Genomic DNA, 112,723 nt, shown 5'->3' with positions numbered 1-112,723 from the left:
TACATCGGCACCGGGACGTCCTTCGCGCGGCCGGCCGCCAGGCGCAGCACCACGAAGCTGATGAAGCCCATGCCGATGCCGTTGGTGATCGAGTAGGTGAACGGCATCATCAGCATGGTCACGAAGGCCGGGATCGCGATCGTGTAGTCGGCCCAGTCGATCTCCTTGACGGAGTTCGACAGGATCAGGAAGCCCACCGCGATCAGCGCCGGCGTGGCCGCCTGGGACGGGACCATGGTGGCGACCGGGGTGAGGAACAGGGCCACCGCGAAGAGGGCGCCCGTGACGACGTTCGCGAGACCCGTGCGCGCGCCCTCGCCGACACCCGCCGTGGACTCCACGAACGCGGTGGTCGCCGAGGAGGAGCTGGCGCCGCCCGCCGCGACCGCGAGGCCGTCGATGAAGAGGACCTTGTTGATGCCCGGCATGTAGCCCTGGGCGTCGGTCAGCTTGGCCTCGTCGCTGACGCCCATGATCGTGCCCATGGCGTCGAAGAAGCAGGACAGCAGGACCGTGAAGACGAAGAGGACGCCGGTCAGCACACCGACCTTGGAGAAGCCGCCGAACAGGCTGACCTGGCCGATCAGGCCGAAGTCGGGGGAGGACACCGGGTTGCCCGGCCACTTCGGGACCGTCAGACCCCAGGTCGTCACATGGGCGACCGAGTTGATGATCAGCGCGAGGACGGTCATGCCGACGATGGAGATCAGGATCGCGCCCGGCACCTTGCGCACGATGAGGGCGAAGGTGAGCAGCGCGCCCAGGATGAAGACCAGCACCGGCCAGCCGTCGAGGTGACCGTTGCTGCCGAGCTGGAGCGGCACGGTGGTCTGGGCGGCGTCCGGGATACGGCTGACGAAACCGGCGTCGACCAGGCCGATCAGCATGATGAACAGGCCGATACCGATGGAGATCGCCTTGCGCAGGCCGAACGGCACGGCGTTCATCACGCGCTCGCGCAGACCCGTGGCGACCAGCAGCATGACCACGAAACCGGCCAGCACGACCATGCCCATTGCGTCCGGCCAGGACATCCGGGGCGCCAGCTGGAGCGCGACGACCGAGTTCACGCCGAGACCGGCGGCGAGCGCGATCGGGACGTTGCCGATGACACCCATGAGGAGGGTGGAGAACGCCGCCGTCAGGGCGGTCGCCGTGACCAGCTGGCCGTTGTCCAGATGGTGTCCGTACATGTCCTTCGCGCTGCCGAGGATGATCGGGTTCAGCACGATGATGTACGCCATCGCGAAGAAGGTGGCGAGACCGCCGCGAATCTCGCGGGCGACGGAGCTGCCGCGCTCGGAGATGCGGAAGTAGCGGTCGAGGGCGCCGAAGGCGGGGGTGCCACCCGGCTGTTCGGGGGCGGGGACCTTGGCGGGTGCCGAGGTGGACATGCGGGACCTCATCACCGACGGGGTTCCCCCGAGCCCCGTTGGAGTTTCATACGAGCAGAAATGGACAAAGTCAAACCGTTTCAGTATGAACGTATGAGTCTCTCATCGCCATCTCCGCGCGTAGACCGTTCAGCATCGGCATCGCCTCGTAAGCTGTGCCCCATGGAAAAGTGGACCCCGAAGCACGAGGCGCCGGAGCCCCTGGAGGGCCCCGTGGTCGCCACCATCACCGGCGGCACGATCGTGTGGTTCGTCCTCTTCCTGGTCCAGCTCCCCTTCTACGGCTGGTTCGCCGACCACGACCACACCTGGTGGCTGTGGACCTGCCTGGCCGGCGGCGGGCTGGGCCTGATCGGCATCTGGTACGTCCGCAGGCGCGACGCGGCGATCAAGCGGGACGCGGCGCTGAAGACGGCGGCCGCGGCGGAGTAGCCGCCGGCCCGCCTCTACAACCAGCGCACGACTCTGCTCCTCCCCAGGTCGGAACTTCCCCCACTCGGCAGGTGAAGGCGCAAAACCGCACGTACCGTCGAATGCATGACCCATATCGACGCGGGCGCCGAACTCGGCCCCGTGCATCCGGTGTCCCCGCCGGGCGCACCCTCGGCCGGTCTGACCGGTGCCCAGGTCGCGGAGCGCGTCGCGCGTGGGCAGGTCAACGACGTGCCGGTGCGCAGCAGCCGCTCCATGGGCGAGATCGTCCGGGCGAACGTCTTCACCCGGTTCAACGCGATCATCGGCGTGCTGTGGCTGGTCATGCTGTTCGTCGCGCCGATCCAGGACAGCCTCTTCGGCTTCGTGATCCTCGCCAACACCGGGATCGGCATCGTCCAGGAGTGGCGGGCCAAGCAGACCCTGGACTCGCTCGCCGTGATCGGCGAGGCCCGGCCGACCGTGCGCCGCGACGGGACCGCCATCGAGGTGGCCACGAACGAGATCGTCCTGGACGACCTCATGGAGATAGGCCCCGGCGACAAGATCGTCGTGGATGGACTGTGTGCCGAGGCCGACGGTCTCGAGATCGACGAGTCGCTGCTCACCGGTGAGGCCGACCCGGTCGTCAAACACCCCGGCGACCAGGTGATGTCCGGCAGTTTCGTGGTCGCGGGCGGCGGCGCCTTCACCGCGACCAAGGTGGGCCGGGAGGCGTACGCGGCCCAGCTCGCCGAGGAGGCATCCCGTTTCACCCTCGTCCACTCCGAGCTGCGCTCCGGCATCTCCACGATCCTCAAGTACGTGACGTGGATGATGATCCCGGCCGCGCTCGGGCTCGTCGTCACCCAGCTGGTCGTCAAGAACAACAATCTGAAGGACGCGGTCGCCCGCACGGTCGGCGGCATCGTCCCGATGGTCCCGGAGGGGCTGGTGCTGCTCACCTCCGTGGCCTTCGCCATCGGGGTCATCCGGCTCGGCCGGAAACAGTGCCTGGTGCAGGAGCTGCCCGCCATCGAGGGCCTCGCCCGCGTCGACACCGTCTGCCTGGACAAGACGGGCACGCTGACCGAGGGCGGCATGGACGTCACCGAGCTGAGGACTCTCGACGGCTACGACGAGACGTACGTACGCAAGGCCCTCGGCGCCCTCGGCGAGTCCGACCCGCGCCCCAACGCCTCCCTCCAGGCGATCATCGACGCCTACCCGGACAGCGAGGAGTGGCGCTGCATCGAGTCGCTCCCGTTCTCCTCCGCCCGCAAGTACAGCGGCGCCGCCTTCAGCGAGGGCGACGGCGAGGCCAGCACCTGGCTGCTGGGCGCCCCCGACGTGCTGCTCGCCCAGAGCGACCCGGCCCTGGCCGAGACCGAGCGCCTCAACGAGCAGGGCCTACGGGTCCTGCTGCTCGCCCGCGCCACTCGTGACCTGGACGACCCCGAGCCGGCCCAGGGCGCCCGTCCCACCGCCCTCGTGGTGCTGGAGCAGCGGCTGCGGCCCGACGCCGCGGACACGCTGCGCTACTTCGCGGACCAGGACGTCCGCGCCAAGGTCATCTCCGGCGACAACGCGGTGTCCGTCGGCGCGGTCGCCGCCAAGCTGGGCCTGTCCGGTACGGCGGTCGACGCACGCCGGCTGCCCGCCGACCACCGGGGCATGGCCGAGGCGCTGGACGAGGCAACCGTGTTCGGGCGGGTCACCCCGCAGCAGAAGCGGGACATGGTCGGCGCGCTCCAGTCGCACGGGCACACGGTCGCGATGACCGGCGACGGCGTGAACGACGTCCTCGCCCTCAAGGACGCCGACATCGGCGTCTCGATGGGCTCGGGTTCGGAGGCGACCCGGGCGGTCGCGCAGATCGTCCTGCTGAACAACAGCTTCTCGACGCTGCCGTCGGTGGTGGCCGAGGGCCGCCGCGTCATCGGCAACATCACCCGCGTGGCGACCCTGTTCCTGGTCAAGACGGTCTACTCGGTGCTGCTCGCGGTGCTGGTGGTGTGCTGGCAGGTGGAGTACCCCTTCCTGCCCCGCCACCTGACCCTGCTCTCCACCCTCACCATCGGCGTCCCGGCCTTCTTCCTGGCCCTGGCCCCCAACAAGGAACGGGCCCGCCCCCACTTCGTCCGCAGAGTCATGCGGTACTCGGTTCCCGGCGGGGTGGTGGCCGGAGTGGCGACCTTCGTGACGTACCTGCTCGCCCGCCACTACTACACCGGCCCGGGCTCCCTCGACGCGGAGACCAGCGCGGCGACCCTGACCCTGTTCCTGATCTCCATGTGGGTCCTGGCGATCATCGCCCGCCCCTACACCTGGTGGCGCGTCGCCCTGGTGGCGTCGATGGGCATGGCGTTCCTCCTCGTCCTCGCCGTCCCGGCACTGCAGAGCTTCTTCGCCCTGAAGCTGGTGGGTGTGGCGATGCCGTGGACGGCTGTGGCGGTGGCGGTGGTGGCGGCGGCCGCCCTGGCGGCCCTGTGGACGTGGGTCGGCCGCCGCTTCCCGGCGTGATGGTTCAGACCGAGGGCCACATGGTCCGGCCGGCCGCGAGCCCGCCCTTGCCGTCACCGGCGTACAGGCGCAGGTCGCCGCTGGAGGACAGGGCGGCGAGGTCGGCCCTGCCGTCGCCGTCGAAGTCGCCGCCGAGCACCTTGCGCACGGTGCCCCAGGACTTGTCGGGCCACATCGAGCGGCCCTTGTCGAAGGTGCCGTCGGCCTTGCCCGGGTAGAGGCTCAGGGAGCCGTCCGCGGCGACGGCGGCGATGTCGTCACGTCCGTCGCCGTTGAAGTCGCCCGTGGCGATGTGCTTCTTCTTCCAGGTCTTGTCCGGCCACACCGACTTCTTCTGGTTCACGAGATTGCCGTCGGTGTCCCTCTTGTACGTGTAGAGGGAACCGTCGGGCCACTGGAACAGCAGGGTGTCGCGTCCCGGGGTCGCGCTGTGCAGGGCGGCGACGGGCAGGCCCTCCTTCCAGGCGGCGTCGGTCCACAGCTTGGCCCGCGTCCACAGCGACGGAACCACGGAGTGCTTCGAGGCCAGGAAAAGATCCCCGCCGTCCTCCACGGTGATCACTTCGAGCCCGGTTCCGGCATCGAAGTCGCCCGCGACGAGTTCCTTCTGGCTGGGGCGGCCCAGGGAGTTCAGGTAACTGCCGTACTCCAGCGTGCCGTCGGGGCGGCTGGTGAAGACGTGCGCGGTGCCGTTGACCAGGCGGGCCGCGATGTCCGTGCGTCCGTCGTGGTTGAAGTCGGCTGCCGTGACGGCGTCGCTGACGTGCTCCTGGCGAGTCTTCAGGCGCACCCGCTGGACCCAGTCGGCGATGTCGTCGACCCGGGTGGCGACGGCCCCCGTGCGGGTCTCCACGGAGCCGAAGCACCCACCGCTCCAGGAGCGGGTGACCACGGCCACCAGCTTGCCCCGGCCGTCGAGCACCGGGCCGCCGGCGTCTCCCGGACACAGGGCGCCGCCGTCGGAGCCGGGGGAGAGCGCCAGGGTCGCGGCGTCCACGACGTCCACACCGAAGGACGCGGTGTGCGCCCGTCCGGGAACCCACTCGTCCTTGGTGCGCCCGAACCCGACGGCCCTGAGCCGGTCCCCCGGGGCGGGAGCGGCGCTGCCCACCGTGGCCGCGGCGATGTCGGGGAACGGCCCGTCCAGCGGGTTCTCGACGGTGGCCGGGTTGCCGATCCGCGCCATGACCAGGTCGCGGTCGGGGTGCGGGACGAGCTCCAGAACCTTCTGCCTGGCGATCTCCGTCGCGTCGGGCCCGATGCCGTCGACGGTCACCACGGTGGTGTGCGCGGGCGCGCCGGCGGGGACCCGGCCTCCCTGCTGGGGGTCGGTGGCGAAGCAACTGGCGGCGGTGAGCACCCACTGGGCGTCGACCAGAGTGCCGGAGCAACCGCGTTCGTCGTCACTTCCGACGTTGATGTGCACCTTGAGCGTGTACTGGTCGGCGCTGTCCGCGACCTGGTCGCCGACGACGGACTGGGCCGGGGGTGCGAGCAGCAGTCCGGTCGTGAGGCCTGCTGTCAGGACCCCGGCCGTCCACACCGTGCGCTTCCCGCGCGAACGGGACTGTGTCACGTTTTCCTCGAATCACAAGGCCTGTTCTGCGGATGCAGAAGGCATGTCGGACCCGTGCACGCCTCGCGCACGGACGTTGGGCAGTGGCTGATCAGCCGGTGACGCGCAGTTCGACGAGCACCGACCTGGCACCGCCGGTGGTGCCTTCCCCGACGGACTCGAAGCCGCCCTGGGGCACGTTGACGGTCGTGGTCCGGCCGTCGGCCGTCAGGTCCGCGCTGACCGGGTGGTCGGCGGCCTCCACCGCGAAGACACGGGGGAGTTCGAGCGTGAGGCGGCCGGTCTTGGCCGTGGCCCGGAAGCAGTACGTGCCCTGACGGCCGACGGAGTCGTCCTTGACGGTGAGCACGCGGATCTGCTGGGCGGCCTGGTCGCAGTCGGCGAGCAGGATGTGGCCGTCGCCCTTCTTCAGCTTGATCCCCTTCTCGGCCAGGATGCGGTCGGCTTGGGGATAGCCGTAGTCCTCGACCGCGACGGGCGGTGCCGACGGGGACGGAGCGGGGGGCGGGTCGTCGGCCGAGGCCACGGAAACGCCCGCGAGTGTGGCGACCCCGGCCACGAATACGGACACCACGATTTTTTGGGCATGGAAAGGCACTGAGGAGTCCCTTCAGGAAGGAATTCTCGAAAGAGAGATGACCTCAATTGCAGGCATGCCGACAGCACTGGAGACGTCGCAAAGTAACCCCCGCAATTAAAAGAAAAGGGGCAGAAAAGGGCCCCGGCAAGAGACACTGCTGGTCAGGCAGCGGCAAAGACAGGCCATAGGGTAGTCAAAGATCAGCCGTGCGTCAACGCGCAACCTTCACACATTCACCAACCAACACCCATGAACCATAGGTCAGTTGCCGCCATAAAGCGACAAACAGTGCATCCTGCCCGCCAACGCTCCGTCGCACGGATTCAGCAAGGAAATCCGATTCGATTTGCAAAGATGATGGGCGCTACGCTGCCTTCTCCAATATTCGGCGACTCACATTCGGGGGTGTCGCCGATGACCGAGACAGGTGTTCAGTGAATCGAAGAACTGACCAGCTCGATTACGCCGGAAAAACGGCGCGTCTGATACGCCGAACGGCATTCACTCTGCTCCCCCTGGCCCTCACCGCCGGCCTGCTGGGCGTGGCGCCCGCCGCGGGAGCCGCGCCGGCCGCACGGAGCGTCCAGACCACCACACAGGCGCAGACCACCGCCGAACAGCGTGGTCTGGTCGTCGACTACTGGAAGGAGGGCGGCCCCGGCGTCAAGGCGGCGGCCGAGGCGGCACTCACCGGCAGCGACGCCGACGTCCGGGCCTTCCTGGCCACGGTCGGCGACCTCTCCTTCCAGGATGAACGGGTCAGTGCCGCCCAACTCGCCTCCGTCGGGGGCCCGGAGCTGCTGACCGCCGCCCGCCAGGCACTCGCCGGGACACCGGACCAGCTGCACGAGTTCCTGGACGACGGCTGGGAAGACCCCATGGAGCAGGACAACCGCGTCCGGGTCGCCCAGATCATCGACACGTCCGGCCCCAACGTGCAGAGCGCCGGCCGGGCCGCGCTCGCCGGCAGTGCCGAGGACGTCCGGAAGTTCCTCACCGAGGGCCGGCAGACCCAGCAGGAGGAGGACGAGCGGGTCCAGCTCGTCCAGATCATCAGCGTGGGCGGCACCAACGTGAAGGCCGCCGGGCGCCTCGCGCTGAGCGGCAGCGCCGCGGACATCCGCGAGTTCCTGCAGGTCGGCCAGTTCGTCGCCCGGGACAAGGACGAGGAGCACGCCTCGGTCGCCGAACTCGCCGAGCAGGCGAAGGAAGCGGGCCGGCAGGCCGCCAAGGAGACCGCGGCCGCCAAGACCGAGTCCACCAAGGCGGTCAAGGCCGCCGACCTCGCCAAGGACGCCGCCCTGGAGGCTCAGGCGGAGGCAAAGGCCGCCAAGGACGACACGGACCGGGCCGCGCGCGCCGCCAAGCGGGCCGCCACGGCGGCGTCCGAGGCCGCGGCCGCCGCGCAGCGGGCGATCGACGCGGCCAACGCCGCGAACAACTCGGCGCGCGTCGCGGCGAACGCGGCCGCGCAGGCCGCCGCCGCGGCGGCCGGCGCCTCGCAGGCCGCCTCCCGCGCCCGCAACTCCGCCGCCGACGCCGCGGTCGACGCCAAGAAGGCGGACGCGGCCCGCAAGGCGGCCGAGGACGCCGACAAGGCCGCCAAGGGAGCCGAGCTGGCCGCCGACGCCGCCGACCAGGCGGCCAAGGCCGCCGACGCGGCCGGTGACGCCGCCCACTCGGCGGCCAGTGCGGGCGCCAACGCCAAGGCCGCCGCCGACGCGGCCGCCGAGGCGGGCAACTACGCGGGCCAGTCGAGCGCCGAAGCCGCCGAGGCGCGCTCCGCCGCGGCCGCCGCGAGGCGTCACGCCGGCGAGGCCAACCGTGCCGCCGGCGAGGCCGAGTCACTGGCGCGCAAGGCGGGCAAGGCCGCCCGCGAGGCCCGGGACGCCGCGACGTCCGCGGCCGCCCACGCCCGGAACGCCGGCAAGGCCGCCCGGGAAGCGGCCGAGCACGCGGGCGAGTCCGCGAAGGCCGCGACGAAGTCCACGGAACACGCCAACGCCGCGACCGAGGCCGCGGGCGCGGCCACCGCCGCCGTGACCAAGGCCCAGGAGATCTACACCCTCGCCCGCCAGGTAGAGGCCGAGGAACTGCAGGGCCGCACCAACGCCGGCATCGAACGCGCCCGGGACGACAAGGAGCAGGACGACGCCCGTACGGCCGCGCAGGCCGCGCTGGAGAAGGCCGCGAAGGACCGGCAGGCCGAGCGGGACCGCCTGGTGGCCGAGGCGGCGGAGCCCGACGCCGACCTCGCCGCCGTCGCCAAGCAGGGCCGCACCCTGGCCGTACGCGTGATGAAGGGCGGCACGGCCTGGGGACGCGGCGCGGCCGAGGCCGCGCTCGGCGGCACCGACGAGGTCGTCGTCGACTACCTGCGCAACGGCTGGAAGACCGCCGAGCAGCAGGACCAGCGGTCCTACGTGGAGCGCCTCGCCGAGGAGAGCGAGGACAAGACTGTACGGGACGCGGCCGAGACCGCTCTGGACGGTGACGCCGCCACCATCAGCGAGTTCGTGAACAACGGCCAGTACCAGGTCGCCGCCGAGAGCATGCGCGTCGCCATCGCCCAGGTGCTCGACGGTGCCGGTCCCGTGCTCACCGACGCGGGCCGCAAGGCCCTCGCCACCGGGGACCCGAAGAAGTTCAGCGAGTTCCTGCTCACCACGCAGCACACCGCGCGGACGCAGGACGAGCGGGTCCGGGCGGCGCAGCTGGTCGACAGCGGAACCCCCGAGGTGAAGTCCGCCGCGCGGGTCGCCCTGGAGGGCTCACCGCAGGCCCTGCACGCCTTCATCGTCTCCGGCCAGTACAAGGCGCTGCGCAAGGACTACCTGTCCGCCACCCACGTGGCCCAGGTGCAGAAGCTGATCGCGGACGCGGCGAAGGTCGCCGCCACCGCACGGCAGAACGCCGCCACGGCCCAGAAGGTGGCCGCGACCGCCCGCAAGGCGGCCGCCGAGGCCAACGACTGGGCGAAGAAGGCGAACGCGGCCTACGCCGACGCGCAGGAGTACGCCAAGAAGGCCGACCAGTACGCGAAGGACGCCGAGGCGTCGGCGTCGCAGGCCGCGGCTTCCGCCAAGACGGCCCGCGACGCGGCCAGGCGCGCCGATGCCGACGCCGCCGACGCGGCCAGGTCGGCGACGGACGCCACGCTGTCCTCGGAGGTCGCCCAGGCCGCCGCATCGAAGGCCTCGTACTACGCCGACGAGGCCTGGAAGTCCGCGGTCGCGGCGGGCAAGGACTCCGACGCCGCCCTCAAGGCGGCGACCGACGCGTACAAGGTCGCGGCGAAGAAGTACGCGCAGGAGGAGGCAGCCCGGCGCAAGGCCGCCGTGGAGGCCAAGGAGAAGGCCAAGAACGACGGCGGGGCGCGCGCCCGTGAGCTGTACCGCTGCCAGCAGGGCCTCATCCCCTGCGACCCGCAGGGCTTCGCCCGCTGGTGCCAGCATCAGGAGGTCTACTGCGACGTCCTGGCGCACTCCAAGGAGTTGAGCGATGCCGCGGACATGCTCTGGAACGTCGAGAAGGAGCTGCTGGGCCTCGGGCAGTACGAGGACTGCATGCAGAACAAGGACTTCGACTCCTGCAGCGGACTCGCGGTGGACGCCCTGCTCAAGAGCAAGTTCAGGGTCCTGGACCGGATCTACGACGAGCTGAAGCTGCTGAAGCGCGCCTGCAAGGTCCTGTCCGTCACCAAGGGCCTGTCCGTCACCAAGGGCCTGCAGCGCACGTCGCTGCGCACGTCGCTGGCGGCGAAGGGGGCCGGGAAGGGCTGCCTCGAAGGGGAGGAGAACTACGACGTCTTCGACCCCGTAACGGGAAACTTGATCACCGACATCGACCACTTCGACGACGACGTCCTCTGGGAGCTGAAGGACACGTTCTACGCGGACGACGGGTGGATCCTGAAGAACATCGACGGGAAGTTCGAGAAGTACCTGCGCGCGCGCAAGCAGTTGCCCGAGTACTACCGGAACGCCCCGATCGGATTCCGGTACACGCACACCAACATCGATCCACGCTTCCGGGCCGCGGTCGAGGCACGTGTGCAGCATCTTCGGGAGAAGTACCCCAACGAGGACATCAGAATCAGGTGGGACCACTGAGCTACGCATTCGAGACACCCGACCACACCAGAACCCTTTGGGATCCGGCACTCCGGGTGGGGCAACTGTACGTGTCCCTCGCGCAGGGCGTCGGGGAACTGCTGGACCTGCCCACGGGGCTGACGCCCAACGCGCGCGGTGGCGCCTACGTGGACCTGGGGACGTTCCAGGTCTTCACCCAGGGCGTGTACGACGCCTACTGCTCCACCAGGAACTTCCTCATGCACGATCTGCTGCGGGGGCTGCTGCTGTCCTCGATCGTGATGCTGGAGCAAGGCGGCGGCGGGATCCTCCGCGCCCCGGAGCGGGAGGCGGGGCTGCTGGCGGAGCACGACACCTACGTGCGCGGCATGTGGGTGGAGGACTGACCGCGCGGGCCTGACCACACGATCCGTGAAGGACGGCCGCCCCACCGGTGGGACACCGGTGGGGCGGCCGTTTCCGCTCGGTGGGACCTACTGCACGTCGACGTAGTCGCCGGTCGCGCTGACCGCCGGAGTCGTCGAGGTGCCCGCGAAGCTGAAGCGCCAGTAGCCGTCGTAGTTCGCGGTGGTGGTGGTCTTCAGGTTGCCGGAGGAGTCCGTGTACACCGTCTTGACGGTGGTGTACGTGCTCGTGCCCGCCTTGCGGAACTGCAGCTTGACCGGCTGGCTGGTGTAGCCGTGGTACAGGTTGTCGTCCCAGTTGGCGCGGGACAGCTTGCCCGTCACCGTGAGGGTCTTGCCCTTGGCGACCGGCTCCGGGCCGGCGTTCGCCGTGAGCTTGGAGTAGCGCTGCACCAGGGTGCTGCCGAGGCCGCTCTGGTCGTTGTAGCCGACCTTGCTCAGATCGGGGTTGCTCTGGTCCTGGCCGTTGAAGGCGACCGCCTCGGCGGCCACGCCCCAGGTGCCGGCGTCCGCGCTCTTCGGGTCGGGGTCGCTCGGGTAGATGTCGACCGTGCCGGTGCAGGTGGCGGTGGTCGACGAGGTGGGGGTGCAGGTCGCCGGGTTGTCGCCGTACAGCTCGGGGGACGTGTCGCTGTAGGTGCCCTTGTAGAGGAAGGCGTCCGTGTAGAAGTCGCTCGCGGTGACGTCCACGTCCGCGCCGTGCGTCAGCGTGTACGAGTACGTCGTGCTGACCTTGTTGGTGGTACCGACCTTGATCGCCTTGGCGATCGTGACGTTCGAGAAGCTCACGTTCAGCGTGTACGGCGTCCCGCTGGTCGGAGCGGCCTGCGCGGCCGGCACGGCGAGAGCGGAGAGGGCCAGGGCGCCGGAGACGGCGGCCACGGTGGCACGAATGCGCATGTGCGTTCCCCTGGAGGGAGAAGTGATCTTGGAGTCGGTTGACTCACGCGATCAGATCCGTGAGGGGTGCGGTTGGTTGTACGTCAAGAGCGACTCCCGGCCAGATTTTGGCCTCGCATTGCCAGCCCGTGACAGAAGTGAGAGGAAACGTTCCGGCTCCGGAAGCGACAGGCGTCCGGAGCCGGAACCCGGCGCTTACTGCACGTCGACGAAGTCACCCGTGGCGTTGACCGCCGGGGTGGTCGTGGTGCCCGCGAAGGCGAAGCGGTAGTAGCCGTCGACCGACGCGGTGGTCGTCGTCTTCAGGTTGCCGTACGAGTCCGACTTGATGGTCTTCAGTGTGGTGTAGGTGCTGGTGCCCTTCTTGCGGAACTGGAGCTTCACCGACTGGTCGGTGTAGCCGGCGTACTTGTGCGTCTCCCAGTTGGCGCGGGACAGCTTGCCCGTGACCGTGAGGGTCCGGCCCTTCTTCACCGGCTCGGGCGCGGCGTTGACCGTCAGCTTGGAGTTGCGCTGGACGAGGGTGGTGGCGAGGTCGAACTGGGCGGTGCTCTTCTCGGACTTGAAGTCCATGGCGAACGCGGCGCCGTGCCAGGTGCCGGCCTGGGAGTTCTTCAGCTCCGAGCTGTCGTCACCCGACGGGTAGATGTCGATCACGGCCTTGCAGATGGCGGTGGTCGCCGAGGTCTCGGCGCAGGTCGCGGGCTCCTCGGAACTCGCGTCGTTGTCCGGAGCGGTGGAAGAGCCGCGGTAGATCGCGGGCAGGGTGAGGAAATTCTCCGAGGTGACGTCGACGTCGGCACCGTGGGTCAGCGTGTAGCTGACCGCGGAGGAGACGTGGGCGGTCGTACCGACCTTGATCGCCTTGGCGATCTTGAAGTCGGAGAAGGAGACGTTCAGGTCGCCCACCGGGTCGGAGGCGGCGCTGAACGCGGTCTTGCCGGACGTCTGCTGCGAGAAGACCTTCGCGATCTCGGAGCGGTACGACGAACCGCCGTCGGCTGCGTGCGCGGCCGGCACGGCGAGGGCGGAGAGAGCCAGGGCGCCGGAAGCGGCGGCCACAGTGGCACGAATGCGCATGTGCGTTCCCCTGTATGGAGAAGAGTGGACACGGGGTCCAACTGATCGTGGAGTCAGTTGACTCGCATGATCGGACCCGTGAGGAGGGTGAACGGTTGTACGGGTTTTCCTGTGCGTCCGGCTCACTGCACGTCGACGAAGTCGCCCGTGGCGCTGACCGCCGCGGTGGTCGAGTTGCCCGCGAAGGAGAAGCGGTAGTAGCCGTCGACCGACGCGGTGGTCGTCGCCTTCAGGGCGCCGGTGGAGGACGACGTGACGGTCTTCAGCGTGGTGTAGCTGCTGGCGCCCTTCTTGCGGAACTGCAGCTTCACCGACTGGGAGCCGTAGCCGCCGTACTTGAGGGACTCCCAGTTGGCCCGGGTGAGGGCACCGGTGACCGTGATGGTCTTGCCCTTCTTGACCGGCTCGGGCGTGGCGTTGGCCGTGAGCTTCGCGGCCCGCTGGAAGGAGAAGGAGCCGGCCTTCTCCTGCCACATGTAGTCGTCGTCGTTGGCGTCGACCCACGCGGAGACGTACCAGGTGCCGGCGTTCTTGTTGGTGAGGAAATCGACCTTGGGGTCGATCGTCACCGAGGCGGTGCAGGTGGAGGTGGTGGCGTCGACCGCGGTGCAGGTGGGCTTGCCGGTCGTCGCGATGCCGTTGTCGGGGCCGAAGAGGTCGAACTCCTGGGCACCCTTGATGCCCGAGTCGTCCGTCGCGGTGACGCTGACCTTGAACGTCTTCGGGCTGGAGGTGCCGACGGACACCTTGTTGTCACCGTCCACGACCACCTTGGTGATCTTGGTGTCGCCCTGGCTGCCGTCGGCGTGCGCGGCCGGAACTGCGAGGGCGGACAGGGCCAGAGCGCCGCTCACAGCGGCGACAGAGGCACGAATTCGCATGTGTTTTCCCCACGTTGGTTGTCTGTGGAGTCGCGCGACTCCACAGACATGACGCGGGACACAAGTGAAGGGTTGTACTACTGGTAAGGATTCGGTGTGGGAGTTGCGAAGGTCAGTCGAACCACCGGTCCCGCGCCAGCTCCTCCGTCCGCGACGGGTCCTCCAGCAGGGCCGCCACCTCGAAGCGGCGCGGCCACTGCCCCGCCGCCCAGGCGAGGCCCGCGGCGACGCCCTCCAGGGTGGCCGCGTGCAGGACGCCGTCGCCGGTCAGCCGCCAGTCGATCTCGACGCCGTCCACGACCAGTTCCTCGTGCTCGACGTAGGTGCCGGGCGTGCGCGGCCCGAGCAGCATCCGCACCGAGTCCGGTACGTCGTGCTCGGCGCCCTCGGAGGTCACCTCACCGGTGACGGACTCGCTCAGCCGCCGCACCTGGAACAGCTCGGCCAGCTCGGCGGCCCGGGACGGGCGGACCGGCAGCAGCGGGACGCCGGAGGCGAAGGGCAGCAGGTCGGGCGAGTCGACCACGACCGCGTCGGCCGCGTCCACCACCGTCACCCGCCCGTCGGTCACGGCCCGCAGCTCGTCCGGCAGGGTCACCTGCTCGGGGTCCAGCTCGGCCAACGCACCGTACAGCCCGTGCAGTTGGGCCGGGGTGACCGGCCGCTCCGGGTCGGCGAGGCGGTCCAGCAGTTCGGCGGCGCCGCCGGGCTCGTCCAGCAGGGCGGCCACGGAGGTCCGCACGCCCAGCGCGCGCAGCACCTGCTCGTCGTCGAAGCCGGTCGCGTCGGCCTCCTCGTACAGGCCGCGCAGCAGCGCGTCCCCGCCGGCCGCGAGCAGACCGGCGGGCCGGCGCCCGTCGAGGACGGGGTGTCCACGCAGCCACCACGCCGTGTACGGGCGTACAACCTCGTGGGTGCCGTCGGGCAGCAGGATCCGCACCGGCTGCGTGAGGGCGTCGCGCAGCGGCGGCCGGGCGAGCAGGGAGAGGGCCTCGGGCCAGTGGTCGTCGTCCACCAGGTCGAGGTCCCGCACGGCGACGAGTTCGGTGGCGACCGGGGGCACCGGGCTGTCGGGGTAGCGGTCGAGGATGTCCTCGCACCACACGTCCACGGCGTCCAGCAGGCCCGCGTCGTCCGGCTCGGCGAAGTCACCCTCCCGGGGCTCCAGTTCGTCCGGGTCGAGGACCACGTCCGTGGCGCGCACCAGCGCGAAGTCCGCGAGGACGCCGCAGGCGGTGAGGGGCTGTTCGCCCCACTTCGCGGCCAACTCGGCGTCCACGGCGGCCAGTTCGTCCTCGCGGATCACGCGGGCGAAGGGACTTCCGGGGAAGACGAGTTCGCCCGCCGGGGCGAGTTCGCCGTCCTCGTCGGGCAGCGCGAGGGCGCCCAGCCAGGGCTCGTCACCGGGCTCGAGACCCGCGTCGCGCACCAGGGCGAGGACGGTGTCGGCCAGCTCCTCGGCGTCGGGAGCGTCCTCCTCCCACAGCGCTCCGCCCTCGTCGTCCAGGGAGTTCGCCACGGCGGCCCGCACCTGCGGGGTGGTCAGCACCGCGCGCGGGGACGCGGGCAGCGCGCCCAGCTTCTCCAGCAGCGGGTGCGCGGCGCCCTCGTGGGCGACCTTGAGTCCCAGCCGGCCGAGGATGTCCGGATCGACGGGCGCGGCGTCCGGGGTGGGGAGCAGGACCTGCCGGGGGCCGATGGTCGTACGGCCGTCCGCGAGGGGCACCGGAAGTCCCGAGAGCCGGTCGGGGTCGACCCCGGCGAGGCTGTCGTAGAGCCGCCACCACCAGTCGGGGTCCTTCTCCAGACCGGCGAGCCGGTCGATGGCGTCGGCGAGCGGGAGCCGGGCGACCCCGAGGGTGCGCAGCTCGACACGGCGCTCGAGGCCCGCGGGAAGGAGCGTCGGCAGCACCTCCGCGAGGACCCGTACGGTGTCCGCCCCGGCGCCCTCCACCACTTCGGCGTCCCTCGGCCGCAGGGCCTCCGGAAGCTCGTGGTCGCTCTTGGAGTCGACGGCCGGGGGCAGGAACGCGGTGCGCGGCAGCCGCTCCAGGACCGCCTGCCGCAGCGCGCCGTCCAGCTCGCCCTTGCCCAGCGGCCCGGGTACGAGGTCGATCACGCCCTCCGTCACGGGCCGCCACTCGGCCAGCAGTTCGGCGTAGGAGTCGGCCGCCCGCTGCACCAGGAAGTCGGTCAGCGGTCCGGGGGCCGCGTGCCGGCGGGTGGTGTCCAGCGGGAAGGAGGCGATGAGCAGGGCGGGGACGCCGAGTGGCTCGTCGCTGGGGGTGGGGGCGTGCACGACCGGGGTGGTGCGCGGCCGGACCGGGCGGCCGTCGGCGTCCGTCGGCACGGCCCAGGTCACCGACCAGTGCGGGCGCAGGCGCTCCTCCACCGGGCGGTCGGCGAGCAGGTCCGGGGTGAGCGGCCCGTGCGCGGAGACGGTGCGCCAGCCGGTGGTCCCCTCCCGCGAGTCCTCCACGACGGTGACGGCGCCCTCGGTACGGCGGCTCAGGGTGCGCGGGGCACCCCCGTCGACCTCCACCACCACTTCCTCCAGCCCGGGCAGGGCGAGGAGCAGGGCGTCGTCGACGGCGTCGAGGAGGCGTTCGGCGAGGTCGGCGGCGGCGGTGTCCCGCAGGGGCAGGATGACGGCGGTGTCGTACGGCTCCGGGGCGGAGCCCTCGGCGGCGAACGGGAGGCGGAGCAGCGGGACGTGCCCGTCGCGGCGGCGGATCTCGTCACCGAGGCCGGGGCTGTGCCGGGCCGTGCCGGCGGCCAGCTCGCGCGCCTCGGCCAGGGCCCAGCGGACGCCGCCGTGGCGGCCGACGATCGCGGGCTCGTCGGTCACGGAGAGTACGGCGGCGAAACCGACACCGAACCGGCCGACGGCGCCGTGCGTGTCCTGGGCGTCACGCTTGGCCGAGGCCCGCAGGGTGGACAGCGACTCGACACCGGTCGCGTCCAGGGGGGCGCCGGTGTTCGCCGCGACCAGGACGCCGTCGCGGAGGGTGAGACGCAGCCGGCCCGGCGTCTTCGCGCGGGCGGCGGCGTCGGCGGCGTTCTGGGCCAGCTCCACCACGAGCCGGTCCCGGTAGCCGCCGAGGACCAGGTCCTCCTCGGCGTTGGCGTCCTCACGGAACCGGGCGGGGCTGGTGGCCCAGGCGTCGAGCACACCGCGGCGCAGACGGGCGGTGCCGAAGGGGTCGGCGCCCTCGGCCGCCGGCCGCACGAACTTGCTCACGTTCACTCTCCTCGTCGACGTGAGGACGAAGGTACAGCGAGTGCGGCGGGGAGACCGAAGGCACAGGTCAGGCCCTGGAGACGGACGAGAGGAGGGCGCCTGGACCGTCCGGCTACGAGTGGCCGAGTTCCGCCGTCTCCTCGTCGCCCGCCTCCGGGACCGAGCCCGAGTCGCGGGCCGGGCGGAGCGGGAAGACGTCGACCTTCATCTCGTCGATCACCGGAGCAGGGGGCTGGGGCGGCTTCGGCATGACCGCCGCCTCCGAGTGGCCGCCGCAGCCGTACGCCAGCGAGACCACGCGGCCGTCGGCCGGGGAGAACTCGTTCGCGCAGACGCCGAAGGCCTGGCCCAGGGAGCCGCCGATGGGGCTGAGGAAGCCGCAGGTCAGACAGGTCGCCGGGGCCGCCTGGGCCATCGGGGTCTTGGGGCCGAAGCCCTCCTCCCAGCGGTCGGCCGCGGTGTGCAGGCCGTAACGGGACAGGACGCGGGCCCGGCGCAGGCCCAGCTCCTGGGCCACCGCGGCGATCGAGCCACGGGTGGGGACCGTCGGCTGGGTGGCGGGCGTACCGGGCGTCACGTCGGCGTCCTCGGCATCCGCCAGTTCGGCCATCTCCTCCGACACCAAGGAGTTCGGCGGGGGCTGCTCCTCGCCCGTGTAGCCGGGCTCCAGGCGGAGGTCCTCCTGGTCGGTCGGGAGCAGGTCGCCGGGGCCGAGGTCGCCGGGGCGCAGGCGCTCGCTCCACGGAACCCACTCGGGGGCGAGCAGGGCGTCGGGGCCGGGGAGGAGGACCACCTCGTCCAGGGTCACGATCTTGGCGCGGGAGGCGCGGGCCACCGTCGCCGCCCAGCGCCAGCCGCGGTACCCCAGTTCCTTGCACTCGAAGAAGTGCGTGACGACCCGGTCACCCTCCGACACCAGGCCGACGTGCTCACCGACAACTCCGGGCGCGGCTGCCTCCTCGGCGGCGGCACGGGCGAGGTCCACGGCCTCTGCGCACAGACGGTCGGGGGTGCGGCTTCGCGTTGTCGCTGCGCTCACAGGTATCGCTTCTCTCCTACGCCGTCTGCAATGAGTGCGGCTGCCTCCGGCGGTCAGGCGGACGGAGCGGACCGGGGGACCGCATCGACGTCTGCATCCGACGCGCGCTCGGGCGCACCTCTGCCATCCATTCTGCGTTATGGCTGAGATACGCACGCTACCCCGTTGTCGGTGGTCGGGGACAGTCCGCCGCTGCGCGGCGATGTTTCCCACCCGCCCACCGGTCCCGGCCGGCCGCGAAGTGGCCGCGGATTCACGGCTCGGTCGGCCGCGAAGCGGCCCCCGGCGTCACGCCTCGATCGCCTGCGAAGTCGCCTCCGGCGTCGCGCCTCGATCGGCCGCGAACTCGCGCGGGCATCCCGCCTCGATCGGCCGTGAAGTGACCCCGGCATCCCGTCCCGGTCCGCTGCGAAGCCGCTGCTGCCCCCGACTCGCTTGCTCGCAAACCGCACTATCGGCCGGTGTCTCGGGGCACTATGAAGCACGTGGCAGCCGCGGACAGGGGGAGCGTTCGAGGTGGCGGTTCGGGCCGGGTCGGCGGTGCCGTCCGCGCGGTGGGGCGTGCCCTGCACTTTCCGGTGACCGGTACCGCGCGCGGGATCCGGAAGGCCACGCACGCCCACGGTGCGGGCGAGTCGGGGCTGGGACAGCTGATCGAGCTGCACGCGGTGAACGGCGCCGGGGACGTCATGATCACCATCGCGCTGGCCTCGACCGTGTTCTTCTCCGTGCCGACCGACGAGGCGCGGGGGCGCGTCGCGCTCTACCTCGCCATCACCATGGCCCCCTTCACCGTCCTCGCCCCCGTCATCGGCCCGCTCCTGGACCGGCTGCCGCACGGGCGGCGGGCCGCCATGGCCGCGGCGATGCTGGCCCGGGCGCTGCTCGCGCTGATCATCTCGGGGGCCGTGGCCAGTGGGAGTCTGGAGTTGTATCCCGCCGCGCTGGGGGTGCTCGTGGCCTCCAAGGCGTACGGGGTGGTCCGCAGCGCCGTCGTGCCCCGGCTGCTGCCGCCCGCCTTCTCGCTCGTGAAGGCCAACTCCCGGGTCACCCTCGCCGGCCTACTGGCCACCGGTGTGGCCGCGCCGATCGGGGCGGGGCTGCATGCCATCGGGGACCCCTGGCCGCTGTACGGCGCCTTCGTGATCTTCGTTGCAGGGACGTTCCTGTCGTTCTCCCTGCCGCCCAAGGTGGACTCCGCCAAGGGCGAGGACGTGGCCCTGCTCGCCGCCGACGAGGAGCATCTGCACGGGCCGCACCGCAAGCAGACGATCAAGCGGCGGCCCGGGCTGCGGACGGTCGGACCCGCCGTCACCCATGCCCTCGGCGCCAACGCCTCCCTGCGGTGCCTGTCCGGCTTCCTGATCTTCTTCCTCGCCTTCCTGCTGCGCGAGCAGCCGCTGACCGGAGAGAGCGCGGCGGTCTCGCTGGGGATCGTGGGCGTCGCGGCGGGAGCGGGGAACGCGCTGGGTACGGCTGTGGGGGCCTGGCTGAGGTCCAGGGCCCCCGAGATCATCATCGTGACCGTCGTCGCCGTGGTGCTCGGGACGGCGATCGTGGCCGCCGTGTTCTTCGGGGCCTTCCTGGTGGCCGCTCTGGCCGCCGTCGCCGGGTTCGCGCAGGCGCTGGCCAAGCTGTCCCTGGACGCGCTGATCCAGCGGGACGTGCCCGAACTGGTGCGGACGTCGGCGTTCGCGCGGTCCGAGACACTGCTCCAGATGGCCTGGGTCTTCGGCGGCGCCGTCGGCATCGTGATGCCCCTCAACGGCGCCCTCGGCCTCACCGTCGCCGCCGCCATCGTGGCCGCCGGATGGCTGGCCACTCTGCGCGGGCTGCTCTCCTCGGCACGGCACGGCGGCAGGCCGCGGGCGCGAGTGGCGTAACGAACCGGGCACGCCGCACCCCACATGGGCGGCAGGCTCCGGGTGCCCGATAGCCTTCGGTCATGACCACGCTGCAATCCGTTGTGCGACGCCGCCGCGCCGTCGCAGCCGCCGGCGCCGTTTCCGCCGGACTGCTCGTCCTGTCCGCCTGCGAGAAGCCGACGCCCGTCGCGACGATCACGGTAGGCCGGAACTCGGTCAACTCCGAGGCCCTCTGCTACAACGACGGCAATGCCCTGGACGCCAAGTCACTGGCGAAGTGCGCCAAGAAGGCCGGGGACATCGAGTCGATCAAGGTGGACCCGGACCAGACGGTCCGCCTCGGCGTCGACCCGAAGATCGCGGACGCCGGCTGGATCCTCCTGGTCAACGGCCGCCAGTTCACCGACGTGAGCAAGAAGACCTACACCACCATCCCTGGCAGCGCGTTCTTCAACGCCCAGTACGGCACCCAGGGCAACAGCAACACCGTCTCCATCCAGATGGGCCAGCAGCCGGCCAAGGGCCTGTGGTCCTTCAAGCTGAAGAAGGCCTGACCACGCCCTCCGTACGCGTCCTCGTAGCCACCGCGGTCCCGGCCGAACGGGATGCGGTGGCCCGGGCGTTCCCGGAGGAGGGTGCGGAGGTACGGCTGCCGGGGGTCTCCCTCGTGCGGACCGGTGCCGGGTACGACCTGCTGGCCGGCGGTGTCGGGCCCGCCCGCGCCGCCGCCTCCACCGCCACCGCGCTCACCGCCGCCGCCCTCGACGGCAGCCCCTACGGGCTCGTCGTCTCGGCCGGGATCGGCGGTGGCTTCCCGCCCGAGGCGCCGGTCGGCTCGCTCGTCGTCGCCGACGCGATCACTGTGGCGGACCTCGGCGCCGAGACCTCCGACGGCTTTCTCCCGGTCACCGAACTCGGCTTCGGGACCGTCACCCACCGGCCGCCGGCAGCACTCGTGCGCGGCGTGTCCGAGGCCACCGGCGCCCGTCCCGGCACCGTCCTCACCGTCTCCACCGTCACCGGCACCGCAGCCCGCGCCGCCGAGCTGCGCGCCCGCCACCCGCATGCCCTCGCCGAGGGCATGGAGGGGTTCGGCGTGGCCGAGGCGGCAGCCGGGCACGGGGTGCCGGTGCTGGAGATCCGGGCGGTGTCCAACCCGGTCGGCCCGCGCGACCGCGCCGCCTGGCGCATCGGCGACGCGCTCGCCGCCCTCACCGAGGGCTTCGGGAAGCTCGCGCCCGCATTGGAGAGTTGGAACACGCATGACCAGTGATGCGATGCAGATCGCGTACTCGCCCTGTCCGAACGACACCTTCGTCTTCGACGCCCTCGCCCACGGCCGCGTCCCCGACGCCCCCGCGCTGGACGTGACCTTCGCAGACATCGACATCACCAACGGCATGGCCGAGCGCGGCGAGTTCGACGTGCTGAAGGTGTCGTACGCCGTGCTGCCCTACGTCCTGGACGAGTACGCGCTGCTGCCGTGCGGGGGTGCTCTGGGGCGGGGCTGCGGGCCGCTGGTGCTGACCCGGGAGGCCGGAACCGAGCTGACGGGCCGTACGGTCGCGGTGCCGAGCGAGAAGTCGACCGCCTACCTGCTGTTCCGGCTCTGGGCGGCGGACACGCTGCCGGGAGGGGTGGGCGAGATCGTCGTCCTGCCGTTCCACGAGATCATGCCGGCCGTGCGGGACGGCAAGGTGGACGCCGGACTCGTCATCCACGAGGCACGCTTCACGTACCAGAACTACGGGCTGCACAAGCTCGCCGACATGGGCGAGCACTGGGAGCGCAGCACCGGGCTGCCGATCCCGCTCGGCGCGATCATCGCCAAGCGGTCGCTGGGCGCCGAGACCCTGGGCCGGCTCGCCGACTCCGTCAAGGCGTCCGTCCGGGCCGCCTGGGACGACCCGGAGGCCTCCCGGCCGTACGTCATGGAGCACGCCCAGGAGATGGACCCGGCCGTCGCCGACCAGCACATCGGGCTGTACGTCAACGAGTTCACCGCCGACCTCGGCGAGGACGGCTACGCGGCGGTCCGCGGGCTGCTCACACGCGCGGCGGCCGAAGGGCTGCTGCCGCCCCTCGGCCCGGATGCGCTCGCTTTCCCCTGAGGGTCACACGTCCAACTGGTCGGCGACCGCGCGCAGGAGGCCGGCGATCTTCTTGCCGGAGGTCTTGTCCGGGTAGCGGCCCTTCTCGAGCATCGGCGTGATGTTCTCGAGGAGGGTGGTCAGGTCCTGCACGATCGAGGCCAGCTCGTCCGGCTTCTTGCGCTGCGCGGCCGCGACGGAGGGCGTCGGGTCGAGCACGGTCACGGAGAGGGCCTGGTCACCGCGCTGACCGGCGACGACGCCGAACTCCACGCGCTGTCCCGGCTTGAGTACGTCGACCCCGTCGGGGAGAACCGAGGAATGGACGAAGACGTCACCGCCGTCGTCGCGGGAGAGAAAGCCGAAGCCCTTCTCGCTGTTGAACCACTTGACCTTGCCAGTCGGCAAAGCACACACTCCCTCGATCCGTCCTGGGCATGCCCGGACGCCCTTGAACTGCCGTCGAACCACCTTACCGGGGGTCTCTCCAGCGGAACACGCCTTAAAACGGGTCTGAGCTCCTATGCGCCCTCAGTGGCGCGATAGAGGCTCAGATGAGTGAGGGAAGTGTGACCACTGCCCGATGTGCGGGGGGAGAGAGTCGCGCGGGAGACTCCGAGAGCCCTGGCCACCGTGGGCAGATCCGCAGTGATGACGGCAGGACGTCCACCGGTCGTGAAGGCCCTTTGCGCATGCTCCGCCCGCGAACTTGCTGGAACACCGGTAATACCTGTCTCCGGGAGTCTTCGTACCGGCTTTCCTGGTGTACCCAGCGCCCAGCAGAGAAGTGACCGGCGCCCCGCATTCACCACAGCGAGCAACACCGGAAAGCAGACTCTTGGCACCGATACGGCTTTCCGTCCCCCAGTCCTGGGAGCGGGCTCGATCTGGTCCACGAGATATTCCCACAGCCTCACCCACAGCTTGGGGCGCTTGAAGGGGACATGGAGCCTGAGACGTCGTGAGAGCTGACGTGGTGTCGGATCACACCGCGCTGCCACCCCGATGGACGTCGAGCCGGCCGAGTCGGCAGAGAGACGGAGGCATGCGAGGCAGCGAAGACCAGGAGTCATGGAAGCGAGGGTCTCCCGGCTGTTCTCTTGCGCTGGGAACTACCCTGGTCCGGTGCGTGAGAAAACCCAAACGAATTCCGCCGGGCCCGGTGACCGACTGATCCGCGCCGGTGCCGTGGTGTTCTTCATCGGGGCCGTGGCCACCCTCGTCACGGTGGCCCCGCTGTTCCTCGGGGCGAAGCCTTTTCCGACGTACATGTTCGGTCTGAGCATGCTCATGGCCGTCGGCTTCCTGGTGGCCGGGGCGGGTCTGCTGCGTTCCGTCGCCGCCGGACGGCGTCAGGCGCGGGGCGCCTCGCGGTAGGCGGCCAGCCAGGCCGGGAAGGCGGCGAGGTCGGCCAGCACGACGTCCGCCCCCGCGGCGCGCAGTTCCTCGCCGTCGCACGGCCCGGTGACCACGGCCACGGACAGCGCACCCGCCGTACGGGCCCCGCGGACGTCTCCGACATGGTCGCCGACGTACACGGCGGCGCCGTACTCGCGCAGGGCCTCCGCCTTCTGCTCGGCCCACAGGTCGCCCACGACCACGTCGGGTGCGATGCCCAGGTGGTCCAGGTGCAGCTTGGCGTTCGGCTCGTACTTCGCCGTGACCACCATCGTGCGGCCACCCGCCGCCCGCACCGCGTCCACCGCCTCCCGCGCGCCCGCCATCGCGGGCGTCGCGGCGATGGCGATCGAGGGGTACATCTCGCGGTACAGATCGGCCATGGCGGCGACCTCCTCCGCGGGGAACCAGTTGACCAGTTCCTCCGCGAGCGGCGGCCCAAGCCGGGTCACCGCCAGGTCGGCGTCGATGAACGTCCCGGTCCGCTCCGCCAGCGCCCGGTAGCAGGCGTGGATGCCCGGCCGGGAGTCGATGAGCGTCATGTCGAGGTCGAAGCCGACGGTGAGGGCGGAGGCCGGGGTGACGGTCATGGGGGACATTGTGCCGGGTACGGCTGACACCGGGCTCGGAGGGCTAGTGCCCCGGCATGCTCTCGGCGTGCCGGCCGGAAGTCCTCGTACTGGACGTACTTGGGCTTTCGGCCGGTGCGGCGAGAGTGCGTGCCGGGCGTCGCGACGGGGCGAACGTTGCCTGCCGGGGCACTAGCGCTTTCTCTGTGACCGCCAGACCAGGAACAGGGCCGAGGCGACGGCCGCGCCGCGCACCACCCAGGGCCAGGTCTGTGCCAGGGCGTCGTTCATGTGGCCCTCGGCGATGGGGGCACCCCAACGGCCGGTGTCACGGCCCCACAGCCAGAGCAGCCCGGACGCGAGGGTCAGGCCGGGGACGCCCAGTACGGCCCACTTGGTCTCCACCGGGGTGAGGCGGCGCGAGCCGTAGGCGATCAGCCAGCCGAGCAGGAGCGCGAACCAGTTGCCGAGTACGGCTCCGGCGACCAGCGCGGCGGCGGCCAGCAGGAGGAGGGGGTTGCTCCAGCCGACGGCGGGGCCCGGGAGCAGGCGGCGGGCGGCCGCCGCGGGCGCGGGTGCCCTGCGGGCGAACAGGCGGCGGCGTGGGCCGGGCGCCTGTTCCGTCGCCTCCGGCGGCTCTGCCTGCCGGGGCTCCGGCTCCGTCTCCTCCGTCTCCGTCGGCGGGCGTTTGAGCAGGTCGGGGATCTCCACCCCGCCCACGAACCCCGGTACGACGTCACCGGTGGGCGTACCGAACGGACTGCCCTCCACCCGCCACCAGTCGGGATGTCTCGCGCTGTCCCCCAGCTCGTCCGCGGCGGCGAGATGTGGCGGGGACGGGGCGTCGCGCGGCTCCGGCTCGGCGGGACGCGGCCGGGGTACGACCCTGCGCAGCCCCTTGGGCCGCTCCTTCGGCTCCGGCTCCGGCTCCCGTTGTACGGGCACGGCGGCGGGCGTCGGCCGCGGCACCCCCGCGCTGCCGCCCGCGGCCTCGACCACCTCGTCCGGGGTGCCCAGCCGCTCCAGGATGCGGCGCACGGCGGCGGGGCTGTCCACCGCCGCCTTGGCCCGGTGCCGGTCGATCTCGCCGCGTAGCTCCGACACCAGCCGCATCCGCGCGGACGACGGCAACTGCCGCTGCTGAGCGATGTCTCCGACGCGGCTCAGATACTCGTAGACGACCTGGTCGCTTTCGATCCCCACGGAAACCCCTCCGGGGCAACGGCGATGACACCCCGTTGGACGACGGTACCGCGTGGGTGCGGGTGCCCGGCGCCATGACCTCTCATCCTGGGCGTGACCCGCCGTCGGCCGCCGAGGCCGCGAAGGCGAAGAGAGGAAAGCTGTCTTGACGACCACACGCAGAGCGCACCGCGTCGTGCCGGCCCTGCTGGCCGCGCTCGCGCTGAGCCTGTGCGCGGGCCTGCCGCAGGCGACCGGGGCGGCCGCTCAGCCCAGGGCCGAGGGGAGGCCCCTCCCGGCGCCCCACAAGGTTCACCTGTCAGGACCGAAGGTGGTCAAGCCGACCGGGCACGCCGAGCCGAAGGTTCACAAGAGCCAAGGACCGCTGCCCACCGTTTCCCGCGAGAAGCTCGCCGAGCTGAAGGCCGAGGCCGCGAAGCACCCGGCGAAGCAGCGCCCCGGACAGACCGGCGGGAACAGGGCCAAGAAGCTGGCACCGCCGCCGAGCCAGGGCAGCTTCGAGGGGCTCAGCCGGCCCTGCTGCCTCATGCCGTCGGGCACGCACGGCGCCGTCGGCAAGGGCTACTTCGTCGAGGTCACGAACGGCGCCGGCGTCGGCGTGTACGACAAGTCGAACGGCAGCCTGCGGAAGAACGTGTCGCTCGCCGGCTTCTTCGGCTACACCGCTCAGGAGATCTTCGGCCCCCGGGTCGTCTACGACAAGAAGTGGAACCGCTGGGTCATCTCGGCCGCGGCGTTCCAGGAGGACCAGGACGTCCAGAAGGTGTTCTACGCGGTGTCCACCAGCTCGAACCCGCTCGGCTCGTGGTACATCTACACGTTCGACCCGCCGGAGGAGCCCGGCACCGGCGACTTCTACGACTACCCGCAGCTGGGGCTCGACCAGAACGCCGTGATCGTCACGGCGAACGTCTTCCGCCCCACGGAACTCGGGTTCGACTACATCGGCTCCCGCGCCTTCGGCATGGCCAAGGCCGACCTGTACAACGGCCGCTTCACCGACTTCCGGTACTTCGACCTGGGCTTGTCCGGCACGGTCGCGCCTCCCGTCGTGGAGGACGACAACGCCAGCGCCTTCCTGGTGGCGGCCTACCCCATGGCCGACCGTCTGAGCCTGTTCAAGGCCACCGGCCTGGGTCGCAGCGACGACACCGTCGTGCAGCAGCCCAGCGTGCCGGTGACCGCCTACACCGTGCCGCCGAGCGCCCGCCAGCCCGGTACGAACGCCGTGCTGGACACCCTGGACGCCCGGTTCCAGAACAACAGCACGCAGATCGGCAACCGGCTTCTCAACGTCCACACCATCAATGACGAGGGGTTCCCGACCCCGAGGTGGTACGAGATCAACACCGACACCAGCGCGGTCTCCGCCGGCGGTGAGGTGTTCGAGTCCCCCGATTCGGACGACTTCACCCCCTCGGTGGCCGGCTCGGCCGTGGGCGGCACCATGGACAACCCGATCGGCCGGATGTTCTTCACCTGGTCCTCGACCAACGTGCTGAGCACCCCCCACCAGGTGCGGGTCAAGAGCGGCGGCCGCCTCGTCACCGACGACCCGTTCATCCTCGGGGGCAACACCCACAGCACGGCCCCGACGTTCTACGCCCCGTCGGGCGAGAACCGGCTCCAGCGCTGGGGCGACTACTCCTCCGTCGCGATCAACCCCTCCGCGACCAGCACCTGCGCCGTCGGCAGCCGCGCCTACGTCGTGAACGAGCGTCAGATCAGCACCGGTTCATGGGGCTCGCGCATCGGCAGGCTCGGTTTCTGCTAGCCGGCAGGACCGGACACCGCTCCAACGGCCGTTCAGATGGACTTGACCGAAGCATCCGTTAAGTCGCCAAGTTCCCGAATGTACTTTCCCACATGCTGTGGACGACCTTTCAGCCGGCCACCCAGGCCGCGAAGGCGAAGAGAGGAAGTCTGTCTTGACGACCAGACGGAGAGCACGCCGCGTCGTGCCGGCCCTGCTGGCCGCGCTCGCGCTGAGCCTGGGCGTGGGCCTGCCGCAGGCGACCGGGGCGGCCGCTCACCCCAAGGCGGAGGGGAAGCCGCTCCCGGCGCCCCACATGGTTCACGTGTCCAAACCCAAGTTGGTCAACCCGAGCGGACACGCCAAGCCGAAGGTCCGCAGGGACCAGGGCCCGCTGCCCACCGTGTCCCGCAAGAAGCTCGCCGAGCTGAAGGCCGCCGCCGCGAAGCACCCGGCGAAGCAGCGCCCCGGACAGACCGGCGGGAACAGGGCCACGAAGCTGGCACCGCCGCCGAATCAGGGCAGCTTCGAGGGACTCGGCCAGCCCTGCTGCCTCCGGCCGCCGGACACGACCGGCGCCGTCGGCAAGAGCCAGTTCGTGGAGACCGTGAACGGCACCGGCTTCGGCGTGTTCCGGAACTCGGACGGCGCCCTGGTCAAGAACGTGTCGTTCGCGAGCTTCTTCAACTACACCGCGCAGACGATCTTCGACCCCCGGGTCGTCTACGACAAGAAGTGGAACCGCTGGGTCATCTCGGCCGCGGCGTTCCCGGAGAGCTCCACGGTCCAGAAGGTGTTCTACGCCGTGTCCACCAGCTCGGACGCCACCGGGTCGTTCTTCATCTACACGTTCGACCCGCCGGAGAACCCGGGCGACTTCTACGACTTCCCGCAGCTGGGGCTCGACCAGGACGCCGTGATCGTCACGGCGAACATCTTCGACTCCTCGAGCCACTACGTCCGCTCGCGTGCCTACGGCATGGCCAAGGCCGACCTGTACAACGGCTTCGGCCCCAAGTTCCTGTACTTCAGCCTGGGCACGCCGGGCACCGTCGCGCCTCCCCTCGTGGAGGACAACAACGCCGGCGACTTCCTGGTGGCGGCCGCTCCGTCGGACAACAAACTGAGCCTGTTCAAGGCCACCGGCCTGGGCCGCAGCAACCAGACGATCGTGCAGCAGCCCAACGTGCCGGTGAGCGCCTACACCGTGCCACCGAACGCCCGCCAGCCCGGTACGACCAACCTGCTGGACAGCTCGGACTCCCGGTTCGCGCAGAGCAGCACGCAGATCGGCAACCAGCTGCTCAACATCCACACCGTCAATGTCGGCGGATTCCCGACGCCGGTCTGGTTGCAGATCAACACCGCCAACAGCACGGTGCCCGCCGGTCAGACCGGAAGTGTGATCGAGTCCAGTAACTCCGACGACTTCAACGCGTCCGTGGCCGGCTCGGCCGTGGGCGGCACCTCGGCGAACCCGATCGGCCGGATGTTCTTCACCTGGTCCTCGACCAACGTCACGGCCGGCGTCACCCACCAGGTGCGGGTCGAGAGCGGCGGCCGCCTCGCCACCGACCCGGCCAACGTCGTCGGAGGCAACACCCACGCCCAGGCCTCGACGTTCTACAACCCGTCCACCGACCTCGTCGAGCGCTGGGGCGACTACTCCGCCGTCACCGTCGCCCCCTCCGCGACCAGCACCTGCCCCGTCGGCAATCGCGCCTACGTAGTGAACGAGCGCCAGATCAGCACCTCCGCGTGGGGCTCGCGCATCGGCAAGCTCGGTTTCTGCTAGTCGGCAGGACCGGACACCGCTGACACACCCCAGGGCGGAGGGGTGGCCACCGCGCCACCCCCTCCGCCCTTCCGCGCTGTCCGGGCCCGCTCCCCGCTGCCTACAGTGGAAGCGTGCTCCCGCACCGCCGCCGCATCACCCGGCGGCCGCCGGCCGGCCTGCACCTCGCGCTCGTGGCGCTGACCGTGCCGGTGGCGCTCGCCGCGTGCTCCGGGGCGGCCCCGAACGGATCGGGCAGCAGCGCCCCGGCGGACGCCCGGTCCGGGGTGAAGGGCGTCGTCGTCCGATGGCCGACCTGCCCCGTGGAGGGCGCTCCCGAGAGCCGCGACTGCAGCAGGCCCGCCGAGGCGACCGTGCGGGTGCGGGACCGCTCCTCGGACACCGAGGTGGCGACCGCGCGCACCGGTCCGGACGGCCGGTTCCGGGTGCCGCTGCGGGCCGGCGCGTACGAGGTGCGGGCCCGGACCTCCGGCACCGCGCACTGCGCCCCGGTCGACGTCACCGTGAGCCCCGACGCGTACACGGAAATCACGATCAGGTGCGACACCGGTCTGCGCTGACCACCTGACGGCGGACCCCGTCCTGCACCGCTGCGTCCGGCCGCCCTCCGGGTACCGTGGGCGGGATGAGCGCCCACACGCCCCCGTCGGCTCCACGCTCCCTCGCGGAAGCGCTCCGCGCGCGCGACGACGCTTCCCTGGCCGCGCTCCTGCGCAGCCGGCCCGATCTCATCACGCCGGTTCCCAGCGACCTCACGCAGCTCGCCACCCGCGCCGGCACCCGCGCCTCGGTCCTGCGTGCCCTCGAGCGGCTGGACCGGTTCGCGCTGCAGACCGCCGAGGCCCTCGCCGTGGCCCCGGAACCGGCGTCGTACGAGATTCTGCTCGGCCTGATGGCCGGGTACGCCCGGGACGAGACCGTCGCCGCCACGCTGCCCCGCGCGGTGGCCACCCTGCGCGAGCAGGCCCTGGTGTGGGGCGACGACGAGCGGCTGCGGCTGGTGCGGACCGCACGGGAACTACTCGCCCCGTCCGCGCAGCACCCCTCCCCGACCGGTCTCGGCCCGAGCGTGCAGGAGGCCACCGCGGGCATGTCCCCGGGGCGGATCCAGGACATCGTCGGCGCCGCCGGGCTGGCCTCGACGCACGACTCGGTCTCCGCCGTGGCCGCGCTCACCGCCCTGTTCACCGACCGCAAGAAGATGGCCGCGCTGCTCGCGAAGGCCCCGGAGGCCGCCCGCGAGGTGCTGTCCCGGCTGGTGTGGGGACCGCCGTACGGGCAGGTCACCGCCGAACCGGCCGCCCATCTGCGCTGGCTGCTGGACCGCGGCCTGCTGCTGCCCACCGCGCCCGGCACGGTCGTCCTGCCCCGCGAGGTCGCCCTGCATCTGCGCGAGGGCCGCGCACACCGGGCACCCGAGCCGCTGCCGCCGGCCGTCGAGCCGGCCGCGACCCACGGTCCGCAGATCGTGGACGCCACCGCGGCCGGACAGGCGTACACCGCGCTGGCCACCGTCGAGGAACTGCTGAAGGACTGGGACGAGGGCGGCCCCGCGGTGCTGCGGGCCGGCGGGCTGAGCGTGCGGGACCTGAAACGGACCGCCGTCGCCCTCGACGTGCCCGAGCCGCTCGCTGCCTTCTGGGTCGAGCTGGCGTACGCGGCCGGCCTGCTCGCCTCCGACGGCGAGGCCGACGAGCGGTACGCGGCCACCCCCGCCTACGACGAGTGGCTGGAGCGGCCGCCCGCCGAGCGCTGGGCCCGGCTCGCCGAGGCCTGGCTGTCGGCCACCCGGACATCGGGGCTGGTCGGCGGGCGGGACGCGAAGGACCGTACGTTGTCCGCGCTGGGGCCGGGACTCGACCGGTCCGCCGCGCCCGAGGTGCGGCAGCGGGTGCTGACCCTGCTGGCCGGGCTCCCGCAGGGCGCCGCCCCCAGCGCCGAGTCGGTGCTGGCCCGGCTGCTCTGGGAGCGGCCGCTGCGCGGTCCCCGGCCCGACGGCGGCGGGGCCGACGACCTGCGCTCCCGGCTCGCCCGCTGGACCCTCTCGGAGGCGGAGCTGCTCGGCGTGACCGGGCGCGGGGCGCTGTCGGCGCACGGGCGGGCGCTGCTCGGCGCACCCGCGGCCGCACCCGCCGCGCCCGCCGCGGAACCCTCCGGGCCCGGCGACAAGCTCCCCGTCCACCACCGCCCTGGTGCCCTCCTCGAACCCCTCTCCCCCACCGAGCAGACCGTCGCCACCGCCGCCGCGGCCCGGCTCCTCGCACCCCTGCTGCCCGAACCCCTGGACCACGTCCTCCTCCAGGCGGACCTCACGGCAGTGGCCCCGGGCCCGCTCCGGCGTCCGCTCGCCGACATGCTCGGGATCCTCGCGGACGTCGAGTCCAAGGGCGGGGCGACCGTCTACCGCTTCACGCCGGCCTCGGTCCGCCGCGCCCTGGACGCCGGCCGGACCGCCGCCGACCTGCACGCTTTCCTGACCGCGCACTCCCGTACGCCGGTCCCGCAGCCGCTGGCCTACCTGATCGACGACGTGGCACGCAAGCACGGCCATCTGCGGGTGGGCGCGGCCTCGGCCTACGTCCGCTGCGACGACGACGCCCTGCTGAACGAGATCCTCGCCGACAAGCGGGCGGCCGCCCTGCGCCTGCGCCGGCTGGCCCCGACCGTCCTGGCCGCCCCGACGGACCCGGCCACGCTGCTGGAGGGCCTGCGCGCGATGGGCTACGCGCCCGCCGCCGAGTCCGCCGAGGGCGACGTCCTGATCACCCGCGCCGACGCCCACCGCACCCCGCCGCGCACCGCGCCCGAGCCGGTGCCGGACGGACCGCCGCCGCCCGACGCCACGCTGCTGGCGGCCGCGATCCGGGCGATCCGGGCGGGCGACCTGGCCGCCACCACCCCGCGCAAGCCGTCGGGCAGCGCGCTCACCGGCGACGAACTGCCGCGCACCAGCTCCGCCGAGACCCTGGCCACCATGCAGGCCGCCGTCCTGACCGGCGAGTCCCTGTGGATCGGCTACGTCAACGCCGAGGGCACCGCCAGCCAGCGCGTCATCGCCCCGATCCGGGTCGAGGGCGGTTTCGTGACGGCGTACGACCACACGGCCGACGAGGTGCGGACGTATCCGCTGCACCGGGTCACGGGGGTCGCGGAGCTGGCGGAGGAATAGGCGCGGGCCCGGTCAGCAGTCCTTGACCGGAGCGTCCGCGGACAGCCCGAAGTGCTTGCGGGCGGCGGCCTCCAGGTCGGCGGACCCGCCCGTGCCCTCGGGGCCGGGCTCGTGGAAGAAACTGAAGTGGTCCTCCACCCACTTCCCGCTGCCCTCGCCGTCCGGCCCCTCCTCCCGCGACGTCACACGAAAGCCGCCGTGCGCGCCCGCGTCCCGCTTCAGGCGCACCACCTGCGGGACGTCGGCTCCGGAGCACTCCAGAAGAGCGCCTTTCCGCACCCCGTACTCCATGCACAACGTGGTCACGCCCGCCCGTACGACGCCGTCGTGCTCGTCGAGGTCCCGTGCCTCGGCCCGGCAGAACCACTGCGCCCGCAGACCGGGCTGCGTCTCCCCGTACCCACTGCCCTTCGAGTCCGCCACCAGCCGGGCCTCGATCACCGGCCGCACCTCGCCCCACAGGTGCTGATCGACACCCGGCGGCCACACCGCCCACGCCCCTGCCGCGACCAGCACCGCCGTGGCCCCCAGGCCGGTCACCCACCTGCGTACCGACATCGCGTCCAGCTCCTCCCCGGACCGCGCCCCCGCGCCGGTCCCGCAGTAGGAAGACCCGGGTCGGGGGCCCATGGTTGCGGCGCCCCGCCGCGATCATCGGCTGATAGGGCACACTGGACGTTTGGCCGCGCGGAAGGGAAGTGCGTAGGTGAACGGACCGCTGATCGTCCAGTCGGACAAGACTCTGCTCCTGGAAGTCGACCACGAGCAGGCCGACGACTGCCGGCGTGCCATCGCGCCCTTCGCCGAGCTGGAGCGGGCGCCGGAGCACATCCACACCTACCGGGTCACCCCGCTCGGCCTGTGGAACGCGCGGGCCGCCGGGCACGACGCCGAGCAGGTCGTGGACGCGCTGGTGCAGTACAGCCGCTACCCGGTGCCGCACGCGCTGCTCGTGGACATCGCCGAGACGATGGACCGGTACGGGCGGCTCACCCTGAGCAAGCACCCCGCGCACGGACTCGTCCTCACCACCACCGACCGGCCGGTGCTGGAGGAGGTGCTGAAGTCCAGGCGGATCGCCCCGCTGGTCGGGGCGCGGATCGACCCGGACACCGTGGTCGTGCACCCCTCCGAGCGCGGGCAGATCAAGCAGGTGCTGCTGAAGCTGGGCTGGCCGGCCGAGGACCTCGCCGGATACGTGGACGGCGAGGCGCATCCGATCGAGCTGCTCGAGGACGGCTGGGCGCTGCGTCCGTACCAGAAGCAGGCCGTGGAGAACTTCTGGCACGGCGGGAGCGGCGTGGTCGTGCTGCCCTGCGGCGCCGGAAAGACGCTGGTCGGCGCCGGGTCCATGGCGCAGGCGAAGTCCACCACCCTCATCCTCGTCACCAACACCGTCTCGGCCCGGCAGTGGAAGCACGAGCTGGTGAAGCGGACCTCGCTGACCGAGGACGAGATCGGCGAGTACAGCGGGACCAGGAAGGAGATCCGCCCGGTCACCATCGCCACCTACCAGGTGCTGACGACCAGGCGGAAGGGCGTCTACCCGCACCTGGAGCTGTTCGACTCCCGCGACTGGGGTCTGATCGTCTACGACGAGGTGCACCTGCTGCCCGCGCCGGTCTTCAAGTTCACCGCCGACCTGCAGGCCCGCCGCCGTCTCGGTCTGACCGCGACCCTCGTCCGCGAGGACGGCCGCGAGTCCGACGTCTTCTCCCTCATCGGACCGAAGCGGTTCGACGCGCCCTGGAAGGAGATCGAGGCGCAGGGCTACATCGCGCCCGCCGACTGCGTCGAGGTCCGGGTGAATCTGACCGACGCCGAGCGGCTCGCGTACGCCACCGCCGAGACCGAGGAGAAGTACCGCTTCTGCGCCACCACCGAGACCAAGCGGAAGGTCACGGAGGCGATCGTCCGCAGGTTCGCCGGGCAGCAGATCCTCGTCATCGGCCAGTACATCGACCAGCTGGACGAGCTGGGTGAGCACCTGAACGCTCCGGTGATCAAGGGCGAGACGCCCAACGCGCAGCGCGAGAAGCTCTTCGACGCGTTCCGCGAGGGAGAGATCAGCGTGCTCGTGGTGTCGAAGGTCGCCAACTTCTCCATCGACCTGCCCGAGGCCACGGTCGCCGTCCAGGTGTCCGGCACCTTCGGCTCCCGCCAGGAGGAGGCCCAGCGCCTGGGCCGCGTCCTGCGCCCCAAGGCCGACGGCCACCAGGCCCACTTCTACTCGGTCGTCGCCCGCGACACCCTCGACCAGGACTTCGCCGCCCACCGCCAGCGCTTCCTGGCCGAACAGGGGTACGCGTACCGGATCGTGGACGCGGACGAGATCCTGGCCGGGGGCTAGTGCCCCGACAGGCAACGTTCGCCCCGTCGCGACGCCCGGCACGCACTCTCGCCGCACCGGCCGAAAGCCCAAGTACGTCCAGTACGAGGACTTCCGGCCGGTACGCCGAGAGCACGCACCGGACGCCGCTCCTTGACGGGCAAACGTTGCCTACCGGCGCACTAGTCGGGCGGGGGACGGCGAAGAACCGGGGGCTGGAGGGGCGCGGCCTAGAAGAAGGCGAGCTCCTCCATCCAGCCGTAGGTCTTGCCGAACTTGCCGTAGTACCAGGAGCCGCCCTTGGCGGTGCAGTACACGCGCACCTTGTTGCCCATGTACACGGACTTCTTGACCCGGTATCCGTTGCCGGGGCCGGTGTGCATGTCGGCGTGGTCGTACTGGACGACCGTGTAGGTCGTGTCCTTGATGTTCTTGGTGCAGGCGGAGGAGCCGACCGCCGAGGCGGTGGGAGCGGCCATGAGGGTGGCGCCGAGGGCGAGCGCGGTGGCGGCGGTCACTCCGCTCACCGCCCTACGGAACGGAAGCTTCGAGAAGGGCATGCCTGTTTCCCCGTTTGCTCGGTCGAATGGATCGGACAACGGCTGATCATGTTGGCACACGCCCCTGACAGCCCGAGCGCCAGGATCGGGTAAGGGGCCGCCAACAGCTGCTGCCACCAAGGAAGTTCGAGGTCCAGGGCACCCTCGTGGGGCACCAGCCACATCGTGCGGGCGGTGAAGACGAGGGTCACGAGCCCGGCGGTGACCCTGCGGCCCTCGGCCAGGAGTACCGCGAGGAGTGGTACGCACCACACCCAGTGGTGCGACCAGCTGATCGGGCAGACCAGCAGGGCCGCGCCGGCGGCCAGCAGGATGCCGTGGCTGTCCGGGCAGGCTCGGGCCGCCAGCCGTAGGACGATCACTGCCACCACCGCCGCCGGGAGCACCCAGGCGAGGCCCGGCGCCGGGTCGCCCAGGGCCCGCGCGACCAGCCCCCGCAAAGACTGGTTGTCCACGATCCACGCCTTGCCCACCCGGCCGGTCTCGTACAGGCGCCGGCTCCAGAAGTCGGCGCTCGCGGCGGGAAGCAGCAGGAACCCGAGCAGGGCCGTGGCCGCGAAGCCGGTCACCGCCGTGGCCGCCTCTCGTTTGCGTCCGCGCAGGAACAGATGGACCACGAACACGGCGGGCGTGAGCTTCACGCCGGTCGCGAGGCCCAACGCGAGGCCCTTGGCGCGGGCGCCCGGAGGCCGGGTGAGGTCCCACAGGACGAGGCAGGCCACGGCGAGGTTGACCTGGCCGAACAGGAGCGTCTGGAAGACCGGCTCCAGCCACAGGGCGAGGGCCGTGCACGTACAGAGGAGGGGCAGGGGCAGCGGGCGGGCGGCCAGGCGGGCCGAGAGGGTGACCAGGCCGGCGAGCAGGAGCGCGTTGCCCGCCAGGAAGGCCGCCTTCAGCGCCGGGACGGGGAGCCAGGTGGCCGGGATGAACAGGGTCGCCGCGAAGGGCGGGTAGGTCGCCGGGAGCCGCCACTCGGTGACCGCGAAGCCGTACAGGTCGCCGCCGTGGGACGCGGCAGCGCCCTCGGCCCGGTAGACCAGCAGGTCGGCCATCGGGACCCGCTGCAGGACGCACAGAGCGGTGAAGGAGCAGAGAGAGACCGCGAGCAGGAGAAGGGACAACAGGGCAGGGAGGGACGCCACCGTCCGTTTCGGCACGGAGGTGACACTATGCCGCTACTTACGGCGTATGCCCGCCTCCTCGCCGTACTCACCGAGGATCACGACGCTGAACGCGGCCTCCACGAACACCTTGACGGCGCGCAGGGCGTTGCCCAGGGGGTGGTGGTGAGGGCCGTCCATGGCCGTGGCACCGGACGGGGGGCGGACAGAGGCTGGATGGATGGTTGCTGCGCTCATGTCTCCATGGTGGAACTTCGGACCCGGGTCCCGCATCGGTCTCCAGAGCCAATCCCGGAGGCCTGCGCGTAGGTCTCCAGGTGGACCCCCACCCCTACGCCGGACGGGCCGTGTCCCCTAGGGGGCACGACCATCCGGAGGACTCCGCGAGCGCCGCGAGACCCCGCGAGGAAATTCATTGGCCTCCTCCCGGCCACCCCACCTACAATCTCCGCTCTTGCCCGCCTCCCTACGGAGTGCCGCCACCCGGACGGAAACCGGGCGGCCCCCAGTCATGCCACGAGCAGATCAGGAGGCACCCCCTTGTCCACGCCCGCCCACGAACCGCTCGACGACCCGCTCGCCCGGGAGCGCACCCACCTGGCCTCCTCCCGGTCCGCACTGCGCGCCATGCGCGAGGACGTCGAGGCGCTGGACATCAGCGACGTCACCGCGAACTGGGTCAACGCCGAGGTGCTCGCCCGCCAGATCGACGAGCGCATCAAGGCGCTCGCCGACCTCAGCGACACCCCCCTCTTCTTCGGGCGGCTCGACTACCTGCACGCCCCGGGCGCCGACCAGGCGGAAGGGGCCGAGGGCGAGAGGTTCTACATCGGGCGGCGGCATGTGCACGACGGCGACGGCGACCCCATGGTCATCGACTGGCGCGCCCCGGTCTCGCAGCCGTTCTACCGCGCGTCCAAGAAGGACCCGATGGACATCGGGCTGCGCCGCCGCTTCGGCTACACCGGCGGCGACCTGACCGCGTACGAGGACGAGCACCTGTCCGACCCGGCCGATCCATCGGGGGCCGCCGCCACCAGCAAGCTCCTCCAGCAGGAGATCGAGCGGCCGCGCGTCGGCCCCATGCGGGACATCGTGGCGACCATCCAGCCCGAGCAGGACGAGATCGTCCGCAGCGGGCTGGGCGGGACCGTGTGCGTGCAGGGAGGCCCGGGCACCGGAAAGACCGCCGTCGGCCTGCACCGCGTCGCCTACCTCCTCTACGCCCACCGGGAGCGGCTCGCCCGCACCGGCACGCTCGTCATCGGCCCGAACAAGTCCTTCCTGCACTACATCGAGCAGGTCCTCCCGGCGCTCGGCGAGCTGACCGTGCGGCAGGCGACCGTGGACGACCTGGTCGCACATGTGGAGGTGCGCGGCACGGACGAGGCGGCCGCCGCCGTCGTCAAGGGCGACGCCCGGATGGCCGAGGTGCTGCGCCGGGCCCTGTACTCCCACGTGACCATGCCCACCGAGCCGGTCGTCGTCGTACGCGGCTCGCGGCGCTGGCGGGTGCCGGCGTACGAACTGGAGGACCTCGTCCGCGAGTTGCTGGACCGGGACATCCGCTACGACGCCGCCCGCGAGGCCCTGCCGCAGCGGATCGCGCACGCCGTGCTGGTGCAGATGGAGCGGGCCGGGGAGGCGCCGGACGACCGGGTGCAGGACGCGGTCGCCCGCAACAGCGCGGTGAAGGCGGCCGTGAAGGCGAGCTGGCCGGCCGTCGACCCGGCGAAACTGGTCCTGCGCCTGCTGACGGAGGCCGACTTCCTCGCCGAGCACGCCGAGGGGATCCTGGACGAGGACGAGCAGAAGACGATCCTGTGGGCGAAGCCCGTGCGCAGCGTGAAGTCGGCGAAGTGGTCGGCGGCGGACGCGGTGCTCATCGACGAGGCGGCCGACCTGACCCAGCGCACGCACTCGCTCGGGCACGTCGTCCTGGACGAGGCGCAGGACCTGTCCCCCATGCAGTACCGGGCCGTCGGCCGCCGCTGCACCACCGGCAGCGCGACCGTCCTGGGCGACCTGGCGCAGGGCACGACGCCCTGGGCGACGCGGAGTTGGGACGAGGCGCTGGCCCACCTCGGCAAGCGGGAGGGCGTCATCGAGGAGCTGACGGCGGGATTCCGCGTCCCCACGGACGTCATCACCTACGCCTCCCGCCTCCTCCCCCACATCGCTCCCGGCCTCACCCCGGTCGCCTCGGTCCGTGAGAACCCGGGCTTCTTCGAGGTCCGTACCGCGGCGGAGACGGCCGAAGTGATCGCCGCCTGCACGGAGTTGCTGGCCAACGAGGGCTCGACCGGCCTGATCGCGGCCGACGCGCGCATCCCGGCCCTCGCCGAGGCCCTGACGGCGGCCGGGATCACCTTCCTGGCCCCGGGCGAGGAGACCACCCGCGAGACCCGGCTGACCCTCGTCCCGGCCTCCCTCGCCAAGGGCCTGGAGTACGACTACGTGGTCCTGGACGAGCCCCAGGCGGTGGTGGACGGCGAGCCGGACGAACGCACGGGCCTGCGGCGCCTGTACGTGGCCCTGACCCGAGCGGTGTCGGGCCTGATCGTGACGCACGCGGCGCCGTTGCCCCCGCAACTCGCCGAGTAGGCGCTCCCCGAAGCGGCGGCTAGGCGGCCTCGCCGTCCAGCGTCTCCCGCCACTGCGCGACCGCGTCCACCGAGACCGGCCCCGCCCAGCCCCCCGGCCGGGCGGCGCCCCCGATGTGGAAGGCGTCGATGCCGGCGTGGCGGAGGGGCGGGACGTGGTCCAGGCGGAGGCCGCCGCCGACGAGGATCGTCTGGTCGTAGCCGGGTTCTCCCCGTCGGCGCGCCTCGGCGACCAGGGTCGGCAGGCCCTCGTCGACACCGGAGGCGCAGCCGGCGGTGAGGTAGGTGTCCAGGCCCGGCAGGTCGGCGAGCTGCTTGCGCAGGGCGTCGCGGTCGGCGGCACGGTCGATGGCCCGGTGGAAGGTCCAGCTGCAGCCGCCCAGCGCGGCGACGACCCGCTCCACCGCGTCCAGATCGACGCCCCCGTCCACATCGAGGAACCCGAGCACGAACTGGTCGGCGCCGGCCTCCCGCAGCTCACCCGCCACCCGGACCAGACGCTCGACGTCCTCGGGGCCTCCGGCCGCGAACCCGTCCGCCAGCCGCAGCATCACGCGCAGGTCGATGTCGACGGCGGCCCGGATCCCGGCGACGGTGGCCGCCGACGGGGTGAGCCCGTCGGCCGCGATCTCGGTGACCAGCTCCAGCCGATCCGCGCCTCCGGCCTGGGCGGCGACCGCGTCCTCGACGTCGAGGGCGATCACCTCCAGGACTGCACGCTTGCTCATGGCACCCCAATTCATCGACGACTACAGGTCTAGTCCAATTCAAGACTACGCCGGTTCCGTACCCGCCCGGGCCACCTCTCATCCGAAGATGTTCAGTTCCCCCTCCGCCGCGCCCGCCGGCTCGTACGCGGCCCCGTCCAGCGGCCGCCCCGCCGGCCCCCGCGTACGCCCCCGGCGCCCCGAAGACATCCCGCACGTCACCGGCGTGCACCCTCCCCCACTGCCTTAAAGGCGCGGGGGGGACCCCCACCCGGAGCGCGATCACGTCCAGCACCCCGCCCGCCTTGGCGATCACCGGCCCCGCCTCGGTCATCCCGCACTCCAGCTCGTCCACGACCTGCGCGTTCGTCGCGCCCACACCAGGGGCGCCGTCCGCCGCCCGTCACGGAAGAATGAGCACATGGCCGACCTCGACGCCCTGCGCCTCCGCTTCGCCCACGCCCTGGAGGGCGCCCGCGCCCCCGGCGACGGCCCCGCCCCCGCCCCCTACGCCGACAACCTGCTCACCCGCTGGCAGGAGCCACAGCGTCGCTACCACACGATCGAGCACCTTGCGGCAGTCCTGGACCGCATCGACGTGCTGGAGAAGTACGCGGCCGACCCGGACGTGGTCCGCCTGGCCGCCTGGTTCCACGACGCGGTGTACCTGCCGGACCGCTCCGAGAACGAGGAACGCTCCGCGCACCTGGCCGAGCGCGCCCTGCCCGAGGCCGGGGTTCCGGAGTCCAAGACAGCCGAGGTCGCCCGCCTCGTCCGCCTCACCGTCACCCACGCCCCCACCGACGACGACCGCAACGGCCAGGTCCTCTGCGACGCCGACCTGGCCATCCTCGCCGCACCCCCGTCGGCGTACGCCACCTACACCGCCGAGGTCCGCGAGGAGTACCACTTCGTCCCCAACGACACCTTCCGCGCAGGCCGTTCAGCGATCCTGCGCCAACTCCTGGACCTGCCCTGCCTGTTCCGCACGCCGTACGGGCGGGAGCACTGGGAGGCGACTGCGCGGTACAACCTGGCGGGCGAGCTGGAAATGCTGTCGACCTGAGGGAACCGGCACCCTAGGGTTCGCCCCATGCGACCGATAAACGGGGATGATGTGATCGCGGCCGTCGAGGGCAGCGTGGCGGTGCTCGGTACGGCGGTGGAGCGGGACTGGAAGGGTGTCAAGGCCTGGCGGATGGAGTGGAGTTGCCAGGAGACGGCCGAGCACGTCGCAGCAGCCCTGTTCGGCTACGCGAGCCGCTTGGTCACAGGCGCCCAGGACTGGCTTCCCTGTGACCTCACCTTCGACGAGGACGCCGACGGTGCCGGTGCGCTGGAGGTGATCCGGTCGACCGGCGGCCTGCTCGCCGCCACCGTCCGCACCACCCCGCGCGAGGTGCGTGCCGTCCACCCCTACCCCTTCGGCAGCGCCGACCGCGAGGGCTTCGCCGCGATGGGCGTCGCCGAGGTGCTGCTGCACACCCATGACATCGCCCAGGGCCTCGGGATCGCCTACGAGCCGGCCGAGGAGCTCGCCGAGTCCGTCCTGACCTGGCTGTTCCCGCACGTCCAGCCCGGCCCGGCGGCCTGGCCGACCCTGCTGTGGGCGACCGGCCGCGGTGAGCTGCCCGGCCGCGCCCCGGTCACCGAGTGGCGCTGGCGGAACAACCTCGTCATCCCCGCCGAGCGCTTCACCCTGGTCGGAGTCCGCCCGGCAGCCGCCCGCGACCTCCGCCACGGCGGCGACGGCGGCTTCGAGTGGATCGAGGGCGGGCCGTACGAAGGCACGCGGGTGGCCGCGGGCTTCATGGTGAAGGCATACGAAGCGGGCGTGCACCGGCCCGAGTTCGGCGTCTTCGCCCTCGTCCGGAACGAGGACGGCCGCGCCATCGGCGGCATCGGCTTCCACGGCGTTCCGGACGAAGAGGGCCGGGTCGAGGTCGGCTACGACCTGGTCGAGGGCGCCCGCGGCCAGGGCTACGCGACCGAGGCCCTGCGCACGCTGACGGAGTGGGCGCTGGCCCGGGACGACGTCGACACGGTCTTCGCGACCATCGAGGGGGACAACCTCCCCTCTCAGCGCGTGGTGTCCCGGGCGGGGTTCACCCGGGCGACCGTGGAGGAGGAGCGGGCGGCGCAGCAGGAGAACGACACGGACAGCGAGCTGCAGCTTCACATCCGGCGGCGGTGAGCTTGCCGAGGGCGGTTCGGAAACCGCCGCCGTCCAAGTGGAAGCGGACACCCGGTTCAGTCCCGCACCGAAGGAGCCGGCCGCCCCTTGGGCCGCCGCAACCCCGCCTCGGTGAGCCTGCGGACCAGTTCCTTGGAGCCGACCTCCACCGCCCCGGCGGCCACCACGTCCGCGTACCGGTGCGACGGGATGTCGTAGTGGTCGCGTTCGAAGGCCCGCCGCGGTACGCCCAGCTCCGCGGCGAACACGTGCAGTTCGTCGAAGGACACGTCGCTCACCAGGTGCGACCACATGCGTCCGTGGCCGGGCCAGGACGGCGGGTCGATGTACACCGTCACGGGAGCCTCACGAGGACTGCATCCCGCCCGTGGCCCACCCCAGCGAGCCCACCGCGGCCACCTTCACGCCCGCCTTGCTGCACACCCAGTGCGGGTCGGGCCCCAGTTCCGGCTCCACGTCCAGCGCGTGCGGGTCGCCGGAGCCGCACACCGGGCACAGGGGCCAGCGGCCGTACCGCTCCAGGAGCGCGTCCTGGACGTCCTGCGCGACCAGCCCGGCCACGTACTCGACGCCGTCCGGCCACTGCTCGACCCACCAGCGGCGCTCTGTGACGGAGTCCTCGACCAGGGAGACCACGTCGGCCTCGGCCACTTCGCCCGCGACCAGATCGGCGAGCACCAGCGCGCGGGCGGCATGCAGCGCCTGCTCAAGCGGGGATAGGGACTCCATGGCCCCATTGTGCGCACTCTTGACCGGGAGACGGAACCGAAAATATCTTTCATAGGTGACCCAGGACGTGAAGGAAATTTTCGGAAGTCCCGGCGGCTCCCTCGCCGCCAAGGTGCGCACCCTCGCCCCTTCCATGACCCGGTCGATGCAGCGCGTCGCCGAGGCGGTCGCGGGCGACCCGGCCGGGTGCGCCGCCCTCACGGTCACCGGCCTGGCCGAACTGACCGGCACCAGCGAGGCGACGGTCGTCCGCACCGCCCGGCTGCTCGGCTACCCCGGTTACCGCGATCTGCGCCTCGCCCTCGCCGGGCTGGCCGCACAGCAGCAGTCCGGCCGGGCGCCCGCGATCACGACGGACATCGCGGTGGACGACCCCATCGCCGACGTCGTCGCCAAGCTCGCCTACGAGGAGCAGCAGACCCTCGCCGACACCGCCGCCGGACTCGACACCGCCCAGCTGGGCGCGGCCGTCACCGCGCTCGCCGGCGCCCGCCGCACCGACGTGTACGGCATAGGGGCGTCCGGTCTGGTAGCCCAGGACCTCACGCAGAAACTGCTGCGGATCGGGCTCATAGCCCACGCGCACAGCGATCCGCATCTGGCCGTGACCAACGCGGTGCAGCTGCGTTCCGGCGATGTGGCCATAGCGATCACGCACTCCGGATCGACCGGGGACGTCATCGAACCGCTCCGGGTCGCCTTCGAGCACGGGGCGACGACGGTGGCCATCACCGGCCGCCCGGACTCGCCGGTCACCCAGTACGCCGACCACGTCCTGACCACGTCGACCTCCCGGGAGACCGAGCTGCGGCCGGCCGCGATGTCCTCGCGGACGAGTCAACTGCTGGTGGTGGACTGCCTGTTCGTGGGCGTGGCCCAGCAGACGTACGAGAGTGCGGCGCCCGCCCTGGCCGCGTCCTACGAGGCGTTGGCGCACCGGCACCGCACCAGCCCCAGGTGAGTGAAGAGCACGCGAATCGGAGAGAGCCACCCCCCATGACCTCCCATGACCTGCGCAACGAGCTGGAGTCCCTCACCACCGAAGCCTTCCGGCCGGAACTCGCCGAGATCGACCGGTTGCCCACCCTCGACATCGCCCGCCTGATGCACCGCGAGGACACCGGCGTGCCCGACGCCGTCGGTGCGCGGCTGCCGGAGATCGCCGCCGCCATCGACGCCGTGTCCGAGCGGATGGCCCGCGGCGGACGTCTGGTCTACGCCGGCGCGGGCACCGCCGGACGCCTCGGCGTGCTGGACGCCTCCGAGTGCCCGCCCACCTTCAACACCGACCCCGCCCAGGTCGTCGGCCTGATCGCCGGCGGTCCCGAGGCCCTCGTCACCTCGATCGAGGGCGCCGAGGACTCCAAGGAGCTGGCCCGCAGGGACCTGGACGCGCTGAAGGTCGGTGCGGACGACGCCGTCGTCGGCATCTCCGCCTCCGGCCGCACCCCGTACGCCGTCGGCGCCGTCGAACACGCCCGCGCGCTCGGCGCCCTGACCATCGGGCTGGCCTGCAACGAGCACAGCCCGCTCGCGGCCGCCGCCGAGCACGGCATCGAGGTCGTCGTCGGGCCCGAGCTGATCACCGGCTCGACGCGGTTGAAGGCGGGCACGGCCCAGAAGCTGGTGCTCAACATGCTGTCGACGATCACGATGATCCGCCTGGGCAAGACCTACGGGAACCTGATGGTCGACGTCCGCGCCTCCAACGACAAGCTCCGGGCCCGTTCCCGCCGTATCGTCGCGCTGGCCACGGGAGCCTCGGCGGAGGAGATCGAGAAGGCGCTCACCGAGTCGGGCGGCGAGGTGAAGAACGCCGTTCTCACCATCCTGGCCGGCGTCGACGGCCCGACGGCCGCCCGCCTTCTGGAGGAGTCCGGCGGTCATCTGCGTGCCGCGCTGGCGGTCACGGGCACCTGAGCCGCACGCTCGGGACGTGCGCAACGACCCCGCCTCCACCGCAGCCGCCGTCCTCGCCCGGGTCGGCGGCCCCGCGAACGTCACGTCCGTCGCCCACTGCATGACCCGGCTCCGGCTGGGCGTCGCCGATCCGGCGGCCGTGGACGAGGAGGGGCTGCGGGGGTTGCCCGGGGTGCTGGGGGTCGTCGCGGACGGGGAGTCGTCCTTGCAGGTCGTGCTGGGACCGGGGGTCGTCGTCGAGGTCACGGCGGCCGTGCGGATCCAGGTCGACGAGGTCACCGCGTCGACCGCGACCGCGACGACCGCGACCGCGGGTGCCGCGGCCGCAGGTGCCGCGGCCGTGCGTACGCGGGTCGGCGAGGGCACAGCGGACGGGCAGACCCAGGCCGGCGAGAGCAAGGCAGCCGTGCAGCCCAAGGCCGGTGAGCCACCGGTCGGTGCCGCCGGCCAGGTGAAGGAGCAGCTCCGGCAGCGCAACGCCACCCCCTTCAAGACCGCCCTCCGCCGTGTCGCCGCCGTCTTCGTGCCGCTCATCCCCGCGCTGATCGGCTGCGGCATCCTCGCCGGGATCAACGGGCTGCTGGTCAACGCCGGCCGGCTGCCCGGCCTGACCCCCGCCCTGGCCGCCGTCGCCTCCGCCTTCATGGCGCTGATCACGGTGTTCGTCGGATACAACACCGCGAAGGAGTTCGGTGGTACCCCGGTGCTGGGCGGTGCGGTGGCGGCCGTGGTCGTCTACCCGGGCGTGGCGAAGGTGACGGCGTTCGGGGTGCATCTGGCGCCCGGCCAGGGCGGGGTGCTCGGCGCGCTCGCGGCGGCGCTGCTGGCGACCCGGGTGGAGAAGTGGTGCCGGGGCCGGGTGCCGGGCGCGCTGGACGTGCTCCTGACCCCGACCGTGACCGTCCTCGTCTCCGGCCTGGTCACGCTGTACGGCCTGATGTACGCGGCCGGCGTGGTCTCCTCGGCGATCGGTACGGCGGCGAACTGGCTGCTGGCCACGACCGGAGCCGTGGCCGGACTGGTCCTCGGCGGCCTGTTCCTCCCCCTCGTCATGCTGGGTCTGCACCAGGCCCTGATCCCCATCCACACCACCCTCATCGAACAGCAGGGCTACACCGTCCTGCTCCCGCTGCTGGCCATGGCGGGCGCGGGCCAGGTGGGCGCGGCGCTGGCGGTGTACGCCCGGCTGCGCCACGACACGTCCCTGCGTACGACGATCAGGTCGGCGCTCCCGGCAGGGCTGCTGGGCGTGGGCGAGCCGCTGATCTACGGGGTGTCCCTGCCGCTGGGCCGCCCGTTCGTGACGGCGTGCGCGGGCGGTGCGGCCGGCGGGGCCTTCATCGGGTTCTTCGCGATGCTCGGGGACAAGGTCGGGGCGACGGCCATCGGCCCGTCGGGCTGGGCCCTGTTCCCGCTGCTGGCAGGGAACAGGGGGCCGGGGATGACGGCCGCCGTCTACGGGGGCGGACTGCTCACCGGTTACGCGGTGGGGTTCGCGGCGACGTACTTCTTCGGCTTCCCCCGCGGCTGCCGTGTGGCCGCAGCGGCGTGACGCACCGTCGGGACTTGTCGTTGCCCGGGCATGATGAAAAAGCTTCTGGCCACCGCCGCCCTGACGGCCTGCGGCGCCGCCCTGGCCGCCCCCGCCCACGCCCACGCCGACGAGCACTGGACCGCCACCGGCACCGCCCTGTGTGCCGGCGACCTCGTCGTGGCCCCGGCGGTCAAGTCCGTCTCGCCGCTGCCCCTGGCCGATACCGCCCCCGCCTGCCGCAAGGGAAGCCTCATCCGCGACGACGGCCGACAGGGCGGCACCGGTACGGGTCACTCGGCCCTGCGCCGGTAACCCGTCGCGGACGAGGTCACGGCCTTTGGGGCCCACCCGCAAGAGATGATGGAGAGGTGAGTACAGAACAGACTGTTCGCTGGCTGGAGAGTTCGGGAGAGGAGCGCTGCGCCCTGTGGCGATCGGAGAGCGGTGCACCGCCGCCGAAACGGGTTGTGACAGCCGATGACGCTCTGAACGCGGACACCGCGTTCCGATTAGCTTGCGAAGGAACCTCGCTCTTATGGCGCGGCGACTTCCACAATGCGCGTCAGCTGCTGCACGCGATGGCCCGCCGCGCCGACCGGAAGCCGCCCAAGCCAGGCACGTCGCCTGGGCAGAACTTCCACCTGTACCGTCAAGCGCAGTCGCGGCGTGCACGGATCCTCGGCATGCTGCTGTTGCCGGTGGCAGCGGGGCATGTCATCTCGCTGCGACGGGCTCCAGACGTGCGGCTGGCCTGCGAACAGGCGTACGGGCAGTGTCATGAGCCCTATGTGGTGTCACTGCGCGAGCTGCAGGGGGTGGTCGGGGCCGGTGAATGGCGCAAGAAGGGGGTCCACGTACCAGCGCTTGGGGAGCCGATCACGCCGCACTTCGGCGTTTTCGCCCCGGTGCGGGGCGAATACGTCGACCTGGTGGCCGAAGCACCGCTGCCGCCGCAGGGCACGGCCTTCGACATCGGCACGGGTACGGGCGTGCTCGCTGCCGTTCTGGCCCGGCGCGGTGTCCGGCGCGTGGTGGCCACGGACTGCGACGCACGTGCGCTTGCCTGCGCGCGAGAGAACATCAGCCGCTTAGGACTGTCCTCCATCGTGGACATTCAGCAGGCAGATCTGTTCCCCGCCACTCCGTTCTCCGCCACCCGGGCATCCCTGATCGTCTGCAACCCTCCATGGCTTCCCGGACGGGCCCGGACCTCACTCGAACACGCCGTCTACGACCCGGGAAGCCGTATGCTTCGCGGCTTCGTCGACGGGCTTTCGGCGCATCTGGCCCCGGGCGGTGAGGGATGGCTCATCATCTCCGACCTCGCCGAGCGCCTCGGACTCCGCTCACGAACCGAGTTGTCCGAGCTCTTCGCCGCGGCCGGTCTGAGAGTGATGGGGCGTATCGACGCACGGCCGCGTCACCCTCGCGCCCACGACCCCGCCGATCCGCTCCACGCCGCACGGAAGGCCGAGGTGACATCGCTGTGGCGTCTCGCGGCGAGTCCGGACGCCCACTGAACGCGTGCGCACCGGAAGCCCGACGACTGCCTTGTGCAAAGCGTCGTCCACGCCATCCAAATCCACCACAAGCCGTCCCGCGCTACCGTCGACACCATGAACCACGCCCAGCTCACCGCCCTCGGCCGGGCCCTGCGGCTGCTCGGGGAGCACGGGGAGGCACTCACCGGGGACACTCCGGATACCCGGTTGTACGAGGTCAAGGCCGATCTACGGCGGGCTCTCGACCTGCTGGAGGAGAGCGTGGGGGCCGGCGCCCCCTCGACCCGGTGCCCCGAGCATCCGCACGGGCCCGTCGACGAGAGCGCCCCCGATCTGTGCCTGCTCTGCGAGACCCGGCGCCGGGCCGCCCGGCGCTCGGAGTTCCAGGGCAGGCCCAGCGCGGCCGAGCCCGTCGCCACCGCCCCCTCCCGTTACGGCGTCCGGGCCGACCGCCCCCAGCCCCAGCAGCGGTGGCTGCCGGAGGCCTGGAACGGGCGCGAGTGGGAGCTGTGCGGGACGCCCCGGCGGGACCGGCGCGAGGCCGAGGCGTATCTGGCCGCCCAGCGACGCGGATCCCGGCCCGCCATGGCGTATCGGCTCGTGCACGAGTTCACCGACTACGAGGTGCTGCGGATCTGGGGGACACCAGTGCACGTCGACATCGAACCCCTGGGCAACCTCTAGCCGAGCAGCGGCAGAGGCAGGAAGTCGTGACCCTCCCAGAGGCGCCTGCTGCGCTCCTCCGGGTAGGCCGTGACCGTCGGCTCGACGTCCAGGACCTGCACCGGGCGGGCCTCGGTGTCGTACGCCGGCCAGCCCGGGTCTCCGGTGCGGGCGAACGACGTCCACGCACGACGGAAGCGGGCGGACAGCTCCTCCGCTTCGGCCGGTATGTCCGCCCCGGCGAAGAGCAGACCGCCCAGGAAACCGCGGTACGTGCCGAAGAGCAGGGCGACGTCCAGGACGTGGCACGCGCCCAGGACACCGCCGCTGCCCGGCGCCTCCCAGGTCAGTTCGTAGACGTGAGCCCTGCCGCCGCCCGCCAGCTGGGCCTCGGCGAGATGCAGGCTCGGCATCCCGAACAGCCAGTCCGTCTGGACCCGCTCGAACAGGTCGCTCGGCGAGGCGTCCGGGAAGGCCGAGCGGTAGGCCTGTTCGCCCGCCTCGCCGCCCGGGGCGAACATCCGCAGCGCCGCCGTCGCCCGGTCCTCCGTGATCTTGCCGAGCATGCCGCCCATGGCCAGGAACAGACGGAACTCGTCCCGGTTGTGGCCCACCAGGAGGTCGACGTCCCTTGCCGCGCCCGCCGCCAGAGCCTGCCAGGGGGTGGTGGGCAGGATGTCGCCGTCGACGACCGGGGAGAAGGGCGTGACCGTCGGTGCCACCTGACCCCATCTGTCCGTGTACTGGAGCATCTTGGCGCTCAACGCCTGTCCGGCGCCGACGAGTTCACGGGGGTCCACCGCGGCCAGATCCGCCGCCGTCGGCTGCCGCCCCGCCTGCGCCGCCAGCGCCCCGGCCATGTCACGCGCCAGCTCGGCGGAGAAGAACGTGCCCGGCAGGCTCTGCGCCACCGCCCGCCGGAACAGTCCTCGGGCTCTCGGCATCGCCAGCAGCGAGGCCACCGAGCCCGCTCCGGCCGACTCACCGAAGACCGTGACCTGGCCGGGGTCGCCGCCGAACGCCGCGATGTTCTCCCGCACCCACTCCAGGGCCGCCACCTGGTCCAGCAGGCCCCGGTTCGCCGGCGCGCCCTCCAGAAGGGCGAAGCCCTCCATGCCCACCCGGTAGTTGAAGGTGACCACGACGACGTCGCCGTCCCGGGCGATGCGCTGTGCGTCGTAGCCGGGCTGGCCGGCGTGGCCCATCTTGTACGAGCCGCCGTAGATCCACACCATGACCGGGCGGCCGGCGGACGGGTCCGGGCCGGGCGTCCACACGTTCACGGTCAGCCAGTCGTCACCGGTGGGGCCGGTCACCCCACCCCCCTGGACTCCCAAGTCCTGCGGAGGCGGGGGTCCGAAGGCGTACGCCTCCCGGGTGCCGTCCCAGGGCCGGGCCGGGCGCGGGGCCTGGAACCTGGCCTCGCCGACGGGGGGTTCGGCGAAGGGGATGCCGCGGAAGACCGCCAGACCGTCCTCGCGGCGGCCGCGCACCGCGCCGGAGGCGGTGCGCACCACAGGTCCGGCGGCCTCCGCCGCCCGGGCCCCGGACTCGCTCGTCGTCATGCTCGCTCCTCACTGGTCATCAGGGGAACGGACGGGAACGATCCCAAGTGCCCGGCGGACTCGGCCACTTCGGCTCAGCGTCAGCTCAGGGTCTTCAGCGCGGCCACGTCGTACGGCTTCAGCTCGTCGAAGCGGTCCGCGAGCACCTTCGCCGCCCACTCCGGGTCCTGGAGCAGCGCACGGCCGACGGCGACCATGTCGAACTCGTCCGCCTCCAGGCGGTCGAGCAGGTTGTCGATGCCCTTGACCGGGGAGCCCTCGCCCTGGAAGGCCTTGATGAAGTCGCCGTCGAGACCGACCGAGCCGACGCTGATGACCTGCTTGCCGGTGAGCTTCTTCGTCCAGCCCGCGAGGTTCAGGTCGGAGCCGTCGAACTCGGGCAGCCAGTAGCGGCGGGTGGAGGCGTGGAAGACGTCGACGCCGGCGGCGGCCAGCGGGGTGAGGATCGCCTCCAGCTCCTCGGGGGTCTCGGCGAGGCGGGCGCCGTAGTCCTGCTGCTTCCACTGCGAGAAGCGGAAGAGGACCGGGAACTCGGGGGAGACGGCCTCGCGGACCGCGGCGACGATCTCCGCCGCGAACTTGGTGCGGGCCACCGGGTCGCCGCCGTAGGCGTCGGTGCGGCGGTTGGTGCCGGCCCACAGGAACTGGTCGAGGAGGTAGCCGTGGGCGCCGTGCAGCTCGACGCCGTCGAAGCCGATGCGCTCGGCGTCGGCGGCGGCCTGGGCGAACGCGGCGACGACGTCGTCCAGGTCCTGCTGCGTCATGGTCTTGCCGGTGGGCTCGGCACCCTCGGTGACCAGGCCGGACGGGCCGACCGCGGGGGCGTGCGCGAACGGCGGCTCGCCCGCCTTGCGGACCATGCCGATGTGCCACAGCTGCGGCACGATCGTCCCGCCCGCCGCGTGCACGTCCTCAGCGACCTTCGCCCAGCCGGCCAGCTGCTCCTCGCCGTGGAACCGGGGCACACGGTCGCTCTGCCCGGCCGACTCGTGCCCGACGTACGTCCCCTCGGTGACGATGAGACCGACACCGGCGGCGGCACGGCGCGCGTAGTACGACCGCACGTCCTCGCCAGGGATGCCGCCCGGGGAGAACATGCGGGTCATCGGCGCCATCACGATCCGGTTGGGGACCGTGAGCCCGTTGAGGCTGATCGGGCGGGAGAGGATCTGGGCCGCGCGGGAGGCGGGAAGCGTCGTGTCGGTCACGTGGGGGCTCCTCGGGTGTTGCTCGGTCTGACCAGCTGGTATGTGCACACGCATTGTTACACCTCCTCAAAGAACCTCCTATGCGGTGCGGCACATTCCGAATCCGGGCTGCCCTCGTTGTGATCCCGGCCACGCCCGCCGGCCGTCAGGGCAGCTCGGCCGCCGGGCGTGAGCGGGCGCCCTGGTTCAGTCGCCGCACCTTTTCGCGCAGCACCTCGTCCGGCGCCACCTCCCCCAGCTCCTCGGGGGGACAGTCCCACTCCCGGCCGCCACCCACGGGCCGAAGCTGCACATAACCTCCTACGCGCGCCATTACCTCGCCGATCCGCCCGCTCCGTACGTCGACGGCGTACGTCCCGATCTCCCCGGTCACGCATCCCCGCCCGACCGCCGCAGCACCGCCGCCAGCCGCGAGGCCACACCCAGGTTGCAGCGGCCCAGGTCGACGAGGGCATAGGGGTGACCGTGGGCGCCGGTGACCGGGTCGATCCGCAGTGAGGGGAGGATGATCCCCACGTCGTGCAGGGCCGTGCGCAGTCGCTCTACGGCTTCCGCTGCGGAGCGGGCGGGTCGGTCGTCCGCCGTCATTTCCTTCGCATCCATTGCGCCAATTCCTCCACGGTGAGTGTTCGCTTTCAACACACAGCGTGGCCATCATGCCTCTAACCTGGCCAGATACGGCGCCCCAACAACCTCGTCTGTCGGACCGGGAGTTGCACATGGCAGGACCGAAGGATCTGGACCCGTCGTCATCGCCGCGCGCTTTGCTGGGTGCGGAGTTACGGCACGCTCGCGAGCGGAAGGGGCTGAGTCAGGCCGAGTTGGGGCAGAGACTGTTCGTGAGCGGGTCGTTCATCGGGCAGTTGGAGGCCGGGACGCGGCGGATGCAGCCGGAGTACGCGCGGATGCTGGACGAAATCCTGGAGACGGACGGCTTCTTCACACGGAACCGCGAGGCTGCGGCCAAGTCGAAGTATCAGCACCACTACGCAGACGTAGTGGAGGCCGAGGCTCTGGCCACGACGATCAGGCATTATGTTCCGCTCCTGATCCCCGGACTGCTCCAGACTCCCACGTACGCGCGGGCAGTGGACCAAGTGTGGGCCGCGATGACGCCGGAGGAGACCATCAAGGAGTGGGTGGAAGGCCGTTTGGAACGGGCCCGTCTGCTCGATCACCCAACAAAGCCCGTGTTGTGGGCGGTGCTTGACGAGGCGGCGCTGCGCCGGAAAGTCGGTAGCCCGGCGGTGATGGCAGAGGCACTGCGCCATGTCGCTGGCCTGGCCCGCCGGAACCGGATCGTCATGCAGGTGGTGCCGTTCAGCGCGGGCGCGCACACGGCGATGCAGGGTGCTCTGAAGCTGATGGAGTTCGAGGACGCCCCTCCGCTGGCCTACATGGAAGGGCTGAGCACCGGACGGCTGGAGGACGACCCGGCCACTGTCACCCGACTGAGGTTCGTGTACGACCTCCTCGTGGCGTCAGCGCTCTCGCAGGAGAAGTCCCTGGCGCTCATCGAGGCGTTGGCAGAGGATTACACCCATGAGGAACATCCCTGACCCCGGCCTGAGCACGGCCGTATGGATCAAGTCGAGCTACAGCGGTGGCGACGAAAACTGCCTCGAAGTCACCCACGACTTCCCCACCCTCATCCCCATCCGAGACTCGAAGAACCCCCAAGGACCGAAGCTCTTCTTCAGCTCGGTCACCTGGGCTGCCTTCACCTCTTCTCTCAAGTGACCGTTGGGGCCGGGTCCCGGCCGGGGTTCGCGAGCAACGGTCGGCTGCGAGGGGACCCTCGGCTGACGGGCGCGGTCGCGCCTCGCCAGCACGCCGGGCCGGCTTGGCGGCCTGCGGGCGAGTGGGGGAAGGAAACCGGCCGATGGACCTGAGTGGTGCGAATGGGCCGACCTCTGCCTCGTCTGACCTGCCTGACCAGGGCATTTGCCGGGGCTGGTGGCCCGAATGCACCAATCACTCGGTGAAGCGAGGCTGAAGTGGCCTGTGTGACGGGCGGGACTCGGAGGACAGGTGCATCGCCCCGCCCACCGGCCGCAAGCCGCCAACCCGGCCCGGCCTGCCCCAACCCAGCGTTCGCGCCCCACCCACCGGCGGCCAGCCGCTATGCCAGCCCGGCGTGCAGGCGAGGCGCGAACGCGCACCTCCGCCAACGGCACAAGCGCAGCCCGCCCAAGGGCCAACCCCGCCAAGCCGCCCACTGCTCCCCGGCCGCCCGCTCGCTTCTTCCCCGTGCTGGAGCGGACCAGGTCAAGGGTGGGCCGCAGGCCCATCGCCGAAGGCGACGCGCAGCGCCCTTGACGCGGGCCGTGGAAGCACGACAATCGCCGAGAAGCGGGCGGCCCGACGGTCACTGGCCAACTCCCGAGGCTCAGGCCTCGCATCCCCGCCCTGCGAGTTGACTTCACTACGCAGACTGACCGTATGCCGAAACCCCCACTGATCTCCGCGAGCGACGAGCTGGAGCGGTCCTCCGTCGTAGCCAACAACTCCATGAACCGGGAACGCGGGCTGACCGGAGTCAACAGCTACGCCCGCGAGTTGGGCTTCGATCCCGTTGCCCGGCTGGCCGGTCGTCCCGCTCCCTCCTGGCTGGACCTGTGCAGTGGTGAGGGCCGGGCCCTGCGGGAGGCGTCCGGTGCCCTGTCGAGGGACGCTGTGCTCACCGCCGTGGATCTCGTGGGGCCGCTCGCGCCCGGGGCGCCGACACCGCCCGTCCTGGAGGAGATCGTCGCCTCCGTTTCCTCTTGGGCGCCCTCACGGACGTACGACCTCATCACCTGCGTACACGGTCTCCACTACATCGGCGATCAGCTGGGGCTCGTCTGCCGGGCCGCCTCCTGGCTCGCTCCCGACGGGCTGTTCATCGCCCACTTCGACCCCGACTCCATCCGCTGGGTCGATGGCTCACCTGCCGGGCGGGCCGTTCTTTCCGCCCTCCGCGCCGCCGGGTTCCGCTACAGCTCCCGGCACCACCGCCTCACCCTCGATGGCGCCCGCGACATCCGACCGCCGTTCCGCTACGTCGGCGCCGATCCCTCCGCCGGGCCGAACTACACGGGTCAGCCCGCAGTGGGTTCCTATTACGCGGAGACCCGCGTCGGCTGAGCCCTGAAAACGCCCGAGGGCGGCACCCCCAGCCAGAAGCTGGGAGCACCGCCCTCGGTCCATAGGACAGGCGATCAACCGTCAGGTCGATCAGAAGTCCATGTCACCGCCCGGCATGCCGCCCGGAGCGGCCGCGGCGGCCTTCTCCGGCTTGTCGGCGATGACGGCCTCGGTGGTGAGGAACAGCGCGGCGATGGAGGCGGCGTTCTGCAGGGCAGAGCGGGTCACCTTCGCCGGGTCGATGATGCCCTCGGCGACCAGGTCGACGTACTCGCCGGTCGCGGCGTTCAGGCCGTGGCCCGGGGTCAGGTTGCGCACCTTCTCCACCACGACACCGCCCTCGAGGCCGGCGTTGACGGCGATCTGCTTCAGCGGGGCCTCCAGGGCCAGCTTCACAGCGGCGGCACCGGTGGCCTCGTCGCCCTCGAGCTCCAGCTTCTCGAAGACACCGGAGGTCTGCAGCAGGGCCACGCCACCACCGGCGACGATGCCCTCCTCGACGGCGGCCTTCGCGTTGCGGACGGCGTCCTCGATGCGGTGCTTGCGCTCCTTGAGCTCCACCTCGGTGGCGGCACCGGCCTTGATGACCGCGACACCGCCGGCGAGCTTCGCCAGGCGCTCCTGCAGCTTCTCGCGGTCGTAGTCGGAGTCGCTGTTCTCGATCTCGGCGCGGATCTGGTTCACGCGGCCGCCCACCTGCTCCGAGGAGCCGGCGCCGTCGACGATGGTGGTCTCGTCCTTGGTGATGACGACCTTGCGGGCGCGGCCCAGGAGGTCCAGGGTCGCGTTCTCCAGCTTGAGGCCGACCTCCTCGGAGATGACCTCGCCGCCCGTGAGGATGGCGATGTCGCCGAGCATGGCCTTGCGACGGTCACCGAAGCCCGGGGCCTTGACGGCGACGGACTTGAAGGTGCCGCGGATCTTGTTGACGACCAGGGTCGACAGGGCCTCGCCCTCGACGTCCTCGGCGATGATCAGCAGCGGCTTGCCCGACTGCATGACCTTCTCCAGCAGCGGGAGCAGGTCCTTGACCGAGGAGATCTTGGAGTTGGCGATGAGGATGTACGGGTCCTCGAGCGACGCCTCCATGCGCTCCATGTCGGTCGCGAAGTAGGCGGAGATGTAGCCCTTGTCGAAGCGCATGCCCTCGGTGAGCTCGAGCTCCAGACCGAAGGTGTTGCTCTCCTCGACGGTGATGACGCCTTCCTTGCCGACCTTGTCCATGGCCTCGGCGATCAGCTCGCCGATCTGGGTGTCGGCGGCGGAGATGGACGCGGTGGAGGCGATCTGCTCCTTGGTCTCGACGTCCTTCGCCTGCTCCAGCAGGGCGGCGGAGACGGCCTCGACGGCCTTCTCGATACCGCGCTTCAGGGCCATCGGGTTGGCACCGGCGGCGACGTTGCGGAGGCCTTCCTTGACCAGGGCCTGGGCCAGGACGGTCGCGGTCGTCGTGCCGTCACCGGCTACGTCGTCCGTCTTCTTCGCGACTTCCTTGACCAGCTCGGCGCCGATCTTCTCGAACGGGTCCTCGAGCTCGATCTCCTTGGCGATGGAGACACCGTCGTTGGTGATCGTGGGGGCGCCCCACTTCTTCTCGAGGACGACGTTGCGGCCCTTGGGGCCGAGCGTCACCTTCACGGCGTCCGCGAGCTGGTTCATGCCGCGCTCGAGGCCGCGCCGCGCCTCCTCGTCGAACGCGATGATCTTGGCCATGTGAAGTGGTCCCTCCAGGACTGGGGGTGATTCCTTCGGACCGCGCCCGCGCCCGCGACGGACGGCTCGCCGACCTGTGGTTCCTTGCCCCACCTGGCCTGCGGGCCTCACCGACCCGGTCCTTCTTGTCACTCTCACCTTCAGAGTGCTAACGCCAATGATTAGCACTCGGCACCCTCGAGTGCAAGCGCCTCGGGCATGCCGGAGGGGGCGCTCAGCCGCGCGCGAACAGGGGCGCCGGGCATGACGAAGGGCCCGTACCCCAGGAGGTACGGGCCCTTCGAAGATGAACAGAAGAACGTCGCTGTCAGCCGACGCGTGCTTCAGCTGGTCGCCAGCCGGACCATGTCCGCCTGCGGGCCCTTCTGGCCCTGCGAGATCTCGAAGTCGACCCGCTGCCCCTCTTCCAGGGTGCGGTAACCGTCCATCTGGATCGCGCTGTAGTGGACGAAAACATCCGCACCACCGTCGACCGCGATGAAGCCGTACCCCTTCTCCGCGTTGAACCACTTGACGGTGCCCTGAGCCATGCCTAACTCCCCTATTACTGGCCCTTGCACAGATCCACACTTCGCGGACCCGGGTCAGACCTCACCCCCCATTGGTCGGGGGCGTGCGCCGGAACGCGTCGACCGCGGCTGAATGTATCTGTCCAACTGCCGTCTGCAACAGGTCAATCGGACGAGAATTCTGGACGGGCCCGGTCCGGAATCTGCCGAGAATTCGTCCGAATTCAGGGCAAGTCGGGCTCCATAAAAGGCGTAAAAGCCGCATTCAACCCGTGCACTTTGGCTGCTTCTCACCGGGGCGTACGGCATGATTCCGGGGCTTGCGACCCGCAGACCCGGCACGCGTTCCCCAACTGTACCGCGCTCAATCACGCAGAATGGCCCCCTCCGCTTCTCTCACGGAGGAGGCCATTCGATGAACATTCAGTAACCGCGGTTACCGAAGGTAATGGTCCGCTTTTGATCAGCCGCCGGCGACGGCGGGAATGATGGAGACTCCGGCACCGTCCGGGGTCGCCGTCTCCAGCCCCTGCTCGAAGCGGACGTCGTCGTCGTTGACGTACACGTTGACGAAGCGGCGCAGCTTGCCCTGGTCGTCGAGAACGCGGGCCGCGATGCCCGTGTGGTTCTTCTCCAGGTCCTCGATGACCTCGGCGAGGGTCGCACCCTCGGCGGCGACCTCGGCCTGGCCACCGGTGTAGGTGCGCAGGATGGTGGGGATGCGAACGGTCACGCTCATGCGAGGCCAGCCTCTCGGAAGGAGTCCAGGGTCGGGCGGATGGTGGCGGTGAGCCCCGTGCCGGCCACCGCGTCGAGGGTCTTGAGGCCGTCACCGGTGTTGAGGACGACCGTCGTCAGCGTCGGGTCCAGCACACCGTTCTCGATCAGCTTCTGCGTCACGCCGACCGTCACACCGCCGGCGGTCTCCGCGAAGATGCCCTCGGTCCGGGCCAGCAGCCTGATCGCGTCCACGACCTGCTCGTCGGTCACGTCCTCCACCGCGCCACCGGTACGGCGGGCGATGTCGAGGACGTACGGGCCGTCGGCCGGGTTGCCGATCGCCAGGGACTTGGCGATGGTGTTCGGCTTCTGCGGGCGGACCACGTCGTGACCGGCCTTGAAGGCGGTGGACACCGGCGAGCAGCCCTCGGCCTGGGCACCGAAGATCTTGTACGGCCTGTCCTCGACGAGCCCGAGCTTGATCAGCTCCTGCAGACCCTTGTCGATCTTCGTCAGCTGGGAGCCGGAGGCGATCGGGACCACGAGCTGGTCCGGGAGCCGCCAGCCGAGCTGCTCGCAGATCTCGTACGCCAGGGTCTTCGAGCCCTCCGCGTAGTACGGCCGCAGGTTGACGTTGACGAAGCCCCAGCCCTCGCCGGCCGGGTCACCGATCAGCTCGGAGCAGAACCGGTTCACGTCGTCGTAGTTGCCCTCGATCCCGACCAGCTCGCCGCCGTAGACCGCGGCCATGACGACCTTGCCCTGCTCCAGGTCGTGCGGGATGAACACGCAGGAGCGGAAGCCGGCGCGGGCGGCGGCGGCGCCGACGGCACCGGCGAGGTTGCCGGTCGAGGAGCAGGAGAGCGTGGTGAAGCCGAAGGCGCGCGCGGCCTCCAGGGCCTGGGCCACCACCCGGTCCTTGAAGGAGTGCGTCGGGTTGCCGGAGTCGTCCTTCACGTACAGCCCGCCGGTGACGCCCAGCTCGCGGGCCAGGTTGTCGGCCTTGACGAGCTTGGTCCAGCCCGGGTTGATGTTGGGCTTGTCGGCCACGTCGGCGGGGACGGGCAGCAGCGGCGCGTAACGCCAGATGTTCGCGGGGCCGGACTCGATGCGCCCCCGCAGCTCTTCGGTGTCGTACGCGGAGAAGTCGTAGGCGATCTCCAGCGGGCCGAAACACTCCTCGCAGGCGAACACCGGCCCGAGGGGCACCCGGTGACCGCACTCGCGACAGCTCAGGGCCGCGGCGGGGCCGAGGTCTACGGTGGGATTGCTGGTGCTTGCAACAGTCTGCACAGCCATGGAGGCGAGGCCCTTTCTCCTCATCTTCCTCACGACGCATCTCGCCGTGAGACGGATTTGGCACCTTCCCTAGCCGGGAGCCTCGCTGGAGAACGAGAACCGACTGGAGGGTTGCCGGGGCTTCATCGGGCCGTGTCCCTCTGCCCCTCTGGATGAGCTGTATGTGGTTGTCAACGCCCGTTGACCCCGACATGCGATGGTCACCGGCGTTGTTCAAGACTGTAACCGAAGGCCAGGACAGTTGAGATAGTCGTCCGAACCGCGAGATGGATCACACGGTCACCCCATGTGATCACGACAGTGAGGAGCCGCAGACCGTGCTGGAAGAAGTCGAGCGCTGGCTGGCCACCCGCTCCTGGTCCGTGACCGATCGTCCGCTCCACCGGATACTCGCCGCCAAGCAGCGCACCGGTCAGTCCGTCTCCGTCGTCCTGCCCGCGCTGAACGAGGAGAAGACGGTCGGCGACATCGTCGCGATCATCCGTCACGACCTCATGCAGCAGGTCCCGCTCGTCGACGAGATCGTCGTCGTCGACTCCGGGTCCACCGACCACACCTCCGAGGTCGCCGCCTCCGCGGGCGCGCGGGTCGTCCACCGCGACGAGATCCTCCCGCGCATCCCGGCCGTCCCCGGCAAGGGCGAGGTGCTGTGGCGCTCCCTGCTGGTGACCAGCGGGGACATCATCTGCTTCATCGACGCCGACCTGAAGGAGTTCTCCTCCGACTTCGTCTCCGGCATCGTCGGCCCCCTGCTCACCGAACCGGGCGTCGACCTGGTCAAGGCGATGTACGACCGCCCGCTCGGCGCTGAGCTGGATTCGCTCGCCTCCGGCAGGACGGCCGGGCAGGGCGGCCGGGTCACCGAACTCATGGCCCGCCCGCTGCTGAACATGCACTGGCCGCAGCTGGCCGGTTTCGTGCAGCCGCTCGGCGGCGAGTACGCGGCCCGCCGCTCGCTGCTCGAACAGCTCCCCTTCCCGGTCGGCTACGGCGTCGAGCTGGGCATGCTGGTCGACGCCCTGCACCTGGTGGGCCTGGACGCCCTCGCCCAGGTCGACGTCGGCGTGCGCAAGCACCGCCACCAGGACGGCCAGGCGCTCGGCCGGATGGCCGCGGCGATCTACCGCACGGCACAGCTCAGGCTCGCCCGCGGGCACCTGATCCGGCCGTCGCTGACCCAGTTCGAGCGGGGCGAGGACGGGTTCGAGCCACGCACCTACTCGGTGGACACCGAGGAGCGGCCGCCGATGGCGGAGATCGCGGAGTACGCGGCGCGCCGGGTGGCGTGAGGGGCGCACGAAAACGGCTGTATACAGCCCCCTTCCGGGGCAGACCGTACGTTTGAGCGTTTCCGGGCCGGGCTAGGTTGAGGACCATGGCTTCCGCGCACACTGCTGATGTGCTGGTCGCGTCCAACCGCGGCCCGGTTTCGTACGAGGTGCACGAGGACGGCTCGCTGCTCGCCAAACGGGGCGGCGGCGGGCTGGTCTCGGGGCTGTCGGCCATCGGGCCGAACCACAATGCGGTGTGGGTGTGCGCCGCGCTGGGCGGCGGCGACCGCGAGGCGGTACGGCGCGCGGGCGGCGGGCTGCTGCCGGCCGAGGAGACCGGCGGGCAGCGGGTGCGGATGCTCGGCATCGACCCGACCGTGTTCTCCGACGCGTACAACGGCATCGCCAACTCGGTGCTGTGGTTCGTCCACCACATGCTGTACCAGACCCCGCTGGAGCCGGTCTTCGACGCGGAGTTCCGGCGGCAGTGGGCGTCGTACGAGGCGTACAACCGCGCCTTCGCCGAGGCGCTGGCCGAGGAGGCGGCGGAGGGCGCCGCGGTGCTCGTCCAGGACTACCACCTGGCCCTCGCCCCCCGGATGCTCCGCCGGCTCCGCCCCGACCTGCGCATCGGCCACTTCTCGCACACCCCGTGGGCCCCGCCGGACTACTTCCGCCTGCTGCCGGACGACATCGCGGCCGAGCTGCTGACCGGCATCCTGGGCGCGGACCGGGCCGCGTTCCTGACCCGGCGGTGGGCGGACGCGTTCACCGACTGCTGTCACGCGGTGCTGGGCCCCGGCATCCCGTCCGGGACCCGGATCGGTGTGCACGGGCTCGGAGCGGACGCGGACTTCCTGCGCGAGCGGGCGCACCGGCCGGACGTGGACGCACGGATGGCCGCGCTGCGGGAGGAGATCGGCGAGGGACGCCGGACGATCGTGCGGGTGGACCGCACCGAGCTGTCCAAGAACATCGTGCGCGGCCTGCTGGCGTACCGGCAGCTGCTGGAGGACCACCCCGAGTGGCGCGAACGGGTGGTCCATCTCGCGTTCGCCTACCCGTCCCGGCAGGACCTCCCCGTCTACCGGGAGTACACGGCCGAGGTGCAGCGGGTCGCTGAGACGATCAACTCCGTGTACGGGACGGCGGGTTGGACCCCCGTCGTGCTGCACGTCAAGGACGACTTCGCCCGCTCCCTGGCCGCGTACCGGCTCGCGGACGTGGCGCTGGTCAACCCGATCCGGGACGGCATGAACCTGGTCGCCAAGGAGGTGCCGGTCGTCTCCGACGAGGGGTGCGCGCTGGTGCTGTCGCGGGAGGCGGGGGCGTGCGAGGAGCTGGGCGAGGACGCGATCGTGGTGAACCCGTACGACATCGGGGGGACCGCGAGGGCGTTGCACGAGGCGCTGAGCCTGCCGGCGGGTGAGCGGGCGGAACGCTCGAAGAGGCTGGCCGTGGCCGCTACGGCGTTGCCGCCTGCTCAGTGGTTCCTGGATCAGCTGGGTGCACTGGAGCGGTAGCGGGTCAGGGCATGTGTGCCGCCAGGGCGCGTAGGAGGGCTACGACTCCCTCCGGGCCGTCCACCACCACGTCCGCCCGTTCCGCCAGTTCCGTGACCTCCGTGCTGCCACTGCAGACCAGGAGGCCGGGGACGCCGTCGGAGCGGAGTTCGTCGACGGCCGCGTAGGCGGGGAGGTCGCCGAGGTCGTCGCCGGCGTAGAGGACGGACTCGGCGCCGGTGGCGCGGACGTGGTCGAGGAGGGCGACGCCCTTGTCCATGCCCGGCGGGCGGAGTTCGAGGACCAGCCGGCCGGGCTCGACGATCAGGCCGTGCCGGGTGGCGAGGTCGGCGAGGGGGCCGCGCAGGGCCTCGAACGCGGCCTGCGGGTCGTCGGCACGGCGGGTGTGGACGGCGACGGCGCGCCCCTTCTCCTCGATCCAGGTGCCGTGCCCGGCGCCGACGCGCTCCAGGAGGCCCGGGAGCTCGGCGCGGACCGCGGCGACGCCGGGGTGGGGTGGGGGTGCGGTGACCGTGTTCGTCGCGGCGTCCCAGCGTTCGGCGCCGTAGTGGCCGAGGACGACGAGGTGTTCCAGGCCGGGGGTGCCTGCGAAGCCGCCGTGCCGTACCGCCACCTCGGCGGGTCTGCCGGTGACCACGGCCACGGAGGCGACCTTGGGGGCGAGGGTGGCCAGTGCGGGGACGGCGTCGGGGTGGGCTCGGGCCTGCTCGGGGTCTTCGACGATCGGGGAGAGTGTGCCGTCGAAGTCGAGTCCGATCACTGCTGAGCGGGGCTTTGCGAGCAGCGCCTGCAGTCCATCCCGGCCGGCCTTGGTCGCCGGGGTCGGCAGAAGGTCCATACCGCGACAGTATCCAGCGCAGGGGCTGGTCACTCCTGGGGCTCCGCCCCAGACCCCGCCAGGGGCTCCGCCCCTGGACCCCGTTTCCCACCGCCCACCCGACTCGGTCGGCTGAGAAGGCGCCCTGGCCGGCTGGGGTGGGTGGGGAAAGGCTGGGTGAGTCGGCGCCCAGCTCAAGTGCGTCGGCGCCGGGTCCCGGGGGTCAGCGTTCGGAGCGGCGTGCCTCCCGGACTCGGCGCAGGCGGTTCACCGTCACCGGGTCCACGGCCAGTGCCCTCTCGTCGTCCAGTAGGGCGTTGAGGAGCTGGTAGTAGCGGACCGGGGCAAGGCCCAGTTCCTCGCGGATGGCTCGTTCCTTCGCGCCGGGGCCGGGGAAGGGCCGGCGCTCCAGCGCGAGGATGGCCTTTTCGCGGGTGCCCAGTTCCATGTGGGCCACCGTAACGCCGGGCACCGACAGCCGGGTCAGCTCACGTCGCTGCTGTCCGCCTCGGTCGCCGTCGCCTGGAGGCGGGTCAGGACACCGACGGGGCTGCCGCCGGGGGCGACCGCCTGGCCGATCTCCTTCTTCACGGCCGCGCTGACCGCCGCCCAGGAGGTCTTGCCGACGGGGTACAGCTCGGAGATCGGAAGCTGGTCGAGGAAGGGGTGCAGGTCCTTGTCGGGGGCGGAGTCCGACTCGGTCATGGTGTTGGACGCGGAGCCCGTGACCGGGAGGAGTCCGTACTCGCGGGAGAACGCCAGGACGTTCTTCTGCTCGTAGACGAAGTCGAGGAAGTCGCCTATCTGCTCGGCGTGCCCGCGCTGCTTGAAGCCCATCATCCAGTCGGAGACACCCATCGCGGCCTTGGCCTTGCCGGTGCGGCCCGGCATCGGGACCATGCCGAACTGCACACCCTTCCTGGCGGCCTGCTGGATCAGCGTGGGATGCCCGTTGAGCATGCCGACCTGGCCGTCGGCGAAGGCGGCGAAGGCGTCCGCGCGGTTGAGCTTGCCGGGGGCGACCGGACCGGTCAGGCCCTTGCCGACCAGGTCGTCCTTGAGCCAGGTGAAGGTCTGGACGTTCTGCGCCGAGTCGATGGTGTAGGTGCCGATGTCGTCGGTGTAGCCGTCGCCGCCGCTCAGCAGCCACTGCATGGTCTCGGCCTGCGCCTCCTCGGAGCCCAGCGGCAGCGCGTAGGGGTACTTCACCCCCTTGTCCTTGAGCGCCTTCGCGTCGGCGGCCAGCTCGCTCCAGGTGGTGGGCGGGGTGATGCCGGCCTGGGCGAAGAGGGTCTTGTTGTAGAAGAGCACCCGCGTGGAGGCGGCGAACGGGATGCCGTACTGCACGTGCTTCCACTCGCCCGCGTCGGAGAGCTGGGAGAGGAAGTCGGCCTGGGTGCGGATGGAGAGCAGGTCGGAGGCCTGGTAGAGCTTGCCCGCGGCCGCGTAGTCGGCGTAGGCGCCGATCTGGGCCAGGTCGGGTGCGTCTTTGGAGTCGACCATCTCCTTGACCTTGCGGTCGACGTCGTTCCAGGAGTAGACGCTGACCTCGACCTTCACACCGGAGTGCTGGGCCTCGTACGCCTCGGCCAGCTTGTCCCAGTACTTCTTCGAGCTGTTCGCCGGGGAGTCGCCGTAGTCGGCCGCGACCAGTCTGAGGGTCACGTCGGAGGAGCCCGTACTCCCGCAGCCGCCGAGGACCGCCGTCATGCTCAGTGCGGACACCACCGCGATCGTTCCTGCCGTACGCCGACGCACCGTCAAAGCCCCAACCCTGCTGTCTGACCGTTCAATATGTGGACACATAAGGTCTACACCACGTGAGTGGACTAGACCTCTTGTGGGTCCGCGGGCCACACTGTCCCCCGTGAGACATGTCATCGCCCTGGACGTGGGCGGTACCGGGATGAAGGCGGCCCTCGTCGGAGACGACGGCGCGCTTCTGCACCGCGCCCGCCGCGCGACGGGCCGTGAGCGCGGGCCCGAGGCGGTGGTCGAGACCATCCTCGACTTCGCCACGGAACTGCGCGCGTACGGCGTGGAGCACTACGGCGAACCGGCCGCCGCGGCCGGCCTCGCGGTCCCCGGCATCGTCGACGAGGAGCACGGCATCGCCGTCTACGCGGCCAACCTCGGCTGGCGGGACGTACCCCTGCGCGCCCTGCTCGCCGACCGGCTCGGCGTACCCGTGGCGCTCGGCCACGACGTGCGCACCGGCGGGCTCGCCGAGGGCCGGATCGGCGCGGGCAAGGGCGCCGACCGGTTCCTGTTCGTGCCGCTGGGCACCGGCATCGCCGGCGCCATCGGCGTGGACGGGCGGGTGGAGGCGGGCGCGCACGGCTTCGCCGGCGAGATCGGCCATGTCGTCGTACGGCCCGGCGGGACCCCGTGCCCCTGCGGCCAGCGCGGCTGCCTGGAGCGGTACGCCTCCGCGTCCGCGGTCAGCGAGGCGTGGACGGCGGCCTGCGGGGACCCGGAAGCGGACGCGGCCGACTGCGCGAAGGCCGTCGCGTCCGGTGACCCGAACGCTGTCCGGGTCTGGCAGGAGGCGGTGGACGCGCTGGCCGACGGACTGGTCACCGCGCTCACCCTGCTGGACCCGCGCACGCTGATCATCGGTGGCGGCCTGGCCGAGGCGGGGGAAGTGTTGTTCCAACCGCTCAGGGACGCCGTCCGGCAGCGGGTCACCTTCCAGAAACTGCCGGCCATCGTCCCCGCCGCCCTCGGCGACACGGCCGGCTGCCTGGGCGCGGGTCTCCTCGCCCGGGATCTCCTCGACTCCACCGACCCTACGGAGGTAACCGCCTGATGGCTCCCAGCTTGGTTCTCACAGGTGCTCGGGTGGTGCTGCCCACCGGTGTGGTGGCCGACGGGCGTGTGGTCGTGGAGGGCACGAAGCTCGCGGGCGAGGCTCCCGAGAACGCCGACGTGCTGGACGTGACCGGCCACTGGCTGGTCCCCGGCTTCGTGGACATCCACAACCACGGCGGCGGCGGAGCCTCCTTCTCCGGCACGGTGGACGACGTGCTGTCGGCCATCCGCACACACCGCCTGCACGGCACCACGACCCTGGTCGCCTCCACCGTCACCGACGAGATGGACCTGCTGGTGCGGCAGGCGGGGCTGCTGAGCGAGCTGGCCGAGCAGGGCGACATCGCCGGTATCCACTTCGAGGGGCCGTTCATCTCGCCGTGCCGCAAGGGCGCGCACTCCGAGGAGCTGCTGCGCGACCCGGACCCGGCCGAGGTCCGCAAGCTGATCGACGCGGGGCGCGGCAAGGCGAAGATGGTCACCCTGGCCACCGAGCTGCCGGGCGGCATCGACTCCGTACGGCTGCTCGCCGAGCACGGTGTGATTGCCGCCATCGGCCACACGGACGCCACCTACGAGCAGACGGTCGAGGCCATCGACGCGGGCGCCACGGTCGCCACCCACCTCTTCAACGCCATGCCCACTCTGGGCCACCGCTCCCCTGGCCCGATCGCCGCCCTGCTGGAGGACGAGCGGGTGACGGTCGAGCTGATCAACGACGGCACCCACCTCCACCCCGCCGCGCTGGAGCTGGCGTTCCATCACGCGGGTGCCTCCCGGGTCGCGTTCATCACCGACGCGATGGACGCGGCCGGCATCGGCGACGGCCGCTACATGCTCGGCCCGCTGGAGGTCGAGGTCAGCGAGGGTGTGGCCCGTCTGGTGGAGGGCGGCTCGATCGCGGGTTCCACGCTCACCCTGGACCGCGCGTTCAAGCGGGCGGTGACCATCGACAAGCTGCCGGTGGAAGACGCGGTCGCCGCTCTTTCGGCCAACCCGGCCCGTCTGCTGGGCCTCTCCGACCACATCGGCTCCCTGGAACCCGGCAAGGACGCGGACGTGGTGCTGCTGGACGCGAACTTCGACCTGAAGGGCGTGCTGCGCAGGGGTGAATGGGTGGTGGCGCCCCAACTGCCCTGATCCGTTCTCCTCTTCGCCAGCCGGCGGCCGATCCTCGTACTGGGCCGGCCGCCGTCTGTTTGGCATGATCGGGGCCCCGGTACCGATGGCGTAAGGACTTCGAGGGAGGTCGGCCCGGGTGATCCTCACGGTCACACTGAACACCGCTCTCGACATCACCTATCGCGTACGGTCCCTGCGGCCGCACGCCTCGCACCGCGTCTCGGACGTCATCGAGCGGCCGGGCGGCAAGGGCGTGAACGTGGCGCGGGTGCTGGCGGCCCTCGGACACGAGGTGACGGTCACCGGCTTCACGGGCGGCGCGACCGGCCAGGTGCTGCGCGAGCACCTGGCGGCCACGCCCGGCGTGACGGACGCCTTCGTCCCGGTCACCGGGCCGACCCGCCGCACGATCGCCGTCGTCGACGAGCGCTCCGGCGACACGACCCAGTTGAACGAACCGGGCCCGCAGATCTCCCCCACCGAGTGGGGCATCTTCCTGGACCGCTACGAGGAGTTGCTGGCCCGCTCCTGTGCAGTGGCCCTCTCCGGCAGCCTGCCACCGGGAGTACCGGTGGGCGCATACGCAGGCCTGATCCGCGCCGCCCGCGCCGCCGACGTCCCTGTCCTCCTGGACACCAGCGGTGAGCCTCTACGCCGCGGGGTGGCAGCCCGCCCCGACATCATCAAGCCCAACACCGAGGAACTGGCCGAACTCACTGGCTCCCAGGAGCCGTTGCGCGCCACCCAGGACGCCCGCCGCCGCGGCGCCCACGCGGTGGTCGCCTCCCTCGGCCCGGAAGGCCTGCTCGCAGCGACCCCCGAGGGCCGCTGGCGCGCCACCCCTCCGGCCCGCATCCACGGCAACCCGACCGGCGCGGGCGACTCGGCGGTGGCGGGCCTGCTGTCGGGCCTGGTGGAACACCTGCCGTGGCCGGAGCGCCTGACCCGCGCGGTCGCACTGTCGGCGGCGACCGTACGGGCGGCCGGGGCGGGCGAGTTCGACTCGGCGGCGTACGAGGAGTTGCGGGGGCGGGTCGCGGTGAGCGGGGTGGTCAGCGCGGCCTAGCTGTCCCGCTTGACCCGGCCCTTCTTCAGCCAGAGCTGGTCCAGCAGGACATCGCACGTGTCGCCGGGCTGGCAGGAGAGCGAGATGGTGTTCGGGCCCTTGTTCAGCGTCGGCCAGGCGTAGGTCTCCGTCCAGGCCTCCGCCGGGTCGGACTTGTGGGTGAAGTTGCCCAGGTTGAACTTGCCGCCGAAGGGCTTGCCGTTGACGGTGAGGGTCATTTTCTGATCCTCACCGGGGTTGTTGAACCGCGCGAAGATCGTGTACGCGCCCTGCTCGGGGACGTTGTTGAACGTCCAGGTCACCGAGGACCCGACCGTGTTCAGGCCGCCCACGTACACGCCCCCCGCCGCCTGCGCGCCCTTGACGTCCGACAACTTAGTCGCCCCGCCGGCCAGCTGCAGCGCGTTCGCGTCCGTCTTCGGCAGCTCCCCCGGAGCCGCCGAGCCGCTGCCGGACGGGCTCGGCTTGGTGTTCTGGGACTGGGCGGGGGACGCGCCTGCCTGGCTGCCGGACTTGTTGTCGTCCGAGTTGCCATTGAGCATCGCCATGCTGATGCCGATGACGACCGCGGCGACCACCGCGATCGCGCCGATCAGCAGGCCCTTGGTGTTCGGGCCGCTGCGGGCGGGGGCCGGAGGCCCGGGCCGGCTGCTCGTCGGGGCGCCGCCGGGGAGCGTCTCCGGGGCCTGGTAGTGGGCGTTCGGCTGGCCGTAGGCGCCCTGCTGCTGCGGGACGCCGGGCTGCGCCTGCGGCCCGCCGTACGTGCGCTCGCCGACCGAACGCACCCTGCTGACCGAGTTCGGGTAGCCGTACCCGCCGGACGGCGGCTGGGCTCCTCTGGCCTGACCGTCGGCGTACAGATAGCCGAACGGGTCGTCGTCCTCGGGCGTGCTCGGGCTGTTTTCGCCGGGCGTCATCCCTTGGTCTCCTCAGCAGGTGCGGGTGGATGCGGTACAGGTCTGGAATGGCGAGCCTACCCGCTCTGGCTGGCCCAAACGGGTGACTCGGACCGCATCAGCTCACTGACCTGCGGATCATCCGGCGCGCCGGTGCTGTTTGGGACGAGATCGTTTCTCTACGTACATCCGTTCGTCGGCTGACTTCAACACTTCGTCCGCAGTCATGCCGCAGTGTGCCCAGCCGATGCCGAAACTGGCGCCCACCCGGACGGCCCGTCCCTCGGCGCGGATGGGCTGGATGATCTCGTTGCGCAGGCGTACGGCGAGGTCCTGCGCGTCGGCCTTGCCGAGGCCGTCGGCGAGGATCACGAACTCGTCGCCGCCGAGGCGCGCCACGGTGTCGCCGTCGCGGACGCCCCGGGAGAGCCTGCGGGCGACCTCGATCAGGACCGCGTCGCCCGCGTTGTGACCGAAGCGGTCGTTGATCGACTTGAAGCCGTCCAGGTCGCAGAAGAGGACCGCGAGGCCCTTGGTGCCGTCGTCGTGGTCGTCCTCGGGGGCGACGGTGTGGACGTGGTGGTCGAAGCCGTCGTACGACTCCGCGCCCGGCGCGAAGTCGAAGCCGTGGCCGGCGGGGGTGTCGAAGGCGGGGTGGCCGTAGGCCGCGTCGAGGGACTCCAGGGCGCCGGCGTGGGTCGGGCGCTGACAGAGGCGTGCCGACAGGCGGGAGCGCAGCTCGGCGGAGTTCGGCAGCCCGGTGAGGGAGTCGTGGGAGGCGCGGTGGGCGAGCTGCAGCTCGCGGCGCTTGCGCTCCTCGATGTCCTCGACGTGGGTGAGCAGGAAGCGGGGCCCGTCGGCGGCGTCCGCGACGACCGAGTTGCGCAGGGACACCCACACGTACGTGCCGTCGCGACGGCCGAGGCGGAGTTCCGCACGGCCGCCTTCGGCGGATGTCCTGAGCAGGGTGCCGATGTCCTCGGGGTGGACGAGGTCGGAGAAGGAGTAGCGGCGCATCGCGGAGGCGGGGCGGCCCAGCAGGCGGCACAGGGCGTCGTTGGTGCGCAGGATCCGGCCGTGCTGGTCGCCGCCCATCTCGGCGATCGCCATGCCGGACGGGGCGTACTCGAACGCCTGCCTGAAGCTCTCCTCACTGGCTCGCAGCGCCTGCTGCTCGCGCTCCAGGCGGACCAGGGCGCGCTGCATGTTGGAGCGCAGACGCGCGTTGCTGATCGCGATGGCGGCCTGGAAGGCGTACATCTGGAGGGCCTCGCGGCCCCAGGCGCCGGGGTGGCGGCCGTTGCGCGGCCGGTCGACGGATATGACGCCGAGCAGCTCACCGGAGGAGCCGCCCTGCACGCCGGGCGTGTACATGGGCGCGAAGAGCCGGTCGGAGGGGTGCCACTCGTCCTCGAAGCGGGGCGCGGGCCCGTCGGTGTACCACTGCGGGACGTCGTCGTCGTCCAGCACCCAGCCCTCGGTGTGCGGTATGAACACCAGGTCGCCCCACTGCTCGCCCATGCTCAGCCGGCGCAGCCAGGATTCACGGGAGCCGACCCGGCCGGTGATCAGGGCCTCGGCGGCGGGGTTGCCGGAGAAGGCGGCGACGACGAGGTCGCCGTCGGGGCGTACAAGGTTGACGCACGCCATCTCGTACCCGAGAGCGTTCACCGCGCCGTCGGAGACGGTCTGCAGTGTGTCCGCCAGGCTGCGTGCCGTGTTCATGTCGGCCATGACCTGGTGCAGCTGCCGCAGGGACGCAAGACGGACATACGGCTCCGACTCGGTCTCCATGCTCGCCCTCCCCCCGAGACCTCGCAGCGAATCAAGGGTTGTCTTCGGCGCTTCTTTACCCCGGTGGTTCTTGTCGTGTTCTTAGCTTCCCGCCACTGAATCACAGCGCGCTGCTCACTCGGTACACAGGGTCAACAATTCCTGCCCCTTGTGACTCAAGTCACAGAAGAACGTGAACAATTGAGTAGAGTTTCGGCGTTTTCCCTGTGCGTTTACCGAACGCGGGCTTTGCCAGTGTGTTCACATGATGCGCACACCACCGGCCGCCCATGGTCCCTGAGTCCTAGGACCCGATTCGGCCCAGGGCCCGATGCGGCACGCACGGGGCGGAGATTAGCGTCTCCGGCGTGCTGACCACTCCCTCACTCACCGCCACACCAGCTTCCGGGCATGCTGAGGGGGTGAGCAACGACGAGTTCCGGGCCGCGATGTCCCGGCTGGCCGCGGGCGTGGTCCTGGTGACCGCGCAGGAGCCGCCGCTGGACCCGGACGACCCTACCGCGCCGGGCGGCGAGGACGTCGGCATGACCGCCACGGCCTTCATGTCCGTCTCGCTGGACCCGCCGCTGGTGCTGGTCAGCCTGCGCACGGGCGCCCGCATGGACGACCTGCTCGACGAGCAGCCGCTGTGGGCCGTCTCGGTCCTCGCCGAGAGCCAGCGCCACGTCGCCGGCCGCTTCGCCATGAAGGGCCGCATCAGCGACCGTCTGCTCTTCGAGGGCCTCCCCCACGTCCGCGGGGAGGTCTCCGGCGCCCCGCTGGTGGGCGGCGCGCTGGCCACCCTGGAGTGCCGCACCGAACAGCGGGTGACGGCCGGGGACCACACACTCGTCATCGGCCGGGTGCTGACCGCGCGGGTGCCGGGCGCGGAGGGCGGTCCGCTGCTGTATTTCCGGGGCCGCTACCGGCAGTTGGGGTAATCGGGCGCACCGGAATTCCGTGGTGTTGCCGTGAACACCTTCGCTTAATGTGCACGGATGACCGCTCGTCACGAAGAGATGCCCCCGGGAATACCGAAGCCGTTCTCGGCCCGAAGCCGCTCTCGGCCCGGAGGGGCTAGGACCAGTCGCGGCCGGACCTTCCCCGCTTGGTGTCCGAGCGCTGCTTCTTCTCCCGCAGCCGGCGTTCGTTGATGCCGCGCGGGATGCGGGTCGGTCTGCGGGGCTTGGGCGGGGGTGCGGTGGCCTCGGCGAGGAGGGCGGCGAGGCGTACGGCGGCTGTCTCGCGGTTGCGCCACTGGGAGCGGTGCTCGGAGGAGCGTACGACCACGACCCCGTCGACCAGCCGCCCGGCCAGCCGCTGCAGCGCCCGCTCCTTCCACACCTCGGGAAGCGCCTCGGTGGCCGCGAGGTCGAAGCGCAGCTCCACCTGCGAGTCACTGGTGTTCACGTGCTGCCCGCCGGGCCCGGAGGATCTGGAGAAACGCCACGTCAGCTCGGCCTCGGGAAGCGAGACCGAGCCGCGGATGAGGTAGGGCCCGGACATGCATCCCATGTTCCCGCTCCAGCCCGCCTCACGTCACCCGGTTTTCCCTTTGGGTAAAAACGGTAAAGGGATCCGGAACCATCGGGACCCCCCTCGACGTTCTCCCCGGTGACGGTAGCTTCGTCGGCACAGAAACCTAAAAGGGAAGGGACTCCCAATCATGGCTGTAAGCCTGTCCAAGGGTGGCAACGTCTCGCTCACCAAGGAGGCTCCGGGCCTGACCGCCGTCACCGTGGGCCTCGGCTGGGACGTCCGCACCACCACCGGCACGGACTTCGACCTGGACGCCTCCGCCATCGCGGTGAACACGCAGGGCAAGGTGTACTCCGACGCCCACTTCGTGTTCTTCAACAACAAGCAGACCCCGGACAACTCCATCGTCCACACGGGCGACAACCGCACCGGCGAGGGCGCGGGCGACGACGAGGCGATCAACGTCAACCTGGCCGCGCTCCCGGCCGACGTCGACAAGATCGTGTTCCCGGTCTCCATCTACGACGCCGAGAACCGCGGCCAGAACTTCGGCCAGGTCCGCAACGCCTACATCCGCATCGTCAACCAGGCCGGCGGCGCCGAGATCGCCCGCTACGACCTCTCCGAGGACGCCGCCACCGAGACGGCCATGATCTTCGGCGAGCTGTACCGCAACGGCGCGGAGTGGAAGTTCCGCGCGGTGGGCCAGGGCTACGCCTCGGGTCTGGTGGGCATCGCCCAGGACTTCGGCGTGAACGTCTGACGGACGCAAGACGCTTCGCTGAGCGGGAGCCCCTGGCTGTGGTGCGCTGCGGCCGGGGCTCCGGCGTCCGGGTCAGTTCCCGGACGCGTACGGCACGAAGGCCGCCCAGGCGGTCGGGGCGAGGACGCTGCAGAACCCGGGCAGTGACCGCACTGATCTGCTCGCCACACCAGCCGGTGTGCATGTGGATCTCTCGTGCGGAAAACGCCCGGCGTCAAAAAGGGCGCCGCGGATAGGATCTACGTGATCGTTGGCGACCTGCACGGAAGGGGGCTGCGCGTGCTGCCGGAGGCTTTGGTGGGGCTGGCGACAGCCGGCGGAACCGCGGTGGTGCAAGCCGCCGGTACGGAGGCATGGGCGGCGTTCCGTCAGCGCGTGGCCACCTGGTTCGGGCGCGGGGACGCCGGGCGGGAGTCCGGTGAGCTGGCGCGCCTGGACCAGACGGCGGCCGACCTCGCGACCGCGGAGCCGGGGAGCGCCGACGGCGGCGCGTCGGCGGAGCGGATCCGTATCCGGCAGGAGGCCCTTTGGCAGGCCCGGTTCGAGAATCTGCTGGAGAGCCTCACGGAGGCCGAACGGGAGCGGGCTGCCACCGAGTTGCGGGCGCTGCTCGACGGGCGCAGGCCACCCGGGACGGCGGCCGGGGACGGCGGGCTCGCCGTCGGCGGGGACCTGAACATCAGCGCGGAGAACGGCTCTGTGGCCGCCGGGGTGATCCACGGGGGAGTGCAGATGAGCCCCCCTCCACCGCCGGCTCCGTCCCAGGGCTGAACGGACCGGCTGACGACACCAGCCCTCACTTCTCCTCAACCATCCCTCCCTCATCGCCGCCGTACGTCGTCCAGGCCAGTCACCACGGCATGGCCGTCGGGCACGCCGACCAGGTCTCGTACTACGCCAACTCCCGTCCTCCGGCGTCCTGGCCGCTCCAGGTGGGAGTGATTCCAGGTGAGGCACGCTGCTTCCGGCCGCGCCCCGCGCTCGACGAACGCGCCTCACTCGCCGAGCGTTGCACGGTGCTTGTCGGTACCGCGGGCGTGGGCAAGACACAGCAGGCCGCCAGGCTCGCACGCGCCGCCTGGCAGGAGGGGCGAGTCGACCTGCTCCTGTGGGTCACGGCCGCCGACCGCGATGCTGTCGTCGCCGGGTACGCCCAGGCCATCGCCGAGATCACCGGGTCGGACGCGGCGGGCGGCTCGAGTGCGGCCGCTGCCGAACAGGCGGCGCAGGCGTTCCTCGCCTGGCTGCGGCCCGGTGCCGAGGGGTCGCGACGGCGTTGGCTGATCGTGCTCGACGACGTGGCCGACCCCGAGGACCTAAGAGGTCTGTGGCCGCCGGAGAACCCGGGCGGCCAGGTGCTGATCACGTCCCGGCGCCGGGACGTGGCGCAGCCGGGCCTGAACCGCGTGGTGGTCCCGGTGGACGGATTCACGCCGGGCGAGGCGACGACGTATCTCTCCGAGGTGCTGACCGCATACGGCCGCGAGCCGGGTCCGGTCGGCGACCTGGGCGCCCTCGGCCATGAGTTGGGTTACCTGCCGCTGGCGCTCGCCCAGGCGGCAGCCCATCTCGCCGGCGCGGGACAGGACTGTGGCACCTACCTCGGCCTGCTGCGCGAGTACGACCTGCTGGGCGGGCCGGACGAGTGGAGCGGGGTCCGTCGGGGGTGCCCGCTCGCCGGACTCCTGCCGGGGCCGGGCGCGTTGCCCGACGGGCAGGGCGTCGCAGTGACCGAGGCGTGGCGGTCGTTGCTCGACCGGGCCGACCGGCTGCCCCCGGCCAACCTGGCGCGCCCCCTGCTCCAGGTGGCGTCGCTGCTGCCTGTGGAGGGGGCGCCGGAGTCCGTCTTCACCAGCCGGGCCTGCGCCGAGTACGTCCAGCAGCACCGCGCCGCCCCGGTGCCGGGGCAGTTGCCGCGAGGCGAGGACATCACGGCGGCGCTGGGCGTCCTGGACCGGCTGGGGCTGATCGACCACGCACCCCGCGGTTCGGGCGATCCGTACCGGGCAGTGCGCGTGCATCCGGTGCTGCAGCGGTCGGTACGCGAGGGACTGTCCGCCGACCGCATCCGGGGGCTGGCCCGGACGGTCGCGTCGGCGTGGGTCGAGGCCGCCGACACGCACGGCGCGGATCCCGCCTTCGTCCCGGTGCTCGCCGGCGCCGCCGACGTGCTGCGCGCACACGCCGCAGCCGCGCTCTGGTCACCGTTCGCCCCTCCTGCAACCGGCGTATTGGGTGTGTCCCTCAACGAACTGTTCGGGGACCCGCACCCCGACACCCACGAGTTGCTGTTCCGCACGGGCGAACTCCACGGCACAACAGGCCGGTCAGCGGCTCGGGCCCGGGACTACTTCGAGTGGTTGGCCGGTGAGGTGCTGCGCCGCCAGGGCCCCGACTCCCCGAGCCTCGAAGCCGCCCGCGCCCGGCAGGCTCACTGGCAGGGCGAGTCCGGCGACGCGCACGGGGCCGTGGCGGCGTACGCCGCGCTCCTCGACCAGCAGAGCCGCGTGTTCGGCCCCCACCACGCGCGTACGTTCGCCACCCGGGCGGCGCTGGGCCGCTGGCGCGAGGCGGCGGGTGATGCGGCCGGGGCGGCGGCGGCGTACGCCGAGTTGCTCCCGCTGCAGCAGCGGACGTTCGGCACGGACTCCCCCTGGGCCTTGGACACCTGTGCCGAGCTCGCCCGCCTGAAAGGCGAATCGGGGGACGCGTACGGGGCGGCGACGGTGTACGAGACGCTGTTGAACGACCTGATCCGCGTACTGGGCGGCCGCGGCGACCTTCAGCCGCGGGTCGGGCCGTACGGGAACGAGGCGACTGTTCGCTCCAACTGGCTCAAGGTCTTCGCCGCTCACCACGGTCACGCCCACTGGCGCGGCCGGGCCGGAGACGCTGCCGGGGCGGCGGTCTCGTTCACGCACCTGCTGAACGAGCAGATCCGCGTCCTCGACCCGGATCATCCTGACGTACGGGCCACTCGTGAGGAGTTGGCGCACTGGCAGGAGCGCGCCAGGAAGCGATGAGCGTTCGGTTCGCGCGACAGGTTCGGTCTCACAGCGGTTCGCCCTGTCCCGAGTCCTACCAGCCCGTCGGCCGGTAATAACCCAGCACGGCGGACAGTTGGGCGAACCACTCCCCCAGCCGCGCCCTCGGCTTCGCCTCGACCACGCACTCGTAGAACCGGCCGTCCGGGAGGACCACCGCCACCATCAGGGCCTTGCCGGACGGGCTCGCCTTGTAGTGGACGCTGCGGATCTCCTGCCAGGGGAAGTCGACGGACATGCCGTGGTCCTCGAAGGCCACACCCTGGGTGTCGACCACGATCGAGTTGTGGCGGTCGACCGCCATGAACTCCGGGCCATTGGCCTGCGGTGGGGGTGCGGCCGGGGTGTAGGCGTACTGGGGCGGCGGGGGGCCGAAGCCCGGCTGAGCGGTGGCCGGCGGGAGCGGTGGCTGTTGGCCGTAGGCGGGCTGTTGGCCGTAGGCGGGCTGTTGGCCGTAGGCGGGCTGTTGGCCGTAGGCGGGCTGGTTGCCGTAGGCGGGCTGGTTGCCGTACGGCGGTGGCTGGGTCGTCATCGTCTTCCGTCTCCCCGAACATGGTGTGGCTCCTGCGGAAATCTATCCAGCACCCCGGTGACCCCAGAAGCGGCCGGTCAGTGGATAGGGTCCCGTCATGCTCCTCGAACGGCTCTCGTCGACCGACGGCTCCCTCCCCGCCGAGCTGCTCACCGAGCTCACCGCCCTGTACGCCTCCAACCGCGAGTTCCATGCGCTCAGCGGCGACTTCCCCGACCCGGACGACGTACGGCCCGAGCAGGTGGCGGCCGCGCTGGCCGACGAGTTGGCGCATCCGGACGTCGAGGTGTTGCTCGCCCGCAGCGAGGGGCGGGTGGCCGGGATCGTGATCACGCTCGCGCGGCACCCCGACCCGGCCGACCCGGACCCGTGGATCGGGCTGCTGATGGTCGACGCGGCCGAGCAGGGGAAGGGGTACGGCCGGCGGGTCGCCACGCTGGTCGAGGAGCGCTTCCGCGCCGCCGGGCGCCGAGCCGTTCGGCTCGCCGTCCTGGACAACAACCCCAAGGGGCTGGCCTTCTGGACCGCCCTCGGCTACGAGGTCATCGACCACCGCCCCGACCGCGCCCACGGCCGCCCCTGCGCCGTGCTGCGCAAGGTACTGCGGACACCCCGGCAGGCGGCCCGCGTCGCCGTCGTGGACCCCGAAGGCGCGGTGCTCCTCTTCCGCTACGACAACGTCGAGGTCGGCGTCCACTGGGCCCTGCCCGGCGGCGGCCTGGAGGCGGACGAGGGGCCGATCGAGGGCGCCCTGCGGGAGCTGGCCGAGGAGACAGGCTGGACCGACCTGAAGCCGGGTCCCCTCCTGTGCACCTGGGAGCACGACTTCACGCACTCGGGCACCCCCGTCCGCCAGCACGAGCACATCTATGTCACCCACGGCCCCCACCGCGAACCGGCCGGCCCCGCCCTCGCCGCCGCGCACGCCGCCGACGGCATCCTCACCTGGCGCTGGTGGAGCAGGCGGGAGCTGGCCGAGGAGGCCGAGCCGGTGTGGCCGCCGGACCTCGCACGGCTGCTGGACGAGTGGGAAGGCTGAGCGGTCTGTGGCGTGGGGAGCGCCGTGTCACCTGCCTGACCAAGTACCGGCCGGCGTACGAGGACATGCACCGGGTCTCCCTGCTGAAGCTGCTCGAGGTGTTCGCCGCCGGTGATCCGGCGCTGCGCACACCGGAGTTGCAGGGACACCGGCTCCGGCATGCGAAGGCCGTGTGGACGGCGCGGGCCGCGATGCGGGCGGAGCCGGCGCGCGAGGTGTGACGCTGCGGGCGTCAAAAGCGCTGGATCTAAGGGGAGTTGTGTTCTGATCCCCCATGTCCGCATATCGGATGCCAGGCCACGTCTTTCGGATACAAACACGTAAAGTCTTGTCGGCGGCCTGTCAAACAGGCCGTTCTTGATGTCACTCTCTCCTCGCCGCCGCAACTCTGTGCATCCCCTGTGTCCCGCCTGCGTCTCCAACCCCACGGAGACCAGCCTGAAGGAGATCGAGTGAGACAGCAGCCCCACGCTCCCCGCAAGACCGCCGTGCGCGCCGCCGCCCTGGTCGGCTCGGCCGCCATGGTCGTCCTCGCGCTGCAGAACGGCGCCGCCACCGCCGCCCCCACGCACACCCCCGGCGCCACGGCCCTCCCGCTCGGCGTCACGGCCCGCGCCGCCGCCATCGAGTCGGCTCAGCGGCACGCCGGTGCGGCGGCCCGGGAGCTCGGCCTCGGCGCCAAGGAGAAGCTGGTCGTCCGGGACGTGGTGAAGGACGTGGACGGTACCGTCCACACCCGTTACGAGCGGACGTACGCCGGGCTCCCCGTCCTCGGCGGCGACCTGGTCACCCACGTGGCGAAGAACGGTTCCCTCAAGGGCGTCGACAAGGCGGTCAAGGCGCGGATATCCGTGCCGACCACCACCGCGGCCGTCTCCCCCGCGAGCGCGAAGAAGACCGCCCTCAAGGCCGCCGACACCGCCAAGGCCACCGCCTCGACCTCCCGCAAGGTCGTCTGGGCGGCCGGTGCCAAGCCGGTCCTCGCCTACGAGTCCGTCGTCAAGGGCCTCCAGCACGACGGCACCCCGAGCGAGCTGCACGTCATCACCGACGCGCAGAGCGGCAAGAAGCTCTACTCCTACGAGGGCATCGACACCGGCACGGGCACGAGCCAGTACAGCGGCACGGTCACGATCGGCACCACCGCCTCCGGCTCCGGCGGCTACGACCTCATCGACGGCGGCCGCGGTGGCCACAAGACGTACGACCTGAACGGCGGCACGTCCGGCACCGGCACCCTCTTCCACGACGCCGACGACGTCTGGGGCGACGGCACCGTCACCAACCGCCAGACCGCCGCCGTCGACGCCGCCTACGGCGCCGCCGTCACCTGGGACTTCTACAAGTCCGCGTTCAACCGCAACGGCATCGCGGGCGACGGCAAGGCCGCCTACTCCCGCGTCCACTACGGCAACGCCTACGTCAACGCCTTCTGGGACGACAACTGCTTCTGCATGACGTACGGCGACGGCACGAACAACGCCGACCCGCTGACCTCGCTCGACGTCGCCGGGCACGAGATGAGCCACGGTCTGACCGCGGCCACGGCGAAGCTCAACTACCGCAGCGAGTCCGGCGGTCTGAACGAGGCCACCTCCGACATCTTCGGCACGTCGGTCGAGTTCTTCGCGAACAACTCCTCCGACCCCGGTGACTACCTCATCGGCGAGAAGATCGACATCAACGGCAACGGCACCCCGCTGCGCTACATGGACAAGCCCAGCAAGGACGGCCGCTCCGCCGACTACTGGTCGAAGTCGGTCGGCCGCCTCGACGTGCACTACTCGTCGGGCGTCGCCAACCACTTCTTCTACCTGCTGAGCGAGGGCAGCGGCGCCAAGACGATCAACGGCGTCTCCTACAACTCCCCGACCTACGACGGCTCCACGGTCACCGGCATCGGCCGGGCCAAGGCCGACCAGATCTGGTACAAGGCCCTGAGCACGTACTTCACGTCGACGACCAACTACGCGGGCGCCCGCACCGGCACCCTGCAGGCCGCCGCCGACCTGTACGGCTCGGGCAGCGCGGAGTACAACGCGGTGGCTGCGGCCTGGAAGGCCGTGAACGTCAACTAAGCGGGGTCACGGCGATGAGAGCCGGGCCGCCCGTCACGGGTGGTCCGGCTTTCCGTCGCCGTACAGCCAGTCCTTCCAGATCTCGCCGAAGTCCTTGTCCGGGGCCTTCTTCTCCACGTACGCGGTGAAGTCGGCCGTGTCGGCGGTGCCGTAGCGGTGCGCGGCGGCCCAGCCCTGGATGATGTCGTAGAAGGTGTCGTCGCCGACCTTCTGGCGGATCTTCTGCAGGACCATCGCGCCGCGCTCGTAGACCGGGCTGTCGGAGATGTGCGCGACGCTGGAGGGCTTGGCCGGCGGGAAGGCCCAGATCTCCTCGTGGTCGCCCTCGTACAGGTCGTTGAAGGTCTGCTGGGCGCTCTTGCCGCCGAAGTCCTCCGCGTACAGCCACTCGGCGTACGTCGCGAAGCCCTCGTTGAGCCACATGTCCCGCCAGCTCTTCGGGGTGACCGAGTCGCCGTACCACTGGTGGGCGAGTTCGTGCACGAGCGTGCTGGTGTCGAACTGGTCGGCGGGGAAGACGGGCCGGGTCTGGGTCTCCAGGGCGTAGCCGGCGTCGCCCGGGCGGTCGACGATCGCGCCGGTGGAGGAGAACGGGTACGGCCCGAAGTTGGTCTCCTCCCAGTCGATGATCTCGGGGATCTTCGCGAGCACCTTCGCGCTGTCCTCGGCCTGGGTGGGGTCGACCGCGGTGAGGACGGGCAGGCCGTGCGGGCCCGTGGTGCGGGTGATGTCGTAGTGCCCGATGGCGACGGTGGCGAGGTAGCTGGCCATGGGCTGGGCGGAGTGCCAGGCGAAGGTGGTCCGGCCGCCCTCGGTGCGCTGACTGGTCAGCTCTCCGTTGGAGACGGCCTGGAGGCCCTTCGGGACGGTGACCGTGATGTCGTACGTCGCCTTGTCCGAGGGGTGGTTGTTGCTGGGGAACCAGGCCATGGCGCCGACGGGCTCGCCGAGGGCGAGCGCGCCGTCGGCGGTGCGCAGCCAGCCCTCCTCGGAGCCGTCGGGGTCGGTGAGGGTCTTCGGTTCGCCCGCGTAGCGGACGGTGGTGCTGAACGTCTCGCCCTTGTCGAGGTCGTCGTGGGGCCGGACGGTGAGTTCCTGGCCGGCCCGGTTCCAGCGGGCGGGCCTGCCCTCGACGGTGACCGAGTCGACGTCCAGTCCGGCGAGGTCGAGGTCGAAGGCGGACAGGTCCTTCGTGGCGCGGGCGGTGATGACGGCCTTGCCGGTGAGGTGGCGGCTGCCGGGGCTGTAGTCGAGGGTGAGGGCGTAGTGGGTGACGTCGTAGCCGCCGTTGCCCGCCTTCGGGAAGTACGGATCGCGCACACCGGAGGCCCCCGGGGTGCCGTGGACCCCGCCGTCGCACGCGGTGCCGGTGAGGGCGAGAGCGAGCAGGGCTGCGACCGCCGGGACAAGGCGCGCGGATCTGGACATGTCAGTGATCTTAGGCGGGCGGACCGCACCGGAGCAGGGGCGGGGCGGTCGTCGTGACACCATCTCTTCCGTGCTCGACATCGGCTACGCCCTCTCCAACCGCTTCCCGGACCCGCCGCAGACCGACTACCGCCGCGCGGACGTCCACGCGCTGCGGCACGACCTGTTCTGCGGGGACGTCTATCTCGCGGACACCGAGTCGGACCGGGAGCTGTCCACAGCCTGGGGATGGGTGCCGGTGCTTGACTTCGCGTGGGCGCTGTGCGACATCGTGGAGCAGCTGGACCGGGACCCCATGGGCTCCCGCGCCTCCCGGCCGCAGCACGCGGAGCTGGACTTCACCGAGTCCACCGACCGCATGCTGTTCGAGCGCCGCTTCGGCTGGGTGGACGTCGAGGCCGACTGGATGCCGGCCGAGGAGGCCCCGCTCACCTTCTCCCACACCGAACTGCGCCGCGAGGCCCGGGACTTCCTGCACGACCTCCTCGCCGACCTGACCGACCTGCACGAGGACCTGGCGGAGAACCCGGCGATCTGGACGCTCCAGGCGCGCTTCCCCCGCCTGCCCTGAGCGCTCAGCCCTCCACCCGGATCCCCAGCTCCCCCGCCAGTACCGGCGCCAGGTCGAGCAGCTGCCCGGTGCTGATCACCGCGCCCGACAGCCGGTCCAGACCCCGGACGATCTCCAGCGGAGCAGCCCCGCGCAGGTCCACGTCCTTCAGGGTCGCGCCGCTGAAGTCGGCCTCCTTCAGGGCGCAGTCGAGGAACTCGACCCGCTCCAGGTGGGCGCCCGCGAAGTCCGGTTCGACCAGGACGCAGGAGTCGAAGACCACGTCCTTGAGGCGGGCCTCGCGCAGGTTCAGGTAGTCGATCTTGCCGCCGCGGATCACGACCCGCTCCAGGACGGCGCCGTGGAGCTGGGTGCCGCCGAGGCGGGGGTCGATCAGTTCGACGTCGCGGAGCGTGGACTCGGCGAGGTGGGTGCCGACGCCCCGCAGGCCGGTGAGGACCGAGTCCAGGAAGCGGGCCCGGCCCAGTGCCGTCTCGTCCACCGCGCAGCCCGTCAGCGCGCAGTCCATGAAGCGGGCGCCCGCGCCGTCCTGCCGGGCCAGGTCCGCCTCCCGGAACTCCAGCCCGTCGTAGTCGCCGTCCGGCGCCAACTCGCCGTCCGTCCAGGCCTCCAGGGGCGGCAGCCGCAGCTCCGGCCGCCGTGCGCCCTTGATCCCCGCCTTGTGCGTGCCCGTCGCTCTCCTCGCCATGGCCCCATGCTGCACCCGGCCACTGACAATGCGCCTGAGCTGCGGACATCGGATCCACGCCGGGCCGATGTCACATTTCGGGGCCCTGTTCAGTCGTATGTACGGAAGGTGAATCGACCCGAGGGAGAGCGCACCCCATGCATCGCATCACCGTCGTCGGCGGCGGCTTCGCCGGGCTCACCGCCGCCATCACCGCCGCCGAGGCAGGCGCCGAGGTCACCGTGTACGAGGCCCACCACACCCTGGGCGGCCGGGCCCGCACCGCCGAGGCGCCGTACCGGACGAACGAGGGTCCGCACGCCCTCTACAACGGCGGCCCGCACTGGACGTGGCTCAGGCAACGGGACCTGATCGGGCCGCTCGCCCCGCTCCCGCCCCTGGAGGCGGCCCGGCTGCGGCTGCGTCACCACGGCGCCCTGCGCCGCACCCCGCCCTTCGCCCTGCTCAAGCTGCTGCGCCCCAGCATCCGCCAGGCTCCCGTCGACACCGACTTCCTCAGCTGGGCGACCGGTATCGCCGGCGAGGAGGGCGCCCGGGCGGCGGCGAACTACTCCGCCGTCGCCCTCTTCCACCACGACCCGGGCGCCCTGTCCGCCGCCTTCGTGCAGGAGCGGCTGCGCCGGGCCACCAAGCTGCCACCGGAGGCGCAGTATCCACGCGGCGGCTGGGCTAGCCTCATCGACCGGATGGCCGCGCGGGCCTGGAAACTCGGCGTGCGGATCGAGACGCTGTCCCGCGTCGACACCCTGCCGACCGACACGCCCGTGGTCGTCGCCACCTCCCTGCCCGCCGCCCGGCGGCTGCTCGGCGACGACTCGCTGACCTGGACCGGCGGCCGTACCGTCCTGCTCGACCTCGCCCTGCGCACCCGGCGCGGGGACGCCTTCGCCGTCTCCGACCTGGACGCACCCGGCTGGATCGAGCGGTTCACGGCACAGGACCGGACCCTCGCCCCGGCCGGCGAGCAGCTGATCCAGGGGCAGATCCCGATCGGGCCCGGCGAGGTGCGCGCGGACGGTCTCACCCGGGCCGAGGAGCTGCTCGACCTGGCCTTCGAGGGGTGGCGGGAGCGGGTCACCTGGCGGCGGGAGTCCGTGGCGGACGGTCGTACGGGGGCCGTGGACCTGCCGGGGACCAGCTGGCGGGACCGGCCCTCCGTCGACCGCGGCGACGGCGTCTACCTGGCCGGCGACCAGGTGGCGGCGCCGGGCGTGCTGTCGGAGGTTTCCTTCAACAGCGCGGTCACGGCGGTGTCGCTGATCCTCGGCCGGACCGTCCTTGACCTCAAGCATGCTTGAGGTTGAAGAGTGGCCTCCGGAGACGGAGACACGATCACCGGGGGGGTCCCATGCACGCCGTGCGCCTGTACGCCTTCGGGCCGGCCGAGAACCTGACCTACGAGGAGGCCGCGGACCCGGTCCCGGGGCCGGGCGAGGTGCGGATCGCCGTGGCGGCGGCCGGGGTGCACCTCCTCGACACGGCCCTGCGCGAGGGGCAGCAGGGCCCGCTGCCCGAACCGCCCACGCTGCCGACCGTCCCCGGCCGTGAGGTCGCGGGGATCGTGGACGCCGTCGGCGACGGTGTGGAGGAGGCGTGGCTCGGCCGGCGGGTGGTCGCCCACCTGGGCTTCGCGCCCGGAGGGTACGCCGAACTCTCCGTCACCGGCGCCGAACACCTGCACGAGATCCCGGAAGGACTGGGCTTCGCCGAGGCCGTCGCCATGATCGGGACAGGGCGTACGGCGCTGGGGATCGCGCAGTTCGCCGAGCCGGGGCCGGGCGACGTGGTCGTCGTACCGGCGGCCGCCGGCGGCATCGGCACCCTGCTCGTGCAGTACGCCAAGAACGCCGGAGCGACAGTGATCGGCCTCGCGGGCGGGGCGGAGAAGACCGCCCGCGTGCAAGCCAATGGCGCCGATCTCGCCGTCGACTACAACGACTCCGCCTGGCCGGCCAAGGTCCGCGCGCACCTCGGTGGGCACGCGGGCGAGCCGAAGGGGCGCGCCGCGCGGATGGAGGGGCCCGCCACGATCGTCTACGACGGCGTCGGCGGCGCGGTCGCCCGGGAGGCGGTGGCGCTGCTCGGGCCCGGTGGCCGGCATCTCGTCTTCGGCTGGTCGGCGGAGGGCATCGGGGCGGGCGCCCGGGGCCACTTCGTCGACGGGCTCTCCGAGTCGGTCCTGGGCCCGGCGATGCTGCAGAAGGCCGGCGGCCTGCGCGCCCTCGAACTGCGCGCCCTCACCGAGGCCGGCCAGGGCCGCCTGCGCCCGGCCGTCACCCGTTTCCCACTCTCCGAGGCGGCCGCCGCGCACCGGGCGCTGGAGAACCGCGGCACGATCGGAAAGGTGGTGCTGGAGCCATGAGGCACAAGCACGACAAGACCCCGCACGCAGATGCGATACGCCCTGATTCATGGTCTTCTGGCCAGATGAGCAGCGGCCGAAAGGGTGAAGCCCCGTCGGCGACAGCCGGAACCGAAGCAGCCGATCCCCGCCGGTGGTGGGGGCTGGTCGTCATCGCTCTCGCCCAGCTGATGGTGGTGCTGGACGCGACGATCGTGAACATCGCACTGCCCTCGGCGCAGCGCGACCTGGGCATGTCCGACGGCAACCGGCAGTGGGTCATCACCGCCTACACCCTCGCCTTCGGCGGACTCCTGCTGCTCGGCGGCCGGATCGCCGACCTCGTCGGCCGTAAACGGACCTTCGTCATCGGGCTCGTCGGCTTCGCGGCCGCCTCCGCGCTCGGCGGCGCGGCCACCGGCCCCGGCATGCTCTTCGGCGCCCGCGCCCTGCAGGGCGTCTTCGCCGCCGTCCTCGCGCCCTCCGCGCTGAGCCTGCTGACCACGACCTTCACCGACCCGCGCGAACGCAGCAAGGCCTTCGGCATCTACGGCGCCCTGGCCGGCAGCGGCTCGGCGATCGGGTTCATCGTCGGCGGTCTGCTCACCGAGTACCTGAACTGGCGCTGGTGCCTGTACGTCAACGTGCCCATCGCGATCGCCGCGGTCCTCGGCGCCTTCGCCCTGCTGCACGACCGCCCCGGCCGTACCGACGCCCGCCTCGACGTACCCGGCGTCCTGCTCGGCTGCGGCGGACTCGTCGCGATCGTCTACGGCTTCAGCGAGGCCGAGCCGCGCGGCTGGACCGACCCGCTGGTGCTCGGCCTCTTCGCGGGCGGTGTCGTCCTGCTCGCCACCTTCGTCTGGTGGCAGACCCGCGCCCCGAGCCCGCTGCTCCCGCTGCACATCGTCAAGGACCGCAACCGCGCGGGCTGCTTCCTGACCATGATGCTCGCGGTGATCGGCATGTTCGGGCTGTTCCTGTTCATGACCTACTACCTCCAGGTCATCCTCGGCTACTCGCCGGTCAAGGCGGGCCTGGCCTTCCTTCCGCTGACGGTGGCGATCGTCACTGGTTCGACCCAGATATCGGCCCGCCTGCTGCACCGGGTGGCTCCGCGCGTGCTCATGGTGCCCGGCATGCTCCTCGCCACCTCCGGCCTGCTTCTGCTGACCCGGATGACCGTCGGCTCCTCCTACACCACCGAGATCCTGCCCGCCCTGCTCCTGATGGGCCTCGGCATGGGCCTGACCTTCATGCCGGTGTTCGCCACCGCGACCGCCGGCGTCCCCGCGCACGACTCCGGCGTCACCTCGGCCACCGTCAACACCTCCCAGCAGGTGGGCGGCTCGATCGGTACGGCCCTGCTCAACACCATCGCCACCACCAGCAGCACCGCCTACATCGCCGCTCACCTGCACAACCCGGCCGACAAGGCCACCGTGGTCCCGGAGGGCGTGGTGCACGGCTACACGGTCGCCATCTGGTGGGCCGCCGGCGTCATGCTCCTCGCCGGACTGGTCGCGGGCCTGATGGTCACGGCCAAGGCACCCGGCCACGGCGCACGGGCCGGGGCGCGGGTGGCGGAGTCGGCGGTCTGAGCCGCCGCGCATCGCGCCGCGAACGTCGAGGGGGAGGGTGGCCGGCGGCCACCCTCCCCCTCCCCCGTGGTCCGTCCGGCGGGTCAGCCGGTGACCGCCTTGGTCGGCGCGCTCGTCGCGGAGCCGTCCTGGTGTCCGGTGCGGTGGGCGATCACCTTCACGGTGATCTTCTAGCCCTTCTGGGCCGCCTTCAGCACCAGCGAGGACCCGGTCGCCCCCTGGCCGCCGGGCTCCAGGTGCCGTTCGTCGTCTTCAGCGTCCTGCCGACCTTCGCCGTGCCGCTGATCACCGGCGGCTTGGTCGCCTTCGGCGCGTCACCCTTGGCGACGGTCACCGCGGGCGAGGCCGCTCCTGGCGGCGGTGACGCTCACGGTGAGCTTCTCGCCGACCAGGGACGCCCGGATCGTGTACGACGGCGCGGTCGCCCCGGAGATGTCCTTGCCGTCGGCCTTCCACTGGTAGCCGTACGACGACGGGGCCTGAGACCAGGCGCCGGGTCGAGGGGTGACCTTGGCGCCGGTCCTGGCGGTACCGGTGACCTCGGGCGGGGCCGTGTTCTGCAGCCGGGGCTGCTCGGTCACGGTGAACGAGCCGCGCTGGTACTCACAGCACCCTGTGAACACGCTGACGTTCCAACTGCCCGGGGCCGCGCCGGTCAGGTCGAGCGTGGCCGTCACCGAGCGGTTGTCGGCGGCGACCGAGTCCGCCTTCGCGCTGATGGTCCGGCCCGTCCGGCTCAGCCGGGTGGTGAGGTGCCCGCCGAGGGCAGGTCGCACCAGCCCTCGACCCGGTACTCGGTGTCGTAGCAGTCGAGTTGGTTGCCGTCGGCGGCGGTGACCTGCGCGTACAGGACACGGCTGTCGTCCTTCAGGGACACCAGGTGCAGGCCCGGCGCGTCGGCGGTGAAGGTGAAGCAGGCGGCGCCGTCGGCCGGGACGCTCGCCTTGGCGGCGGCGTCGCCCTGCCGGACAAGAAATTCCCCCTGGATGGTCGGTAGTTGAGGCGACGGCCGCACGCAGGTGCGACACGGCCTCAGCGAGTCTCCAGGGGCCCGGGGACCCTTGATGCCTCAGCGGCGCCCCGCCACCCGGTCCGCGATCTGTGCCAGGCGGGAGGACTCCGTGCCCGGGTGGAGGAGTTCACGCCGGTCGGCGGCGCGGTAGGTGGCGTACATGCCCTGGACGCCGAGCCAGCGGAAGGGTTCCGGCTCCCACTTGCGGACCTTGTGGTTCACCCAGGGCAGGTCGGTCAGCTCGGTGCGGCCGGCCTGGCCGGAGTCCTGCTGGACGAGGTCGCGCAGGGTGCGGGCGGCGAGGTTGGTGGTGGCCACGCCCGAGCCGACGTAGCCGCCCGCCCAGCCGAGGCCGGTGGCCCGGTCGAGGGTGACCGTGGCGCACCAGTCGCGCGGGACGCCGAGGACTCCGGACCACGCGTACGCGACGCGCACGCCCGTGAGGGCGGGGAAGAAGCGGGTCAGGATCTCCCGCAGGGCCTCGATCGTCTCCGGCTGGGTGCGGCCGTCGTTGTCGGTGCGCGAGCCGAAGCGGTACGGCACCCCGCGCCCGCCGAGCGCGATCCGCCCGTCGGCCGTGCGCTGCGCGTACATGTAGGCGTGCGCCATGTCGCCCAGCGTCTCCCGGCCGTCCCAGCCGACGGCCGCCCACTGCTCGTCGGTGAGCGGCTCGGTGGCGATCATCGAGGAGTTCATCGGCAGCCAGGTGCGCCGCTGGCCCTTCAGGGAGGCGGTGAAGCCCTCCGTGCAGCGCAGGATGTAGGGGGCGCGGACCGTGCCGTAGGGGGTCACGGCGTGCTTGGGGCGGATCTCGGTGACCGGGGTCGACTCGTGGATGGTGACGCCGAGCGCCTCCACGGCCGCCGCGAGGCCCTTCACCAGCTTCACCGGGTGCAGCCGGGCGCCGTGCGGGGTCCAGGTCGAGCCGACCGCGCCGGCCACCCTGATCCGCTCGGCGGTCTGCCGGGCGCCGTACAGCTCGCGGTCCTTCTCGCCGTACGACAGCTCGTGCTCGTGGAACGCCTTCAGCCGGGCCAACTGGGCGGGTGTGGTGGCCACTTCCAGCACGCCGCCGCGGTGCACGTCGGCGTCGATGCCCTCGGCCTCGGCGACCGCGACGACCTCGGCCACGGTGTCGTTCATCGCCTTCTGCAGCCGTACGGCGGCCTCGTGGCCGTGCAGCTTCGCGTACCGGTCACGGCCCGCGATGCCGTTGTACAGCCAGCCGCCGTTGCGGCCGGAGGCGCCGTAGCCGCAGAACTTCTGCTCCAGGACGGTGATGCGCAGGAAGGGTGCGGCCTGCTTCAGGTAGTACGCGGTCCACAGTCCCGTGTAGCCGCCGCCGACGATGACGACGTCGGCGGACGCGTCCCCGGACAGCGGCTCCCGCACCGCCGGGAGACCGTCGTCCGCGTACCAGAAGGAGATGCCGCCGTTGACGACACTTCTTGCCGTGCTGCTCATGTGCGGACGTTAACCGTTCCTGGAGACTGAGTGGAAGTGGGTCCTACGGGGCGAGGCACGCGCACGGCGGGGGAGCCGATGGGCAGCGAGGTTCGACAGGACGACGACGGCGCCGGCTTGGCGGAGCTGCGGAAGAAGGCGCAGGACGCCGTCCGGGAGGCCCGGCGGCTGCTGGACCTCCCGGGGAGCCGGCAGCAGCCCGCCGAGGCGTTCGGGCCGGTGGTCGAGCGGCTGGCCGACGCGGAGGCCGCGCTGGCCGAGCGGAACGAGCGGGATTTCCTCCCCGTCGTCGTCATGCACCTGGGCTTCGTGCTCGGCGCGCGCAGCCTGAGCAGGGGCGAAAGCGCGTCGTCCGGCTCCAGCGAGCGGACGGAGGCGCTACGGCGCCTGCGGTGGGCGGACACGGGGCCGCTGGACAACCTGCTCGTGGTGCAGGCCCGCATGATGCTGCTCTTCCTGCTCGTGCCCTGGATGCTGCCCCGCGCCGACGGCACCCGCACCGCACTTCAGGAAGCGCTGCTCTCCGCCGCCGACGATCGGGTGCTGACCGAGTCGTTGCGCCGGGACATCACGGAGGCCCTGGAGGTGGTCGACCGCCTCGCCGCGGCCCCGCCCGACCCGGAGTTCCACAAGCGGACCGCGGAGATCAGGAGGGACCTCGAGCTGATACTCACCCCCGGCTGGGCTTCCCCCGGCACGACGGCGGAGACGGCGGTGGAGGAGACGGCGGTGGCGGGGGTGGCGGCCGGCGAAGCAGCCGCCCCGGGTGCGGCCGCCGCACCCGACAGCGCCCGGGACACCGATGACCCCGATGAGGCCATCGCGCCCGAGGACGCGCTGCTCGACGCCGTCCGCGGCCTGGTGGCCCTGGCCGGCGCACGCAGCACGCCGCAGTTCACCCGCGTGCTGGTCTGGCTGAACGCCGAGTTGAGCTCCAAAGGCGGCAGTCGAAAGGGCGGCGGCGCAGACCTGGTGGACCCGGAAGCCGCGGCGCTGCTGCGCCAGGCCGGCGCCGGCAGCGCGGCCGGCACCGACGGCATCCGCCGCGCCGCCGACCTGGTGCTGCGGGCGCTGCGCGCGTTACCACCGGACGCACCCGAGCGGGCCCGGGTCGCCAGGCTCCACGCCTACCTGCTCGTCCTGGTGGAGACCATGGAGCCCGGTTCGGTCGACTTCGGCACGGTGGAGCGGCCCGAGCCGGAACCGGACGACGGCAGCGACGATCGCCTCGCCGAGTGGCCGATCGGCCTCCCCGTGGAGCCCGGCCTGTTCGAGTATCTCGGCCGCCATCTGCGGGACTTCGTCTCCCACCTCGGCATTCGCGAGCGGCGCTCCGCAGCCATGTACGACCGGTTGCTCGCCTACCGAACCGGCGATCCCGGCTACCTGGAGGACGCCGCCACCCTGCTCAAGGAGGCGCTCGACGCGAGCCCCGCGGACTCGTGGTGGGCCACGGCCCTGCGGGTGGAGCTGGCCGAGGTCGTGGAATCCGCCGCCTCGCGCGGCAACAGCCTCCACGACGCCGACGTCTCCCTGGCCGCCATGCGCGGGCTGGGCGCCAGCCTGGAACGCGAGGGCTCCCTGCCGCCCGACGCACCGTTGGCCCTCGACTTCGTGCTCTTTCTCGCCGACGGCGAGCTGCGGCACGCGGAGCGCACCGCAGACCACGAGGCGCTGCCGCGCCTGAGCGAGGAACTCCGTGGCCGGCACGCCGCCCTGCCGGCGGACAGCGAGTGGCGCGGCAAGGTGGCCGAGCGGTTGGGATGGCTCGACAAACTGCGTGCGGACACGCGGTCGGCCACTGAACGCGAGGCGCCCGGAGCGGCCGAGGCGGCAGACCCTGCCGACGAGCGAGCGGCCTTGGAACGCGACGTCGCCGAGATCCGCCGGGCGCTCGACCGGCCGGAGGCCTATCACGGGCAGGAGTACGACCTGCGCGCCCAACTCGGTCTGCGGCTGCAGGGCGCCGTTGTGCGTGGTGAGAAGGACCCGGCGCTGCTGGACGAGGCCATCACCCAGCTGACCCGCGTCCGCCAACTGCTCGCCGAAGGGCGTGGCGCGACCCGGCGCGTGGACGTCCTGAAGATTCTCGCCGAGGCCCACGTCATGCGCTCCGCCCGGCGCGGCCCGCAGGCCGCCGAGGACCTGCTGGCGTTCGTGCGGATCACCCGTGAGGCGCTGGCCGAACTGGCCGCCGAGGTCCTGCTCCAACTCGGCGCCGACCACGGTCTGTCGGCGGCCCTCAACGGTGCCCTGCTGACGCGGAGGCTGGCGTTCGTCGACTTCCGTCTCAGCCGGCCGGCCGACGCGGTGGCCGATCTGGAGATGGGGCGAGCCCTGGTGCTGCAGGCCGCCTTTGCCGCCCGAAGCATCCCCGACCTACTGGACGACGCCGGCCGGCCCGCCCTGGCCCGGCAGTGGCGCGCCCAGGTCCCCACGGACCCGCTGCGGTCCCGGGCCGGCGCCGCACCGCCCTCGTCGGCCGACGGCCCGCCGATCCCGAGCGCGCTGCGGCGCAGGGCATTGTCCGTGCTGGGCGTCCGCCCCGGTGCCGGGGAAGGGTCGGGCACCCGGCAGTTGGTGGGCGCCGCGGACGTGGCCCAGTTGACGGACGGTCTCGCCGCCACGGGCACGGACGCCCTGGTCTATCTGGTGCCCGGTGCCCCCGTGCCCAACGGCCCATGGCTCGGCCACGCGCTGATCCTGCGCCCGGGCGCAGGCCCCTTCATCCTTCCCCTGCCGGAGTTGAAGGCCCCGGGCAGCCCGCCGCTGGAGCGCTACCTCGACGCCGCGGCGGGACGCTCCCGGGCGCTCGCCGACCCGGACCTGCACTCTTCGTGGCGAGCCGCCTGGGAGGGACATTGGCAGGCAGCGCTGGGCGACCTGTGCGACTGGGCCTGGAAGGCGGTCATGGGCCCGGTGCTCGCGGCCGTACGCCCGCTGTCGGCGGCCCTGGGGCCGTACGCCCGGCTACCGAGGATCGTGCTGGTGCCCTGCGGCCAGCTCGGTGTAGTGCCGTGGCACGCCGCGCGCATCCGGGGTCTCGGCGAGCACGGTCACCGGTACGCCTGCCAGGAGGCCGTGTTCAGCTACGCCCCGTCCGGCACCCATTTCCTCGCCGCGGGCGCCCGTCGGCGCATGCCTCCCACCGCCGGGCGGCAGGTGCTCGTCGCCGACCCGGAGCTGACCCTCCCATGGGCCGAGGTGGAGACGGCGGCGCTGCGGGCCGGCTGCTACCCCGAGGCGCTCCGGTACGGCGAGTTCGTCACCACGGACGAGGTGCCGGACGCCGCGGGCACGCCGGATGAGCTGCTCGCCGTGCTGCCCGGCGGCGCGTCACCGGCGTCCGTGGTCCACCTGTCCTGCCACGCCGTCGCCGCGCCGCGCCCGACCGACTCCGCGCTGTGGCTGGCCGGCCCGCCCGGCGCGGGCGAGGACGCCGGCCGGCTCACCGTGGCCGGCATCCTCGACGGCGCGTACGGCCGCCGGCCGGACACCGCGGGCCCGCTGGTCGTGCTCAGCGCCTGCGAGACCGACCTGAGCACGCGCCACCACGACGAGGCACTGACCCTCGCCACCGCGCTGGTCACGGGCGGCGCCGCTGACGTGGTGGGGTCCCGCTGGGCCGTGCACGACAGTGCCACCGCCGTGATGATGGCCGTCTTCCACCACCACCTCACCGCCGCCGGGCTGGCCCCGCCCGACGCGCTGCGCGCGGCCCAGTTGTGGATGCTCAACCCGCACCGCAAGGTTCCGCGATCCCTCGACGGCCTCCTCCGCCGCGAGGCCACCCGCCCCGACCTCCACCGCCTGCAGCACTGGGCCGCCTTCACCCACCAGGGCAACCCGGCGTCCGCGGCGACGGGGTGAGGGCGGCTCGCCTCGCGTCAACCGGTGGCGATGCCCCGCAGGGCGGCCAGGGTCTCCTTCGGGTTCCATGCTCTTCCGCGGCCTCTGACCAGCGGATAGCACGCCAGCCCGATCAGTACGGACAGGAAGTGCCCGAAGTCGGTGAAGGTGCGGCTGGTGGCGAGCGGGACCGTGTAGATCGCGAGCAGGACCACCAGGTACAGGTACCGCCAGGGCGCCGCGATCCGGTAGGTGAGCACCGCCATCACCCCCGCCAGGGCGTAACTCACGCCGATGTCCAGGGTGTTGACCGCGGAGTGCGGGGCCATGCCGTCGTGGATCGCCTTCAGCAGGGCCAGCTCGCTGATCAGGGTGGCGAACACGTGGGCGGCCACGCACACCGCGAGCCAGCGCAGGGTGCCGAGCCAGCGTTCGGCCTGGGCGTGGAAGACGGTGTACAGGACGGCGTACGGCAGCCAGCGCCCGCCGTCGATCCACATCGCGCTGGTGATCAGCACCCGTACCGGGTTCTGCGACAGTTCGTGGATGTTGGTCGACCGCTGCCGCAGGAAGTCCTCCTCGAAGTCCGGCGACATGTGGTGCAGGGCGACGGTGGTGACGAACAGGATCAGCAGCCAGACATAGGTGCCCGGGGCGCTGCGGACGTAGGCCGCGACCGCCCGGAGCCCACGCCGAAATCGGATGACCCGGTTCACGCACGTCAGTATGGCCGGGCGAGCTGAGGATGTGATTCACCATGAGGCAGGTCTCCGCCCGGCCTGGGGCGGCTCGACGAGACGGCAGGCCGCTGGAAGACGTACAGCCGGAGACCGGGCGGGAGCTGCGCGGCTGCTGACACGCCGCCGGATGGCCTATCCGGCCACCACGGGATTAAACGGTCATACCGTACGCGATATGAAGAGATGTCACATCGCATATCTCGCCTGCACAGTGGCCCTCGTCGGCGCGGGACTGGGCGCGGCTCCCGCCGCGGCCGCCCACAAGACCCTGCTGGTCCACCCGGGCGAGTCCATCCAGAAGGCGGTGGACGCCGCGCGGGCCGGAGACACCGTGCTCGTGCTCGGCGGCACCTACCACGAGAGCGTCAAGATCATGACGCCCCGGCTGACCCTGCGGGGTGTGGGCCCCGGGACGGTGATCAAGCCCGTCAACAAGAAGACCTCGACGAAGGCCGCCAACAGCTGCGCCGGGAACGGCAACGGCATCTGCGTGGTGGGCACCAAGACCAAGAACGTCGAGGGCGTCACCGTCGAGGACCTGGCCGTGACCGGCTTCAGCCGGACCGGCGTGTTCGGCATGGCGACGGACACCATGACCGTCCGCCGGGTGTACGCCTACAAGAACGGCGTGTGGGGCATCGCCCAGGAGCGGTCCGTGCACGGGCAGCTCCTGTACAACTACGCGCACGACAACGGCGACGCGGGCCTGTTCCTCGCCAACACCATCACGGAGGAGGCGGGCGCCTACGACGCCGGTCAGACGCTGGTCGCGCGCAACCGCCTGGTGGGCAACCGGATCGGCGTCACCGCCCGCAGGCTGCGCAACCTCACCGTCGCGGAGAACTACGTCACCGGCAACTGCGTCGGGGTGTTCGTCGTCGGCGACGAGAACAAGCCCAAGGCCGGCGCCCTGGAAGTGGCCTCCAACCACGTCGTCAGGAACAACAAGTCCTGCCCGAAGACCGAGCGGCTGCCCGCCCTCCAGGGTTCCGGCATCGTCCTGACCGGTACCGAGCAGGTCTCGGTCACCGGGAACCTGGTCACCGACCACTCGGGCAAGTCCCCGCTGTCGGGCGGCATCGTGCTGTTCAAGAGCTTCGTGGGCGCCACCGGCGACAAGAACCGGGTCAGCGACAACATGCTCGCGAACAACTCCCCGGCGGACCTGGTCAACACCGACACCGGCAAGGGCAACGCCTTCCAGCACAACTCCTGCCGGGCCTCCAAGCCCGCGGGCCTGTGCTGACCGCACGCGCACTGCCCCTGCTGGACCGACGAAGGCCGAAGAAAGAGAGGGCGGCACATGACATCCGCTGAAACAGCCCCACCGCCACCCATGCGGCTGCGCGAACTCGTGTTCGGCGCGGCCTGTGCCGCCGCTGTCCGGGCGGCCGCCCGGCTGGGCGTCGCCGACGCCCTCGACAGCGCGCCGATGGCCGTCGAGGACCTCGCCGCCGCGGTGAAGACCGAACCGAAGCCGCTGCGCCGGCTGCTGCGCGCCCTGTCCTGCTACGGCGTCTTCGCCGAGCAGCCGGACGGCACGTTCGCACACACCGAGACGTCCCGGCTGCTGCGCGAGGACGACCCGAACAGCCTGCGCGCCATCGCCCTGTGGTGCACCGAACCGTGGACCTGGGACGCCTGGCCCAAGCTGGACGAGGCGGTGCGCACCGGCAGGAACGTCGTGGAGGACCTCTACGGCAAGGAGTTCTTCACCTACCTCAACGAGGACGCCCCCGAGTCCGCGGACGTCTTCAACCGCGCGATGACCCGCTCCAGCGAGCAGTCGGCACGCGAGGTGGCGGCCCTGCTGGACCTGTCCGGCAGCAGGTCCGTCGCGGACGTCGGCGGCGGCCAGGGGCACGTGGTGGCGTGTCTGCTGGACAAGTACCCGGAGATGCGGGGCAGCCTGCTCGACCTGCCCCGGGTGGTGGACAACGCCCTGCCGCGGCTGCGTGAGGGCGGCGATCTCGCACACCGCACGCGGATCGTGCCCGGCGACGTCCGGGAGGCGATCCCGGTCCAGGCCGACGTCTACATCATCAAGAACATCCTGGAGTGGGACGACGAGAGCACGGCCCGGACGCTGCGCAACGTCGTCGAGGCGGGCGGCCCCGGCACCCGGGTCGTCGTCATCGAGAACCTGGTGGACGACACCCCCTCGATGCGCTTCAGCACCGGCATGGACCTGCTGCTGCTCCTCAACGTCGGCGGGGCCAAGCACACCACCGACTCCATGGTCAGCAGGCTGACCTCGGCGGGCCTCAAGGTGGAGGACATCCGGCCGGTCAACCCGTATCTGCACGCGTTCGACTGCCACGTGCCCGGGTGACGGGGCACCCGGACACGGAGAACGCGGCGGACACGAAGGACACAGAACACCGGCCGCCGGGCCCGCGACGCTGCGGGCCCGGCGGCCGGTGGCCGTCCGGACGGGCCGTACGGCTCAGTCGCGCTCCCAGACGTAGAAGCGCTGCGCCATCGCGTCCTTGGGGGACCTCCAGGTCTCCGGGTCGTACGCGCTGACGTACGCCTGCAGGCGCTCGCTGACGTCACGGAACTCGGGGTGGTTCGTCACCTTGGCGATGGCCGGTCCCGGCTCGCGCTCGGACTCGATGAGGTGCATGTACACATCGCCGAACTGGAAGAGGCTGCGCCGCACCACACCGACGAGGTGGGGCAGCTCTCCACGGTCGGACTCCTCGAACACCTTGGCGATGTCGGGTGCGGAGCCCGGGGCCATCCGGGCGACGATCAGGGCCTGGTGCATGGGGTCTGCTCCTCCTTCCGGTTCAGTCGGCCAGGGCCGGTGCGGGCCGGTGTCCGGCGGCGGCCTTCTCGATCTTGTCCCGGATGAGGGCCATCTGGACCTTGGAGTTCCGGTTGATGTTGTCGGTCATCCACTCGTCGTCGACCGGGGCGTCGGGCTTCATCGCGAAGTCCTGCGTCCAGACCATCCGGGTGCCGGCCGGGACCTCCTCGTACGCCCAGTGGATGTCCATGTGGGCGAAGGGGCCGGTCTCGACGCGGCGGGCCTTCACGGTGAGGGTGTCGCGGTCGGGCTCGCGCTCGGAGACCCAGCTCCAGACGGTGCCGTTGTCGTCCGGGTGCATGGTCAGCCGGAACGTCGTCTTCTTCCCCTCCCGGGAGAGGACCTCGACGGACGCGTACTCGCTGAACAGCTGGGGCCAGCGCTCCAGGTCGTTGGTCATGTCCCAGACCAGGTCCAGCGGCGCGGCGATGGTGATCTCGTTCTGCGTGTGTCCTGCCATGTCAGGCTCCTGCCATCAGAGTGCTGTTGACCAGGTCGAGGAACTGCCGGGGCGTCTTGCAGCGCTCCGCGTCCGGCGGCATCGGGGTGCCGTGCCGGTTCTCCAGCTCGCCGACGATGCCGAGCAGGCCGAGCGAGTCGACGCCGAGGGCGTCGAAGCCGGACTCGCCCTGCTCCAGCAGCATCTCCGGGGCCACGGTGACCCCGGCGGCCTGCTTCATCAGCGCGGCCAGTTCTTCCACGGTGATCTGTGCGGACATGCGATTACCTCCTGTGCTGCTAGGCGTTGACGGCGCCGTGCCGGAGCACGAGCGCCGAGTTCGACCCCATGAGTCCGCGGCTCAGCACCAGCGCCGTCCGCAGCTCGGCCACGCGGGCACGGCCGGTCACGAGGTCGAGGTCGTGGCAGACGTCGAAGACGTTCGGCGTCGGCGGGATCAGTCCGTGCTCCATCGCGAGCACGGCCGCCGCGGTGTCCAGCACGGGCGCCGCGCAGTAACCCCGGCCGATGCCGGTCTTCGGCGCCGTGACCGGCACCCGGGCGCCGTGCGCGCCGAGGGCGTCGGCGAGCGCGAGCGCCTCGGCCCGGTCCGCCTCCGGCACCCCGAGGGCGTCGGCGAAGACGACGTCGACCTCCTCGGGCGCACAGCCGGCCTCGTCCAGGGCCTGCCGGATGGCGTGGGCCAGGCCGTCCTGGGACTCGGCCCAGCGGGAGGCACCGGTGAAGGTGGCCGCATGCCCGGCGACGAAGGCCCGGATGTCCGCGCCGCGCTCGCGGGCGGACCGCTCCGCCTCGACCACGAGCATGGCGCCGCCCTCCGCCGGCACGAAGCCGCAGGCGGCGTCCGTGAACGGGCGGTAGGCCCGGGCCGGGTCCTCCTCACGGCTCAGCTCCTCGTAACCGAGCTGGCAGACCATCGAATACGGCGCCAGCGGCGCCTCGGTGGAGCCGGCCACGATCACGTCGGTGCCGCGCCGCACCGCCCGCGCCGCGTGCGCGAGGGCGTCCAGACCGCCGGCCTCGTCGGAGGCGACGACCGAGCAGGGGCCCTTGAACTTGCGGCGGATGGAGATCTGGCCCGTGCTCGCGGCGTAGAACCAGGCGATGGACTGGTACGGGCCGACGAACCGGCTGCCCTTGCCCCACAGCTGCTGGAGCTCGCGCTGGCCGAACTCACCGCCGCCGGACCCGGCGGCGGTGACCACACCGATGGAGTACGGCTCCTCGGAGGTGTCGGCCTGCCCAAGCCGGGCGTCGTCCAGCGCGAAGTCGGCCGCGGCCATGGCGAAGTGCGTGAACCGGTCGGTCTGGACGAGGAACCGCTCCTCGATCGTCACCGCCGGATCGAAGGCGCGGACCTCGCCGGCCACCTTCATCGGAAGGTGCTCGCAGCCCTCGCGGGTGATCCGGTCGAGGACGCTGAGACCTCCCTGGGCGGCCTTCCAGAAGGTGTCGGTGCTGGTGCCGTTGGGCGCGACCACCCCGATGCCGGTGACGGCCGCGCGCCGGTCATGCGGTTCGCTCATCTTGTCCTCTCCCTAGTCCGGTCCCTCGTCCGGGTCAGGACCACCGCGGACTGGAAGCCTCCGAACCCGCTGCCCACGGACAGGACGCTGGTCAGCTTCCGTTCGCGGGCGACGCGCGGGACGTAGTCCAGGTCGCACTCGGGGTCGGGGGTCTCGTAGTTCGCGGTAGGGGGTATGACCTGCTTGGCCAGCGCCAGCACACACGCGACCACCTCGATCGCCCCGATCGCCCCGAGGGAGTGCCCCACCATCGACTTGATGGAGCTCATGGGGGTGTCGTAGGCGTGGTGGCCGAGCGCCCGCTTCACGGCCGCCGTCTCGTGGCGGTCGTTCTGCCGGGTGCCGGAGCCGTGCGCGTTGACGTAGTCGATCGCCGTGGGGTCGAGCCGGGCGTGGTCGAGCGCGGTGTCGATCGCCCGGGCCATCTCCAGGCCCTCGCTGGTCAGTCCGGTCATGTGGTAGGCGTTGCCGAAGGTGGCGTAGCCGCCCAGCTCGCAGTACACGTGCGCGCCACGGGCCCGCGCGTGTTCCAGCTCCTCCAGGACGAGCACCGCACCGCCCTCGCCCATGACGAACCCGTCACGGTTGTTGTCGAAGGGCCGGGAGGCGTGCGCCGGGTCGTCGTTGTTCGGGGACGTGGCCTTGATCGCGTCGAAGCACGCCATGGTGATCGGGGAGATCGGCGAGTCCGACGCGCCCGCTATGCAGATGTCGGCCCGGCCCTCCTCGACGGTGTGGAAGGCGTACCCGACCGCGTCCAGGCCTGAGGTGCAGCCGGTGGAGACGGTCTGCACCGGACCTTGGGCGCCGAAACGTTCTGCCACCGCCGAGGCGACCGTGCTCGGCGAGAACGCCCGGTGCAGATGCGGCTCCGCCTCCCGGTCGTCGACGTCCCAGCGCTGCCCGCGGTGGCTGACCAGGACGTAGTCGTGCTCCAGGCGGGTGGTGCCACCGACCGCGGTGCCCACCGACACCCCGACCCGCCAGGGATCCTCCCGGGCCAGGTCGAGACCCGAGTCCCGGACCGCCTCCGCCCCGGCGACCAGGGCGAACTGGATGTACCGGTCCGCCCGGACGACCTGGTCCGCGTCCAGGCCGTGCGCCGCCGGGTCGAAGTCGCACTCGGCCGCGATCCGCGACCTGAGCCCCGAGGGGTCGAAGAAGGTTATGCCCCGCGTCGCGGTCCGGCCGTCGGCAAGCAGATCCCAGAATGCCGGTACGCCGATGCCGCCCGGAGCAACGATGCCTATGCCAGTGACCGCCACGCGCCGGGTCATGACCGAACCCGACCCCGGTCGGCCGCGTGCGCGGCACCCGCCTCGGTGACCACCGCGGCGGCCCCGATGACCTCCGTCTCCTCGGTGTCGACATGACCCAGCTGCGGCCTGGGGGCCAGCGGACCGAGGTGGAAGACGATCCGCGCCTCCACCTTGCCGACGTTGCGGAAACGGTGCCGCATGTGGGCCGGGATCATCAGACCCTGCTCGGGCTGCAGCGCGTGCGGCTCACCGTCCAGGTCCACCTCCAGCTGCCCGCAGACGACGTAGACGAACTCCTCGGAGTACGGGTGGTAGTGCTCCCCGATGCGGTCACCGGGCTGCACGATGGCCACGCCCATGAAGCCGCTGGTGGAGCCGACCGTGGCAGGGGTGAGCATGGCGCGCAGGTCGCCACCTCGCCGGACGTTGGGCTCGACCTCACTGAGGTCCACGATTTTCGGACGGGGTTTGATGGACAACGTTGCCTCCGTTGGATGTGCTGCGTCGGCGCTTGGCGGTGGGGGGACCCGGCCGCCGGATCAGGCGCCCGGCGAGCGGCGGTCGGTGATCAGGTCCATACGAGCGACCTCGGCGTCGAGCAGCTCCCGCACCTCGGCGGCCACCCGGGACTCCCGCGGCAGCACCTCGGCCTCCTGGTCGCCGCGCGCGTCGACCAGGCGCACCACCACGTCGTCCCGCTGGAAGACCGTGCTGCGCAGCACCGGGCTCGCCGGGTCGTCCGCGGCCACCGAGTCGGCCTTGGCGATCAGCTCGGCCAGCCGCATCCCGCGGCCGGGCCGGGCCGGGTAGTACAGGGCCTGCCGCCTGCCCTCCGACTGGTCCTCCGTGCTCACGTGGTGCACGGCCGGCAGCGCCGCCCGGGTGAAGAACATCCGGGCCGAGTCCTGGTCGCCCAGGTCCCGGTCCTGCTCCAGGTACGGGTTGATCGCCTCCTCGACGGCCCGCACCTCCGGCTGCCGGGCGACGTGCCGGAGCGCCGCGAGCAGGTCGCCGCGCACCTCGATGGCCCGCACCACCCGGTTGCCGTGCATGAACAGCGAGGTCCGGCACAGCCGCGTCGTGTCGTCCACCCGGGCCTCGGGCGAGGCGTAGTCGGCGAGGATCTTCGCGACCTTCTTCTCGCTGCCCGGCTTGACCGTGAAGGTCAGCGCGTGCCGGATCACCCCGTCGCCGATGCGCGGGTGCGCCTGCAGCCGACGCTCCGCCGACTGCGCCTGCCCGGCGCCGACGGTCTCACGCACGATGTGGAAGCGCAGCGACCGGGTGTCCCGGACGCAGCTGTGCAGCGGCTGCACCATCCGCACGTGCTCCTCGCTGTTCACCCAGGTGAGGAACGGCGGGGCACTCTCCCACTCACTTGTGATGAGCCATTGGGAGGGATTCTCGATGGACTGGCACAGTTGGTCGCTGACATGGCCGGGAACCGACGCAACCTGGTTGCACAGCTGCTCGTACGCCTCGAGGAACTGCTGCTGTGCGCCGTCGTAGACGTCGACCAGGAGGACGACCCGGAGCCGGGAGCCGTCGAACACGGACTGGGAGACACGCTTCGAGGCCTCGCGTGTCAGCTTCTCTGAAAGACGTTCAGACGTCGTGGTCATCCTGCACACATCTCCTTCGCGGGGCAGAGGCGTCGCCGGCCGCGAGTGACGCGACGGCAGCGTTCCTTGATCCTGTGCCGGTCCCCACCACCCCGCGACTCGTATGAACCACGTGGGTGATTGGGCACGCGGAGCGGGCGCCACCGGGCAAGAGAACTCACAGGCGCCCCACACGCGCACCCCTGCCTCTGGAGGCTTCGATGCATCAAAAAGCCGACCACCGGGTCCCCGTCCTCATCGTGGGCGGCTCTCTGGTGGGCCTGTCCATGTCCGTGTTCCTGGGCCGTCTCGGTGTGCGGCACATGCTCGTCGAGCGGCACTCCGGGACCTCGGTCCACCCGCGCGGACGCGGCAACAACGTGCGGACGATGGAACTGTTCCGGGTGGCCGGCGTCGAGCCGGACATCAAGGCGGCGGCCTCACTCCTCGCCGAGAACCACGGCATCCTGCAGACGCCGACCCTCGTCGGGGACGCCGGCGAATGGCTGTTCAAGCACATCGACCCGGGCGGCGGACTCGCGAGGTTCAGCCCCACCAGCTGGTGCCTGTGCAGCCAGAACGACCTCGAACCGGTCCTGCTGGACAACGCCCGGGAACTCGGCGGCGACCTGCGCTACCACCACCAGATGGAGTCCTTCGAGCAGGACGCCTACGGAGTGACGGCGGTGATCCGCGACCGCGCCACCGAGGAGCGCTGCACCGTCCACGCCGACTACCTGATCGCCGCCGACGGCCCGCGCAGCCCGGTCCGCACCGCGCTGGGCATCGGCCAGACGGGCCCCGGCGACCTCTTCGCGAACGTCAGCGTCACCTTCCGCTCCGCCGGCCTGGCCGAGGTGGTCGGCGACCGCCGCTTCATCTGCTGCTACCTCACCCACCCGGACGCCGACGGCGCCCTCCTGCCCGTCGACAACAAGGAACGCTGGGTCTTCCACGCCCCCTGGCACCCCGAGCGCGGAGAAACACTGGAGGAGTTCACCGAGGAACGCCTCCAGCGCCACATCCGCCGGGCGGTGGGCGTGCCCGACCTCGACGTGGAAATCACCGGAAAGGCGTCCTGGCGTGCCGCCGAACGGGTCGCCGACCGCTACGCCTCCGGCCGGGTCTTCCTCGCCGGCGACTCCGCCCACGAGATGTCCCCGACCGGTGCCTTCGGCTCCAACACCGGCATCCAGGACGCCCACAACCTGGCGTGGAAGCTGGCCGCCGTCCTGGCCGGCTGGGCCGGCCCCGGCCTGCTCGACTCGTACGACGCCGAGCGCCGCCCGGTCGCCCTCGCCACCAGCGCCCGCGCCTCCGCCCGTTCGGTCGAGCACAGCCACCCCGGCTTCGCCCCCGCCCCCGGCATCGGCGGCGGCAAGCGCGGCGGCATCCTCAACGTCGTCCTCGGCTACCACTACCCGCACGGCGCCGCCCTCGGCACCGACCCCGAGCGGCCGGTCGTCCCCGACGCCCTGGACCTGACCGGCCGGCCCGGCACCCGCGCCCCCCACCTCTGGCTGCGCCGCGCCGGCACCCGCATGTCCACCCTCGACCTGTACGAACACTCCCTGGTCCTGCTCGCCGACGCCCCGGACGACGCGGGCTGGCACGCGGCGGCCCGCCGCATCGCCGACACGGACGGCGTACGGCTCGACGCCTACCGGATCGGCCCGGGCGCCGACGCGGACCTGACGTACGACGCCGAGGGCACCGACTGGGCCCAGGCCCACGGCACCACCGCCGACGGCGCGGTCCTGGTACGGCCGGACGGGTTCGTGGCGTGGCGGGCGACGGGCGCTGTACCGGACCCCGAGGCGGAGCTGCGAAAGGTCCTGCGGACCCTGCTCCACACGGCCTGACCTGCACAGACGACGAAGGCCACCGGCACGGTGAGGTGCGGGTGGCCTTGGCCCTGCCGAGCCCCCTGTCGGATTCGAACCGACGACCTTCGCTTTACAAGAGCGGCGCTCTGACCAGCTGAGCTAAGGAGGCGTGCGCTTGCGCGCCCGTGCAGTGTACCCAGGTCCGGGGTGGCCCTTGTCGAAAATTCCCGCGAAGTTCACAGTCGCCCGGGTGCTGACAGACGAGTGAACGCCAGGTACCGTCCTGAGCCAGTTCACTCGCGTGGACTACATCCACCACCTTCCTACAACGGATCGTCCGGCACGTTCCTGCCGGTAGAAGGGGGCCCATTCACCATGGCCACTGTCACGTTCGACAAGGCGACCCGGATCTACCCGGGTTCCACCAAGCCCGCCGTCGACGGTCTCGACATCGCGATCGAGGACGGCGAGTTCCTCGTTCTGGTCGGCCCGTCGGGCTGCGGAAAGTCCACCTCGCTCCGGATGCTCGCGGGGCTCGAGGACGTCAACGGCGGCGCCATCCGCATCGGTGACCGCGACGTCACGCACCTGCCGCCCAAGGACCGGGACATCGCCATGGTGTTCCAGAACTACGCGCTCTACCCGCACATGTCGGTCGCCGACAACATGGGCTTCGCGCTCAAGATCGCCGGCGTCAACAAGGCGGAGATCCGGCAGAAGGTCGAGGAGGCCGCGAAGATCCTCGACCTCACCGAGTACCTGGACCGCAAGCCGAAGGCGCTCTCCGGCGGTCAGCGCCAGCGTGTCGCCATGGGCCGCGCCATCGTCCGTGAGCCGCAGGTCTTCCTCATGGACGAGCCGCTGTCCAACCTGGACGCCAAGCTCCGCGTCTCGACCCGTACGCAGATCGCGTCCCTGCAGCGCCGCCTCGGCATCACCACCGTCTACGTCACCCACGACCAGGTCGAGGCCATGACGATGGGCGACCGGGTGGCCGTGCTCAAGGACGGCCTCCTCCAGCAGGTCGACTCGCCGCGCAACATGTACGACAAGCCCGCCAACCTCTTCGTCGCCGGCTTCATCGGCTCCCCCGCCATGAACCTGGTCGAGGTCCCGATCACCGACGGCGGCGTGAAGTTCGGCAACAGCGTCGTCCCCGTCAACCGGGACGCCCTGAAGGCCGCCGCCGACAGGGGTGACCGCACGGTGACCGTCGGTGTCCGGCCCGAGCACTTCGACGTGGTCGAGCTGGGTGGCGGTGCCGCCGCCTCCCTGTCCAAGGACACCGAGGACGCCCCGGCCGGTCTCGCCGTCTCCGTGAACGTCGTCGAGGAGCTGGGCGCCGACGGCTACGTCTACGGCACCGCCGAGGTCGGCGGCGAGGTCAAGGACCTGGTCGTCCGTGTGGGCGGCCGCCAGGTGCCGGAGAAGGGCGCCACCCTGCACGTCGTACCTCGTCCGGGTGAGACCCACGTGTTCTCCACCTCGACGGGCGAGCGTCTCTCCGACTGACCGTCCTGAGCAGGGCGTTTTCACGCAGGTTGACGAGCAGGGCCCCGCGGACCCCCGCGGGGCCCTGCTCATTGCCGCGAAATACCCCGGCACAGCGATCATTTCGGGCACCGCACGTCAACCCATTACCCAGAAAGTGGCACCACTGCATCCCCCATAGGGGTGACTAAATGTCGCCAAATCATTACCGGGCGCTACCCTCACACGCGTGAAGCACTCCACCATCCCTCAGACGCGACGCGGCCATCGGGGCGGCCCTGCCCGCCGGATCGGCCGCACGCTCGCCCTCGTCCTGCCCGTCGTCCTGGTGCTCTCCGGAACCCTCGCGGTCACCCGGGTCAACTGGACGGGAAGCCCCTCCGGCTCGGTGCTCACCGCCTCGGACGTCTCCCCTGCGGAGGTCTCCACGAAGGCGGTCTCCCGCGCCCCGCAGGACGTCCTCCGCGACCAGCTGATGACCGAGCTGCAGGACAAGAACCCGGGCGTGGTCCTCACCCACCTCCAGCAGGCCGTGAACGGGCACCCCGCGCTGGCGAAGCACTGCACCTCCATCGCCCGTGCCCTGGGCAGGGCGGCGGTGCGCATCTACGGCGCCTCGCGCGCCCAGTCCTACGCCCGCCCGGTCTGCGACACCGCCTTCGCCACCGGGGTCCTGGCCGGGCGCAGCTGAGTGCAGGTTGGGAACTCGGTAACGGCTCCTTAAGGAGCAGGTTGCGGTCGGAATTCCGGCCGGGGCGCCACGTACAGTTCGGGGCATGACCCATCCGAGCGCCGCGTTGCGCCCCACTCAAGCCGTCGTCCTGGCCGGTGGCCAGGGCTCACGGCTGCGTCCCTACACCGACGACCGGCCCAAGCCGATGGTCGAGATCCCCGGAACGGGCACTCCGATCATCGGCCACCAGTTGGCCTGGCTCGCCGAGGAGGGCGTGACGGACGTGGTGGTCTCCTGCGGCCACCTCGCCGAGGTCCTGCAGAAGTGGCTGGACTCGGCCGACCTGCCCGTCTCCGTCACCACCGTCGTCGAGACGGAGCCCCTCGGCCGTGGCGGCGGCCTCAAGTACGCCGCCGCGCACCTCCCCCACCCCGACCGGCCCTGGTACGCCACCAACGGCGACATCTGGACCCGCTTCTCCCTGCGGGACATGGCCGACTTCCACACCGAGCGGGACGCTGTCGCCACGCTGGCGCTGGCCCGGCCTCGGATTCCCTGGGGTGCGGTGAAGACCGACGGGTTCGGCCACATCACCGACTTCATCGAGGCACCGCCGTCGCCGTTCGAGATCAACGCGGGTGTGTACGTGTTCTCACCGGAGTTCGGGGAGATGCTGCCCGAGCGGGGTGATCACGAGCGGACGACGTTTCCTCGGCTGGCCCGGGAGCGGAAGCTGTTCGGGTTCCCCATTCCGCAGGGTGCCTACTGGCGGGCTATTGACACGGCCAAGGATCTGACGGAGGCGGCCAAGGAACTGGCGGCTTTGGGGCGGTAGCCGAGTGCGGGTGCGTTGTGGCTGGTCGCGCCCACGCGGCGGAGCCGCACATCGATACAGCCACGCGCCCCTGAGGTAACGCCCCTCCGCACAGCAAAGAGCCCCGTACCTTCGCGGTACGGGGCCCCTTGCTGTCTTGCCGGGCTAGTCCAGGATGCCGCCCACCAGGCCCGGCTGGCCGGAGGAGGTGGTGCCGCCTGAGGTGCCGGTGCCGCCTGTGGAGGTGCTGCCGCCCGTTGACGTGCCGCCCGTGGTGGTCGGGCCCGCCGTGGTGCTGGGGGCACCGCCCGTCGGGGAGGACTGGCGGGGCGGGACCTGACCCGTGGTGCCCTGGGTCTGGGTGGGCGTCGTGGTGGTCGCGCCGGCGCTGTGGCTGGCGCCCGGGGTCGCGGCCGCCCCGGAGGGGCTCGCACCGGCCGTGGCGCCGCCCGTGGGCGAGGTGGAGACCGACGGGCTCGTCCGCTGCCGCTGCCTGGGCTCCTCGGGCAGCGGGGAGCCCGGCAGGTTGTTGCGCGGGGCGTCGCCGGGGCCGGGGACGACCACGCGGCTGGAGTCGCGTACGGCGCCGCCCAGCAGGGAGCCGACGAGCAGGGTGAGGCCGACGGTGACGGCCGTGATGAGAGAGCCGCGGCGCAGGACGTAGCGGCGCAGCTCCCAGATGTCGGAGCGGGGGCCGAGCCGGCGCCAGGCGCCGCCGGCGAGGCGGCCGTCGACGGAGTAGACGGGGGCGCCGGCGATGATCAACGGGGACCAGGCGGCGAGGTAGATGATGTCGGGGGTGTCGTAGACGGGGACCGTCTTCCAGCTGACGGTGACGATCAGGGCGGCGGAGAGCAGGGCGCCGACCACGGCGGCGACGCGCTGCCAGCAGCCGAGGATGGTCAGGACTCCCACGACCACCTGGAGGAAGGCGATGACCAGGCCGGAGCCGACCGGGTGGTGCAGGGCGAACTGGCGCAGGGGCTCGGCGACTTCCCAGGGGTGCAGGGTGTTGAGCCACTTGACCATGGAGCCGCGCTTGCCGCCGTCGAAGTAGACGGGGTCGCACAGCTTGCCCATGCCGGCGTAGATGGAGATGAAGCCGAGGAAGATGCGCAGGGGGAGCAGGACCACGCCGAGGTTCATCCGGCGGCCGGGGTAGTAGGCGTGCCGGGCCGGGTCGTCGCCGTGGCGCCTGGCGAGGCGTTCGCCCGCCCCGGCGCTCTCCTCGAAGTCGTCGAACTCGTCGTCGGCGTAGGCGGGTTCGTCGTAGGCGCTGCCGACCGTGCGCATGTGGGGCAGGAGCCGCGCGCCGTCCTCGGAGGCGGTGCGCTGGTGGCCGACGACGGGGGTCTGGACGGTCTGGTCGAGGGCGTCGTAGCCGTCGGTGTACCCGGTCCCGACGCGCGGGATGACCTGGGTGACGCCGGCCTCGACGGGCTCGTCGACGTGGCGGACGCTGCTGCCCCGCACGGCCTGGAGCAGCCGGTGGGCGCCGGTGTCGTCGGGGGCGGACTTGCCGCTCCACACGACGGGGCGGCGGCGGCCGGCCGCGGCGCCGACCCGGCCCGCCGCGCCCACGACCGGCATTCGGGCGGTGTCATGGGCGGCGCTCAGGCGCCCGGCGATCCGCGGGGATTGGCTGCGTTTCGCCGACGCGCCCAGCTGCACGCGGAAGCTGGCGTGATTGACGATGACCTGCGCCGGATCGCTCGGCACCTTCACCATGCTCAGCGCGGGAGCGTCGTCGAATCCCGACGAGCGGTCCCCCGTGGGTGTGCGGGGTGTTCTGGTGTCCACACTCATCTAACCGAGTGACGTGGAGTTAGGACACTGCTTTGACCGGGCGGATGTGTCCGGACCGCGTCAAAGCGGCCCGGAAAGCCATATGGACGCCTGAATTACCCCGTACGAGTGAGACGACGGACGCTTGTTCAGCCGCGTCGGCGAGCCGCCTCGTACAGGACGATTCCCGCCGCCACACCGGCGTTGAGCGACTCCGCACCACCCGGCATCGGGATCCGGACGCGGAAGTCGCAGGTTTCGCCGACCAGTCGGGACAGGCCTTTGCCCTCGCTGCCGACCACGATCACGACCGGGCCCGCGAGGGCCTCCAGTGCGCCGAGTTCGACCTCGCCGTCGGCGGCCAGGCCGACGACCGTGATGCCGGCCTTCTTGTAGGCCTCCAGGGCGCGGGTCAGGTTGGTGGCGCGGGCGACCGGCGTGCGGGCGGCCGTACCGGCGGAGGTCTTCCAGGCACCGGCGGTCATGCCGGCCGAGCGGCGCTCCGGGACGACGACGCCGTGGCCGCCGAAGGCGGAGACGGAGCGGACGACGGCGCCGAGGTTGCGCGGGTCGGTGACGCCGTCGAGCGCCACGATCAGCGGGTCCTCGCCCTCGTCGTAGGCGGCCTCGGTGAGGTCCTCCGGGTGCGCGTACTCGTACGGCGGAACCTGCAGGACCAGACCCTGGTGGTTCAGGCCGTTCGTCATGCGGTCCAGCTCGGGGCGCGGGGCCTCCATGAGGTTGATGCCGCCGCGCTCGGCGGCGAGCTGGAGGGCCTCGCGGACGCGCTCGTCGTTGTCGATGAACTGCTGGACGTAGAGGGTGGAGGCCGGTACGCCCTCGCGCAGCGCCTCGACGACCGGGTTGCGGCCGACGACCAGCTCGGAGGACGACTTGCCGCCGCCCCGGCGCTGCTGCGGACGGCCCTGGGCGCGGCGGGTCTTCGCGGCCGCGGCGCGCTGCTTGGCGTGGCCCTTGCGCATCTCGGCGGGCGGGGTCGGACCCTTGCCCTCCAGGCCCCGGCGCCGCTGGCCGCCACTGCCGACCTGCGCGCCCTTCTTGCCGGACATGCGGCGGTTGTTCGCGGCCATGAGTTACCTGTCTCCGTGAGCTTCGTACGTACGTCTTATGCAGTGTGCCGCCCGGAGGGCCGGGCGGCACAGTCGATCAAGCCGAGGGCTAGCGCGGGCCGAGGCTCCAGCGCGGGCCCTGCGGGCTGTCCTCGATGACCAGACCGGACTGGTTGAGCTGGTCGCGGATGGCGTCGGCGGTGCCCCAGTCCTTGCGGGCGCGGGCGGACTCGCGCTGGTCGAGGACGAGCCGGACGAGGCTGTCCACCACACCGTGCACGTTCTTGTTGAACATGGTCTCACCGCGGTCGGCGCCCTCGCCGGCCCACCGCGCGTCCAGCGGGTCGAGACCGAGGACACCGAGCATGGCCCGTACCTCGGCGAGCCGGGCCACGGCCGCTTCCTTGTCGTCGGCGGCCAGCGCGCTGTTGCCCTGCCGGACGGTGGTGTGCACGATCGCCAGGGCCTGCGGGACGCCCAGGTCGTCGTCCATCGCCTCGGCGAAGGCGGGCGGGACCTCGGTGGCCGGCTCGACCGTCTTCCCGGCCAGCTCGGTGACCCGCTGCATGAAGCCCTCGATCCGCGCGAACGCCGACTCGGCCTCGCGCAGCGCCTCCTCGCTGTACTCGATCATCGAGCGGTAGTGCGGGGTGCCGAGGTAGTAGCGCAGGACGATCGGGCGCCAGTGCTTGACCATCTCGCTCACGAGGACCGAGTTGCCGAGCGACTTCGACATCTTCTCGCCGCTCATGGTGACCCAGGCGTTGTGCACCCAGTACCGGGCGAAGTCGTCTCCGTAGGCCTTGGCCTGGGCGATCTCGTTCTCGTGGTGCGGGAAGATCAGGTCGAGGCCGCCGCCGTGGACGTCGAAGGCGGGGCCGAGGTACTTGTGCGCCATGGCGGAGCACTCCAGGTGCCAGCCGGGGCGCCCCCGCCCCCACGGCGTCTCCCAGTCGGGCTCGCCCGGCTTGGACGCCTTCCACATGGCGAAGTCGCGCGGGTCGCGCTTGCCGGTGATGCCCTCCTCGGCGGGCTGCCGCATCTCGTCCAGGTCCTGCTTGGACAGCTCCAGGTAGGAGGGCCAGGAACGGACGTCGAAGTAGACGCTGCCGTCGGCCTCGTAGGCGTGGCCGCGCTCGATGAGGGTGCGCATCATCTCGACCATCTCGGTCACGTGCCCGGTGGCACGAGGCTCGTAGGTCGGGGGGAGGCAGCCGAGGGCGTCGTAGCCGTCGTTGAAGGCGCGCTCGTTCTCGTACCCGATCGACCACCAGGGGCGGCCCTGGTCGGCGGCCTTGGCGATGATCTTGTCGTCGATGTCCGTGACGTTCCTGATGAACGTCACGTCGTAGCCGCGGTACTGGAACCAGCGGCGCATGATGTCGAAGTTGAGGTACGAGCGGACATGCCCGATGTGCGGTGCCGCCTGCACGGTGGCGCCACACAGGTAGATCGAGACACAACCCGGCTTGAGCGGGGTGAAGTCACGGATCTGCCGGGCGCTGGTGTCGTACAGGCGAATAGTCACCACTCCAGGGTAGTGGGCCCGGAGTGATGCCTCGTGCCGGTTGCCTCACATCATCCCGACGACCTTGCGCGGAGTGATCCGCACGACCACTCGCTCCGCGTCCTGCGCCGAAGCCGGATTGAACTCCGCGTACTCCTTGCCGGTGTACTTCATCGACAGTTCGTCGATCAGTTCCCTGCCGCCCTGGGTGGTCATCTCCGCGGTGCCCCGGATCTCGCCGTAGACGTAGGGCATCTCGGGGTCCTGGACGACGACGCTCACCCGGGGGTCGCGGTCGATGTTCTTCTTCTTGCGGCGGTCGACGGTCGTGGAGAACAGGATCTGGTCCCCGTCCCGCTTCACCCACACCGGGGACAGCTGCGGGCTGCCGTCGGGCTGGACCGTGCCGACCACGATGAAGACGGGACCGTCGAGCAGGGACCTGAGCCGGTCGGACAGGGTGGCAGGCATGGGTACCTCCTGGGTCAGCGGTGACTCTCCGGGTACCCTCGCACGCCCTCAGCCCACCCGCACCACGAGCGCCGTGGCCACCGCCATCAGCCCCTCCTCGCGGCCGGGGAAGCCGAGGCCGTCCGTCGTCGCGCCGGACACGGACACGGGCGCGCCCGCGGCCTCGGAAAGGATCTTCTGGGCCTCGTCGCGACGCTTGCCGATCTTCGGGCGGGGACCGACGACCTGGACGGCGATGTTGCCGACGACGAACCCGGCCTCGCGGACGATCCGGGCGGCCTCGGTCAGCAGGGTGACCCCGGAGGCGCCGGACCACTCGGGTCGCCCGGTGCCGAAGTGCTGGCCGAGGTCGCCGAGCCCGGCGGCGGAGAAGAGCGCGTTGCAGGCGGCGTGGGCGACGACGTCGGCGTCGGAGTGCCCGGCCAGGCCGGGACCCTCGCCCTCCCACTTCAGGCCGGCGCACCACAGCTCGCGGCCTTCCTCGAAGGCGTGGATGTCGGTGCCGATGCCGACCTGGGGGAGCACGGGCAGCCCACCCGGCGGCAGCCGGACATCAGATGCCTCAGAAGCCATCGTTCAGCCTCCTGCGGGCCAGGACCGCCTCGGCGAGGACGAGGTCGAGGGGACGGGTGACCTTGAAGGCCTCCTCGTGGCCGGGGACGGTGACGACCCCGAGGCCGAGCTGCTCGACCATGCTCGCGTCGTCGGTGACGTCCTCGGTGACGCTCTCGTGGGCGCGGACCAGGGTCTCCCGGTCGAAGCCCTGGGGCGTCTGCACGGCCCGCAGCCGGGCCCGCTCGGGCGTGGCCACGACCGGCTCGGGGTCGCCGGCGACGGCCGCGGGCTCGACCTCCTTGACGGTGTCGGCGAGCGGCAGCGCGGGGACCACGGCGGGGGCGCCGTCGCGCACGGCCTCGATGACCGCGTCCACGGTGTCGACGGGGACGAGCGGGCGGGCCGCGTCGTGGACGAGGACGACCCCGTACTCGGGCGGCAGGGCGTCGAGGCCGAGCCGGACCGACTCCTGGCGGCTGTCCCCGCCGGGGACGACGAGGAAGTCGGTGCGCTCGGGCAGCGCGTGCGCGTCGAGCAGGGACTTGACCTCGGCGGCGCCGTCGGGCGGGGCGACGACGATCACCAGGGAGACATGGCGGGACGCGGCGAGGGCGCGGACCGCGTGGATCAGCATCGGCGTGCCGTTCAGCGCGCGGAGCGCCTTGGGGGCGCCCGGGCCGAGCCGTACGCCCCGGCCGGCGGCGGGAATCACGGCTGCGACGGGAATCTGCGCGGGTGCGGGGCGCGAATCGTCAGACATCGGTTCCTGTCAGGTTTGTGTGCTCGACCCAGGTGGGTATGGCCTGGAGGAGTGCCGGGCGCGAAGCCTTGACCGGACCCTTCCGTGACCCTGGTCGAGCCATCTGCCCGGGCCCGGCACACCAAGTATCGGGGGGCTTCCCCCCGAGATGAACGACAGGTGGTCCGGCGGTCTCACGACGGCCGGATTCTTCCGGGGACCGGGGACGAACATGCCGCAGCGCCCGGCGACGGGATCAGTGTCATCGGGCACCGCGGCATTTCACTGTGCTGAACGGGCTGCGGGCAGCGGATGCCGCCGGTGGCGCGTCAGGAGGCGAGCACCTCGTCGAGCAGGGCCTCGGCCTTGTCCTCGTTCGTGTTCTCCGCGAGGGCGAGCTCGCTCACCAGGATCTGGCGAGCCTTGGCGAGCATGCGCTTCTCACCGGCGGAGAGACCGCGCTCGCGCTCGCGACGCCACAGGTCACGCACGACTTCCGCGACCTTGATGACATCGCCGGAGGCGAGCTTCTCCAGGTTTGCCTTGTAGCGACGGGACCAGTTCGTGGGCTCCTCGGCATACGGCGCACGCAGCACCTCGAAGACCCGGTCCAGCCCGTCCTGACCGACCACATCACGCACGCCCACGAACTCCGCATTGTCCGCTGGCACACGCACCGTCAGGTCACCCTGGGCGACCTTCAGCACCAAGTAGGTCTTGTCCACGCCTTTGATCTGGCGAGTTTCGATGGCCTCGATCAGCGCGGCCCCGTGATGGGGATAGACCACGGTGTCGCCAACCTTGAACGTCATGTGACAGGTACCCCTTCCGTGGCTATCCAGAGTAACACGGATACGGCGTCTTCTGAATGGCGTTTTCGCAGGTCAGGGCATATCTCGGGGCTTGACAACAGCAACAGGAACGTGCTTCGAAGGCGCTCGCCGGTCCGAGATGCATCAGGTATTCGCAGGTCGGAGCAGCTCTCCGGGCGAGGTGAAACGCATACGTTACAACCTCGCGGAGTCTCGCCCAAGAGGTTGAACATCCCGATTTGTCCACTTCCAAGCGTACGACTTCCGCTACTCCGTTCGGCCGCAGGAGCCGGGTGCGAGACGAATCCGGAATTGATCACGGGGGGCCGGATGGGCTCCGGATGATCAATATCCGAGGTGGCCGTGCATTCCTTCACGGAAAATTTTCGGACCGTGTTGCGGGGATGCGGACTGCGGTCTTGCGGGCGCGTTATGTGAATGGCGGACGAGCGCCTCGGCAAAGTGACTCATGAGTCACTTGTGGGCGGCGAGGTACCCCCACCCGGAGGGAAGCCCGGTGCCAGGGGGAGGGTCGGGTGCGGCCGCGCAGGAACGGCTCGGTAACCTAAGGCCGCTGACAGACACTTAGGGCGGCTTTATAAGGGGAGCCGCCCCTGCGTTCAAGGAGTTGCCGCCGCCGTGAGCAGCAGCCTTCGACGCGGCGCCCTCGCCGCCTCCGCCATCGCCTTCTCGATCGCCTCGCTCGCCGCCTGTGGCGCCGGCAACAACTCGCAGACCCTGCAGATCAAGCCGGACAACGCGGCGACCAGCGTCGGCGACATCATGATCCAGAACGCGGTGGTCATCACCCAGCCCGACCTGAAGGCGTCCGGCCCGGCCGTCATCGCCGCGACCGTCTTCAACAGGGGCAACACGAACCAGACCCTGCAGTCGATCTCCGTCCAGGGCAGCGGCGAGCCGGTCAAGCTGTCCGCCGCCAAGGGCCAGAGCCTGACCGTCCCGGCGCACGGCTCGCTGGTCATCGGCGGCAAGGACAACGCGTCCGCCGTGATCGCCAGCGGCCGTGAGGCGGTCCAGGACGGCAACGCGCAGAAGGTGACCTTCACCCTCAGCAAGACCGGTCCGGTGAACCTGCGGGCGTTCGTGGTCCCTGCCACCAGCTTCTTCAGCGGCTGGGGCCCGAGCGAGATCCCGACCGCCTCGGCGACCGCCACCGCCGCGCCGGGCTCGACCGCGTCCGGCAACGGCAAGCCGGGCAAGGGCGGCAAGTCCAGCCCGTCGGCGACCGCCACCGACACCGCGACCACGGGGGCGACCCCGAGCGACTCGGCGTCGCAGTCGTCCGCGAGCCACTGAGCAGCAGCCCGTACATACGAAGGGCGGCACCCCGGTGCGCGATCAAGGATGTGTTCAGCAACAGGATCGTGGGCTACTCCATCGACGCGCGGATGAAGTCCCGCCTGGCCGTCGCGGCCCTGGACAACGC

105 protein-coding genes, 1 tRNA gene, 1 pseudogene and 1 riboswitch (1 of these 108 cut by a window edge) are annotated in these 112,723 nt (G+C 71.5%); of the genes and pseudogenes, 50 read left to right on the top strand and 57 right to left on the bottom strand.

Annotated features, from left to right (window positions below):
• Positions 1-1,394: the 5' portion of an NCS2 family permease gene (locus ACWC5O_RS00535; RefSeq protein ID WP_450589355.1), read on the bottom strand. It extends 58 nt beyond the left edge of the window; the window shows 1,394 of its 1,452 coding nt (coding positions 1-1,394); the start codon lies at positions 1,392-1,394; the stop codon falls past the left edge of the window.
• A gap of 162 nt (positions 1,395-1,556) precedes the next feature.
• Between ACWC5O_RS00535 and ACWC5O_RS00530 the strand changes: the two genes are divergently transcribed.
• Positions 1,557-1,826: a DUF2530 domain-containing protein gene (locus tag ACWC5O_RS00530; RefSeq protein ID WP_450589356.1), complete on the top strand. Its 270-nt coding sequence runs from the start codon at positions 1,557-1,559 to the stop codon at positions 1,824-1,826.
• A gap of 105 nt (positions 1,827-1,931) precedes the next feature.
• Positions 1,932-4,328: an HAD-IC family P-type ATPase gene (locus ACWC5O_RS00525; RefSeq protein WP_450589358.1), complete on the top strand. Its 2,397-nt coding sequence runs from the start codon at positions 1,932-1,934 to the stop codon at positions 4,326-4,328.
• Between the two features lie 4 nt (positions 4,329-4,332).
• Here the strand turns inward: ACWC5O_RS00525 and ACWC5O_RS00520 are convergent, their stop codons facing one another.
• Complete coding sequence (locus tag ACWC5O_RS00520; RefSeq protein ID WP_450589359.1) at positions 4,333-5,904, bottom strand: FG-GAP-like repeat-containing protein; 1,572 nt, start codon at positions 5,902-5,904, stop codon at positions 4,333-4,335.
• A 91-nt stretch (positions 5,905-5,995) separates the two neighbouring features.
• Positions 5,996-6,475 (bottom strand): hypothetical protein, encoded by a 480-nt coding sequence (locus ACWC5O_RS00515; RefSeq protein ID WP_450589361.1) that lies wholly within the window; start codon positions 6,473-6,475, stop codon positions 5,996-5,998.
• Positions 6,476-6,918: 443 nt separating this feature from the next.
• Between ACWC5O_RS00515 and ACWC5O_RS00510 the strand changes: the two genes are divergently transcribed.
• The gene (locus ACWC5O_RS00510) at positions 6,919-10,596 is read left to right on the top strand and encodes an ALF repeat-containing protein (RefSeq protein ID WP_450589363.1); all 3,678 of its coding nucleotides are present in this window, start codon (positions 6,919-6,921) and stop codon (positions 10,594-10,596) included.
• A complete protein-coding gene (locus tag ACWC5O_RS00505) occupies positions 10,584-10,964 on the top strand; it encodes a DUF6086 family protein (RefSeq protein ID WP_450589364.1) in 381 nt (126 codons plus the stop codon). Before ACWC5O_RS00510 ends, ACWC5O_RS00505 begins: the two co-directional genes overlap by 13 nt.
• 87 nt (positions 10,965-11,051) lie before the next feature.
• On the opposite strand, the gene ACWC5O_RS00500 is transcribed toward ACWC5O_RS00505, so the two are convergent.
• The 5 genes from ACWC5O_RS00500 to ACWC5O_RS00480 form a co-directional block, all read right to left on the bottom strand.
• A complete protein-coding gene (locus tag ACWC5O_RS00500) occupies positions 11,052-11,882 on the bottom strand; it encodes a hypothetical protein (RefSeq protein WP_450589366.1) in 831 nt (276 codons plus the stop codon).
• 195 nt (positions 11,883-12,077) lie between these two features.
• Positions 12,078-12,962: a hypothetical protein gene (locus tag ACWC5O_RS00495; protein ID WP_450589367.1), complete on the bottom strand. Its 885-nt coding sequence runs from the start codon at positions 12,960-12,962 to the stop codon at positions 12,078-12,080.
• Between the two features lie 122 nt (positions 12,963-13,084).
• Positions 13,085-13,843: a calcium-binding protein gene (locus tag ACWC5O_RS00490; protein WP_450589369.1), complete on the bottom strand. Its 759-nt coding sequence runs from the start codon at positions 13,841-13,843 to the stop codon at positions 13,085-13,087.
• A gap of 112 nt (positions 13,844-13,955) precedes the next feature.
• Positions 13,956-17,084: a sacsin N-terminal ATP-binding-like domain-containing protein gene (locus ACWC5O_RS00485; RefSeq protein ID WP_450589370.1), complete on the bottom strand. Its 3,129-nt coding sequence runs from the start codon at positions 17,082-17,084 to the stop codon at positions 13,956-13,958.
• Positions 17,085-17,196: 112 nt separating this feature from the next.
• Entirely contained in the window at positions 17,197-18,123 is a 927-nt protein-coding gene (locus ACWC5O_RS00480) for a DUF3027 domain-containing protein (RefSeq protein ID WP_450589372.1), read from the bottom strand.
• A gap of 476 nt (positions 18,124-18,599) precedes the next feature.
• Here ACWC5O_RS00480 and ACWC5O_RS00475 point away from each other — a divergent pair, with 476 nt between their 5' ends.
• The 4 genes from ACWC5O_RS00475 (at position 18,600) to ACWC5O_RS00460 (ending at position 22,099) form a co-directional block, all read left to right on the top strand.
• Positions 18,600-20,006, top strand: a complete 1,407-nt coding sequence (locus ACWC5O_RS00475) for an MFS transporter (protein ID WP_450589396.1) — start codon at positions 18,600-18,602, stop codon at positions 20,004-20,006.
• A 62-nt stretch (positions 20,007-20,068) separates the two neighbouring features.
• Positions 20,069-20,542, top strand: a complete 474-nt coding sequence (locus ACWC5O_RS00470) for a DUF2771 domain-containing protein (protein WP_450589374.1) — start codon at positions 20,069-20,071, stop codon at positions 20,540-20,542.
• Positions 20,515-21,261 (top strand): futalosine hydrolase, encoded by a 747-nt coding sequence (locus ACWC5O_RS00465; protein ID WP_450589376.1) that lies wholly within the window; start codon positions 20,515-20,517, stop codon positions 21,259-21,261. Before ACWC5O_RS00470 ends, ACWC5O_RS00465 begins: the two co-directional genes overlap by 28 nt.
• Complete coding sequence (locus ACWC5O_RS00460) at positions 21,251-22,099, top strand: 1,4-dihydroxy-6-naphthoate synthase (RefSeq protein WP_450589377.1); 849 nt, start codon at positions 21,251-21,253, stop codon at positions 22,097-22,099. The genes ACWC5O_RS00465 and ACWC5O_RS00460 overlap by 11 nt, the downstream gene beginning before the upstream one ends.
• 3 nt (positions 22,100-22,102) lie before the next feature.
• On the opposite strand, the gene ACWC5O_RS00455 is transcribed toward ACWC5O_RS00460, so the two are convergent.
• Both ACWC5O_RS00455 and ACWC5O_RS00450 read right to left on the bottom strand, forming a co-directional pair.
• Positions 22,103-22,486, bottom strand: coding sequence for a cold-shock protein (locus ACWC5O_RS00455; protein ID WP_450589379.1), 384 nt, complete (start codon positions 22,484-22,486; stop codon positions 22,103-22,105).
• 123 nt (positions 22,487-22,609) lie between these two features.
• Positions 22,610-22,987, bottom strand: a complete 378-nt coding sequence (locus tag ACWC5O_RS00450; RefSeq protein WP_450780872.1) for a zinc ribbon domain-containing protein — start codon at positions 22,985-22,987, stop codon at positions 22,610-22,612.
• A 216-nt stretch (positions 22,988-23,203) separates the two neighbouring features.
• Here ACWC5O_RS00450 and ACWC5O_RS00445 point away from each other — a divergent pair, with 216 nt between their 5' ends.
• The gene (locus ACWC5O_RS00445) at positions 23,204-23,455 is read left to right on the top strand and encodes a hypothetical protein (RefSeq protein ID WP_450589383.1); all 252 of its coding nucleotides are present in this window, start codon (positions 23,204-23,206) and stop codon (positions 23,453-23,455) included.
• On the opposite strand, the gene ACWC5O_RS00440 is transcribed toward ACWC5O_RS00445, so the two are convergent.
• Complete coding sequence (locus ACWC5O_RS00440; RefSeq protein WP_450589385.1) at positions 23,431-24,075, bottom strand: HAD family hydrolase; 645 nt, start codon at positions 24,073-24,075, stop codon at positions 23,431-23,433. The genes ACWC5O_RS00445 and ACWC5O_RS00440 overlap by 25 nt on opposite strands.
• A 162-nt stretch (positions 24,076-24,237) precedes the next feature.
• Entirely contained in the window at positions 24,238-25,248 is a 1,011-nt protein-coding gene (locus ACWC5O_RS00435) for a hypothetical protein (RefSeq protein ID WP_450780870.1), read from the bottom strand.
• Positions 25,249-25,393: 145 nt separating this feature from the next.
• Between ACWC5O_RS00435 and ACWC5O_RS00430 the strand changes: the two genes are divergently transcribed.
• From ACWC5O_RS00430 to ACWC5O_RS00415, 4 genes are all read left to right on the top strand, one after another.
• Positions 25,394-27,022: a hypothetical protein gene (locus tag ACWC5O_RS00430; protein WP_450590916.1), complete on the top strand. Its 1,629-nt coding sequence runs from the start codon at positions 25,394-25,396 to the stop codon at positions 27,020-27,022.
• A gap of 154 nt (positions 27,023-27,176) precedes the next feature.
• The gene (locus ACWC5O_RS00425) at positions 27,177-28,796 is read left to right on the top strand and encodes a hypothetical protein (protein ID WP_450590915.1); all 1,620 of its coding nucleotides are present in this window, start codon (positions 27,177-27,179) and stop codon (positions 28,794-28,796) included.
• Between the two features lie 113 nt (positions 28,797-28,909).
• Positions 28,910-29,356 carry a carboxypeptidase-like regulatory domain-containing protein gene (locus tag ACWC5O_RS00420; RefSeq protein ID WP_450590914.1) on the top strand — a complete coding sequence of 149 codons (447 nt, stop codon included), beginning with the start codon at positions 28,910-28,912 and terminating at the stop codon, positions 29,354-29,356.
• 65 nt (positions 29,357-29,421) lie between these two features.
• The gene (locus ACWC5O_RS00415; RefSeq protein ID WP_450590913.1) at positions 29,422-31,965 is read left to right on the top strand and encodes a helicase-associated domain-containing protein; all 2,544 of its coding nucleotides are present in this window, start codon (positions 29,422-29,424) and stop codon (positions 31,963-31,965) included.
• Between the two features lie 12 nt (positions 31,966-31,977).
• Here the strand turns inward: ACWC5O_RS00415 and ACWC5O_RS00410 are convergent, their stop codons facing one another.
• Positions 31,978-32,523, bottom strand: coding sequence for a hypothetical protein (locus ACWC5O_RS00410; RefSeq protein WP_450590912.1), 546 nt, complete (start codon positions 32,521-32,523; stop codon positions 31,978-31,980).
• Between the two features lie 148 nt (positions 32,524-32,671).
• Here ACWC5O_RS00410 and ACWC5O_RS00405 point away from each other — a divergent pair, with 148 nt between their 5' ends.
• Positions 32,672-34,315 carry a DNA repair helicase XPB gene (locus ACWC5O_RS00405; protein ID WP_450590911.1) on the top strand — a complete coding sequence of 548 codons (1,644 nt, stop codon included), beginning with the start codon at positions 32,672-32,674 and terminating at the stop codon, positions 34,313-34,315.
• A gap of 209 nt (positions 34,316-34,524) precedes the next feature.
• Here the strand turns inward: ACWC5O_RS00405 and ACWC5O_RS00400 are convergent, their stop codons facing one another.
• From ACWC5O_RS00400 to ACWC5O_RS00390, 3 genes are read right to left on the bottom strand one after another with little or no spacing between them, the layout of a single operon-like run.
• Positions 34,525-34,821 carry an SH3 domain-containing protein gene (locus ACWC5O_RS00400; protein ID WP_450590910.1) on the bottom strand — a complete coding sequence of 99 codons (297 nt, stop codon included), beginning with the start codon at positions 34,819-34,821 and terminating at the stop codon, positions 34,525-34,527.
• Positions 34,818-36,011 (bottom strand): glycosyltransferase 87 family protein, encoded by a 1,194-nt coding sequence (locus ACWC5O_RS00395; RefSeq protein ID WP_450590909.1) that lies wholly within the window; start codon positions 36,009-36,011, stop codon positions 34,818-34,820. The genes ACWC5O_RS00400 and ACWC5O_RS00395 overlap by 4 nt, the downstream gene beginning before the upstream one ends.
• A gap of 18 nt (positions 36,012-36,029) precedes the next feature.
• A complete protein-coding gene (locus ACWC5O_RS00390) occupies positions 36,030-36,212 on the bottom strand; it encodes a hypothetical protein (protein ID WP_386573625.1) in 183 nt (60 codons plus the stop codon).
• Positions 36,213-36,515: 303 nt separating this feature from the next.
• Between ACWC5O_RS00390 and ACWC5O_RS00385 the strand changes: the two genes are divergently transcribed.
• Complete coding sequence (locus ACWC5O_RS00385) at positions 36,516-38,579, top strand: HelD family protein (protein WP_450590907.1); 2,064 nt, start codon at positions 36,516-36,518, stop codon at positions 38,577-38,579.
• 19 nt (positions 38,580-38,598) lie between these two features.
• Here ACWC5O_RS00385 and ACWC5O_RS00380 read toward each other — a convergent pair whose 3' ends face one another.
• Positions 38,599-39,306, bottom strand: coding sequence for a copper homeostasis protein CutC (locus ACWC5O_RS00380; RefSeq protein WP_450590905.1), 708 nt, complete (start codon positions 39,304-39,306; stop codon positions 38,599-38,601).
• A 151-nt stretch (positions 39,307-39,457) separates the two neighbouring features.
• Positions 39,458-39,655 (bottom strand): annotated as a pseudogene (locus tag ACWC5O_RS00375) (hypothetical protein); the annotation flags it as partial.
• Positions 39,656-39,706: 51 nt separating this feature from the next.
• Here ACWC5O_RS00375 and ACWC5O_RS00370 point away from each other — a divergent pair.
• Together ACWC5O_RS00370 and ACWC5O_RS00365 are read left to right on the top strand one after the other, a co-directional pair.
• Entirely contained in the window at positions 39,707-40,351 is a 645-nt protein-coding gene (locus tag ACWC5O_RS00370) for an HD domain-containing protein (protein WP_450590903.1), read from the top strand.
• A 27-nt stretch (positions 40,352-40,378) separates the two neighbouring features.
• Positions 40,379-41,479 (top strand): GNAT family N-acetyltransferase, encoded by a 1,101-nt coding sequence (locus tag ACWC5O_RS00365; RefSeq protein WP_450590901.1) that lies wholly within the window; start codon positions 40,379-40,381, stop codon positions 41,477-41,479.
• Between the two features lie 56 nt (positions 41,480-41,535).
• On the opposite strand, the gene ACWC5O_RS00360 is transcribed toward ACWC5O_RS00365, so the two are convergent.
• Together ACWC5O_RS00360 and ACWC5O_RS00355 are read right to left on the bottom strand one after the other, a co-directional pair.
• Positions 41,536-41,817, bottom strand: a complete 282-nt coding sequence (locus ACWC5O_RS00360; protein ID WP_450590900.1) for a DUF4031 domain-containing protein — start codon at positions 41,815-41,817, stop codon at positions 41,536-41,538.
• A 7-nt stretch (positions 41,818-41,824) separates the two neighbouring features.
• Positions 41,825-42,208, bottom strand: coding sequence for a hypothetical protein (locus tag ACWC5O_RS00355; protein WP_450590898.1), 384 nt, complete (start codon positions 42,206-42,208; stop codon positions 41,825-41,827).
• Positions 42,209-42,263: 55 nt separating this feature from the next.
• Between ACWC5O_RS00355 and ACWC5O_RS00350 the strand changes: the two genes are divergently transcribed.
• From ACWC5O_RS00350 to ACWC5O_RS00325, 6 genes are all read left to right on the top strand, one after another.
• Positions 42,264-43,169 (top strand): MurR/RpiR family transcriptional regulator, encoded by a 906-nt coding sequence (locus tag ACWC5O_RS00350; protein ID WP_450590896.1) that lies wholly within the window; start codon positions 42,264-42,266, stop codon positions 43,167-43,169.
• A gap of 35 nt (positions 43,170-43,204) precedes the next feature.
• On the top strand, positions 43,205-44,128 hold the full coding sequence (gene murQ / locus ACWC5O_RS00345) for an N-acetylmuramic acid 6-phosphate etherase (protein WP_450590895.1): 924 nt from the start codon (positions 43,205-43,207) through the stop codon (positions 44,126-44,128).
• Between the two features lie 16 nt (positions 44,129-44,144).
• Positions 44,145-45,680, top strand: a complete 1,536-nt coding sequence (locus ACWC5O_RS00340) for a PTS transporter subunit EIIC (protein WP_450590894.1) — start codon at positions 44,145-44,147, stop codon at positions 45,678-45,680.
• A gap of 30 nt (positions 45,681-45,710) precedes the next feature.
• Positions 45,711-45,974, top strand: coding sequence for a hypothetical protein (locus ACWC5O_RS00335; RefSeq protein WP_450590892.1), 264 nt, complete (start codon positions 45,711-45,713; stop codon positions 45,972-45,974).
• A gap of 56 nt (positions 45,975-46,030) precedes the next feature.
• Positions 46,031-47,182: a methyltransferase gene (locus ACWC5O_RS00330; RefSeq protein ID WP_450590890.1), complete on the top strand. Its 1,152-nt coding sequence runs from the start codon at positions 46,031-46,033 to the stop codon at positions 47,180-47,182.
• A 96-nt stretch (positions 47,183-47,278) separates the two neighbouring features.
• Complete coding sequence (locus ACWC5O_RS00325) at positions 47,279-47,848, top strand: hypothetical protein (RefSeq protein WP_450590888.1); 570 nt, start codon at positions 47,279-47,281, stop codon at positions 47,846-47,848.
• Here ACWC5O_RS00325 and ACWC5O_RS00320 read toward each other — a convergent pair.
• The 4 genes from ACWC5O_RS00320 to ACWC5O_RS00305 all read right to left on the bottom strand — a co-directional run bounded on the left by ACWC5O_RS00320 (position 47,845) and on the right by ACWC5O_RS00305 (position 51,203).
• Positions 47,845-49,392, bottom strand: a complete 1,548-nt coding sequence (locus ACWC5O_RS00320) for a carboxylesterase/lipase family protein (protein ID WP_450590886.1) — start codon at positions 49,390-49,392, stop codon at positions 47,845-47,847. The two genes, ACWC5O_RS00325 and ACWC5O_RS00320, sit on opposite strands and share 4 nt — an antisense overlap.
• 80 nt (positions 49,393-49,472) lie before the next feature.
• Positions 49,473-50,600 (bottom strand): NADH:flavin oxidoreductase, encoded by a 1,128-nt coding sequence (locus ACWC5O_RS00315; protein WP_450590884.1) that lies wholly within the window; start codon positions 50,598-50,600, stop codon positions 49,473-49,475.
• A 145-nt stretch (positions 50,601-50,745) separates the two neighbouring features.
• Positions 50,746-50,973, bottom strand: a complete 228-nt coding sequence (locus tag ACWC5O_RS00310; RefSeq protein WP_450590883.1) for a hypothetical protein — start codon at positions 50,971-50,973, stop codon at positions 50,746-50,748.
• Entirely contained in the window at positions 50,970-51,203 is a 234-nt protein-coding gene (locus tag ACWC5O_RS00305; protein WP_386573645.1) for a hypothetical protein, read from the bottom strand. The genes ACWC5O_RS00310 and ACWC5O_RS00305 overlap by 4 nt, the downstream gene beginning before the upstream one ends.
• 116 nt (positions 51,204-51,319) lie before the next feature.
• Between ACWC5O_RS00305 and ACWC5O_RS00300 the strand changes: the two genes are divergently transcribed.
• The 3 genes from ACWC5O_RS00300 (at position 51,320) to ACWC5O_RS00290 (ending at position 53,726) form a co-directional block, all read left to right on the top strand.
• A complete protein-coding gene (locus tag ACWC5O_RS00300; protein ID WP_450590882.1) occupies positions 51,320-52,159 on the top strand; it encodes a helix-turn-helix domain-containing protein in 840 nt (279 codons plus the stop codon).
• Entirely contained in the window at positions 52,143-52,340 is a 198-nt protein-coding gene (locus tag ACWC5O_RS00295; RefSeq protein ID WP_450590880.1) for a DUF397 domain-containing protein, read from the top strand. The genes ACWC5O_RS00300 and ACWC5O_RS00295 overlap by 17 nt, the downstream gene beginning before the upstream one ends.
• A gap of 702 nt (positions 52,341-53,042) precedes the next feature.
• On the top strand, positions 53,043-53,726 hold the full coding sequence (locus ACWC5O_RS00290) for a class I SAM-dependent methyltransferase (RefSeq protein WP_386573648.1): 684 nt from the start codon (positions 53,043-53,045) through the stop codon (positions 53,724-53,726).
• Positions 53,727-53,816: 90 nt separating this feature from the next.
• Here ACWC5O_RS00290 and groL read toward each other — a convergent pair whose 3' ends face one another.
• The 4 genes from groL to thrC all read right to left on the bottom strand — a co-directional run bounded on the left by groL (position 53,817) and on the right by thrC (position 57,967).
• Complete coding sequence (groL, locus tag ACWC5O_RS00285) at positions 53,817-55,439, bottom strand: chaperonin GroEL (protein WP_450590879.1); 1,623 nt, start codon at positions 55,437-55,439, stop codon at positions 53,817-53,819.
• A 323-nt stretch (positions 55,440-55,762) separates the two neighbouring features.
• Positions 55,763-55,969 carry a cold-shock protein gene (locus ACWC5O_RS00280; protein WP_019057200.1) on the bottom strand — a complete coding sequence of 69 codons (207 nt, stop codon included), beginning with the start codon at positions 55,967-55,969 and terminating at the stop codon, positions 55,763-55,765.
• Positions 55,970-56,411: 442 nt separating this feature from the next.
• On the bottom strand, positions 56,412-56,687 hold the full coding sequence (locus ACWC5O_RS00275; protein WP_076087077.1) for a MoaD/ThiS family protein: 276 nt from the start codon (positions 56,685-56,687) through the stop codon (positions 56,412-56,414).
• Positions 56,684-57,967: a threonine synthase gene (gene thrC / locus ACWC5O_RS00270; RefSeq protein WP_450590877.1), complete on the bottom strand. Its 1,284-nt coding sequence runs from the start codon at positions 57,965-57,967 to the stop codon at positions 56,684-56,686. Before thrC ends, ACWC5O_RS00275 begins: the two co-directional genes overlap by 4 nt.
• A gap of 17 nt (positions 57,968-57,984) precedes the next feature.
• Positions 57,985-58,126: riboswitch (SAM riboswitch) on the bottom strand.
• Between the two features lie 158 nt (positions 58,127-58,284).
• On the opposite strand from thrC, the gene ACWC5O_RS00265 reads away from it, so the two are divergent.
• Entirely contained in the window at positions 58,285-59,256 is a 972-nt protein-coding gene (locus ACWC5O_RS00265; protein WP_450590876.1) for a glucosyl-3-phosphoglycerate synthase, read from the top strand.
• Positions 59,257-59,342: 86 nt separating this feature from the next.
• A complete protein-coding gene (locus tag ACWC5O_RS00260; protein WP_450590875.1) occupies positions 59,343-60,761 on the top strand; it encodes an alpha,alpha-trehalose-phosphate synthase (UDP-forming) in 1,419 nt (472 codons plus the stop codon).
• A gap of 4 nt (positions 60,762-60,765) precedes the next feature.
• Here the strand turns inward: ACWC5O_RS00260 and otsB are convergent, their stop codons facing one another.
• The 3 genes from otsB to ACWC5O_RS00245 form a co-directional block, all read right to left on the bottom strand.
• Positions 60,766-61,599: a trehalose-phosphatase gene (otsB, locus tag ACWC5O_RS00255; RefSeq protein ID WP_450590874.1), complete on the bottom strand. Its 834-nt coding sequence runs from the start codon at positions 61,597-61,599 to the stop codon at positions 60,766-60,768.
• A gap of 202 nt (positions 61,600-61,801) precedes the next feature.
• A complete protein-coding gene (locus ACWC5O_RS00250; protein WP_450590873.1) occupies positions 61,802-62,026 on the bottom strand; it encodes a DUF3263 domain-containing protein in 225 nt (74 codons plus the stop codon).
• A gap of 35 nt (positions 62,027-62,061) precedes the next feature.
• The gene (locus ACWC5O_RS00245; protein ID WP_450590923.1) at positions 62,062-63,336 is read right to left on the bottom strand and encodes an extracellular solute-binding protein; all 1,275 of its coding nucleotides are present in this window, start codon (positions 63,334-63,336) and stop codon (positions 62,062-62,064) included.
• Positions 63,337-63,445: 109 nt separating this feature from the next.
• On the opposite strand from ACWC5O_RS00245, the gene ACWC5O_RS00240 reads away from it, so the two are divergent.
• From ACWC5O_RS00240 to ACWC5O_RS00230, 3 genes are all read left to right on the top strand, one after another.
• Complete coding sequence (locus ACWC5O_RS00240) at positions 63,446-64,387, top strand: ROK family protein (RefSeq protein WP_450590872.1); 942 nt, start codon at positions 63,446-63,448, stop codon at positions 64,385-64,387.
• On the top strand, positions 64,387-65,529 hold the full coding sequence (gene nagA / locus ACWC5O_RS00235) for an N-acetylglucosamine-6-phosphate deacetylase (RefSeq protein ID WP_450590870.1): 1,143 nt from the start codon (positions 64,387-64,389) through the stop codon (positions 65,527-65,529). The genes ACWC5O_RS00240 and nagA overlap by 1 nt, the downstream gene beginning before the upstream one ends.
• 118 nt (positions 65,530-65,647) lie before the next feature.
• A complete protein-coding gene (locus ACWC5O_RS00230; RefSeq protein ID WP_450590868.1) occupies positions 65,648-66,577 on the top strand; it encodes a 1-phosphofructokinase family hexose kinase in 930 nt (309 codons plus the stop codon).
• Here the strand turns inward: ACWC5O_RS00230 and ACWC5O_RS00225 are convergent.
• Both ACWC5O_RS00225 and cdgB read right to left on the bottom strand, forming a co-directional pair.
• Positions 66,574-67,494: a carbohydrate-binding protein gene (locus tag ACWC5O_RS00225; protein WP_450590867.1), complete on the bottom strand. Its 921-nt coding sequence runs from the start codon at positions 67,492-67,494 to the stop codon at positions 66,574-66,576. The genes ACWC5O_RS00230 and ACWC5O_RS00225 overlap by 4 nt on opposite strands.
• A 117-nt stretch (positions 67,495-67,611) precedes the next feature.
• Positions 67,612-69,267: a diguanylate cyclase CdgB gene (gene cdgB / locus ACWC5O_RS00220; protein ID WP_450590865.1), complete on the bottom strand. Its 1,656-nt coding sequence runs from the start codon at positions 69,265-69,267 to the stop codon at positions 67,612-67,614.
• Between the two features lie 347 nt (positions 69,268-69,614).
• Here cdgB and ACWC5O_RS00215 point away from each other — a divergent pair, with 347 nt between their 5' ends.
• Positions 69,615-70,187: a flavin reductase family protein gene (locus ACWC5O_RS00215; RefSeq protein WP_450590864.1), complete on the top strand. Its 573-nt coding sequence runs from the start codon at positions 69,615-69,617 to the stop codon at positions 70,185-70,187.
• A 136-nt stretch (positions 70,188-70,323) separates the two neighbouring features.
• On the opposite strand, the gene arfB is transcribed toward ACWC5O_RS00215, so the two are convergent.
• On the bottom strand, positions 70,324-70,761 hold the full coding sequence (gene arfB, locus ACWC5O_RS00210; RefSeq protein WP_389176606.1) for an alternative ribosome rescue aminoacyl-tRNA hydrolase ArfB: 438 nt from the start codon (positions 70,759-70,761) through the stop codon (positions 70,324-70,326).
• A gap of 151 nt (positions 70,762-70,912) precedes the next feature.
• Here arfB and ACWC5O_RS00205 point away from each other — a divergent pair, with 151 nt between their 5' ends.
• The 3 genes from ACWC5O_RS00205 (at position 70,913) to ACWC5O_RS00195 (ending at position 74,511) form a co-directional block, all read left to right on the top strand.
• Positions 70,913-71,488: a TerD family protein gene (locus tag ACWC5O_RS00205; protein ID WP_381566969.1), complete on the top strand. Its 576-nt coding sequence runs from the start codon at positions 70,913-70,915 to the stop codon at positions 71,486-71,488.
• A 243-nt stretch (positions 71,489-71,731) separates the two neighbouring features.
• Positions 71,732-72,259, top strand: a complete 528-nt coding sequence (locus tag ACWC5O_RS00200; protein ID WP_450590863.1) for a hypothetical protein — start codon at positions 71,732-71,734, stop codon at positions 72,257-72,259.
• An 89-nt stretch (positions 72,260-72,348) separates the two neighbouring features.
• Entirely contained in the window at positions 72,349-74,511 is a 2,163-nt protein-coding gene (locus ACWC5O_RS00195; RefSeq protein ID WP_450590862.1) for an NB-ARC domain-containing protein, read from the top strand.
• Between the two features lie 55 nt (positions 74,512-74,566).
• Here ACWC5O_RS00195 and ACWC5O_RS00190 read toward each other — a convergent pair whose 3' ends face one another.
• Positions 74,567-75,064, bottom strand: a complete 498-nt coding sequence (locus ACWC5O_RS00190; protein WP_450780868.1) for a hypothetical protein — start codon at positions 75,062-75,064, stop codon at positions 74,567-74,569.
• Positions 75,065-75,161: 97 nt separating this feature from the next.
• Here ACWC5O_RS00190 and ACWC5O_RS00185 point away from each other — a divergent pair, with 97 nt between their 5' ends.
• The 3 genes from ACWC5O_RS00185 (at position 75,162) to ACWC5O_RS00175 (ending at position 78,181) form a co-directional block, all read left to right on the top strand.
• A complete protein-coding gene (locus ACWC5O_RS00185; RefSeq protein WP_450590860.1) occupies positions 75,162-76,103 on the top strand; it encodes a GNAT family N-acetyltransferase in 942 nt (313 codons plus the stop codon).
• On the top strand, positions 76,091-76,324 hold the full coding sequence (locus ACWC5O_RS00180; RefSeq protein WP_450590859.1) for a hypothetical protein: 234 nt from the start codon (positions 76,091-76,093) through the stop codon (positions 76,322-76,324). The genes ACWC5O_RS00185 and ACWC5O_RS00180 overlap by 13 nt, the downstream gene beginning before the upstream one ends.
• 300 nt (positions 76,325-76,624) lie before the next feature.
• Positions 76,625-78,181 carry a M4 family metallopeptidase gene (locus ACWC5O_RS00175; RefSeq protein WP_450590921.1) on the top strand — a complete coding sequence of 519 codons (1,557 nt, stop codon included), beginning with the start codon at positions 76,625-76,627 and terminating at the stop codon, positions 78,179-78,181.
• Between the two features lie 33 nt (positions 78,182-78,214).
• On the opposite strand, the gene ACWC5O_RS00170 is transcribed toward ACWC5O_RS00175, so the two are convergent.
• Positions 78,215-79,609 carry a M1 family metallopeptidase gene (locus ACWC5O_RS00170; protein ID WP_450590858.1) on the bottom strand — a complete coding sequence of 465 codons (1,395 nt, stop codon included), beginning with the start codon at positions 79,607-79,609 and terminating at the stop codon, positions 78,215-78,217.
• Between the two features lie 70 nt (positions 79,610-79,679).
• Here ACWC5O_RS00170 and ACWC5O_RS00165 point away from each other — a divergent pair, with 70 nt between their 5' ends.
• The gene (locus ACWC5O_RS00165; protein ID WP_450590919.1) at positions 79,680-80,180 is read left to right on the top strand and encodes a hypothetical protein; all 501 of its coding nucleotides are present in this window, start codon (positions 79,680-79,682) and stop codon (positions 80,178-80,180) included.
• A gap of 4 nt (positions 80,181-80,184) precedes the next feature.
• Here the strand turns inward: ACWC5O_RS00165 and ACWC5O_RS00160 are convergent, their stop codons facing one another.
• Positions 80,185-80,868, bottom strand: a complete 684-nt coding sequence (locus ACWC5O_RS00160; protein WP_450590857.1) for a pentapeptide repeat-containing protein — start codon at positions 80,866-80,868, stop codon at positions 80,185-80,187.
• 137 nt (positions 80,869-81,005) lie between these two features.
• Between ACWC5O_RS00160 and ACWC5O_RS00155 the strand changes: the two genes are divergently transcribed.
• The 3 genes from ACWC5O_RS00155 (at position 81,006) to ACWC5O_RS00145 (ending at position 84,810) form a co-directional block, all read left to right on the top strand.
• A complete protein-coding gene (locus ACWC5O_RS00155) occupies positions 81,006-82,166 on the top strand; it encodes an NAD(P)-binding protein (protein WP_450590856.1) in 1,161 nt (386 codons plus the stop codon).
• 50 nt (positions 82,167-82,216) lie between these two features.
• Positions 82,217-83,230 (top strand): zinc-binding dehydrogenase, encoded by a 1,014-nt coding sequence (locus ACWC5O_RS00150; protein ID WP_450590854.1) that lies wholly within the window; start codon positions 82,217-82,219, stop codon positions 83,228-83,230.
• A 65-nt stretch (positions 83,231-83,295) separates the two neighbouring features.
• Positions 83,296-84,810: an MFS transporter gene (locus tag ACWC5O_RS00145; protein WP_450590852.1), complete on the top strand. Its 1,515-nt coding sequence runs from the start codon at positions 83,296-83,298 to the stop codon at positions 84,808-84,810.
• A gap of 190 nt (positions 84,811-85,000) precedes the next feature.
• Here the strand turns inward: ACWC5O_RS00145 and ACWC5O_RS00140 are convergent, their stop codons facing one another.
• Genes ACWC5O_RS00140 through ACWC5O_RS00125 form a run of 4 tightly spaced genes read right to left on the bottom strand, consistent with a single transcriptional unit; the run spans position 85,001 to position 87,286 of the window.
• Positions 85,001-85,144, bottom strand: coding sequence for a hypothetical protein (locus tag ACWC5O_RS00140; RefSeq protein ID WP_450590850.1), 144 nt, complete (start codon positions 85,142-85,144; stop codon positions 85,001-85,003).
• On the bottom strand, positions 85,125-85,586 hold the full coding sequence (locus tag ACWC5O_RS00135; protein ID WP_450590848.1) for a hypothetical protein: 462 nt from the start codon (positions 85,584-85,586) through the stop codon (positions 85,125-85,127). The genes ACWC5O_RS00140 and ACWC5O_RS00135 overlap by 20 nt, the downstream gene beginning before the upstream one ends.
• Positions 85,547-85,825: a hypothetical protein gene (locus tag ACWC5O_RS00130; protein ID WP_450590846.1), complete on the bottom strand. Its 279-nt coding sequence runs from the start codon at positions 85,823-85,825 to the stop codon at positions 85,547-85,549. Before ACWC5O_RS00130 ends, ACWC5O_RS00135 begins: the two co-directional genes overlap by 40 nt.
• Before the next feature lie 54 nt (positions 85,826-85,879).
• Positions 85,880-87,286, bottom strand: coding sequence for an NAD(P)/FAD-dependent oxidoreductase (locus ACWC5O_RS00125; RefSeq protein WP_450590844.1), 1,407 nt, complete (start codon positions 87,284-87,286; stop codon positions 85,880-85,882).
• Between the two features lie 78 nt (positions 87,287-87,364).
• Between ACWC5O_RS00125 and ACWC5O_RS00120 the strand changes: the two genes are divergently transcribed.
• Positions 87,365-91,156 carry a CHAT domain-containing protein gene (locus ACWC5O_RS00120; protein WP_450590842.1) on the top strand — a complete coding sequence of 1,264 codons (3,792 nt, stop codon included), beginning with the start codon at positions 87,365-87,367 and terminating at the stop codon, positions 91,154-91,156.
• A gap of 17 nt (positions 91,157-91,173) precedes the next feature.
• Here the strand turns inward: ACWC5O_RS00120 and ACWC5O_RS00115 are convergent, their stop codons facing one another.
• Complete coding sequence (locus ACWC5O_RS00115) at positions 91,174-91,851, bottom strand: rhomboid-like protein (protein WP_450590840.1); 678 nt, start codon at positions 91,849-91,851, stop codon at positions 91,174-91,176.
• A gap of 199 nt (positions 91,852-92,050) precedes the next feature.
• Between ACWC5O_RS00115 and ACWC5O_RS00110 the strand changes: the two genes are divergently transcribed.
• A complete protein-coding gene (locus tag ACWC5O_RS00110; protein ID WP_450590839.1) occupies positions 92,051-93,121 on the top strand; it encodes a right-handed parallel beta-helix repeat-containing protein in 1,071 nt (356 codons plus the stop codon).
• Between the two features lie 57 nt (positions 93,122-93,178).
• Positions 93,179-94,207 (top strand): methyltransferase, encoded by a 1,029-nt coding sequence (locus tag ACWC5O_RS00105; RefSeq protein ID WP_450590838.1) that lies wholly within the window; start codon positions 93,179-93,181, stop codon positions 94,205-94,207.
• A 114-nt stretch (positions 94,208-94,321) separates the two neighbouring features.
• Here ACWC5O_RS00105 and ACWC5O_RS00100 read toward each other — a convergent pair whose 3' ends face one another.
• From ACWC5O_RS00100 to ACWC5O_RS00070, 7 genes are all read right to left on the bottom strand, one after another.
• Positions 94,322-94,645, bottom strand: coding sequence for a TcmI family type II polyketide cyclase (locus tag ACWC5O_RS00100; RefSeq protein ID WP_450590836.1), 324 nt, complete (start codon positions 94,643-94,645; stop codon positions 94,322-94,324).
• A 22-nt stretch (positions 94,646-94,667) separates the two neighbouring features.
• The gene (locus ACWC5O_RS00095) at positions 94,668-95,147 is read right to left on the bottom strand and encodes an SRPBCC family protein (protein ID WP_450590835.1); all 480 of its coding nucleotides are present in this window, start codon (positions 95,145-95,147) and stop codon (positions 94,668-94,670) included.
• A gap of 1 nt (position 95,148) precedes the next feature.
• Complete coding sequence (locus ACWC5O_RS00090; protein ID WP_450590834.1) at positions 95,149-95,406, bottom strand: acyl carrier protein; 258 nt, start codon at positions 95,404-95,406, stop codon at positions 95,149-95,151.
• Positions 95,407-95,425: 19 nt separating this feature from the next.
• A complete protein-coding gene (locus ACWC5O_RS00085) occupies positions 95,426-96,673 on the bottom strand; it encodes a ketosynthase chain-length factor (protein WP_450590832.1) in 1,248 nt (415 codons plus the stop codon).
• Complete coding sequence (locus tag ACWC5O_RS00080; RefSeq protein WP_450590831.1) at positions 96,670-97,950, bottom strand: beta-ketoacyl-[acyl-carrier-protein] synthase family protein; 1,281 nt, start codon at positions 97,948-97,950, stop codon at positions 96,670-96,672. Before ACWC5O_RS00080 ends, ACWC5O_RS00085 begins: the two co-directional genes overlap by 4 nt.
• Positions 97,947-98,384 (bottom strand): cupin domain-containing protein, encoded by a 438-nt coding sequence (locus ACWC5O_RS00075; protein ID WP_450590918.1) that lies wholly within the window; start codon positions 98,382-98,384, stop codon positions 97,947-97,949. The genes ACWC5O_RS00080 and ACWC5O_RS00075 overlap by 4 nt, the downstream gene beginning before the upstream one ends.
• Positions 98,385-98,471: 87 nt before the next feature.
• Positions 98,472-99,554: a SchA/CurD-like domain-containing protein gene (locus ACWC5O_RS00070; RefSeq protein ID WP_450590829.1), complete on the bottom strand. Its 1,083-nt coding sequence runs from the start codon at positions 99,552-99,554 to the stop codon at positions 98,472-98,474.
• Between the two features lie 200 nt (positions 99,555-99,754).
• On the opposite strand from ACWC5O_RS00070, the gene ACWC5O_RS00065 reads away from it, so the two are divergent.
• Complete coding sequence (locus ACWC5O_RS00065; protein WP_450590828.1) at positions 99,755-101,395, top strand: FAD-dependent oxidoreductase; 1,641 nt, start codon at positions 99,755-99,757, stop codon at positions 101,393-101,395.
• 59 nt (positions 101,396-101,454) lie between these two features.
• Here the strand turns inward: ACWC5O_RS00065 and ACWC5O_RS00060 are convergent.
• Positions 101,455-101,528 (bottom strand) — tRNA-Thr (locus ACWC5O_RS00060).
• A gap of 206 nt (positions 101,529-101,734) precedes the next feature.
• On the opposite strand from ACWC5O_RS00060, the gene msiK reads away from it, so the two are divergent.
• The 3 genes from msiK (at position 101,735) to ACWC5O_RS00045 (ending at position 104,358) form a co-directional block, all read left to right on the top strand.
• Positions 101,735-102,871 carry a diacetylchitobiose ABC transporter ATP-binding protein MsiK gene (gene msiK / locus ACWC5O_RS00055; protein WP_450590827.1) on the top strand — a complete coding sequence of 379 codons (1,137 nt, stop codon included), beginning with the start codon at positions 101,735-101,737 and terminating at the stop codon, positions 102,869-102,871.
• A gap of 208 nt (positions 102,872-103,079) precedes the next feature.
• Positions 103,080-103,541, top strand: a complete 462-nt coding sequence (locus tag ACWC5O_RS00050; protein WP_450590825.1) for a hypothetical protein — start codon at positions 103,080-103,082, stop codon at positions 103,539-103,541.
• 85 nt (positions 103,542-103,626) lie between these two features.
• Entirely contained in the window at positions 103,627-104,358 is a 732-nt protein-coding gene (locus ACWC5O_RS00045) for a nucleotidyltransferase family protein (RefSeq protein ID WP_450590824.1), read from the top strand.
• A gap of 144 nt (positions 104,359-104,502) precedes the next feature.
• On the opposite strand, the gene ACWC5O_RS00040 is transcribed toward ACWC5O_RS00045, so the two are convergent.
• The 7 genes from ACWC5O_RS00040 to ACWC5O_RS00010 all read right to left on the bottom strand — a co-directional run bounded on the left by ACWC5O_RS00040 (position 104,503) and on the right by ACWC5O_RS00010 (position 111,276).
• On the bottom strand, positions 104,503-106,143 hold the full coding sequence (locus tag ACWC5O_RS00040; RefSeq protein WP_450590822.1) for a DoxX family protein: 1,641 nt from the start codon (positions 106,141-106,143) through the stop codon (positions 104,503-104,505).
• Positions 106,144-106,271: 128 nt separating this feature from the next.
• Positions 106,272-107,213, bottom strand: coding sequence for a 23S rRNA (guanosine(2251)-2'-O)-methyltransferase RlmB (gene rlmB, locus ACWC5O_RS00035; protein WP_450590820.1), 942 nt, complete (start codon positions 107,211-107,213; stop codon positions 106,272-106,274).
• An 88-nt stretch (positions 107,214-107,301) separates the two neighbouring features.
• The gene (cysS, locus tag ACWC5O_RS00030) at positions 107,302-108,720 is read right to left on the bottom strand and encodes a cysteine--tRNA ligase (protein WP_450590818.1); all 1,419 of its coding nucleotides are present in this window, start codon (positions 108,718-108,720) and stop codon (positions 107,302-107,304) included.
• 45 nt (positions 108,721-108,765) lie between these two features.
• Entirely contained in the window at positions 108,766-109,170 is a 405-nt protein-coding gene (locus ACWC5O_RS00025; RefSeq protein WP_450590816.1) for a PPOX class F420-dependent oxidoreductase, read from the bottom strand.
• Positions 109,171-109,218: 48 nt separating this feature from the next.
• The gene (gene ispF, locus ACWC5O_RS00020) at positions 109,219-109,743 is read right to left on the bottom strand and encodes a 2-C-methyl-D-erythritol 2,4-cyclodiphosphate synthase (protein WP_450590814.1); all 525 of its coding nucleotides are present in this window, start codon (positions 109,741-109,743) and stop codon (positions 109,219-109,221) included.
• A complete protein-coding gene (gene ispD / locus ACWC5O_RS00015) occupies positions 109,733-110,485 on the bottom strand; it encodes a 2-C-methyl-D-erythritol 4-phosphate cytidylyltransferase (protein WP_450590812.1) in 753 nt (250 codons plus the stop codon). The genes ispF and ispD overlap by 11 nt, the downstream gene beginning before the upstream one ends.
• A gap of 308 nt (positions 110,486-110,793) precedes the next feature.
• Positions 110,794-111,276, bottom strand: coding sequence for a CarD family transcriptional regulator (locus tag ACWC5O_RS00010; RefSeq protein WP_003953493.1), 483 nt, complete (start codon positions 111,274-111,276; stop codon positions 110,794-110,796).
• Positions 111,277-111,915: 639 nt separating this feature from the next.
• Between ACWC5O_RS00010 and ACWC5O_RS00005 the strand changes: the two genes are divergently transcribed.
• Positions 111,916-112,593, top strand: a complete 678-nt coding sequence (locus ACWC5O_RS00005) for a DUF461 domain-containing protein (protein ID WP_450590810.1) — start codon at positions 111,916-111,918, stop codon at positions 112,591-112,593.
• Positions 112,594-112,723 lie beyond the last annotated feature (130 nt).

Source organism: Streptomyces sp. NPDC001450, from assembly GCF_053597295.1.
Note: the sequence above shows the minus strand (reverse complement) of the source record. Positions and strands in the feature narration are given on the sequence as shown.

Coding starts and splice junctions, on each gene's coding strand:
- ACWC5O_RS00530 (WP_450589356.1), top strand. CDS start 1,557: ATGGAAAAGTGGACCCCGAAGCACGAGGCGCCGGAGCCCCTGGAGGGC.
- ACWC5O_RS00525 (WP_450589358.1), top strand. CDS start 1,932: ATGACCCATATCGACGCGGGCGCCGAACTCGGCCCCGTGCATCCGGTG.
- ACWC5O_RS00500 (WP_450589366.1), bottom strand. CDS start 11,882: ATGCGCATTCGTGCCACCGTGGCCGCCGTCTCCGGCGCCCTGGCCCTC.
- ACWC5O_RS00495 (WP_450589367.1), bottom strand. CDS start 12,962: ATGCGCATTCGTGCCACTGTGGCCGCCGCTTCCGGCGCCCTGGCTCTC.
- ACWC5O_RS00490 (WP_450589369.1), bottom strand. CDS start 13,843: ATGCGAATTCGTGCCTCTGTCGCCGCTGTGAGCGGCGCTCTGGCCCTG.
- ACWC5O_RS00475 (WP_450589396.1), top strand. CDS start 18,600: ATGAAGCACGTGGCAGCCGCGGACAGGGGGAGCGTTCGAGGTGGCGGT.
- ACWC5O_RS00470 (WP_450589374.1), top strand. CDS start 20,069: ATGACCACGCTGCAATCCGTTGTGCGACGCCGCCGCGCCGTCGCAGCC.
- ACWC5O_RS00460 (WP_450589377.1), top strand. CDS start 21,251: ATGACCAGTGATGCGATGCAGATCGCGTACTCGCCCTGTCCGAACGAC.
- ACWC5O_RS00440 (WP_450589385.1), bottom strand. CDS start 24,075: ATGTCCCCCATGACCGTCACCCCGGCCTCCGCCCTCACCGTCGGCTTC.
- ACWC5O_RS00415 (WP_450590913.1), top strand. CDS start 29,422: ATGAGCGCCCACACGCCCCCGTCGGCTCCACGCTCCCTCGCGGAAGCG.
- ACWC5O_RS00410 (WP_450590912.1), bottom strand. CDS start 32,523: ATGTCGGTACGCAGGTGGGTGACCGGCCTGGGGGCCACGGCGGTGCTG.
- ACWC5O_RS00390 (WP_386573625.1), bottom strand. CDS start 36,212: ATGAGCGCAGCAACCATCCATCCAGCCTCTGTCCGCCCCCCGTCCGGT.
- ACWC5O_RS00380 (WP_450590905.1), bottom strand. CDS start 39,306: ATGAGCAAGCGTGCAGTCCTGGAGGTGATCGCCCTCGACGTCGAGGAC.
- ACWC5O_RS00370 (WP_450590903.1), top strand. CDS start 39,707: ATGGCCGACCTCGACGCCCTGCGCCTCCGCTTCGCCCACGCCCTGGAG.
- ACWC5O_RS00365 (WP_450590901.1), top strand. CDS start 40,379: ATGCGACCGATAAACGGGGATGATGTGATCGCGGCCGTCGAGGGCAGC.
- ACWC5O_RS00355 (WP_450590898.1), bottom strand. CDS start 42,208: ATGGAGTCCCTATCCCCGCTTGAGCAGGCGCTGCATGCCGCCCGCGCG.
- murQ (WP_450590895.1), top strand. CDS start 43,205: ATGACCTCCCATGACCTGCGCAACGAGCTGGAGTCCCTCACCACCGAA.
- ACWC5O_RS00335 (WP_450590892.1), top strand. CDS start 45,711: ATGATGAAAAAGCTTCTGGCCACCGCCGCCCTGACGGCCTGCGGCGCC.
- ACWC5O_RS00325 (WP_450590888.1), top strand. CDS start 47,279: ATGAACCACGCCCAGCTCACCGCCCTCGGCCGGGCCCTGCGGCTGCTC.
- ACWC5O_RS00320 (WP_450590886.1), bottom strand. CDS start 49,392: ATGACGACGAGCGAGTCCGGGGCCCGGGCGGCGGAGGCCGCCGGACCT.
- ACWC5O_RS00305 (WP_386573645.1), bottom strand. CDS start 51,203: ATGGATGCGAAGGAAATGACGGCGGACGACCGACCCGCCCGCTCCGCA.
- ACWC5O_RS00300 (WP_450590882.1), top strand. CDS start 51,320: ATGGCAGGACCGAAGGATCTGGACCCGTCGTCATCGCCGCGCGCTTTG.
- ACWC5O_RS00295 (WP_450590880.1), top strand. CDS start 52,143: ATGAGGAACATCCCTGACCCCGGCCTGAGCACGGCCGTATGGATCAAG.
- ACWC5O_RS00290 (WP_386573648.1), top strand. CDS start 53,043: ATGCCGAAACCCCCACTGATCTCCGCGAGCGACGAGCTGGAGCGGTCC.
- groL (WP_450590879.1), bottom strand. CDS start 55,439: ATGGCCAAGATCATCGCGTTCGACGAGGAGGCGCGGCGCGGCCTCGAG.
- ACWC5O_RS00280 (WP_019057200.1), bottom strand. CDS start 55,969: ATGGCTCAGGGCACCGTCAAGTGGTTCAACGCGGAGAAGGGGTACGGC.
- ACWC5O_RS00275 (WP_076087077.1), bottom strand. CDS start 56,687: ATGAGCGTGACCGTTCGCATCCCCACCATCCTGCGCACCTACACCGGT.
- thrC (WP_450590877.1), bottom strand. CDS start 57,967: ATGGCTGTGCAGACTGTTGCAAGCACCAGCAATCCCACCGTAGACCTC.
- ACWC5O_RS00260 (WP_450590875.1), top strand. CDS start 59,343: ATGGCTTCCGCGCACACTGCTGATGTGCTGGTCGCGTCCAACCGCGGC.
- otsB (WP_450590874.1), bottom strand. CDS start 61,599: ATGGACCTTCTGCCGACCCCGGCGACCAAGGCCGGCCGGGATGGACTG.
- ACWC5O_RS00250 (WP_450590873.1), bottom strand. CDS start 62,026: ATGGAACTGGGCACCCGCGAAAAGGCCATCCTCGCGCTGGAGCGCCGG.
- nagA (WP_450590870.1), top strand. CDS start 64,387: ATGGCTCCCAGCTTGGTTCTCACAGGTGCTCGGGTGGTGCTGCCCACC.
- ACWC5O_RS00225 (WP_450590867.1), bottom strand. CDS start 67,494: ATGACGCCCGGCGAAAACAGCCCGAGCACGCCCGAGGACGACGACCCG.
- cdgB (WP_450590865.1), bottom strand. CDS start 69,267: ATGGAGACCGAGTCGGAGCCGTATGTCCGTCTTGCGTCCCTGCGGCAG.
- arfB (WP_389176606.1), bottom strand. CDS start 70,761: ATGGGATGCATGTCCGGGCCCTACCTCATCCGCGGCTCGGTCTCGCTT.
- ACWC5O_RS00205 (WP_381566969.1), top strand. CDS start 70,913: ATGGCTGTAAGCCTGTCCAAGGGTGGCAACGTCTCGCTCACCAAGGAG.
- ACWC5O_RS00195 (WP_450590862.1), top strand. CDS start 72,349: ATGGCCGTCGGGCACGCCGACCAGGTCTCGTACTACGCCAACTCCCGT.
- ACWC5O_RS00190 (WP_450780868.1), bottom strand. CDS start 75,064: ATGACGACCCAGCCACCGCCGTACGGCAACCAGCCCGCCTACGGCAAC.
- ACWC5O_RS00185 (WP_450590860.1), top strand. CDS start 75,162: ATGCTCCTCGAACGGCTCTCGTCGACCGACGGCTCCCTCCCCGCCGAG.
- ACWC5O_RS00175 (WP_450590921.1), top strand. CDS start 76,625: ATGGTCGTCCTCGCGCTGCAGAACGGCGCCGCCACCGCCGCCCCCACG.
- ACWC5O_RS00170 (WP_450590858.1), bottom strand. CDS start 79,609: ATGTCCAGATCCGCGCGCCTTGTCCCGGCGGTCGCAGCCCTGCTCGCT.
- ACWC5O_RS00160 (WP_450590857.1), bottom strand. CDS start 80,868: ATGGCGAGGAGAGCGACGGGCACGCACAAGGCGGGGATCAAGGGCGCA.
- ACWC5O_RS00155 (WP_450590856.1), top strand. CDS start 81,006: ATGCATCGCATCACCGTCGTCGGCGGCGGCTTCGCCGGGCTCACCGCC.
- ACWC5O_RS00150 (WP_450590854.1), top strand. CDS start 82,217: ATGCACGCCGTGCGCCTGTACGCCTTCGGGCCGGCCGAGAACCTGACC.
- ACWC5O_RS00145 (WP_450590852.1), top strand. CDS start 83,296: ATGAGCAGCGGCCGAAAGGGTGAAGCCCCGTCGGCGACAGCCGGAACC.
- ACWC5O_RS00125 (WP_450590844.1), bottom strand. CDS start 87,286: ATGAGCAGCACGGCAAGAAGTGTCGTCAACGGCGGCATCTCCTTCTGG.
- ACWC5O_RS00120 (WP_450590842.1), top strand. CDS start 87,365: ATGGGCAGCGAGGTTCGACAGGACGACGACGGCGCCGGCTTGGCGGAG.
- ACWC5O_RS00110 (WP_450590839.1), top strand. CDS start 92,051: ATGAAGAGATGTCACATCGCATATCTCGCCTGCACAGTGGCCCTCGTC.
- ACWC5O_RS00105 (WP_450590838.1), top strand. CDS start 93,179: ATGACATCCGCTGAAACAGCCCCACCGCCACCCATGCGGCTGCGCGAA.
- ACWC5O_RS00100 (WP_450590836.1), bottom strand. CDS start 94,645: ATGCACCAGGCCCTGATCGTCGCCCGGATGGCCCCGGGCTCCGCACCC.
- ACWC5O_RS00095 (WP_450590835.1), bottom strand. CDS start 95,147: ATGGCAGGACACACGCAGAACGAGATCACCATCGCCGCGCCGCTGGAC.
- ACWC5O_RS00090 (WP_450590834.1), bottom strand. CDS start 95,406: ATGTCCGCACAGATCACCGTGGAAGAACTGGCCGCGCTGATGAAGCAG.
- ACWC5O_RS00085 (WP_450590832.1), bottom strand. CDS start 96,673: ATGAGCGAACCGCATGACCGGCGCGCGGCCGTCACCGGCATCGGGGTG.
- ACWC5O_RS00080 (WP_450590831.1), bottom strand. CDS start 97,950: ATGACCCGGCGCGTGGCGGTCACTGGCATAGGCATCGTTGCTCCGGGC.
- ACWC5O_RS00070 (WP_450590829.1), bottom strand. CDS start 99,554: ATGACCACGACGTCTGAACGTCTTTCAGAGAAGCTGACACGCGAGGCC.
- ACWC5O_RS00065 (WP_450590828.1), top strand. CDS start 99,755: ATGCATCAAAAAGCCGACCACCGGGTCCCCGTCCTCATCGTGGGCGGC.
- msiK (WP_450590827.1), top strand. CDS start 101,735: ATGGCCACTGTCACGTTCGACAAGGCGACCCGGATCTACCCGGGTTCC.
- ACWC5O_RS00045 (WP_450590824.1), top strand. CDS start 103,627: ATGACCCATCCGAGCGCCGCGTTGCGCCCCACTCAAGCCGTCGTCCTG.
- ACWC5O_RS00040 (WP_450590822.1), bottom strand. CDS start 106,143: ATGAGTGTGGACACCAGAACACCCCGCACACCCACGGGGGACCGCTCG.
- rlmB (WP_450590820.1), bottom strand. CDS start 107,213: ATGGCCGCGAACAACCGCCGCATGTCCGGCAAGAAGGGCGCGCAGGTC.
- ACWC5O_RS00025 (WP_450590816.1), bottom strand. CDS start 109,170: ATGCCTGCCACCCTGTCCGACCGGCTCAGGTCCCTGCTCGACGGTCCC.
- ispF (WP_450590814.1), bottom strand. CDS start 109,743: ATGGCTTCTGAGGCATCTGATGTCCGGCTGCCGCCGGGTGGGCTGCCC.
- ispD (WP_450590812.1), bottom strand. CDS start 110,485: ATGTCTGACGATTCGCGCCCCGCACCCGCGCAGATTCCCGTCGCAGCC.
- ACWC5O_RS00010 (WP_003953493.1), bottom strand. CDS start 111,276: ATGACGTTCAAGGTTGGCGACACCGTGGTCTATCCCCATCACGGGGCC.